Origin of the sequence: Streptomyces sp. BK208, assembly GCF_004364245.1 — a bacterium.
In the GTDB taxonomy this organism is placed as follows: domain Bacteria; phylum Actinomycetota; class Actinomycetes; order Streptomycetales; family Streptomycetaceae; genus Streptomyces.
The window spans coordinates 1-113,448 of record NZ_SOAV01000016.1 but is presented as its reverse complement, the minus strand read 5'-3'; the positions used below and the strand labels follow the sequence as shown (position 1 = coordinate 113,448).

Here is a 113,448-nt window from a genome sequence, read left to right as displayed (position 1 = left end):
CCGGGGCGGTGGTGGCGGCCGGGCTGGTCATCGCTGCTTCACGCTCCCTTGCGCATGCCGCGCAGCTGCACGACGTAGGCGACGGCCATGGTGATCAGGCCCATGACGACGGCGACCGTCGCGGAGTAGTTCTGCTGCCGGCCGTTGAAGGACAGCGCGTACGTGTAGGAGTTCGGCGTGTAGTCCGTGGTGATGGCGTTGCGCGCCAGGGGCTGCAGGATGCTGGGCTCGTTGAAGAGCTGGAAGCTGCCGATGACCGAGAAGATCGTGGCGATCACCAGGGCCCCGCGGATGGCCGGGAGCTTGATCGCGGTGATCACGCGGATCTGTCCTGCGCCGTCGATCTGGGCCGCCTCGTACAGCGAGTGCGGGACGACCCGCAGCGCCGCGTAGAAGATCAGCATGTTGTAGCCGGTGAACTCCCAGGTCACGATGTTGCCGATGGACGCCAGCACCAGGTCGGGGGAGAGCGGGTCGGGCAGCGAGACGCCCAGCGCACTGCTGATGTCGCCGACCAGACCGAAGCGGGTGCCGTACATGAAGCCCCACATCAAGGTGGCCACCACGGCGGGCACGGCGTACGGCAGGAAGACGGAGATGCGGAAGAAGTCCCGGCCGTACAGGCGTCCGCTGTCCAGCGCCAGGGCCACCAGGAGCGCGATGCCGAGCATGACCGGGACCTGCACGGCGAGGAAGAGCGAGACCCGGCCGAGCGAGGCCCAGAACCGGTCGTCGCTCAGCGCCTCGCCGTAGTTGTCGAGGCCGACGAAGGTGGTTCCGCCGATGAGCCGGTCGCGGAAGAGGCTGAGGTAGAGCGAGTAGGCGATCGGCGCGAGGAAGACCAGGGCGAAGACGGCCACGAAGGGAGCGAGGAAGCCCCACCCGGTCCAGGAACGGCGGTCCCGCCGCACCGGGGGCGGGGCAGGCCGCGGCTCGGCGGCGGCCGGCGGTTGCAGCGTCGTCATGTCGTTCCTCGCTCGTCACGTCCCGAAGCGTCCTGGAGCCTCGTCATGTTTACGTAAACATCACGCACCGCGAGGAGCGCGGGGAGGCAGGTGAGTGCTGTTATGTTTACGTAAACATTCGGTGGCGGCATGTCTACACTGCCCCGAGGACGACGGTCAAGGGTCCTTCGGGAGCCGGGGCCCGACAGGCGCGGAGAGGTGGCGGAGGGCAGTGGAGACGGCTGAGGAAGTCGCGGACGCCCGGGACGCGGGCCCGCGGCGCCGGCGCGGCGGCCGGACGCCCACGGCGTCGATGGCGGACGTGGCCCGGCTGGCGGGGGTCTCCTCGCAGACCGTCTCGCGGGTCTCCAACGGCTACGCGGGCGTGACGGAGGAGACCCGGCGTCAGGTGCTGGCGGCCATGAAGGAGTTGGGCTACCGGCCCAACAGCGCGGCCCGGGCCCTCAAGCGCGGGGAGTTCCGCACCATCGGCGTCATCACCTTCTCGCTGGCCACCACGGGCAACGTGCGCACCCTGGAGGCCATCGCCACCTCCGCCGCGAGCGAGGGGTACGCGGTGACGCTGCTGCCGGTCGCCGTCCCCACCCAGGACGAGGTGCGCGGAGCCTTCTCCCGGCTGGAGGAGCTGGCCGTCGACGCGGTCATCGTCATCATGGAGGTCCACCTCCTCGACGCGGGCTCCCTGACCCTGCCGCCGCACGTCCAGGTCGTCGTGGTCGACTCCGACGCGGGCGACCACTACACGGTCGTCGACACCGACCAGGCCGGCGGCTCCCGGACCGCCGTACGGCATCTGCTGGACCTCGGGCACGACACGGTGTGGCACCTGGCCGGCCCCGAGGGCTCCTTCGCCGCCCAGCGCCGCGCCGACGCCTGGCACCACACCCTGACCGCGGCCGGCCGCACCCCGCCGCCGCTCGTCCGGGGCGACTGGTCGGCCCAGTCCGGCTACCGGGCCGGCCTGGAACTCGCCGCCCGCGCGGAGTGCACCGCCGTCTTCGCGGCCAACGACCAGATGGCCCTCGGCCTGCTGCGCGCCCTGCACGAACACGGACGGCGCGTGCCGGAGGACGTCAGCGTCATCGGCTTCGACGACATCGCCGAGGCCGGTTCCTTCCTGCCCCCGCTGACCACCGTCCACCAGGACTTCGCCGAGGTCGGCCGGCTGTGCGTCCAGGCCGTCCTGCGCACGATGCGCGAGGCCGGCCCGCACCGGGGCACGACCCTGGTGCCGACGCGGCTGGTGACCCGGGCGAGCACCGCGCCACCCCCGGCGTAGCGGGCACGAGAGCGGCCGAAGGGGACGTACGGCCGGTTTGGGGGCGGTCCGGAGGGTAACCCCACAAGCCGACCGTCGTCCCCCCACGCCTGGGAGAGCCTCATGACCCGAGTCGCCGACTACGTGCTCCAGCGCCTGTCCGAGTGGGGCGTACAGCGGGTCTACGGCTACCCGGGTGACGGCATCAACGGTCTGCTCGGCGCGTTCGACCGGGCGGAGGGGAAACCGGAGTTCATCCAGGCCCGGCACGAGGAGACGGCCGCGTTCATGGCCTGCGGCCACGCCAAGTTCACCGGCGAGGTGGGCTGTTGCGTCGCCACGTCCGGCCCCGGCGCGGTGCACCTGCTCAACGGGCTGTACGACGCCAAGCTCGACCACCAGCCCGTGGTGGCGGTGGTCGGACAGCAGAAGCGGCTGTCGCTCGGCAGCCACTACCAGCAGGAGATCGCCCTCGACCAGCTCTTCGCGGACGTGTCCGAGTACTGCCAGATGATCGTGCACCCGGGCCAGGCCCGGCACGTCGTCGACCGGGCCTTCAAGACCGCGCTGACCAGCCGGGGCGTCGCCACCATCATCATCCCCAACGACATCCAGGAGGAGGAGGCCCAGCCGTCCCCGCCCAGGGAGCACGGCTCCGTCTTCTCCAGCGTGGGCTGGAGCCGGCCCCGGGTGCTGCCCGACCTCGACGAGCTGCGCAAGGCCGCCGACGTGCTCAACGCGGGCAAGAAGGTCGCCATGCTGATCGGCCAGGGCGCCGCCGACGCGGAGGCCGAGGTGATCGAGGTCGCCGAACTGCTCGGCGCGGGCGTCGCCAAGGCGCTGCTCGGCCGCGAGGTTCTGCCCGACGACCTGCCGTACGTCACCGGGCCCATCGGTCTGCTGGGCAGCAAGGCCAGCGACAACATGATCAAGGGGTGCGACACCCTGCTCATGGTCGGCAGCAGCTTCCCCTACTCGGAGTGGCTGCCGGAGGAGGGCCAGGCGCGCGGCGTCGAGATCGACATCGACGGCCCCATGATCGGCATCCGCTACCCGATGGACGCCCACGTCGTCGGCGACGCCAGGGAGACCCTGCGCGCCCTCGTCCCGATGCTCCGGCGCAAGGAGGACCGCGGCTGGCGGGAGAAGATCGAGAAGGACGTCCGGGAGTGGCACGACCTGTGCGACCGCTGGGCGGGCGAGCACTTCGGCAAGACCATCAACCCCCAGGCCGTCGCCGCCGAACTGTCGCCGCGGCTGCCGGACGACGTCATCCTGACGGCCGACTCCGGATCGGGCACCAACTGGTGGGCCCGCCACCTCAAGCTCCGCGACGGCATGCGGGCCTCGCTCTCCGGCACCCTCGCCACCATGGGCCCGGGTACGCCGTACGCCATCGCGGCGCGGTTCGCCTACCCGGACCGGCCGGTGATCGCCTTCGTCGGGGACGGCGCGTTCCAGATGAACGGCATGAACGAGATGATCACCGTCAAGCGGTACCTGGACCGCCTGTCCGGCTCGGCCCCGTTCGTCTTCTGCATCTTCAACAACCAGGACCTGAACCAGGTGACCTGGGAGCAGCGGGCCATGTCCGGCGACCCCAAGTACCCCGGGTCCCAGGTCATCCCCGACGTGCCCTACGCCGCCTACGCCGAACTCCTCGGCCTCAAGGGCATCGTCTGCGACGACCCCAAGAAGGTCGGCGCCGCCTGGGAGGAGGCGCTCGGCGCGGGCCGGCCCGTGGTCCTGGAGTTCAAGGTGGACGCGGAGATCGCGCCGATCCCGCCGCACATCATGAAGGACCAGGGCAAGAAGGCCGTCAAGGCCGCGCTGCACGACCCGGAGGCCACCGGCATCGCCACCAAGGGCGTACGTCAGAAGCTCACCGAGTACGCCGAGCGTCTCCCCGGCCGGGGCAAGAAGTGAGCGGCGCGCGCCACCGCGGGACGAAGGGCACCGAGGTCGTCACCGGCGCGACCGGCGGCATGGGCCGGGCCGCGGCGCGGGCCTTCGGCGCCCGCGGAGCCGCGGTGGCCGCCGCGGCCCTCGCGGGCGGCCTGCGCCGGCGCGCCGGCTGACCCGGGCCGGGCCGGCCGTCCGGGCCCGGGCGGAGGGCGCCGTCGCGGTATCAGTCCGGTCTGCGGTCGATGTTCCGCGCCCACCAATGGTGCTCGCAGAACCAGTGCCCGACCATCGCGCCGCCGAAGACGACGAACCCGACCCCGATCAGCCAGGACTCCACCACCAGCACGATGCCGACCGCGCCGTAGCTGAAGGCGTTGTCGAGGATGAGCGGCGTGAAGAAGAGGTACGAGAAGCCGCGCAGCCCGATCAGGCCCACCATCGTGGCGAGCGCGCCCGGCAGCAGGTCGCGCCAGCGGACCTGGCCGCCGAGCAGGAAGTGCTGACCCCACCAGAAGAACAGGATGCCGCTCGCGGTCGACAGCGCGATCCGTGCCGACCCGTGCAGCGCGGTCCGCGTCTGCACCTCCTGGTAGAGGTAGGCGGTCAGCAGGATCACCCAGGTCATCTGGCGCCAGATGCGGTGCCACGGCCCGGAGGGCAGTTCCCAGATGCGCTCGTAGCCGTTCTGCACGCTCGCCGCGAAGGACACGCCGAACACGCCGAGCAGGATTCCACCCCAGACGCTGGTCGTGCCGACGACCTTGGTCGGTGGGCTGATGATGTCGGTCAGCACGCGCGCCGACCGCCCGGACAGGCCCATCCCGTCGGCCAGCCACGAGGCGAAGCCCCCGCGGCCCAGCGGATCGGCCGCGGCCACCACGATCAGCAGCGGCGCCAGAGTGACCAGGGCGAGCGTGGCGAAGCCCATGGCCCGGTGCATCAGCTCCAGGTCCCGGCCGCGCCGGACGAGGGCGGACGCGGCCAGCCAGTCCCACGCACGGTGGAACGGCCGCCACAACCGGTTCACGGGTGCTCCTCGGGCGTCCTTCGATGGCTCGCGACGGGGAACTGAGTGACCCGGCCGCCGCCCGGGCAAACGTCGGTGCACCCGGACGGCCCGTCCGGCGGCCCCGCAAGGGCTCGCCGGACGGGGGAGCGGCCGGTGGTCCCGGCCTCAGGGATCGGAGCGCTGCTGGGCCTCCCGCATACGCTCGTTGTGCCAGGCGATGCCGGCGCGTATCTGGGACTCCTGGAGGCCCGTCCGGCAGCCGAGCTGCTCCATGGAGAGGGCCTGCGGCCCGGCGGTCAGGACGCGGGTCAGCTTCGCCGCCCACAGTTCCTCGTCCACGAAGGGCCGCTGCGCGTACCCTTCCTTGATCACGTCGAAGTGTTCGTCCGAGCACGTGGTGATGAGCCGGAGCCCGTCGACGTGCTCGTTGACGGCGTGCGCCGCGGAGGAGTCCGGCACGTAGCCGGTCACGGACTCGTTCTCGGGGAAGACCCTGGCGCACAGGTCGCACAGTTCCACGGGGACCGGCTCGGCGGTCCGACGGCCCTTTCTGCCCTTGCGCTTCCACATGGCGACTCCCGGGGGTCGGCGTCCGAAATGCCGGAGTTACCCGCGGGGAGGGAAGCAAACGCCCCGCGGGTGGGAGACCCGGCCGAAGCCGGTCGCCGTCAGGCCAGCCTGACCGGCAGCTCGAACAGGTCGTTCTGCGTGACCACCGGCTTGTTGCGCAGCTCGGCGACCGGCACCGCCAGGTCCAGGCGCGGGAAGCGGGCGTAGAGCGCCGGGAGGGCCACGCCGGCCTCCATCCGCGACAGGGCGGCGCCCGGGCACACGTGCGGGCCGTGGCCGAAGGAGATGTGCCGGTTCCCGGAGGTGCGCGTGACGTCGAAGGAGCCCGCCGTCGGACCGTGCGCCCGCTCGTCACGGCCCAGCGCGCCGTACGACACGATCAGCGCGTCCCCGGCGGGTATCACCTTCTCGCCCACCGGCACGTCCTCGGTGGCGAACCGGATCAGGACGTGCGACGTCGGCGTCGAGAAGCGCAGCGTCTCCTCGATCACGGCGGACCAGTCGGCCTTCCCGGAGAGCACCAGGTCCCGCTGCTCGGGATGGGCGGACAGGTTCACCACGGCGTTGACGATCAGCGAGATCGTCGTCTCGTGCCCGGCCGCCACCATGAGCTGGAGGGTGGAGACGATCTCCGCGTCGGTGAGGTGGTCGCCGTTCTCGGACGCCTGGATCAGCGCGCTCGTCAGGTCGTCACCGGGCGCCGCGCGCTTCGCGGCGACCGTCTCCCCCATGACCGAGGCCAGTTCGGTGAGGGTCGCCACGACCTCCTCGGGCGGCGTCTGCGTCGAGAAGAACTTCTCGAACAGCACCTTCAGGCGGGGCAGCCGCGCCTCGTCGATGCCCATCAGGTCGGCGATGACGTACATGGGCAGCGGGTAGGCGAAGGCCGCCTTGAGGTCGACGACGCCGTCCGCGGGCAGTTCGTCGAGCAGCCGGTCGGTCAGCTCGGTGATCCGCCCCCGCATGTGCTCCACCCGGCGTGCCGTGAGCGCCTGCGCCACCAGGGTGCGCAGCCGGCGGTGCTCGGCCCCGTCCACGGTGAGCATCGAGCGGCCCGGGTTGGCCAGTCCGATCAGCGGCCAGTCGGCGGGGATCTCGCCGCGCCGCCAGGCACCCCACACCTCGATGTCCTTGACCAGCCGGGGGTCCGTCAGGAGCGCCTTGGCCTCCGCGTGGTGCGTGACCGCCCAGACCGGCACGCCGCCCGGCAGTTCCACGGCGGCCAGCGGCCCGGCCGCGCGCAGCCGCGCGCCCTCGCCGTCCAGGTCGGTGACGAACGGGTCCAGCGGGATCCGGGCTTCTTCGGTACCGGTCGTCATGCTGACGTGCCTCCCAGGGCAGTGGTCGGGGTGAACCGCACGGGCAACTCGGTCAGCCCCCGCAGCCAGGGCGAGGGGCGACGGGTGAGGGACCCGGCGGGCACCGCCAGGTCGATGTCCGGCAGCCGGTCGAGCACGACCTCGATGCCGGTGCGCGCGATGACCTCGGCGACCTCCTGCGCGGGGAACGGGCAGCGGTGCTCTCCGTGGCCGAAGGAGAAGTGCGCGTTGTTGCCGCCGGTGAGCGCGGAGCCGTCGGTGCGCACCTGCGGGTCCGAGTTGGCGCCCTGCAGCCCGAGCAGCACCAGGTCGCCGGCGCGGATGCGGCGCCCGCCGAGCTGCGTGTCCCGCGCGGCCCAGCGGCCGGCCACGTTCTGCGTGGGCGTGTCCTCCCACAGCACCTCGTTCATGGCCTCGGCGACACTGTTGCGGCCGCCGAAGAGGGAGGCGGCGAAGCGGTCGTCGGTCAGCATCAGCCGCAGTGAGTTGCCGATCCAGTCCGCCGTCGGCTGGTGACCCGCCGCCATCATGACCATCAGGTCCTGGGCGATCTCCTCCTCGCTGAAGCCGCTGTCGTCGGCCAGCATCCGGGAGGCGACGTCGTCGGCGGGCGCCGCCTTCCGTTCGGCCAGCAGCGTCGCCATCGACGTGCCGAGGTGCGTCTGGCCCGCCAGGGCCCGCTCCCTGCCGTCGATCATGTCGTTGAGCGCGGTGACCAGCGCCGGGCCCTGCTCGTCGGAGAAGCCGTACAGGCGGGCCAGCACCCGCACCGGCAGCAGCATGGCGTAGTCGCCGACGAGGTCGGCCTCGCCCTTCGCGCACAGCCGGTCGACGAGTTCGTCGGCGAACCGCTCGGCGTGGGCCCGCAGCAGGTGCGGGTCGACGGCCTCCAGCGCGTCGCTGATCATCGCGGCGCGCTCGCGGTGCCGCTCCCCGACCGTGTACAGGATCGACGGCTGCTTGCGGCCGATCATCGGCAGCAGCGGCCAGTCGTCGGGGATGTTCTCCCACTGGTTCCACAGGTCCGAGTCCCGGCTGAACAGCACCGGGTCGCCGGTCACCTGGTGCAGCTCGCGGTAGCCGAGCACCAGCCAGGCCGGTACGCCGCCGTCCAGCACCACCGGTGTGACGGCGCCGTGCTCGCGCCTCATCTGCCGGTACAGCAGGGCCGGTTCGGTCTGGAAGCGGGGTCCGCCGAGCGGTACGGCGTCCTGGACGTCGCGGGCGTCGGTGCTCACACGAACTCCTGTCGGGGTGGGGCGGCGTAACGGGTCCGCAGATGCTCGACCAGCGTGATCAGCACCTGCTTGCTGGACTCGCGGGACCTGGCGTCGCAGGACACCAGCGGCACCCGCGGGTCCAGGTCCAGGGCCTCGCGGACCGCCTCGGGCGCATGCTCAGGGCCGCCGAAGTCGTTGCAGGCGACGATGAACGGCGTGCCGTGGTGCTCCAGGCGGTCGATGGCGTACCAGGAGTCGTCGATGCGCCGGGTGTCGACGAGCACGACCGCCCCGAGGGTGCCGGAGAACAGCCGGTCCCACAGGAACCAGAACCGTTCCTGGCCGGGCGCGCCGAACAGGTACAGCACGTTGTGCGCGTCGAGGCTGATGCGGCCGAAGTCGAAGGCGACGGTCGTCGCGGACTTGCCGCTCACCTCGCTGATGTCGTCGACCGCCGCACCGGCCTGCGTCATCGTCTCCTCGGTGTTGAGGGGACGAATCTCGCTGACCGAGCGGACCATGGTCGTCTTGCCGACCCCGAACCCGCCCACGACCACGATCTTCAGGCCGTTGTCTGCGGACGCGCCCAGCGGGGTGCGCTCCGGGGCGCTCGCCGGGGTACGGGCGTCAGAGATTGCGGAGTCCAACGAGCACCTGCTCCAGGATGTCGGGGTCGGGAACGGCTGCGGTGTGCGGGTGACGTGCGCTCACCCGGCCGGCGGCGTGCAGGTCGGAGAGCAGGATCTTGGTGATGCTCACCGGGAGCCGCAGTTCGGCGGCGATCTCCACCACCGCCGTGGGCGCCTCGGCCAGCCGCAGGATCGCCGTGTGCTCCGACTGCATGCCGGGGGTCGGTTCGCACTCGGCGACCACGAGGGTGACCAGGTCGAAGGGATGGTCGGAGCCCGAGCTGCTGCGTCCCTGCGTGACGGTGTACAGGCGGTCGGGCGCGTCGTCCCTGCCGGGGCGGCTCATGACGTGCGCGGCTGCGCGGTGAGGTGTTCGCCGAGCTGTTCGATCAGCTCGCTCATGTTGTGCCCGACGAGTCCCGCGTCCGCGTCCTCCGAGGTGACGACGGCCAGGTGGGCGCCCGAACCGGCCTCCACGATGAACAGGATGCCGCCGTAGAACTCGGTCATCGCCGAGCGCACGCCGCCGCTGCCGTCGCCGAACTCCACGGAGGCGCCGTGGGACAGCGACTGGATGCCGGCGGCGATGGCGGACAGCTGGTCGGCCTGGTCGACGGAGAGTTCCGGGGTGCGGCACAGCTTGAGTCCGTCACGGGAGAGGACGAGCGCGTGCCGCGCGCCCGGAGTGCGCTCCAGGAGGCCCTCGATGAGCCAGGTGAGCTTCTCGTCGGCGGTGGTCGAGCCGGTCATGGAGTGGTGTCGCCTTCCGGGTGCGCGGGTGAGGGGGACGGGTGGTCGGGGGCTGCCTCGGCCGGTTCGGGGGTGGCGCCGGTGGTGTTCCTGACGGCCTGGCGGAAGCTGCTGAAGCGGGCGGCGCGTGCCTTCGCCTCGTCGGCCGACGGGGCGGGGCGCGGCTCGGCGGTGCGGGCGGCGGCGCGGGCGCGTTCGGCGGCGGCCAGGGTCCGGCCGCGGCGGCGTTTGGGCAGCTCCGTGGGCAAGGACGGGTCCGTCGCCGGGGCCGGGGCCGGGTCCTGGCCGCCGGTTCCGTGACGGTCCCGGTCGCCGGCTCCGTCCAGGTCCTCTTCCCGTGCCCGGTCCCGGCCGCCGTCGCTGTCCCTGCTCCGGTCGGCCCGGTCGGCGAGGTCGTGGACGGGCGACGGTTCGGCGGCCGTGACCGGGACCGGTTCGGCGGCGGGCGGCGCCGGGGTGTCCTGCCGGTCGGCCGGGACCGCCACCGTCACCGCCGCCGGTGCCTCCGCGACGGCGGGGCCGCTCAGGATGTCCTGGGGGACGAGCATCAGGACGCCCGTGCCGCCGCGTGCGGACGGCCGGAAGGACACCTTCAGCCCGTACTTGGCCGACAGCCGTCCCACGACGGCCAGGCCCAGCCGGGTGCCGGTCAGACCGCCGAGCCCCGCCGTCTCACCGGCCACCGCCTGCTGGGCCCGGCGCAGTTGCACGTCGCCCATCACCAGCCCGCTGTCCTCCACGGACACGATGACCCCGGCCGGCACCTCCTCGACGTACACGTGGACCTCCGCCGTCGGCGGGGAGAAGTTCGCCGCGTTGTCGAGGAGTTCGGCCAGGGCGTGCATGACACCCTCGGCGGCGTGCCCGGCGACCGCGGTGTCGCTCGTGGAGTGCACGCGCACCCGCTGGTAGCCGGCGATCCGGCCCATGGCGCCGCGCAGAATGGACTCCATGCCGATCGGCCGCGCCCAACGGCGGCCGGAGCGGGCGCCGGTGAGCACGGCGACGGAGTCGGCGAGCCGCCCCGCCTGCGCGGTGCGGTGGTCGAGGTGGAGCAGGTCGGCCAGGACCTCCTCGTCGCTGTGCCGCTCCTCCATGGCCCGCAGGTCGGCCAGCATGCCGGTGGCCAGCGCCTGCATGCGGCCGGCCGCGTTCGCCGTCGCGGACACGGCGGCGGCACGTTCGGCGGTGGCGCGTTTGAGCCGTGCGTCGAGGCGGGCGGTCCCCTCGGTGAGCCGTGCCACCTCCTGGGCCCGCTCGTTCTCCAGACGCGCGCGCTCCTGTGCGAAACCGTCCGCGAGCCGTTCCCGCCCGCGCGTGAACTCGGCGACCAGGGAGCCGCGTTCACGATCGGCCTCGGCGGCGGCGCGGGCCCGTTCGGCGTCCGCCTCCCTCCGGGTGGCCGCCAGCAGCCGGCGCGCGGCCCGCTCCGCGCGGACGGCGTGCACGGCCGCCGTCAGCGCCGCGCAGAGCAGGATCGCCGCGGCGCCGGCGCCCAGGCCGAGCGGAAGGCGTACCGAGGGGGGCGCGGCGGCGACGGCGCCGCCGACGACCAGCGCCGACACGACGGCGCACGGCAGGGCCACTGCTGCGAGGGCGCGGGGAGGGGGGCGGTCGCCGGGGCGGGCGGGCGCGGTCATCAATCGGGTCCTCGCCAGGCCGCCGGAGGCGGCCCTCGTGTCGTCCAACGGGGCGCATGCGAGCAGCGGACTGTCACACGGCACTCAACTGGCGATCACTATACGAGGGTTAGTGATCCGAAAGGAGGAAACTTGTTCATCTTCTTGCTTGTTCCCTCAGGGAGGCCCGCCCCGTTCACAGACCCGCGCCGCCACGTCGCGCAGTTTGACGTTGTTGTCCTGTGAGTACCGGCGCAGGGTCGCGAAGGCCTGGTCCTCGGTGAGGCGGTGTCTGCCCATGAGGATGCCCATGGCCTCCCCGATGGTGTGCCGGGTGCCGATGGCCTCCTGCAGCTGGGCGTGCGTACGGGCGCTGGAGAAGGCGACCGCCGCGTGCGAGGCCAGCAGCCAGCCGGCCGTCTCGTCGGCCGCCGAGAAGGCGCCGGGCCTGTAGGAGTACAGGTCCAGGGCGCCGAGGTCCTCGTCCTCGGTGAACAGCAGGAACCCCATCATGCTGCCGAGGTTGAGCTTGCGCGCCTCGGGGACGTAGCGGGGCCAGCGCTCGGCCTCGTCGGTGAAGTCGGCGATCCGGAACTGCCGCTCCCCGGAGGACGAGCGGGCGGCGTCGAGACAGGGACCCTCCCCGAGGCGCCCCTGCAGGTCGTCGCTGTCGACGACGACCTGTTCGGTGGGGGCCAGCGACTGCACCTGACCGCCGCGCAGGACGAGGATGCCGGCGGCGTCGCAGTCCTCCACCAGTTCCGTGGCCGAGGCGGTGATCCTCTCCAGGGTGTCGTTCAGCGATTCCTGGGCCAGCAGATCGCGCGCCAACGAGGCCATCTGCTCGGCGAACCCGCGCCAGTCGTTCATGCCGGTTCCTCCCTCGCTCCCTGGCGGAGTGCCCCGCACGCGGCAGTCCCAACGGGAACAGGCCGGCACGATCACCTTGTTTCAAGGTACATCTAACTGCATCATGTGCTTATGGACAGCGCGTCGCAGGTCCCGGGCCCGGAGCCGGACGACCTGATCATCGCCGTGGAGCAGATGCTCAGGTACGTACGGCAGAGCGCCGGCGCCGGGGGTCTGAGCACCGCCGCCTCCTCGACGCTGGCCAGGCTGAGCCGCGAGGGCCCGCAGCGGCTGACCGAGCTGGCCCGGGCCGAGGGCGTCTCCCAGCCGAACATGACCCAGCTCGTCACGCGCCTGGAACGCGCGGGGCTGGTCGGGCGCACCGCCGACGCGAGCGACGGCCGCGGCGTGGTCGTGACGGTCACGTCCACCGGCCTGGAGGTCCTGGCCCGGCGGCGCGCGGAGCGTTCCCGGGCCCTGCGCCGGCTCATGGAGGACATGACCGGGCCGGAGCGGCAGGCCACCCGCACCGCACTGCTCGCCCTGGCCCGGGTCATCCGCAACCGTCAGGACACCTCGGAGGAAGACCGCGCATGAGTGCACCCCGTGGAAAGGCCGCCAGCCCCTTCCGGCAGCCCAAGGCCGTCTGGGCCGTCGCCTTCGCCTGTGTCATCTCGTTCATGGGCATCGGCCTGGTCGACCCGATCCTTCCGGCGCTGGCGGAGAGCCTCGACGCCACCCCCAGCCAGGTCTCCCTGCTGTTCAGCAGCTACCTGATCGTCACCGCCGTCGCCATGCTCTTCGTCGGCTGGGTCTCCAGCCGTATCGGCGCCAAGCGCACCCTGGTCACCGGCCTCGCCGTCATCGTCGTCTTCGCCGCCCTGGCCGGCGCCACCGGCTCCATCAACGGCATCGTCGGCTTCCGGGCCGGCTGGGGACTGGGCAACGCCCTGTTCATCGCCACCTCGCTCGCGGTCATCGTGGCCTCCGCCAGCGGCGGCTTCAGCGGCGCGATCATCCTCTACGAGACGGCGCTGGGTCTCGGCATCGCCGTCGGACCGCTGCTCGGCGGCGAACTGGGCGGCATCAGCTGGCGCGGCCCCTTCTTCGGCGTCGCGGCCCTGATGGCCGTGGCCCTGATCGCCACCGTCGCCTTCGTCCCCGACCTGCCCAAGCCGAAACGGGTCACCTCACCGCTCGCCCCGCTGAGGGCGCTGCGCCACCGCGGCCTGCTCACCATGGGCATCATGGCGCTGCTGTACAACTGGGGCTTCTTCACCATGCTCGGCTACGCGCCGTACCCGATGGAGCTGGAGGCCCACGAACTCGGCCTGGTCTTCACCGGCTGGGGCCTGCTGGTCGCCGCCTTCAGCGTCTTCTTCGCCCCCCGCCTGCAGGCCCGCTACGGCACCGCGCCCGTCCTCTACGCCAACCTGCTCGGCCTCGGGATCGTCATGGCCGTCATAGCCGCCGGGGTCACCGAGCCCACGACGGTGATCGTCGCGGTCATCGTCAGCGGCGCCTTCATCGGCATCAACAACACCCTCACCACCCAGGCCGTCATGCTCGTCTCGCCGGTGGAACGCCCCGTGGCCTCCTCCGCGTACGGCTTCCTGCGCTTCATCGGCGGCGGCCTGGCCCCCTACGTCGCCGGAAAGCTCGCCGACGCCACCGACCTGAGCGTGCCCTTCTACCTCGGCGCCGCCACCTTCCTCCTCGCCATCCCCGTCCTGGCCAGCGGCCACCGGCTGCTGAGCCGGGCCGAGACGGACACCGGCGGGGAAGAGACCATGGCCCCGACCCTGACCCCGGTCGGTGCTCCGGCCGAGGCCGGCGTACCGCCCGTGGTGGTGGCCGTCGGCGCCCGCTCCGAGGCGGCCGCCGTCGTGGACGCCGCCGCACGGCTGGCCCGCGACACCGCGAGCCCGCTCGAGATCGTCCACGTACGGCAGACCGCGGTCGTCGAGGAACAGGCCACCGAGACCGAGACCGAGACCGAGGCGACGGCTGCCGTCACCGCGCACCTCGACCGGCTCGGCCCTCTCGGCGTCGCCGCCACCGGTCAGATCCTCACGGGCGTCGGCGACCACGCCGCCGCGGGCCGCGCCCTGGCCCGGCACGCCACCGAGGTGGGGGCCCGCACGATCGCGGTCGGCCGCTCCTCGCGCGGCCCGCTGGCCCAGTTCGCCGACGGCAGCTTCACCAGCGCCCTCACCCACGCCGCCACCTGCACCGTCGTCCTCGTCGACCCCGACGAGGAGCCCCGGCCCCTGACGGCGCGCTCCCTCACCCAACTGCGGGCCGAGGCGCGGTGAGTGCCGCCCGCCGCTGATCAGGCCCCGCCGAGGGACCGCCGCAGCCGGTCGGCGGCCTCCGGCGGCTGGACGCGCAGACCCGGGCGCCGACGGTGCACGGTCAGGTAAGTGACCCCGTCGGGCCCGGCGAGCACGGCCCGCGTCGAGCCGTGCGGCAGCCACGTCAGGACTCCCCTGCGCAGGGGGTGCTCGCCGTCGGCGCAGTCCAGGCGGGCCGCACCGTCGAGGACGAGGAGCAGGACGTCCAGGTCCGGCTCGGTGTGGGTGCCCACCCGACCGCCGGCGGGGAGGTGGACGACGTTGGCGTCGAGCTGTCGTCCGGGCTCCGCCAGCCTCCACAGGGCGCCGGAGGGCGCGTCGTCGTCCGGAGCCACGAGCCGCGCCGTGTCGCACAGCACGCGGGGGAGGGGAGCGCTTCCTCCCGGGTCGCGGGAGCCGCTGTCTTCCACTGCCATCGGTGCCGCCGTTCCGTGTGCCCAGCCGTGCAGATGCGCCGCCCCCGTCGAGCGGCTCGCCCCCGGTGCCGAGGGTCCGGTGACGCACCGCACAGGGCCCGCATCCCGGGGGAAGGCGAATCTAGCGCAGGCGTCCACCGGCCGCGCCGACCTGAGTGGCCTGGAACCGCCCGGGGGGCCTCACGGCCTGTCTGTGCGGCCCGGGGCCCTTCATGCGTGCCACCTAGCGGCGACCTGCTGTGCCGCGGAGTGCCCGAGTACATCCACTACGACGTCTTCGCCCCCGGCCTCCGGCCCGGATGCCAGTGGAGCGGCGGAACGGCGGACGGTGCCGGCCGCCGGCCCGGAACTCCCGCAGGGGCGTTAGGCCGCCGCGGTGAACGCGGTGCTGATCGCGGTGTCGACGCGGGCGTGCACCACCAGGTGCGGACCCGAGGTGTCGGCGTTGGCCTCCAGCAGCCGCCGGACCGGCGCGCTGTGGGTGACGACGGACATCAGGACGTCGAGCCGCGCGCACCACTGATGGGCCCGGAGGACCGCGCTGACCGCGGCGTGGCCGGTGGCCCGCTCGGTCAGGACGATGACGACGGGGGCCGGCCGGTGGGCGTCGACCAGGTTGGTGATGTATGTGGTCAGCGTGGCCCGCCCGTCGATTCCCGGGTCCTGGTCCACCGTGATGACCAGGACCCCATGCTCCAGGGTGTGGGACAGCATCGCGGCCTCCGATCCGTCGCCTCGTGGCGAAGTTCTGTTCAGTGAAGGTGCCCCGGCACGGGTCCGCAACGCGCCCCGCGACCGACCGACTGGCCGACCGGCCGGGCGGCCGGCCGAGGGGCCACCGGCGGTGAGTACGATCGTCCGGGTCCGCCACCGACCCTCGCCGACCGCCGCTGGGAGCCTCCGAGCCGTGCCCGCCCTCCTGCCTCCGCCGCGCACCGGGCCCGCCCGCCTGCTGGACCTCGAGCACCTGATCCGGGTGGAGGACGGACAACGGCTGCACGCCCTGCTGTGGCGTCCCGGACCGGGCTGGCGGATGGCCAGCAGCGCCGTGCTGGGCGGCGGGCTCGCCGAGCGCGCCTGGGTGCTCAACGCCCAGGTCGCCCACGGCTACCGGCGCACGGACCCGGACCGGCACCTGGCCGGCCTGGCCCGCGCCGCCGGGGCCCGCGGCCCGGGCGTGGGTCTGATGACGGCCGCCGACGTGTCCGCCCACGGCCGTGCGGGGGACGGCGGCGTGGAGGCCGTGGTGACCGCCGGGATCTCGGTACGCGGGTGGGCCGCCGTGCCCGAGGAGGGCGCCACGGGCGCCGCGCCTCCCGGAACGATCAACATCGTCGCCGCGCTGCCCGTGGCGCTGAGCGACGCCGCCCTGGTCAACGCGGTGATGACGGCGACCGAGGCCAAGGTCCAGGCCCTGCTCGACGCCGGCCTGGACTGCTCCGGCACCCCCACGGACGCGGTGTGCGTCGCCGCCCGGACCCCGCGTGAGGGCGCCGAGGCGCACGCCTTCGCGGGCCCTCGCTCCGCGTGGGGCGCCCGGCTGGCCCGGGCCGTCCACCGGGCCGTGGGCGCGTCGCTGCCCGCCCTCTCGTGACGACCGGGAGCGGCTACAGCGAAGTCCTGCGCCGGACCGCCGCCACCCGCAGGGTCAGCGCCACGGCGAGCAGCACCCAGGCGACGGCGCAGTACACCCATGCCGTCGCCCCGCGGGCGAGGTCGACGGCACTCCACACGGCCCACAGCGCGAGCAGCACGCACAGTGCCGTCCACGCGGTGTCGGTGAGGCGTACGCGCAACTGCGCGCGCTGTCTCGTGCCCGGCTCCAGATCACCGAGACCGCCGTCGACGGTGGTCTTCCGCTCGTCCACGTCCCACTCCTTCAGGATTGCCGCTGCCAAGTGAACTGCGGGTACCCGGCGGGAGGTTGCGCAAGCGGCGCGGGAGGGACGCACACATGCGTGCGGGCGGCCCGGCCGGGCCGCCCGCACGGTTGTCCGCCGGCGTCAGCGCTGGGCGGACTTCTCCAGCGCCTTGTCGAGCGCCGCCTGGAAGCCGTTGGCCCACAGCTGGTTGACCCGGCTGCGCTCGGTGGAGTTCGGGTAGGGGTTGGTGCAGGACGTGCCGGGGCCGCCGCCCGACATCAGCTCGCTGCACGGCCCGGTGTAGTGGTCGGGCAGACCCAGCACGTGCCCGGTCTCGTGGGCGGTCACCCGGGTCGAGTCGTACTGCTGGTTCTGCCGGTAGTCGAGCAGGATGTAGCCTCTGCCGTGCCCGTCGGTGGAGGCGTACGAGCCGCGCGAGTCGTTGCCCTCGTAGTACGCGAAGTCCGCGCCGGAACTCGACTCCGCGAGCCGCACGTTGGACACCGAGCTGTTCCAGATCTGGGCGGAGCGGGATATCTGCGTACGGAAGCTCGGCGCGTTGGCGGCGCTGTAGTAGACGGTGACGGCGGCGGCGGCCGACGCCGACGGGTTCGCGGCGCGCTTCTTGGCGACCGACTTGACGACCGCCTCGAAGAACGCGCGGTTGGCGGCCGCGTCCTCGCCGGATCCGGCCGAGGGCAGGTAGCCGGACTGGGCGGCCCGGACCGGCTCCTGGGGCGCCGCGGCCGTGGTGGCGGGGCCGGCGCCGAGCACGGCGGCGGTCAGACCGAGGCCGGCCGCGGCGGACAGCAGGGGGAGGGTGATACGCATCGATGACTCCTTGAAGTGGGGGAGTGGGGAGAAGTCGTCACCGGTGAGTGTGGGGCGCCCATGAGCCCGCTGTGATGATGGCAACAGGTGATAGGGCGGGCCTATCGCCCACCCGAACCGGCCAGTCGTTGCAGCTTTGACCAGAGTGCAGAACTCGCCCTGTTCCGCCGCCTTTTGTTCACCTGGCGCAACCAACTGTTCCGCCTTACGCTCCCTGCATGGAGCTCGAGGTGAGGCACCTACGTGCGCTGTGCGCCATCGCCGACGCCGGCAGCCTGCACCGTGCCGCACGTCAACTGGGCGTCGCCCAGCCCACGTTGAGCACCCAGCTGGTCCGCATCGAACAGGCCCTGGGCGGCCCTCTGTTCGTGCGGGAGCGCACCGGCTGCCACCCCACCCCGCTCGGCCGGACCGTGCTAGGCCGGGCCCGCCCGCTGCTGGCCGACATGAGCGTGCTGGTCCGCGAGGCCCGCGCCGCCGCGGCCGGCGGTGACAGCAGGCTGCGGGTCGGCTCCACGGCCAGCCGGGCCCTGGCCGGCTGGCTGCGCCGGCTCAGACGGCCGGGCCTGGAACCCACCCTGCAGATGGACGTCTCCGCCAACGCGCTGCTGCGCCGGGTCGCCGACGGCCAGCTCGACGTCGCCTTCGTGCACGAGGTCGAGGGCAGTGCCCTGCACATCCCCGAGGGCCTGCGGCTGCGGGTCCTGGTCGAGCGCGAACCGCAGTTCGTCATGCTGCCCGCCGACCACCCCGCGGCCGTCCGCCCCGTGGTCCGGCTCGCCGACCTGGCCGACGACCGGTGGATGGTGGACCCCACCGTCGACGGCGAGTGGGACGGCGTGCACCGCATGCTGCGCGCCGTCGGCCTCAACCCCCGGGTGCTGCACGGCGACTACCACACCGCCGCCTCCCTGGTCGCCACCGGCGAGGTCGTCACGGTCTGCCAGCCCAGCTCCCTGTCCCGCGCCGACATGGCCGTACGGCGCCTGCACGGCGACCCCCTCGGCGTACGTCTGCTGCTGGCCGCCCGCACCCGGGCCGAGCTGGACGCCGTCTTCCCGGCCCTGGAGGACGCGTACTGGGAGGTCGCCCGCCAGTCCCCCGCCTACCGGGAGTGGCTGGAAGGGGGAGGGGTCCGCACGCTGCCACGCTGTCCGGCGACGGCGACGGGAGTCGGCCGGGTGGAGTTCGTGCGAGCCCGCTGAAGACCCCGCGCGCCGGCCCGTCGGTCAGCCCCGGGCTCGGAGGCGCCAGGCACCGGCCAATGGAGTGATTGTCGTACCGGATCGGTGTGTCTGCGCGACGGATCGGTTACGGACAGCATCATGAGCTCTGCACGACGACTTTCCCCGTTGCGTTCGCTTGCCGTGGTGGGTGCCCTGGGCACCTCGGTGCTGCTGCTCACGGCCTGCACGAACGCCGATACCACCCGTTCCAGCGTCGCGGAGGCGGCTCAGACCGAGTCCCCCTCCCCGACCGCCACCGGTACCAAGTCCCCGTCCCCCACCGGCTCTCCCTCGGCGAACGAGGACCAGAGCCAGCGCAAGGAACTCGTCTCGGCGACGAAGGTCACCTGGGACAAGGCTGCCGACACCGCCGTCAAGGAGGTCCCCGAGGGCAAGCTCGTGGACCTCGAACTCAAGCGCACGAAGTCCGACGCCACCGCGTCGCCGACGGGCTCGCCGACCGGCTCGCCGGACATGAGCACGCCGAACCCGGCCCCCAGTGCGGGCGCCCCGGAGTGGGAGGCCAAGGTCGCGCAGACCGACGGCACCCTGCACCGCATCGACATCGACGCGGTCAGCGGCAAGGTCTTCCGCACCATGGTCGACCCGGACCAGGACGCCGACGACAAGACCCAGGTCTCCGACTGGCTGGACAAGGCCAAGCAGACCCCGGCGCAGGCGGTCAAGGCGGCCACTGCCAAGGCCAAGGGCACCGTCACCCACGTCGAGCTCGGCGACAACGACGACCAGCAGGTCGTCTGGAACGTCGACGTGGTCGACAAGGGCAACTGGAACAAGGCCTCCATCGTCGTGGACGCGGCCAACGGCAAGGTGCTGAGCCAGGACGTCGACACCGACTGAGGCGCAGCCCCGGACACCGACGGGAGCAGCGGGCCGCCGCGGCCCACTGCTCCCGTCGTTCGTGCCGTCAGGGCGTCACCCGGCCGGTGCGGCCGGTGCGGCGGGCGCGGCCGTCGCCGCGGCCTCGGCCGGCTCCCTCCCGGCGCCGCGGGGCAGTGTCAGTACGGCGAGGAAGCCGAGGACCGCCACCGCGGCGAAGAAGTAGAAGCCCCACGGGTGACCGACCCCGGAGGCGACCAGCGCGCCGGTGATCGACGGCCCGACGATCGAGCCGATCCGGCCGATCCCGGACGCCGAGCCCAGCGCCGTGCCGCGCACGGACGCCGGGTAGAAGTGCGTCACGTAGGCGTAGACGAGCACCATGGCCGAGAAGACGAAGACGCCGGTGAAGAAGACCACGACGTTGAGCAGCAGGTCGCTCTCCATCCTGATGCTCAGGCACGCCAGCATGGCCACCGACACCGCGAACCAGACCATCGTGGTGCCCTTGATGCCCCGCCGGTCGGCGACGAACCCGCCGAGGACCAGGCCGACGACGCCGCCGATGTTGAGCACCAGGAGCTGGGTCACGGCCGTCGGCACGGGGTAGCCGGCGTCGTTCATCAGCTTCGGCAGCCAGGTGTTCAGGCCGTAGACCAGCAGCAGCCCCATGAAGGAGGCGACCCAGACGCCGAGGCCGGCCCGCAGGTACGCCGGCCTCAGCAGCTCGGTGAACGGCACCCGTTGGGCCCCGTCCCGCTTCGCCCGCACGAAGGCCTCCGACTCCGGCAGCTTGAACCACTGGACGACGGCGATCACCAGGCCGACGACGCCGAGCAGGTAGAAGAGGATCTCCCAGTCGTCGGTCACCTGCAGCGCCAGCAGCGAGGTGATCACCGCACCGGTGTGGTAGCCGGTCATCGTCAGGGTGCTGGCCCGCGCCCGGCGGCTGGCCGGCATGTGCTCGGCCATCATCGTCAGCGAGACCGGCATGCAGGCGCCCAGGCCCAGACCGGCGAGGAGGCGCAGCGCGGCGAACATCGCGACGGAGTTCGCCAGCGGCACCACGACGGTCAGGACCGAGAACAGCACGACCGAGCCGATGAGCAGGCGGCGCCGGCCCAGCCGGTCGGCCAGCGGGCCGACGCAGACCGCGCCGATGGCGACGCCCACCAGCGAGAGCGTCGCGATGGTGGTCGCGTCGCCCGCGGTCATGCCGAGATGACGGGTCTTGAGCAGGGTGGGGATGATGGCGCCGAGGACGACGAGGTCGTAGCCCTCGAGCAGGACGGTGATCCAGCACAGGATCACCGTCCACGTGCCACTGACGGCGGGGCCGGTCTGCGCGGGCGCGCCGGACGTGGTGGAAGCCATGATGACTCTCCCCCCGGGGACGGGTGTGAGTGAGCGGAGCCGGGACGGCCGGGACGGCCGGAAGGGGCCGGTGCGACGGAGCGGTACGACGGACCGGAGGAATCAGAACGGGTAGTCGGCGATGTCCGGGCGGACCGTGAGCCACTGGGTCTCGGTGAACGCCTCGACGTTGGCCGCGGCCCCGCCGAACCGGGAACCGGTGCCGGACGCCTTGACCCCGCCGAAGGGCGCGTTGGGCTCGTCGCTGACGGTCTGCTCGTTGATGTGGACCTTGCCGGAGTCGATCCGGTCGGCGAGCTTCATCGCCGTTCCGACGTCACCGAGGATGCCGACCGACAGTCCGTACTCGCAGTCGTTGACGATCCGCGCGGCCTCCTCCGTCGTGGCGAAGGAGATGACGGGAGCCACGGGGCCGAAGATCTCCTCCCGCCAGGCCGGCATGTCCGTCGTCAGACCGGTCAGGACCGTCGCGCGGTAACCCGCGCCGTCGATCTCGCCGCCCGCGGCGACCTTCGCGCCCGCCGCGACGCTCTCGGTGACGATGCCGTGCACCCGCTCCAGCTGCCGCCGGTCGATGATCGGCCCCAGTGCCACGTCCTCCCGGGCCGGGTCGCCGACCGGCAGCGCCTCCGCCTTCGCGGCGAGCGCGGCGGTGTACTCCTCCACGAGCGACTCGTGGACGATGTGCCGGCCGGTCGTCATGCAGATCTGCCCCTGGTGCAGGTACGAGCCGAACGCGCCCGCCGAGGCGGCCTTCGCCACGTCCGCGCCCGGCAGCACGACCAGCGCGTTGTTGCCGCCCAGCTCCAGGTGGGCCCGCTTCAGCAGCCGCCCCGCCTGCTCGCCGATCGCCCGCCCGACCGGCGTGGAACCGGTGAACGAGATCACCCGGACCTCGGGCGCCTCGACGAGCGCCCGGCCGACCGCGCCGTCGCCCGGCAGCAGGTGCAGGACGCCGTCCGGGAGCCCGGCCTCCTCGAAGATCCGGGCGATGACCACACCGCCGCTCACGGCGGTGCGCGGGTCCGGCTTGAGCAGCACGGCGTTGCCGAGTGCCAGCGCGGGGGCCACGGAACGCAGAGCGAGGATGAGCGGGAAGTTGAAGGGCGCGATCACGCTGACGACACCGGCGGGACGGCGCCGGGCGAGCGACCAGCGGGCGTCCTCCGAGGTGAGCACGTCGCCCTGGGGGTGGGTGGGCAGCCCGGCGCACTCGAAGCACTCGCCGATCGCCAGCCCCGCCTCGAAACCCGCCTTGGACCGCACCGAACCGGCCTCGCGCACCAGCCAGTCCTCGATCTCGGCGGCGTGCTCGGTGAACAGCTCGCCCGCGCGGCGCAGCACGGCGGCGCGCCGCTGCGGCGAGGTGGCCGCCCACGCGCGCTGGGCCTCGGCGGCCCGGGTGGCGGCGCGGTTCACGTCCCCGGCCGTGGCCAGGCCCACCGTGCCGAGCCGCTCGCCGGTGGCGGGCTCGGTCACCGGCTGCCCGGCGGGGGAGTCCCGCCAGCCGTCGCTGGAGAACTTCCCGCCCCAGACGGCGCTGTCCAGGAGTGTCATCGTCTTCCCTCTCGTCGTGGTCTTCGGGCGGATGCGAGTCGTTCAGGAGGGCGTGGTGAGTGCCGTGTCCACCTGGATCAACCGGGGTCCCTCCGGCCGCTCGGCGAGCGCGGCGCGCAACTGGGCGGCTCCGCCGACGTGGTGGGCGCGGACCCCGTACCCCTCCGCGATGCGGGTGAAGTCGAGGCCCGGGATGTCGAGGCCCGGCGCGTCCGGCACACCGAGCAGGCCGCCGAACCAGCGCAGCGCCCCGTAGGTGCCGTTGCGCAGCAGGACGACGGTCAGCGGGACCCGGTGCTGCGCGGCCGTCCACAGCGCGGTGATGCCGTAGTTGGCCGAGCCGTCCCCGATCACGCCGACCACCGGGCGGTCGGGCTGTGCCATCGCGACACCGACCGCGCCGGGCAGGCCGAAACCGAGCCCGCCTGCCGCCGGGAAGTAGTAGGAGCCCTGGCGGCGCAGATCCATCTGGCGCCACCAGGCTGCGTTGGTCGACGTCGACTCGACGACGTACGCGGTGTCCTCGGGCTGTTCGTCGCGCAGCGCGGCGAAGACCTCCTCCGGGTGCAGTCCCGGCCCCTCCGCGGTGAGCGGCTCCGGCACGGGTCGCGGCGGAGCCGCGGGAGGCCCGCCCGCGCCGAGCGACTCCAGGAGTACGTCGATGACCGCGCCCGGGTCGGCGACCAGCGCCTCGCCCATCGGGGCCCGCGCGGCGGCGGAGGCGTCCTCGGTCACCTGGATCAGGCGGGTGCCCTCGGGCAGGTACCGGCCGGGGAGGTGCTCGTGGTAGCGGAAGACCGGCGCGCCCAGCACCAGCACCAGGTCGTGTCCCTCGAAGGCCTCGCAGACCGGCGCGATCCCGGCGGGCAGCACGCCCCGGAACTGCGGGTGCCGGTTGGGGAACGGCAGCCGGAACTGCGAGGGCGCCGCCCACACCGGGCCGCCCAGCCGCTCGGCCAGCCGCACGGCGTCGTCGAAGCGGTCGGCGGAGTCGATGTCACCGCCCAGCACGAGCGCGGGGCGCCTGGCCGAGGCGACCCGCTTCACGAGCCACCGGCGCTGCTCCTCACCGGGCACCGAGGCCCGCAGGACCCGCCGGTCGAGCACGGCCAGGGCGTTGTCGTCGGCCTCGGCCGACCAGTCGTCGTAGGGCACGGACAGGTACGTCGGCCGGCGCTGGAGCCGCGCCTCGAAGACGGCCTGGGCCAGCGCGCGCGGCACGTCCCCGGCGCACGCCGGTTCCGCCGCCCAGCCGACCAGCGGCTTCATCAGGGCCGGGGCGTCGACGCTGGCCAGGTTGGCCTCGGGGCCGATGGCGGGACGCACCTGCTGCCCGGCCACCACCACGAGCGGGGTGCGGGAGGCCACGGCGTTCGTCAGCGCACCCATCGCGTTGCCCGAACCGGAGGCCGCGTGCAGGTTGACCAGCACCGGCCGGCCGGTCGCCTGGGCGTACCCGTCGGCCATGCCGACGACGGCGCCCTCGTGCAGACCGAGCACGTAACGGAAGCCGTCGGGCAGGCCGGCCAGGAAGGGCAGCTCGTTGGAGCCCGGGTTGCCGAAGACGGTGGTGAGCCCCTGGCGCTCCAGGAAGTCGTGGGAGAGGCGGCGCACGGATGGCACGAACGCTCCTTTCGAAGTGACGCGGCACACGCTAGGCACCCCACGACATGCGCACCAATAGATGTTTCGCCACCCCGATATAGAGTCCATCGATATGGGCACCTTCGATCTCAACCTGGCCCGCGTCTTCGTGCTGCTCTACGAGACCGGCAGCGTCACGGCCACCGCCGAGACGCTCCACGTCACGCAGCCCACCGTCAGCTACAGCCTGGGCAAGCTGCGGAGGCACTTCGACGACGAGCTGTTCCGCCGCAACGGACGCGGGCTGACCCCCACCGCCGGCGCGCGGCGGCTGTACCTGCCGCTCCAGCGCGCGCTGGCGGAGATCGACGGGACGGTCCGTCAGGGCGACCTCTTCGACGCCGGCACCATGTCGGGCCGTTTCACCATCGCCCTGTCGGACCTCGGCGAGGCGACGCTGCTGCCCAGGCTCCTGGCCGCGGCGCGCGAGCGGGCGCCGGGGGTGTCGTTCACCGTCCGGCCCTTCGACGTGGAGGACGCCGAGGGCCAGTTGCGCCGCGGCGACCTCGACGTGTTCGTGGCCACCCCGGTGATCACCTCGCACCTGACCGTGCGCATCCCCCTCTTCCGTGAGCGCTACGTCCTCATGGTCGCCGCGGACCATCCGCGCGTGCGGGGCGACGCGGTCACGGCGGAGGACCTCGCGGCGGAGCACCACGCGACGGTGTTCGGCCCGAGCGGACACGTCACGCCCAGGGCGCTGCTGGGCGCACACGGTCTGCTGGAGCGGGTGGCCGTGGACGCCACCCGCTTCTCGATGCTGCCCTACCTGCTGGAGCAGACCGACCTGGTGGCCATCGTCCCCGAGTACGTCGGCGAGGTCTTCACGGCCTCCCACCGGGTGCGGCTGGTGCGGCTGCCGTTCGAGACCGAACCCATCGAGATCGCCCTGTACGCCCGGCACGAGTCCTCACGCAGCCCGGCGCAGCGCTGGCTCGTGCAGTTTATGGCCGAGGTGCTGGGCGAGCAGGTGAGCCCCGCCCAACTGCCGCCGACCGCGGCGGTGACGTGAGCGCCGGCGCCGTCCGGACGCACCTTGCGGCGCGTCAGACCCCGTGCCACGCCGGCCCGTTGACGCCCGCACCCGTCGTCGCCGCAACCGGGCGCGGGGACCGTGTTTGCCGACGCGGTGAGGGGCAAAGCGGTCTCCATGAGCGATCCGAACAAGGACACGAACAAGAAGCCGACCGGTACGCGGACCGCCGAGTCCAAGGCACGCGGCGCCGCCCAGAAGGCGACCGCGCCCGCCTCACGCGCGGGACAGGCCGCCGCAGACAAGGCCGGTGACGCCGCGTCGGCAGCCAAGGCCGGCGCCCAGCGCTCCGCCGACGTCGCGAACGGCGCCGTCCAGTCGGCGGCCAAGGGCGTCGCGGCGGGCCGCCAGGCAGTCGTCACCGCCTCGGGTCAGGTCGCGGCCACGGCGAAGACGGCGTGGACGGTCATCGCCCACCGCAAGCTCGTCGCCGCCGGCGTGGGCGCCGGCCTCACCGCCGTGAGCGCCGCGTCGTACGCGGTGGGCCGCCGCGCCGGACGTCAGGCGCACGGGCCCCTCACCCGCCTCACCGGCGGCCGGATCTGACACCGGCCGGAACGCACCGCGCCACTGCGACTGCCGCTGCCCGACAGGGGAAGATGGGACCCGCGAGGAAGTCCCGACCGATGCGGAGGAGTGGGCGCATGCAGCACGACCGAGCCGGACAGCCGGCCGGCCCCGAGGACCTGATCGACGTCGCCCGGCTGGTGACGGCCTACTACGCGCTGCACCCGGACCCGGCGGAGCCGGGGCAGCGCGTGGCCTTCGGAACCTCCGGGCACCGGGGCTCGTCCCTGATGGCGGCGTTCAACGAGGACCACATCGCCGCCACCAGCCAAGCCATCTGCGAGTACCGCGCCGCACAGGGCACCGACGGCCCCCTCTTCCTGGGCGCCGACACCCACGCCCTGTCCGAGCCCGCCAGGGTCACCGCGCTGGAGGTGTTCGCCGCCAACGACGTGACCGTCCTCGTCGACACCGCGGACGGCTACACACCCACCCCGGCGGTCTCCCACGCGATCCTCACCCACAACCGGGGACGCACCTCGGGCCTCGCCGACGGCGTGGTCGTCACCCCCTCGCACAACCCGCCCGCCGACGGCGGCTTCAAGTACAACCCGCCGAACGGCGGGCCCGCGGGCTCGGACGCCACCTCCTGGATCCAGGACCGGGCCAACGAGATCATCACGGCGGGCCTGAAGGACGTACGCCGCCTCCCCTACGCGCGGGCACTCGCCGCGCCGGGGACCGGCCGCTACGACTTCCTCGACGCCTACGTCCGCGACCTGCCCGGCGTCCTGGACCTGGACGCGATCCGCTCGGCGGGCGTGCGTATCGGCGCGGACCCGCTGGGCGGCGCCTCCGTCGCGTACTGGGGCCGGATCGCCGAACAGCACCGCCTCGACCTGACGGTGGTCAATCCGCTCGCCGACCCGACCTGGCGGTTCATGACGCTGGACTGGGACGGCAAGATCCGCATGGACTGCTCGTCCCCGCACGCGATGGCCTCCCTCATCGAGCAGCGCGACCGCTTCACCATCGCCACCGGCAACGACGCCGACGCCGACCGGCACGGCATCGTCACCCCCGACGGCGGCCTGATGAACCCCAACCACTACCTCGCCACGGCCATCGCCTACCTCTACGCCCACCGCACCGACTGGCCGGCCGGCACCGGTGTCGGCAAGACGCTGGTCTCCTCCGGGATGATCGACCGGGTCGCCGCCGACCTCGGCCGCCCGCTGGTCGAGGTGCCCGTGGGCTTCAAGTGGTTCGTCGACGGGCTGGTCGACGGCTCCCTCGGTTTCGGCGGCGAGGAGTCCGCCGGGGCGTCCTTCCTGCGCCGGGACGGCTCCGTGTGGACCACCGACAAGGACGGCATCATCCTCGCCCTGCTCGCCTCCGAGATCACCGCCGTCACCGGCAGGACCCCCTCCGAGCACTACGCCGCGCTCACCGCCCGCTTCGGGGAACCCGCCTACGCCCGCATCGACGCCCCCGCCACCCGCGAGGAGAAGGCCCGCCTGGCCAAGCTGTCCCCGGCCCAGGTCACCGCCGACACCCTGGCCGGTGAGCCGGTCACCGCCGTGCTCACCGAGGCACCCGGCAACGGAGCGCCCATCGGCGGCATCAAGGTGACCACCGAGAACGCCTGGTTCGCGGCCCGCCCCTCCGGCACCGAGGACGTCTACAAGATCTACGGCGAGTCGTTCCGCGGCGCGGACCACCTCCGTCAGGTGCAGGAGGAGGCCAAGGCCGTCGTCCTCGGCGCTCTCGGCGGCTGACGCCGTACCGCCGGGACCCGCACGTCGCCCCCGGGCCGGTCAGCCGAGGCCGGCCCGGGGGAGCGACACGGTCAGGTCCCGGATCTCGTAGCCGTCGATGGCCTCCTGGAAGGCGACCCGCGGCTCCCCGCTCATGCGGACCCCGTCGAGTGCGAACAGGCGGCTGAGGAACACGTCCGTCTCCAGCAGGGCGATGTGTGCCCCGGGGCACCGGTGCGGCCCGTCGCCGAAGGAGAGTCCCGCACCGACCGCCGCGGCGCGCTCCGGCCGGACGAGCAGCGGATCGTCGCCCACGCCCTTCGGGTCGGTGTTCGCGTCGTCCAGGAGGATCTCGACGTACTCACCGGGGCGCACCGTCAACGGTCCTCCGGGGCAGCGAAGTCGCACCGGCTCCGTGGTCCGCCTGCGCAACCGCCCGATGACGGGCTCCAGCCGCAGCAGCTCCTGGAGGACGGCGAGGCGCCCGGTCTCGTCCGCCGACCGGTAGCGCGCACGCAGTCCGGCGTCCGTGAACAGGTGCCAGGCGGCCAGGCACACGAACTCGCGGGTGGTGACCATGCCGGCCGCGGCGAACGTCAGGCACTCACCGAGGATCTCGACGTCCGAGCAGCCCTCGGCGAGCAGGTGCGAGATCAGGTCGTCGTGCTCACGGCGGCGGTGCGCCCGGATGGCGGGACGCACGTCCGCCAGGTGGATGCGGAGCCAGTTGGTGTTCTGCCGCACCAGCCAGTACAGACCATGGACACCGGTCAGCCCCGGCTCCCCGAACTCCTCCGGGAAGAACCGCTCCAGCCTGCGGCGGATGCCGGGCCTGCCGTACCGCAGCCCGACGACCTCGCTCACCACCCCGATCGCCAGACCGAAGGCGAGATCGGAGAGCGCGGCCCCGCCCGTCGCACGCAGGACGGCCAGTTGCTCCTCGGCGATCCGGACCATCGGCTCGCGGTAGTGCTCGTCCACCCGGCGCGGCGTGAAGTAGCGGGCGGTCTGCCTGCGGTGCTCCCGGTGCTCGGGTCCGTCCCGGTAGAGCACGGGCCGGCGGACGCGCGAGGGGAGCTTCTCCACCGTCTCGATGCCCAGGCCGGCCTGCACCGTGCCCGGGCCGCGCAGCAGCGCCCTCGCGACGGCGAAATCGCGCACCTGCCAGGTCCCGTCCGCCGCCCGGCCGACCGGGCACGCCGGCCCGCCGCGCCCCCGGCCGGCCTTCCGCGCGGAGACCCGTCCGTCCTGCCCCACGTGGCCACCCCCTGCTCCGGCCGCGCGGCCCCGCAGGCCACCCGGCTCGACGACGTGGTCACCAGGATCGGCCACCCCGCCCGTCGCCGGCCAGCCCGGAAACCGCCGAACCGGGCCCGCCCGGAAATGGCGTGCGGCCTTCCCGGCCGCCGTGCGAGGCTCCGCCGGTGGACCGTCAACAGATCTCCCGAATCGCCCATGCCGACCACCCGATCGCAGCCCCCCTCGACGACGACTCGGTACGCCGCCTCCTGGACCGTGCGGTCCCCGGCGACGGCGCCCGTGTCCTCGACCTGGGCTGCGGCGGCGGGGAGTGGCTGCTGCGCGCTCTCGCCGCGCATCCGCGCCTGACGGCCGAGGGCGTCGACCTCTCCGACAGCGCCCTCGACCACGCCCGTGCGGCAGCCGTCCGCCTGGGGGTCGCGGACCGGCTCACCCTGCACCGTCAGGACGCCGCCCGCTTCACCGCCCCGCACCGCTTCGACCTCGTCCTGTGCGTCGGCTCCACGCACGCCTTCGGCGGCCTGCCCGCCACCCTCGCCGCCGTCCGCGAGCACCTGGCGCCCGGGGGGCGTGTCCTGGTCGGCGACGGATTCTGGGAACGCGATCCGTCCCCCGAGGCCGTCGAGATGCTCGGTGACCTGGCCGACCTGCCGACGACCCTCGGCCAGGTCACCGCCGGCGGCTGGACTCCCGTCGGCGGCCACATCAGCACCCGCCGGGAACTCGACGCGTACGAGTGGTCCTGGACCGGGACACTGGCCGGCTGGGCCCTGGACCGTCCCTCCGATCCCGGCCGCGCGCAGGCGCTCCGGGCGGCCGGTGCCCACCGCGACGAATGGCTGGGGACCTACCGGGACTCCTTCGGCTTCCTCTGTCTGGTACTGCGCCCGACGGACTCCTGACGCCGCCGGCGCGGGCCCGGGCCGGCGGGTGATGTTTGCCGTTATCGGGGGTAGACGGGCTGGCGTAAACGGTCAAGGCTCAGGAAGAGGGCGGATCGGATGGACGAGGCTGCCCACACGGGGGAGCGGGTGAGCGACGAGCCGGTCAAGGTGTCGGAGGAGTACGAGGGCATCCCCGGTGACATCGCCCGGGGCCGGGAGCTGGCCCGGCGGTTCCTGACACGGGTCCGGTCGGTGCGGGGCGCGCGGGTGTCCGACCGTGTGGTGGAAGTGGTGCAACTGGTGGTCAGCGAGCTGCTGACGAACGCCTGCAAGTACGCGCCCGGTCCCTCGGTGATCGATCTCGAGCTGGCCGGGGACCGGGTGCAGGTCACCGTCTGGGACAGCGAGCCGGTGCTGCCCGTGCCCGAGGCCACGGACCCGGCCCGGATAGGCCGGCACGGGCTGGAGATCGTCATGGCGGTCTGCCAGAGCTTCGAGGTGCAAAGAGAGCCGGTCGGCAAGCGCATGCGGGCCGCGGTGATGCTGGACGACGACCTGAACGGCACGACCGCCCTGACCCACCCGGCCTGACCTGCCGCGGTGCCGCCACCGTCGCCCGGGGGCGACGACCACCGGCGGCCTCCGTTCCCGCCCCGTCCGCCGACGAGCGGCCGCCGTCCCGCTTCCGGAGCCGCGCCGGCACCGCGTCCGGTCGGTCCGGCCGCGGCATCGTGACAGGGATGCCGGCTCTGGCCGCCCGGCCGTGCCCTGCCGCCGGCCGACCGGCGGCAGCGCCCGCGCGAATCGCGGAACCGGCGGCGCGCCGACCGCCCGGCGCCCACCGTGCCGGTGACCCTTCGGGAGCGGCCGCCGTCGCTCCGACGAGCGGCCAGCCTCCCGCGCCCGGCGGCCCTGGGCGACCCGGCGCGCGTCCGGTCCGTCCGGCCGCCGCACCGCGCCGTCACGACCCGCGGGGAGGGCGTCGGCGCTCTGGGCCGCCCGGCGTCCGTGCCCCGCAACCGCCCCGCGTCCGTGCCCCGGCGCCGGCCGGCGGCAGGGCCCGCGCCCCGGCGGCAACGGCGGTGCGGCTGCCGTACGACGTCACCGGGCCGCCTACCGCCCGGCGCCACCCGGCCGGTGGTCACCGGCCCGGAGCCGGTACACGACGGACCGGCGCAGAGGGCCCTCGGGAATCCCCGGATCGTCGAAGTCCTCGGACGGGTCGCGGGTCATCCCGAGGCGGTCCATCACCGCACGTGAGCGCAGATTCCCGGCCGCGGTCACCGCGAGCACCTCCGGCAGCTCCAGGGACTCGAAGGCGTACGCGATCACCGCCCGTCCGGCCTCGGTCGCACAGCCCCGCCCCCACGCCGCACGGGCCAGCCGCCAGCCCGCCTCCACACCGGTGAACGGCATGCCGTCCTCCACGGGATCGAGCCCGGCGAACCCGATGAACTCTCCGGTGGCGGCGACCTCCACCGCCCACCAGCCCCAGCCCCGCCGGTCGAGGTCCGCCTGGAACCGGGCCACGGACGCCTCGCTCTGCGCCCGCGTCAGCACGCCGGGGAAGTACGCGCGGACCACCGGGTCGGCGTTCATCGCCGCCCATGGGTCCAGGTCGGACGCCCGCCAGTCGCGGAGCACGAGTCGATCGGTTCGAAGTTCGGGCATCCCGTGAAGGTAGGGGTGACGGACCGGTCGAGGCGACCCGTTTTCGCGCCCCGCCCTCCTCCCTCCGGCCGAGCGGAGCGATTCATCCCCGCCCGCCCGGGGAACCTGGCGGGATGGACGGCATCGGAAGGCTGTGAGGGTCGTGACATCACGCTGGGCGGGCCACCGGGACGGCGGGGAAGCAGGGCACGACGGGGCCGGCGACGCACCTCTTCCCGCGGACCCCGGATTCCCCCGCGCCGTCCTGAGCGCCCTCGGCGCCGGCGTCCTCACCCTCGGCCCCACCGCCCGGATCACCTCGGCGAACCCGTGGGCCGAGCAGCTGCTGGGCCGGCCGGAACGGGAGATGCTCGGACACGACGCGCACGACCTGCTGCACCGCCACGCCGACGGCAGCCCCGTGCCACGCGAACGGTGCGCGCTGCGCAACCCCCTGCACGGAGTACCCGCCGAGGAGGGGAGCGACGAGTACTTCCAGCGGGCCGACGGCACCACGGTCCCCATCATCTGGGCGACCACCCCCCTGGTCCGCGACGGGCGGCAGGAAGGGCTGGTGCTCGTCTTCCACGACTTCAGCCTGCACCGCAGCGCCGCCGAGGAGACCGAGGCACGGACCGGCGCCCTGGAGGCCCTGACCGCCCAGCTGCACCTGGTCGCCGAGATCTCCACCGTGCTCGTCCCCACCGAGCGCGTCTCCACCACGCTGCGCCGTCTCGTACGGCTGCTGGTGCCGGAACTGGGCCAGTGGGCGGCCGTCGACGTGTACCAGGGCCAGTCGGACGCACTCGAACGGGTGGCCGTGCGCAGCAGCACCCACCCCGAGCCGGCCCGGCGGCTGCGCGGGCCCATGACCTCGCTGCCGGACCAGGCCCGCGCCGCGCTCACCCTGCTCATCAAGGGCGACCGGCCCGTCCCGCTGCGGGCCGAGGAGCTGTGCCGGGACCCGGAACACCCGCTCGCCGCCACCCACCGGGCCCTGTTCGAACGGCTCGGCGGCCACGCGGCCGTCGCCGTTCCCCTGCGCACCCGGCAGCGCTCCTACGGCGTCCTGACCGTGGCGAGCGCCGAAGGACGCCCCGCGCACACCGAGGCCGAGGTCGCCCTGCTGTCCGACATCGGCCGGCGCGTCGGCCTGGTGCTGGACAACGCCCGGCTCTACCACGAGCAGCAGAACGTCGCCGAGACCATGCAGCGCCAGCTCCTCACCCCCCTGCCGCAGGTCGACCACCTCCGGATGGCCGCCCGCTACTGGCCCGCCGAGAGCGCCATGGAGGTCGGCGGCGACTGGTACGACGCCTTCCTCCTCGGCGACGGCGTCATGGCTCTGGTCATCGGCGACGTCGTCGGCCACGACCTGCAGGCCGCAGCCCACATGGCCGAGGTCCGCAACATGCTGCGCGCACTCGCCTGGGACCACCAGGAACCCCCCAGCGTGATCATGCGCCGGCTGGACGAAGCCGTGACCAACACCAGCGACGCCCCCATGGCCACCCTGGTCTTCGCCCGCGTCGAAGGCGCCGAGGGCGGCCCCTGGCGGCTGCACTGGGTGAACGCGGGTCACCCGCCGCCCCTGCTGATCACCCCGGACGGCGCAACACGCTTCCTGGAGGGCGGCCACGGCCCGCTCATCGGCATGAGCGCCACCCTGCGCCTCGGCCTGAGCTGGCCCGACGCGCGCGAGGACCTCCCGCCGGACGGCATCCTCCTGCTCTACACCGACGGTCTGGTGGAGAGCCGCGACCGCCCGATCGACGCGGGCATGGACCAGCTGCGTCACCACGCCGGCGTACTGGCCCGCCGGCTGGACAGGTGGAGCGTCGACGACTTCTGTGACGAGCTGCTCGCGCGCATCGCGCCCCGGGGGGACGACGTGGCCCTGCTCGCCCTGCGCCTGCCCGGCGCCGGTGTCGGAGGCCCCGCGGACACGGCGCCGCCTCCGCCGCCCCAGTCCGGGCACAGCGAGGCCACCCCCGACCGTGCCGCCCCCGGCTCCCGCCGCCAGGAGCCCGAGGTGAAGGACCCGACCCGGGTGGACCCCGAGCCGTAGCGTGACCGGCGGACCGGCGGACCGGCGGGCGGGTGACGGGTCGGCGGGCGGGTGACGGCTGCCGGACGGTTCCGGCCCCGCCCTCGACGCGCCCAACTCTGTTGCGGAAAAGGTGCGTTCAGCGCGGCGATGCGGCGCGGCCCGGCACCCGGACGGACGGGGTGTTCACCCGGCTGAGCGCTTTGAGTGGTGGGAGACGGGCTGCTGGCTGACGGTGATTCACGTCGGGGCCGGGTTCTCTCAGCTGACGAAGCACCAGCTGCCCGGTCGTGACGGAAGGAATCTCAGATGCGTTCTGCTCGCATGCTTCTGACCACGGCGGCGGCCTCGGCCGTCATCGTCCTCGGTGCCCCCGGCGCCTTCGCCGCGGTCGGTGGCGACTGGGACCACGACGACTCTTCCTACAGCAAGGAGCACGACAACGGAAGCAAGCACGACGAGCCGCGCGGTGGGATGCACACCGGCGGCGGCGCGCTGGCCGCGGTGAGCGAGGGCGGCTGGGACCACGAGGACTCCTCGTCCTCGTCGTCGTCCTCCTCCTCCGACTCCGGCAAGGAGCACGACAAGGGAAGCAAGCACGAGGACCCGCGCGGCGGCATGCACACCGGCGGCGGTGCGCTGGCCGCGGTGAACGAGGGCGACTGGGACGGCGGCGGCCGTGAGTCCAAGGAAGGCGGCTCGCAGACCTACCGCCAGGACGAGGGCGAGGGCTCCCGCGGCGGCGGCGAGCACGAGAAGCCGCACGGCGGTATGCACACCGGCGGCGGCGGGCTGGCCACGCCGACCACGACCGCGGGCGGGCTGGCCGTCCTGGCCGTCGCCGCGACCGGCCTGTACGCCGTCCGACGCAAGAAGTCGGCCGACGGAGTGGCGTAAGCCGTGCCGGGCGCGATAGCAGCCGGGCCGCCACCCAGGAATCGCGGGGCGGCCCGGCTCGCCCGCGCCCACCTGTCCGTCCTGCCGCCGTGCCCCAGTGAGGTCGTCCCAGATGCCAGTTCCCCCCTCCGCCCCCACCCCCGTACCCCCCGACGACGAGACGACGACCGGTCAGGGGTCCCGCTCCGGCCTCATGGTGCTGTGCGCGGTGGCCCTGCTGATCCTGGCGGTGAGCCTGGTCGGCGGCAACGACACGTCGGCCGACTCCTCCCGGCCCCCGCTGCCCGCACAGCCCGGGACGTCCGCCCCGGCCGGCCCGCGCGCGACCGCCGCCGCGTCCGGCGCCGCCGACCCCGCCCTGCCCCGGTCGAGGCCCGTGCGCCTGCTGATCCCCGACATCTCCGTCGACGCCCCCTTCACCGACCTCGCCATCGGCGCCAAGGGACAGCTCCAGCCGCCGCCGGCCGGCAACACCAACCTCGTCGGCTGGTACGCCAAGGGAGTTTCCCCCGGCGAGAGGGGCACCTCGATCATCGCCGGCCACGTGGACACGAAGACGTCCGCCGCCGTCTTCGCCCGCCTCGACCAGCTGGACGAGGGCGACGAGTTCCAGGTCGTGCGCGCCGACGGGCGCAAGGCGACCTTCGTGGTCGACAGCCTGGAGACCTTCGAGAAGGACGACTTCCCCAGCGACCGCGTGTACGGCGACGCCGACCGCCCCGAGGTACGGCTCATCACCTGCGCCGGCGACTACGACCACAAGGCCAAGGACTACACCGACAACCTGGTCGTCTTCGCACACCTCACCTGAGGCACCGCGCCCGGGGCCGCGCCCACCGGCCGCCCGCGGTACCGGTCACCCGCGCACCGCACACGAGTCGCGCGCCGTCGGAGCCGGCCACAGGATCGGGGCAAGCCGGCGTCGCATCACCGCGGCCGACGTTCCGTTCCGCCCCCGCGAAGGAGATGTGCGCCAGATGACCACCACGCCCACCCCTGCTTCCGAACCGCTGACGCGACAGCCGTCGCACCAGGTGTCCCAGTCCGTGTTCGACGGCTCCCGTCTGCGGGTCGTCCTGCTGGTCGACGTCTACGACGGAGCCCAGCAGCGGTTCCTCGAGACGTACGAGAACCTGCGCAGCCACGTCGAGTCCGTCCCCGGGCACATCGGCGAGCAGCTGTGCCAGTCCATCGAGAACCCGTCCCAGTGGCTGATCACCAGCGAGTGGGAGAGCGCGCCGCCGTTCCTGAACTGGGTGAGCAGCGAAGAGCACGTGCGGATGGTCAAGCCGCTGCACAGCTGTGTGCGCGACACCAGGTCGCTGCGGTTCCACGTGGTCCGCGAGACCGGACACCCGGAGGCCGCCGCCGAACCCGCCAGGGGCGGACTGCAGGCCGCCCCGCGCGTCGGCGACGGCGTCATCCGGCACGCGCTCACCTTCACGGTGAAGCCGGGCAGCGAGGAGGCGGTCGGCAAGATCCTCGCCGACTACGCCTCGCCCGAGCCGCGCGTCGACGACTCCACCCGGCTGTGCCGCACCTCCCTGTTCCTGCACGGCAACCGCGTGGTGCGGGCCATCGAGGTGCGCGGTGACCTGCTCGCCGCCCTGCGGCACGTGGCCGAACAGCCCGAGGTGCGCGCCGTCGAGGAGGCCATCAACCCGTACCTGGAACAGGACCGGGACCTCGGCGACCCGGAGTCCGCCCGGGTGTTCTACACGCGGGCGGCGCTGCCCGCCGTGCACCACGTGACCTCGGGGGAGGAGAGCGGCGCGGCGCAGCGGCACGCGCTGTCGTACCCGGCCCGGCCCGGCTGCGGCATGCGGCTCGCCCAGCTGCTCGCCGAGCACGACGAGGCGGCGGCGGACGATCCGCGCACCCCCGTCCTGTGCAGCACCATCTTCCAGCGCGACGACGTCGTGGTGCGGCTGGTCGACGTACGCGGCGACCTCCACGGCGGTGACCCGGCGGTGACCCTCGGCCTCACGGACCCCGGCCGGGTCTCGGAGCTGACGACCCTCCTGGACGGCTTCACGGACGCCGGTTCCCCGACGGGCGGCGGACTCGTCCGCGCTCTCGAGGGCGCCCGCATGGAACTGGTCACCGACCGGCGCGCGCCGGACGCCTGACGGCCCGTCCCCACGCCTCGGCCGCCGGACCGCGTGTGAGCGGGTCCGGCGGCCGAGGCACGTGCGGGTGAGGGTCAGCTCACTTCGGCACGGTGCAGTCGAACGCGTGCAGGTACGGGTTGACCGGGCGGATGTCGTCGATGACGAGGCCCGCTTCGGTCAGCCGGCCGACCATGCTGTCGGTGGTGTGCTTGGCACCGCCGACGTTGAGGAGCAGCAGCAGGTCCATGGCGGTGCTGAACCGCATCGACGGGGTGTCGTCGACGAGGTTCTCGATGACGACGACCCGGGCCCCCGGCCCGCCCGCCTCCATCACGTTGCGCAGGGCGCGGGCCGTGCTGTCGTCGTCCCACTCCAGGATGTTCTTGATGACGTACACGTCGGCCCGCACGGGGATGGCCTCGCGGCAGTCGCCCGGCACGATGCGCACGCGGTCCGCCAGCGCACCGCCCTCGCGCAGCCGGGGGTCGGCGTTCTCCACCACCCGCGGCAGGTCGAGCAGCGTGCCCTGCATGGCCGGGTACTTCTCCAGCAGGCTGGCCACGACGTGCCCCTGGCCGCCGCCGATGTCGGCGACCGAGGTGCTCGCCGACAGGTCGAGGAGCGCGGCGACGTCCTGGGCCGACTGCCGGCTGGACGTCGTCATGGCACGGTTGAACACCTCGGCGGACTGGGGCGCGTCCTCGTTGAGGTAGGTGAAGAACTCCTTGCCGTACAGGCCCTCGACGACGTTGGAGCCGGTGCGCACCGCCTCGTCGAGCAGGGGCCAGGCGTCCCAGGTCCACGGTTCGGTGCACCACAGGGTGATGTTGCGCAGGCTGTGCGGGTCGTCCTCGCGCAGCAGACGGGACATGTCGGTGTGCGCGAACGTCCCGCCCCGCTGCTCGGTGAAGACGCCGTAGCAGGTCAGGGCGCGCAGCAGCCGGCGCAGCGGCTTGGGCTCGGTCTTCACCGCGGCGGCGAGGTCCTCCACGGCCATCGGGGTGTCGCCGAGCGCGTCGGCGACGCCGAGCCGTGCGGCCGCGCGGAGGGCGGCGGCACACGCCGCCCCGAACACGAGCTCCCGCAGGCGCATGGGCGGGGGAGGGGCAGTCTGTGCGGTCGTCATGTGCCGCTGTCCTTCCATGGTCGGTCCAGGGGTGGTCACGGCCTGCTCAGCACAGGCCCGCGGGCTTGGACGCGCCGCAGGTGTTGCCGGCGAAGGTGTTGCTCTTCGCGTTGTCGCCGGTCCCGGCGTCGACGAGGTCGGCCGGGGAGTTCGCGCTCAGCCGGTTGCCCTTGACCTCGTTCTTCGCGTTGGCGGTGCCCACCATGCTCGCGGCCAGGACGATGCCGCCCGACATCGACGACGTGCCCGCGTTGCCCTCGACCGTGTTGTCGGCGACCAGGACCTTCTCGACGCCGGTCAGGACGATGCCCGAGCCCTGGAGGGCCTCCAGGCGCTCGGTCTTCGGGCAGGACCTGTTGTTGCGCACGACGTGGTTGTCGCGCACCACCATGTCGCCGGCCTTGGGCGTGTTCTCGTCGCCGACGACGAAGACGCCCGCGCAGTTGCCCGCGATGTGGTTGTCCTCGACGGCGAGGTTGCGCAGGCGGCGGACGGTGACGCCGATGCGGTTGCCCTCCAGCCGGTTGTGGGCGACGAGGGTGCCCTCGGTGTCGGCGGCGCCTTCCTCGGCCTTGACGGCGTTGGCGAGGAAGATGCCCGCGTCGCCGTTGTCGCGGGCGGTGTTGCCGCGGAAGACGCCGTGCACCGACCGCTCCTGGGCGATGCCCCAGACGCCGTTCTTCACCGCGTTCACGTTGCGGACCGTCAGCCCGTCGGTGGCCATCGAGAACACCCCGGTCTGGGTGAACCCGGTCACCGTCAGGTCGGCCACGGTGACGCCCTTGACGTTCTCGTCCTTCGTGCCGAGCACACAGATGCCGTTGCCACGCCCGGCACAGGTGTCGGCGGCCGCCTTCGCGGTGCCGGGCTGGACGACCGTGCTGCGGCCCGTGCCCCGCAGGGTGAGGTCCGGAGTGCTCACCGTGACGCTCTCGCGGTAGACACCGGGGGTGACGAGGACGGTGTCGCCCGAGTGGGCGGCGTCCACCGCCTTCTGGATGGATTCTCCGGGGTGGACCACGTGGGTCAGGGGGACGGAGGACGCCGGAGCCGCTGCGAGCCCCGTTCCGATCATCGCTGCAGTGCACACCAGGTACACGACATGGCAGTTCTTCATATTCCGCAAGGTATGCCGGAAATATGCCCGGACAGCTGGGATGAGCCATCCGACGGCGTGTCATGAACGGGCGCTGAACCGGTAGTTCCTGGGCACAAGGCGTATGTGATCTTCATACCGGCTCCAGGGGAGGAACGACCGACGTGACCGTGCCCGAGCACCCTGTCCGCAACCCACGTGCGGGGCGCCGCTTCGACCTGCGGGCGACCACCGTGACCTTCGGCATCGCCGCCATCGCCCTGGTGCTGTCGGGTTGGGTCGTCCGCATGGCGTTCGACGTGGCGCGGCAACGGCCGGCCTGGGTGTTCGTCCTGGCGGTCGGCGCGGTCACCGCCGTCCTCCTGCGCCGGCGCGCGCGCAGCCGGAAGGCCGCCGGACCGGCGGCCTTCCGCACCGCGGACGCCCTGGCGGCGGCCACGGCGACGACGCTGGAGGAGCTGGAGGAGGGGCGGGCGGCCGGACGGGCCGAGTACGTGCGCGCCGAGGAGACCACGCTGGTCGTCCCCGCCGCTCAGGACGCCGTCGCGCCCGAGGAGCTCACCCCCGACGAGTTCGAGGAGGCGATAGCGGACCTGTGCCGGCGCGACGGCTGCGCCGAGGTGGAGGTCGTCGGCGGGGCGGGCGACCTCGGCGCCGACGTGCTGGCGGTGGCTCCCGACGGCCGGCGGATCGTCATCCAGTGCAAGCGCTACAGCGAGGACAACAAGGTCGGCTCGCAGGACCTCCAGCGCTTCGGCGGCACCTGCTACACCGTGCACGAGGCCGACGTGGCGGTCCTCGTCACCAGCGCCGGTTTCACCGCACCGGCCGCCGACTACGCCGAACGGTGCGGAATAGTCTGCGTGGACGGGGAGCGGCTGCGTGACTGGTGCGAGGCCGGTGGACCGGCGCCCTGGGAACTGCCCGGCCCGGAGCGGGACGGGACGGAGCCCACGGTCGAGCTGTCGTGGTGAGCCGGGCGGCCCGTCGACCCGCGGTCGGCGGGTGGAGCGGGGTTTCGACGCCGCACGATGGCAACCTGAACGGCATGGGCAAGACCGCGCTGATCGTCATCGACATGATCAACACCTATGACCACAAGGACGCCGAGTTCCTGATCCCCGCCGTGGAGGCCGTGCTGCCGAACGTGACCGGCCTGCTGGACCGGGCGAGGCGGCAGGGCGTCCCCGTGATCTACGTCAACGACAACTTCGGGGAGTGGCGCTCGCACCACGGTGAGATCCTCGACAAGGCCCTCTCGGGTCCGCACTCCCGGCTCGTCGAGCCGCTGAAGCCCGACGACGCCTCTCTGTTCGTGGTCAAGGCACGCCACTCGGTCTTCTTCGAGACGCCGCTGACCTACCTGCTCCACCAGCAGGGAATCGAGCGGCTCGTGATGTGCGGTCAGGTGACCGAGCAGTGCGTGCTCTACTCGGCGCTCGACGCGCACATCCGGCATCTGCAGGTGATCGTGCCGCGCGACGCGGTGGCCCACATCCACGCCGACCTGGCGGACGCGGCACTGCGCATGATGGAGCGGAACATGGGCGCCCGGGTGTGCGACAGCGGCGAGTTGTGGACCTGAGTCGCCGTGCCGTGAGCGGGAGGGTGCGGGGCCGTCAGGTCCGCAGGCTGCGTACCGGCAGCACGACCTGCGCCGCCGTGGAGAGCGTGTCCTCGTCGTTGGCGAAGGCGGCGACCGCCTCCCCGTCGCCGGGCTCGCCGCCGGACCAGGGGCGGGTGGCGAAGATCAGGCAGGCGTAACCCCGTTCGTCCACCGCCGCCCGCCACTGCGGGGTGGGGACGAACTGGGCGTTGACGCCGGGCATGGTGAGGGCGGCCGCGCCCGGTACGACGAGCAGGCCGACCGGCAGGGCGGGCAGGACGGTGGCGTCCACGACGCTGTCGCCGCCCACGGAGAGTCCGGAACGGCTCAGCAGCCCCTCGACGGCGGCCGGGGTCGCCTCGGGGCCGCCTGCTCCGTCGCCGAGGGAGCAGGCGAGGAGGAAGGGGACGTCGCCGTCGGGCGTTTCACGGCTCCAGGACATGATGACGAGCGTGCCGAGGTCGGCGGTGCGCAGGGGGCGCGGGGCAGTGGAGATCGAGGTCACCGCGAAACCGTAAGCGCGCGGGCAGCCGCGCCCGCCCGGCCGTCACCCGACTGGCCGACACTCTCGCGGTTCTTCACACGAACGAGGCATGCCCGCCCGCCCGTCAGTGCTGCGACAGCCGGCCGCGGATGTCGTCGAAGTGCCGGTGGACGGCCGTCTCCGCCGCCTCCGCGTCACCCGCGCGCACGGCGTCGACGATCCTGGCGTGCATCCGGGCCAGTTCCGCGCCGTCGGCCGCCGAGCCGATGTCCCTGGCCTGGGCCCGCACCCGGTGGAAGGCGCTCCAGAAGGCGTCGAGCACCTCGCTGAGCAGGTCGTTGTCCAGCGAGCGGTGCAGCACCCGGTGGAAGGCGCGGTCGGTGCCGGCTGCGATCTCGCCCGTCTCGCGCACCTCCCTGTGCATCGTCTCCACCAGCGCGTCCAGCTCGGTCAGGTCCCCTTCGGGAAGCCGGCCGGCCAGCCGGTGCATGAGCCCCGCCTCCAGTGCCTCGCGCAGCTGCAGCAGTTCGAGCAGACTGCCCCGGCCCCTGCGGTGCCCGACCACCGTGCGGAACGCCATGGCCTCGGTCATCGGCTCCAGCGACATGGTCCCCACGTAGGTCCCGAAGCCCCGCCGGATCTCGACGATGTGCATGGCCTGGAGGGACTTGAGGGCCTCCCGCAGCGAGTTGCGGCTGACGCCGAAACGCTCCATCAGCTCCGTCTCGGTGGGCAGCGGATCCCCGGGGCCGAGGCCCTGCTCGACGATCAGCTCCTTGATCCTCTCCTCGGCGTCGGCGGCGACCGAGCGCATGTGACGTCCCCTCTCGACCCTTGACATTCCCTGCGTCGTCATGTGTGACTCTAACAGGACATGGGACATCCTACGTCCCCCGTCACCTGGGCGCCGGCATGCTGCTGCCCGCCGCCGCCCCGGAACGCACCACCGCACCACCTGGAGTTGCCGCATGCCCTTCCCCACGCCGCTGCACGGCGTCGTCCCCCCGGTCATCACTCCCCTCACCCCGGTGGGGGAGGTGGACACCGCCTCGGTACGCCGGCTCACCGAGCACCTCGTCACCGCCGGTGTGCACGGCCTGTTCCTGCTGGGTTCCAGCGGCGAGGCGGCCTACCTCACCGACGCCCAGCGGCTGACCGCCCTGGAGGCCGCCGTGGACGCCGCGGCGGGCCGCGTCCCGGTCCTCGCCGGGGTCATCGAGACCACCACGGCCCGGGTCCTGGACCGGGCGGCCGACGCGGTCCGGGCGGGCGCCGACGCGCTCGTGGCCACGGCGCCTTTCTACACCCGCACCCACCCCGTGGAGATCGCCGACCACTTCCGCCGCCTCCGCGAGAGCGTCGGCCTGCCGCTGTTCGCCTACGACATCCCGGTCGCCGTGCACACCAAGCTGCCCCGCGACGTCGTCCTCGGCCTGGCCGGTGACGGCACCCTCGCCGGGCTCAAGGACTCCAGCGGCGACGAGGGGTCCCTGCGCCGGCTGCTGGTCGAACTGCGCCGCCGCACACCCGGTTTCACCGTGCTGACGGGCTCCGAACTCACCGTCGACGGCGCGCTGCTCGCCGGCGCCGACGGCGTCGTGCCCGGCCTCGGCAACGTCGACGCCCACGGCTACGTACGCCTCTACGAGGCCGCCCGGGCCGGCGACTGGGCCACAGCCCGGGCCGAACAGGACCGGCTCGCCGCCCTGTTCGCCCTCACCGACGCGGGCGACCCCGCCCTGATGGGCGGCAGCTCCAGCGCGCTCGGCGCCTTCAAGGCAGCGGCGCATCTGCTGGGCCTCATCGACTGCCCCGCCACCGCCGCGCCGCAGGTGCCGCTCGACGCCCCGGCCGTGGCCCGCGTCCGTGACCGGCTCGTCGAGGCCGGACTCCTGTGACCCGAGGGCCGGGCCGGTGACCGCCGGCCCGGCCCCGTCCGAGTCCCCCCGCTGCACCCCGTCCCCGACGCGCGTCCTCCCACCCGCATAGGATCGTCATGTCATCTGCGCGCACCACCCCGACCTCCCCGCCCTGGTACCGCGAGATCGGCCGGCAGAAGTGGAAGTCCTTCTTCGCCGCCTGGATCGGCTACTTCCTCGACGGCTTCGACTTCGTCCTCATCACCCTGGTACTGACCGAGATCGCCGACGACTTCGGGCTGTCGGCCGTCGAGTCCGCCAGCCTCGTCTCCGGAGCCTTCATCACCCGCTGGCTCGGCGGTGCCGTGCTCGGCGCGCTCGGCGACCGGTTCGGCCGCAAGAGCGCCATGGTGGCCAGCATCCTGCTGTACTCGGTCGGTACCTTCGCCTGCGGCTTCGCCTGGGACTACACCAGCCTGTTCACCGCCCGCCTGCTCATCGGCATGGGCATGGCCGGCGAGTACAGCGCCAGCGCCACCTACGTCCTGGAGAGCTGGCCCGCCCGGCTGCGCAACCGCGCCTCCGGGTTTCTCATCTCCGGCTTCTCGCTCGGCGGCGTCCTGGCGGCCGAGGTCTACGAACACGTGGTGCCGGGGCACGGCTGGCGGTGGCTGTTCTACATCGGCCTGTTCCCCGTCGTCGTCGCGCTGTGGGTACGCCGGGCGCTGCCCGAGGCCGACGACTGGGAGGCACGGGTGGGGGCGACCGGTGAACGGCCCAACCCCTTCCGGCCGCTGTTCGCCGGCCGTCGGCGGGCGACGGTCAACACGGTGCTCGCGGTCGTCGCCACGGGCTCGCTGTTCGCGGTGTTCACCCCGCTCGGCGCGGGCGCGGTGCCCGTCCTGTCCGTGCTGGCGGCGGCCTGTCTGGTCGCCTTCGCGGTGCAACTGGGCGGCCGCAAGCGATGGGTGCTGTTCCTCGCGCTGTGCGTCACCGTGTTCTGCGCCTTCCTCTACAGCTGGCCGGTCCAGGCGCTGCTGCCCACCTACCTCAAGACCGAGCTGGGCTTCACCCCTGCTCAGGTCAGCGACGCGCTCTACTACGCCGGGTTCGGCACGATGGCGGGCTGCATCGTCACCGGCTTCCTCGGCGACCGGTTCGGCACCCGCAGGGCGTACGCCTGCACCCTGCTGGTCGGCGTCGCCTTCGTCTTCCCCGTCTTCGCCATCCGGGACAGCCAACTCCAGCTCGGCGTCCTGCTCTTCCTGATGCTCGCCTGCATGCAGGGCATCTCCGGGCTGCTGCCCAAGTTCATCGCCGGGCACTTCCCGACCGAGACCCGGGCGGCGTCGCTGGGCTTCACCTACAACGTCGGCGCGCTGGGCGGTGCCGTCGCCCCGGTGCTCGGGGCCAGGCTGGCGTCGACCATGTCCCTGGGCCAGTCGCTGGCGGTGCTGACGTTCTCGCTGACCCTCGTGGTGATCGTGCTGATCGGCTTCGACGTCCCGAGCCGGCTCAACCGGCTGGTCGACAAGGACGCCGTCCCGGACTACCTCGCCGCCCGACCGGCCGTGCCGGACGGGCCGGGACGCGCACGGTCGAGGCCCTGAGAGGGGACGCGGCGGGGTGCGGTTCGTGCTCCGACTGGCCCAAGGAGCGCTGTTCGCCGCGGCGATGGGCGGTCTCCTGGTGTAACAGTCGTTTTATGATCTGTAGACGAAATGATCGTCAGAGCGACGTGCGCAGTTCGCGTGGCAGGATCCGCATCGCCGCGGTGACCCTGGTCGCCGCCACCGCCCTCGGCAACGCCGCCACCGCGGTGGCCGCTCCGTCGGCGCCCCTGCGCACCGACTGGGACGCCATCGCCGCGTGCGAGTCCAGCGGCAACTGGCAGGCGAACACCGGCAACGGCTACTACGGCGGCCTGCAGTTCGCACGGTCGAGCTGGATCGCCGCGGGCGGCCTCGAGTACGCCCCGCGCGCGGACCTCGCCAGCCGCGCCGAGCAGATCGCCGTGGCCGAGCGGCTGGCCCGCATGCAGGGGATGTCCGCCTGGGGCTGCGCCTGACCGCGGCCGAGCAGGCACCCGTCCGCGCGGGGTCGACCGGGGTGACCCGTGGGTGTGCACGTGCCGCCGGTCCGCGCACGTCCCGTCTTCCCCGGGGCCGTGGACGGGCGGTCCCCGGCCGGGGAGCCGAGCGGCGGACCCGGACGTTGCCTGCGCCGCTGCGCCCGGGATCGCCTCGCCCCGGCCGGGCGCGGGTCAGGGACCGAGGACGCGGCGTCCCGCATAGGCGGACCAGCGGCCGTCGCGCCGGGCCACGGTGATGTCCCGGCCGAAACAGGCGGTCAGCAGGGAGTCGGTCAGGACGTCGTCCACCGCGCCCAGCGACAGGATCCGGCCCTCGCGCAGCAGCAGGGCGTGGCTGACGGCCGGGAACAGCTCCTCCAGATGATGGGTGACCGTCACGGTGGCGAGCCGGGGCCTTCCCTCGGCCAGCTGGTGCATCGCCTCGACGAGGTCCTCGCGGGAGGGCAGGTCCAGGGCGTTGAACGGCTCGTCCAGGAGGAGCAGGGCCGGGTCGGCCATCAGCGCCCGGGCGATCAGGACCCGCGCCCGCTGCCCGCCCGAGCAGACGCCGTACGGCCGGTCGGCCAGCTCCTTGACGCCGAGCTCGGTCAACAGGTCGCGGGCCCGCAGGCGGACCTCGTCGTCGTACGTCCGCCACAGGGGCTGCACGGTGCCGCTGTGGCCGGTGAGCACGACCGCGTGGGCGGTGAGGTCCTGCGGCACCCGCTGGGCGGAGCCGGCGTGTCCGATGCGGGCCCGCAGTTCCCGCACGTCCACCCGGCCGAGCCGGCTGCCGAGGACCTCGACCGTGCCCGTGGTGGGGTGCATCAGGGCGCCGAGCAGCCGCAGCAGTGTGGTCTTCCCCGCGCCGTTGGCCCCGAGCAGCGCCCAGTGCTCGCCCGGCCGGACCGTCCAGTCGACGCCGTCGAGGATCAGCTGGTCCGTGGTGGAGCGGCGCACGCTCACGTCCTGGAGCCGGAGCACGGCCGCCGCGTGCTCCGCCACCCGGGGGGTGGCTGTCTGGCCGGTCATGCCCTGACTCCTTCGCGCGCGGGACACCCTTCGAACGGTCACGGGGAACAGTAGATGTACTCGCCACACGCCTGCCCCGTCGTCCGATACCTGGACGACGGGTCCCGCGCCGACGGGTCCCGCGCCCGCCTCCATGACGACGGAGGCGGGCGCAGGACCGGTGCTGCGGCGGCGGGAGTCAGACGCCCGCCACCGACCGGATCCAGGAGCGGTAGGCGGTCACGTTGGTGTACGCGGTGGTGGTCTGCCGGTCGCTGGTGGAGGCGACGCCCACCTGGACACCGCCGGCCATCATCGGGCCGCCGGAGTCGCCGCCCGCCGTGATGCCGTCACCGGGACGGGCGCATATCGCCTGACCGTTGTAGGCGTCGTAACAGCCCTGCGTGACGCTCATGTTGGCGACCTTGAGGTACTGGGACTGGCAGTTGATCTCCGAGCCGCAGCGGGAGGTCGCCCCCCAGCCGTAGACCTGCACGCTCTGGCCGACCCGTACCGTGCCCGGCTGCCCGAGCTGCGCGTAGCCGGCGGAGACGGAGCGGTCGAGTCGGACCAGGGCGAGGTCGGCCGAGGGGCTGGTGACGGTCTGGACGCCGTTCGCCACCGTGCCGCCGGAGCCCTGGTCGAGGCTGCCGACGCGGAAGGACAGGTTGCCGCCGCTGACGCAGTGCTTGGCGGTGAGGATCCAGGTGGGGGAGATGATGGTCGAGGTGCAGGTCTGGGCGCCGTTCGAGAACAGGCGGGCCGCCCAGGGGGCGTTCTGCGCGTAACCGCCGCCGATGATCGGCTGCGGGCCGCCGTCACCGGGCCGGGGCTCCGCCGCCGAGGCGGCCGGGGCGAGCGTGAGGGCGGACAGCAGGGCGGCCAGGACGGCGGCCAGCAGGGCGGGGACGAGTCTCGTGGTTCGCAAGGCTCCTCGATTCCGACGGACACGCGCCCGGGCGCGTGCTGATGTGTGGGGGCGCCCACAGCATCCCGGGCACGGTCGCCGGCCGAACAATCCCGGCTTCGCATAACACGGTGTTATGCCCGAGGGCCCGGGCGACCGGGGGAACGTCACCGTCGGGGCCCTAGCGGAGCAGCAGTTGCACGAGGGCCATGGTGCCGACCGTCACCACCAGTGTCCGCAGGACCGTGGGGCTGAAGTGGCGGCCCACCTTGGCGCCGACGTATCCGCCGAGGCCCGAACCGACCGCGAGGAGGCCGACGGCAGTCCATTCGAGGTCCGCGGCGAAGACGAAGAAGAGCGCGGCGACGGTGTTGACCACGGCGGCGAGGACGTTCTTGACGCCGTTGAGGCGTTGCAGGGGTTCGTCCAGCAACATGCCCATCAGGGACAGGTAGATGATCCCCTGGGCCGCGGTGAAGTAGCCGCCGTACACACTGGCCAGCGTCAGGCCGGTGAAGAGCAGTGGACCGCCGTCCCGGCGGGGCGAGGCGCCGGTGCGGGCCCGGCGGCGCTGGACCAGCCTGCCGATCTGCGGCTGGAACGCCACCAGCAGCAGGGCGAGCCCCACCAGCACCGGCACGATCGTCTCGAAGGCGTCGGCCGGCAGCGTCAGCAGCAGGGCGGCGCCCGCGAAGCCGCCCACCAGCGCCCCGGAGCCCAGCTTCAGCACGCGCCGGCGCTGGCCCCGCAGCTCCTCGCGGTATCCGATGGCCCCGCTGATGGAGCCGGGGATCAGGCCGAGCGCGTTGGAGACGGTGGCGGTGACCGGTGACAGCCCGGTGGCCAGCAGCACGGGGAAGGTGATCAGGGTGCCCGAGCCGACGACGCTGTTGATGGCGCCGGCCCCGACGCCCGCCGCGAAGACCGCGGCCATGGCCTCCGGCGTCACCCCGTGCCGCCGCGCGCCGGGTGCGCACCCGGCCGGAAGGTGTCTCGTGCGTCTGTCACGGGCCGACTGTACCCACGGCTCCGATCCGTGGGTTCGCCGGTCTCAACCGGTCGTGTACGGACACTTCTTGACGGTAATTCACCTGATCATGCGGTGATACGATCACCGCGTTTGTGAGCGGGCGGATGGGTGAAGGACGGCATCCCCGACGTAACGGACAGCCCGGGCGCTACCCCCGGTGCGGGCAGTCCACCGGGCCGCCCGCACGGACGGGAATCCGGCAAACCGGCTGTCAGTCGCCTGATAGAGAGTCTTATGACGGAATACACAGGGAACCCCTTGCTCTGGGTCGCCCTCGTCGCCCTCGTCGCCGCCGCCGTGCTCGTCAACCGCCAGCGCAAGGCGGCACGGGCGTTGCGACAGCAGATCCAGGGGCTCAGGGATCATTACACCGAGCTGGAGAGCGATTACGACAAGTCCGTACGGGCCGCCCAGGAGCGGGCCGAGGACGAGACGAAGACGGTGCTGAAGTCCGCCATGCGGACCCTTCAGGGCCTCGCCGCCGAACAGCAGCTGGTGCTCTCCCGGCTGCAGAACAAGTACGGAGACTCGGCCCTCCTCCAGGACCTGCTGGAGATCGACCACACCAACTCGCAGTTCGGCCGGCGGGCCCAGTCCATCGCCGTCCTGTGCGACGGGTGGCTCGGCGGGCGCCGCGACACCGCGTCCGTCTACGACGTGGTGCGCAGCGCCCAGGGGCGCATCCGGCACTTCCGCCGGGTGGACATCCTCTCCCAGGTCGACTTCGGCATCACCAGCCGGGCCGTCGAGCCCGTCGCGCTGGCCCTCGCCGAGCTGCTCGACAACGCCACCAGCTACTCGAGCCCGGACACCGTCGTCGAGATCAACATCCGGACGGTGCCCAAGGGCATCTGCGTGGTGGTCGACGACGCTGGTGTCGGCATGAGCGACGAGGAGCGGGCCCGCGCCGACAAGCTGCTCGCCACCGAGCGTGCCTCGGGGGTGGCGGGGCTCGGCAATCCGCCGCAGTTCGGCTTCGCCGTCATCGGCCTGCTGTGCGAACGATTCGGCTTCGAGGTGTCGGTGGACTCCTCCTCTCCCTACGGAGGTGTACGGGCGGTGGTCCTGCTGCCGCACGAACTGCTCACCGCCATGCCGGAGAAGAGGTCCCCCGCACCCGCCCCGGCCACCCGCGGCACGGCCCGGCCGGTCCCGGACGCCGGCGGACCGGAGGCCGCGTCACTCGCCTCCTCCCAGACCGGCGACGGCCTGCCCCGGCGCCGCCGCAAGCGGCCCATGGCCATCGTGCCCGGCAGCGCGTCCGCCCCCCGTGCGGCGGGCCGCTCCGACTCCGAACAGGCGCAGGTCATGGGTGCCTTCCAGCGCGGAACGCAGTCCGGCCGGGTCACCGGAGCGGACAGCCCGGACACCGCCGGCCGGACGAGCGACACACCTGGTGCAAGCAGCGAAGGACATGAGGTCTCGTGAACGACGATCTGTCATGGATGCTCGACAGCGCCCTGGAGATTCCTGGCGCCCTGCACGCCGTCCTGATATCCGCCGACGGCCTGCTGATGGCCCGGACGCAGGACTTCGACAAGGACGACGCCGACCGGGTGGCCGCCGCCATGAGCGGTGTGCAGTCGCTCAGCCGCACCCTCGCCTTCTTCTGTGAGGACCCCGGCCAGGCGTGGCGGCAGACCCTGGTCGAGTTCGACGGCGGCTGGGTGTTCCTGATCTCCGCCGGTGAGGGCGCCTACCTCGGCGTCTCGGCCTCCCCGGAGGTGGACATGGCGGACATCACCTTCCGCATGCAGCAGCTCGTGGCCCAGCTCGGCAAACGGCTGACCACGCCGCCGCGCGAGAACCTGGGTGCCCGCTCATGACCGGCCACGACGGCCGGCAGCCCGAGGCGCCCGAATTAGTACGGCCGTACGTCATCACCAAGGGGCGCGGTCTGCCCGACGAGGACGACCTCTCCCTGATCACCCTGGTCACCGCGGCCGCCGGGCAGCCGCAGCGCCCGGCCCGGCTGTCCCCCGAGGAGCGGAGCCTGCTCGACCTCTGTTCCGCCGGCTACCTCTCGGTCGCCGAGATCGCCGGTCACACCCACTTCCCGCTGGGCGTCGTACGGATCCTGCTGGCCTCCCTCATGGAGGGCGGGCACCTCATGACCCGTCCGCCGGTGGCCCGGGCCCGCCTCGCGGACCGAGAGATCCTGGAGGAGGTGCTCAATGGGCTCCGCGCCAAGTTTGGGTGAGCGGCACTACGTACGCGAGGGAGCGACCCAGACGGCGGTCAAGATCCTCGTCGTCGGCCACTTCGCGGTGGGCAAGACCACCCTCATCGGCTCGATCTCCGAGATCGAGCCGCTGACCACCGAGGAGACGATGACGCAGGCCGCCGAGTCGGTCGACGACCTCAAGGGGGTCCGGGGCAAGACCACCACCACGGTCGCCATGGACTTCGGACGCCTGACCATCAGCGACCGCGTCGTGCTCTACCTCTTCGGCACCCCCGGCCAGCAGCGCTTCGTGCAGATGTGGGAGGACATGGCCCGCGGCGCGCTGGGCGCCCTGGTGCTGGTCGACCCGGAGCGGCTGGCGGACTCCTTCCCGGTGATCGACCTCATCGAGCACTACGGGCTCGAATACGCCATCGCCGTCAACCACTTCGACGGCACACCACTGCGCGACGAGCGGGCGCTGCGCGAGGCGCTCGACCTGCTCGACGACACCCCGGTCGTCACCTGCGACGCCCGCGACGAGAAGTCCTCGGCCGCCGCACTGACCACCCTCGTCCGCTACTTGCTGGACCGCACCCGCCAGGAGCTGGAGACATGAACGCCCCCGACACCGCCCCGGTGCCGCCGCCCGGCTGCCCGGCCCACGGCTCCGGCGCCCGGGTGCCGCTGCACGGGCCCGAGTTCGCCGCCGACCCGCAGGCTTACTACGAGTACCTGCGTCACTACGGGGCCGCGGCCCCCGTCGAACTGGCCCCGGGGGTGGAGGCGACGCTGGTCACGGACTACGCCGCTGCGCTCCAACTGCTGCAGAACTCGGGGACCTTCCGCAAGGACGCACGCCGCTGGCGGGCCTTCAACGAGGGCAAGGTGAGCCCGGACAGCCCGGTCGCGCCGCTGCTGGCCTACCGGCCCAACTGCATGTTCGCCGACGGCGCCGACCACCTCAGGCTGCGCCAGGCGGTCACCGACAGCATGGCGCGGGTCGACGCCCGGCGGCTGAGCCGCAGCACCGAGCAGATCTCCGGCTACCTCATCTCCCAGTTCGGCGCCCGCGGTTCGGCCGACCTGCTCGGGGACTACGCCAAGCAGCTGCCGCTGTTCGTGTTCAACGAACTCTTCGGCTGCCCCGCCGACATCGGCGACCGGGTGCTGTTCGGCATCTCCGGCATGTTCGACGGCGTCAACGCCGAGAAGGCCACCGCGGTGCTGTTCGAAGCGGTGGGGGAACTCGTCGCCCTCAAGCGGCGCAAGCCCGGCGACGACGTCACCTCCTGGCTGATGCGGCACGAGGCGGGGCTGGACGACGAGGAGATGGTCCACCAACTCGCCCTGCTCCTGGGCGCGGGAGCCGAGCCCCTGCGCAACCTCCTGGGCAACACCCTGCACCGGCTCCTCACCCATGAGCGGTACGCCCGCGAGGGCGGCCTGATCGACGAGGCCCTCGACGACACGCTGTGGGAGAACCCGCCCATGGCCAACTACGCCCCGCACTACCCGGCCTCCGACACCGAACTGGCCGGACAGCAGCTCCAGGCGGGCGACCTGGTCCTGGTGAGCTTCGCCGCCGCCAACACCGGTCCGGCGCTGAAGGCGTCCCGCCAGGCCGGGAGCAACCGCGCGCACCTCGCGTGGAGTGCGGGCCCGCATGCCTGCCCGTCGAAGGAACCGGCCCGGCACATCACCGTCACGGCCGTCGAGCACCTGCTCAACGAGCTGCCCGACGTCGAACTGGCCGTGCCCGAGGACAGCCTGACGTGGCGTCCGGGCCCCTTCAACCGGGCGCTGGCCACGCTCCCGGCCCGTTTCACCCCGGTGCGCACCGCACGGCGCGCCGAGCCGGGGCAGCCATCCGCGGCGGCCGAACGGGAGAAGGCGCAGACCGCGGCGCGTCCCGCCGAACACAAGGGCATGTGGAGCCAGTTCCTCAACTGGCTCACACGGTGATCTGCGCAACACCTGCCCAACCCGCCCCTTTCGCATGATGACCGAACGGCACGGGTAGTGAGCAACGCGGTACTCACGTTGCTCACGAGTCAAAGGAGGTGTCGTGGACGACATATCCACGAACGCCGCTTTCCCGGCGCCGAAACCCCCGATACCCGCCCCCCGAGGCGGGTATCGCTTTGTGCGGCTCCGACCGGGGGCGGGCCGGTGACCGCCGCACCGACGGGCCGGGGGCCGCGGCGCACCCCGACGGGCGCGGCCCCGCGGCGCACGCCGACGCTCGGCTCCCTGACCAGCGGTCAGCTGCGAAGACTCGGCGCGGTCGCCGGCCTGTCCCGGGCCGACGCCGAGACCTACGCACAGGTCCTGACCGACTCCCTGGGTCCGGTGGCCGAGCGGCCGCTGAGCCTGCCGCCGCCCACCCGGACCTTCCTGTCCGACGACCACACCCCCGTGGAGTTCTCCCTCTCCTTCCGGCCGGACGCGGCACCCTCGATGCGGGTGCTCGTGGAACCGGGCTGCGGCGCAGACAGCCTGGCTCACAGCGGCCGGGTCGGACTGGAGACGATCCGGGCGATGGCGCGGCGCTGGAACTTCGGCACCGACGTCCTCGACGAGCTCACGGACCTGTTCCTGCCGGCCGCCCCGCAGGGGCCCTTCGCCCTGTGGTGCGCCCTGGAACTCAGGCCCGGCGGCGTTCCCAAGGTCAAGGTCTACCTCAACCCGGCGGCGGGCGGGGAGGAACGTTCCGCCACGACGGTGCGCGAGGCCCTGCACCGGCTCGGTCACGGCCGGGCCTTCGACAGCCTGCCCGCGGGCCGCGGCTACCCGTTCCTCGCCCTGGACCTCGGTGACTGGGCGGAGCCCCGGGCGAAGGTCTACGTCCGCCACGACCACCTCACGGCCGGACAGGCCGGGCGGCTGCCCCGCATGGACCCGGGCCCCGGTCCCGCGGCGGTCGAGGGGTTCTTCCGCACCGCCGCGGGCCCGGGTCCCGACGCGGCGGGGCTCGACGGGCGCCCCGGCCTGTCCTGCCACTCCTTCACCGAACCCGGTGCCGCGCGGCCGAGCGGATTCACCTTGCACATCCCGGTCAGGGACTACGTCCGGCACGACGGGGAGGCGCTGACACGGGCGTCGTGGGTGCTCCGCCACCACGGCATGGACGCCTCCGTGCTCGACCGCGCCGTGGCCGCCCTCACCGAACGGCGGCCCGAGGACGGAGCGGGCCTGATCGCCTACCTGGCCCTGGCCCACCAGCGCGACCAGCCGCCGCGGGTGACGGCGTACCTCTCCTCGGAGGCGTACGCGGTCCGTCCGCCGGCCGCACGGACGGCCCGTCAGCCGCTCGCGGTGTCCTGAACCGACCGCCCGCACGCGACAGGGCCCCCGGTGCGATCCACCGGGAGCCCTGGGCGCGGACGTGACCGGGCGCCCTCGCGGACGACGCGGCGGCGCCCGGCGGGACGGTCACACCGGCAGCGACTCCCGGAACTGAGCCAGGTAGGGGCCCACGTCGACCTGGATCGAGGCGCCCGCGGTCCGGCCGTAACGCTGGACGATGCCGGCGAGGTAGGTGCCGACCTCCTCGCGCATCTCCTTGACCGGGGGCAGGGCGGCGGCGCCGTCGATCAGGCGGGCCACCCACTCCGATTGCGCCTCCACCAGCCGGGTGATCGCGCCCACGGGGCGCACCAGCCCGACGAAGTACAGCCCGGGCCGCCCGGCCGGGACCACCCGCCGGTACAGCTCGACGGAGCCGTCGGCCGCGACCGGGCAGCCGGCGGGCAGGAACGGGAAGGTCATGTGGAAGCCGGTGCAGTAGACGACCGCGTCGGCCGCCTCGGCGCTGCCGTCCGTGAACACGACCCGGTCCCCGTCGAAGGAGGCGATGGCGGGCTTCGGGATCACCGCGCCGTGCCGGATCCGGCTGAGGATCTCGTCCGACAGGGTCGTCGCGGACGAGAAGACCGGGTGGTCGGGCTCGGGCAGGCCGTAGTCCGACAGCCTGCCGCGCGCGACCAGCAGGGCCTGCTCCACCCATCGGCGCCGCTCGGCGAAGGACATCTCGTTCCACCAGGGGGCCTCGGCGATCTCGTCGACCGACATCCCGAAGAGCTGCTTGGGCACGACGTGCAGTCCCCGGCGCACCGACAGCAAGGTGCGCTCCGCGTGCCGGGAGAGGTCGGCCGCGATGTCCACCGCCGACGCACCGAGGCCCACCACGACCACGCGCCGGCCGGCGAAGTCGCCGCCGTCGCGGTAGTCGAGGGAGTGCAGAATCGTTCCGGTGAAGGAGTCGGCGCCGGACGGCAGGGGATCGGGCAGGGCGGGGTCGGTGTGGTGCCCCGAGGCGACGACCACCTGCTCGAACCGCCGCGCGCTCTCCACGCCGTCCGCGTCCCGGCTCACGACACTCCACGTGCCGTCCGCGTCCTGCCGGACCGACACCACCTCGGTCCGCAGCTCCACGTGGTCGAGCAGGCCCGCCCACTCGGCGAAGGACCGCAGGTAGGCGGCGACCTGACTGTGCCGGGGGTAGAGCGGATAGGAGGACGGCATCGGGAAGTCCGCGTACCCCGTCAGCTGCTTGGCGGTGTTCAGGTGCAGGGTCCGGTAACCCGGGCCGCGCTCGCCCGCGCCGGGCTGGCGCCAGATCCCGCCGACGTCGGGTGCCTTCTCCAGGCAGACGAAGGAGATGCCGCGCTCCTTCAGGGCACGGCCCACCGCCAGCCCCGACAGGCCTGCACCGATCACACACACACGCACGGGATGTCCCCCCAGGATGTCCTCAGCCTCCCCCGATCACGCACTTCCTGCCCATCCGCAACTGCGCGCACACCGGTACGACCCGGGGAGCGGGGTGTCGGTGATCACGTTTCACGCGCCCCGCTGGTCCCACACCCGGCGGATCTTGCCGAGCGAGCGCTCCAGCGTCTCCGGCTCGACGACCTCCACCTCCACGCTGACGCCCACACCGTCCTTGACGCCCTGTCCGATCGCCCTCGCGGCGGCCGCGCGCTGCTCGGGACCGGCATCGGGGCGGGCCTCGACGCGTACGGTCATGTGGTCCATGCGGCCGCGTTCGGTGAGCCGGATCTGGAAGTGCGGGGCGACGCCGGGAGTCCGCAGCACGATCTCCTCGACCTGGGTGGGGAAGACGTTCACCCCGCGCAGGATGATCATGTCGTCGCAGCGGCCGGTGACCTTCTGCATCCGGCGGAAAGCGGGACGCGCGGTGCCGGGCAGCAGCCGGGTCAGGTCGCGCGTGCGGTAACGGATGACCGGGAGCGCCTCCTTGGTGAGCGAGGTGAAGACGACCTCCCCCTCCTCTCCCTCGGGCAGCACGGCGTCCGTGAGCGGGTCCACCACCTCGGGGTAGAAGTGGTCCTCCCAGATGTGCAGCCCGTCCTTGGTCTCGACGCACTCCTGGGCCACACCGGGGCCGATCACCTCGGACAGGCCGTAGATGTCGACGGCGTGGATGTCCATGCGCTCCTCGATCTCGCGCCGCATCTCCTCGGTCCACGGCTCGGCTCCGAAGACGCCGACCTCCAGGGAGGTGCCGCGCGGATCGACGCCCTGCCGCTCGAACTCGTCGAGCAGGGTGAGCATGTAGGAGGGGGTCACCATGATGATCTCGGGCCGGAAGTCCTGGATGATCTGCACCTGGCGTGCGGTCATGCCGCCGGAGGCCGGGATCACCGTGCACCCGGCGCGCTCGGCGCCGTAGTGCGCGCCGAGTCCGCCGGTGAACAGGCCGTAGCCGTAGGAGATGTGCACCTTGTGGCCGGGGCGGCCGCCGGCGGCGCGGATCGAACGGGCTATGACGTCCGCCCACATGGACAGGTCGTCGTCCGTGTATCCGACGACGGTGGCGCGGCCGGTGGTGCCGCTGGAGGCGTGCACGCGCCGCACGTCGGACATCGGCACGGCGAACATCCCGAAGGGATAGGTGTCCCGCAGGTCCGCCTTGGTGGTGAAGGGGAACCTGGACAGGTCCGCGAGGCTGCGGCAGTCCTCGGGCGTGACTCCGGCGGCGTCGAACTTCTCGCGGTACAGCTCCACGTTGTCGTAGGCGTGCCGCAGGGTCGCGCGCAGGCGGTCGAGCTGGAGCTCCCGGAGCTGCTCACGGGTCAGGCGCTCGGCCTCGTCCCGGAGGTCATGGGGGAGGGGCGCGCCCCGCCGGGGTGCCGGGGCCGCCCCGCTCGTCGGCTCGCTGCTGCTCATCGCGACTCCTTCGTCGTCGTGCCCGGCGTCTCGCGCGCCGTGTCTTCCCGCGCGCCGCGGCCCGGCCCGTCCGCCGGTGCGCCGGGGCCGCCCTCGCCGGCCTCGGCGGGGCCGCGACCGCCGCCGCCGGCCCGCACGCTGCGGCTGCGGCCGCGGAACTCCGCGATCAGTTCCTCGCCGCGCCGCACGCTCACGTCGTAGATCCCGCTGCGTCCGTAGCGGGAGCGCTCCTCGGCGCGGGCGACGAGCACGTCGCCCTCGTGCGCGGGGGCGACGAAGACGATGTCGGCGCCGGACGCGACGGTCACCGGACCGTGGCTGTTGCAGGCGCAGGCGAAGGCGGTGTCGGCCAGCAGGAACAGGAAGCCGCCGTGGGCGATCCCATGTCCGTTCACCATCGCCGGGGTCACGGTCATGCGGAGCACGGCCGTCCCCTCGCCGTGCTCGACCAGCTCGATGCCCAGCCCTCGGGAGGCCCGGTCCGCGGCGAACATCACCTCCGTGGGGGTCCGCCCAGTGGCCTGTGTCAACCTGCCCACCACCCTGTCTCCCGACCGACCATTCGGTTAGCTCGCGGCGGGGCCACGTTATCCAGCCGTGCCGCGGCGCTGTCAAGAGTGTGACCGGCGGTTCCCGGCTCTTGCCCGGCGCGCGGAAACCGGTCACACTGGTACCGAACGAATGGTCGGTTGGGAAGCTGGTGACGATGACCACGACACACGCCGAGGCCCCGCCCCCGGAGGCGCCGGACGGGCTCCAGGCGCACTTCGACGCGACGATCGCGCGCGACCAGCGGGTCGAGCCGCGGGACTGGATGCCCGACGGCTACCGCAAGACGCTGATCCGGCAGATCGCGCAGCACGCGCACTCGGAGATCATCGGCATGCAGCCCGAGGGTGAGTGGATCACCCGGGCCCCGTCGCTGCGGCGCAAGGCGATCCTGTTCGCCAAGGTCCAGGACGAGGCCGGGCACGGGCTGTACCTGTACTCGGCGGCCGAGACGCTCGGCGCGGACCGTGACGACCTCACGGAGCGGCTGATCGAGGGACGTCAGAAGTACTCGTCGATCTTCAACTACCCGACCCTCAGCTTCGCCGACGTCGGCGTGATCGGCTGGTTCGTGGACGGCGCCGCGATCTGCAACCAGGTGCCGCTGTGCCGCAGCTCCTACGGGCCCTACGCGCGCGCGATGGTGCGCATCTGCAAGGAGGAGTCCTTCCACCAGCGGCAGGGGTACGAGCTGCTGATGACGATGATGCGCGGCACCGAAGCCCAGCGCGAGATGGTCCAGGACGCGGTGAACCGCTGGTGGTGGCCGTCCCTGATGATGTTCGGCCCGCCCGACGACGCGTCGCCCAACTCGGCGCGCTCCATGGCCTGGAAGATCAAGCGGCACAGCAACGACGAACTGCGCCGTCGCTTCGTCGACATGACCGTCCCGCAGGCCGAGAAGCTCGGCGTCATCCTGCCCGACCCGGAGCTGCGCTGGAACGAGGAGACGGGCCACCACGACTTCGGCACCCCCGACTGGGACGAGCTGATGCGGGTCATCAAGGGCGACGGCCCGTGCAACGAGCAGCGGACGCGGCGGCGGCGGACCGCACACGAGGAGGGCGCCTGGGTGCGCGAGGCGGCCTCCGCCCACGCCGCCAAGCAGGCCGCCCGCGCGCGGAAGGGAGCGGCGGCATGACCCCCGAGCAGTCCGGCCGGCGGGGCTGGCCGCTGTACGAGGTGTTCGTGCGCGGCAAGCGCGGCCTCAACCACGTCCACGTCGGCTCGCTGCACGCCGCCGACGACGCCATGGCCCTCACCCACGCCCGCGACCTCTACACCCGGCGCAACGAGGGCGTGAGCATCTGGGTGGTGCGCTCCGAGCACATCGCCGCCTCCACCCGCGACGAGAAGGACCCCTTCTTCGCGCCCAGCGCCGACAAGGTCTACCGCCACCCGACCTTCTACGACATCCCCGACGACGTCCTCCACATCTAGGAGCAGGGCATGAGTGACGACCACGTCTACCTCACCCTGGCCGAGGGACACGAGGACGACACCCGCTGGGCCTACGGCACCGGCTTCGAGGACCCGCTGCACGGCGTCGACACCACCGTGCCCGAGGGTGTCGACGCCGGTGCGCTGGCCGCGCAGTGCGTCGCGCTCGCCGACGACGCCCTGGTGAGCGCCCAGCGGCTGGCCGAGTGGGTGACCCGGGCGCCGGAGCTGGAGGAGGAGGTGGCGCTGGCCAACATCGGCCTCGACCTCCTCGGCCAGGCCCGCCTGCTGTACTCCCGCGCGGGCCAGGCCGACGGCACCGGCCGCGGCGAGGACTCCTACGCCTACTTCCGCGACGCCGGTGACTTCCGCAACGTCCGCCTGGCCGAGCTGCCGTGCGGTGACTTCGCGTTCGCCGTCGTGCGGCTGCTGGTCCTTTCCAGCTGGCGTCTGGCCCACTTCCGGCGGCTGGAGGCCCACCCGGACCCGGTGCTCGCCGCGGTCGCCGCCAAGGGCGTCAAGGAGCTGACGTACCACCGCCAGTACGCCGCCGAGTGGTGCGTGCGGCTGGGCGACGGCACGCCGGAGTCGCACCGCCGGATGCGCGCCGCGCTGGACGAGGTCGCCCCCTACCTCGGCGAACTGCACACCGCGTACGACGTGCGGGACGAGGTCGCCGACGACCTGCGCCAGGTCACGGAGGCGGCCGGACTGACCCTGCCGGTGTACCGCCCGCTGCCCGGCTCGGGACGCGCCGGTGAGCACACCGGCCACCTGGCGCCGCTGCTGGCCGAGTTGCAGAGCGTCGCCCGCGCCCACCCGGAGGCGACATGGTGACCGGCGGCCCCGCACTCCTGGACGCCCACCGGGCCCGGCGCGTCGCCGAGCAGGTGCCCGACCCCGAGCTGCCCATGCTGACCCTCGCCGACCTCGGCGTCCTGCGCGGCGTCGAGGTCGGCGGGGACGGGACCGTGGTCGCGAGCCTGACCCCCACCTACTCGGGCTGTCCGGCCATGGCCGAGATGCGGGCGGACGTCGCCGCGCGGCTGCGCGAGGCGGGGTACCCGCGCGTCGAGATCCGCACCGTCCTGGACCCGCCCTGGACCAGCGACTGGATCACCGAGGCGGGCCGCCGCAAGCTCGCCGAGCACGGCATCGCCCCGCCCGGCGCCGCGCCCCGCGGCCCGGTCTCCCTGGTGCTGTCGCCCACCCGGCCCGCGGTGCCCTGCCCCCGCTGCGGTGCGGCGGACACCGAGGAGACCTCCCGCTTCGCCGCCACGTCCTGCAAGGCGCTGTGGCGCTGCCGGGTCTGCCGCGAGCCGTTCGAGTACGTCAAGGAGATCTGATGGCCCCGACCGCCCCCGTCCCGGTGGCCCCGGCGCGCACCCGGCGCCGGCCCGCCTTCCACACCCTGCGCGTCGCCGCCGTCGAGCGGCTGTGCGCGGACGCCGCGGCCGTGAGCTTCGAGATCCCGGACGAGCTGGCCGAGGAGTTCGCCTTCGCGCCCGGTCAGTCGCTCACCCTGCGGCGCGAGGTGGACGGCCGCGACGAGCGCCGCTCGTACTCCATCTGCGCACCGGCCGGCACGGTACCGCGCATCGGGGTCCGGGTGGTGCCCGGCGGGCTCTTCTCGGCGTGGCTGGTCGGCGAGGTGCGGCCGGGCGACACCGTGGAGGTGATGGCGCCCACCGGCCTGTTCACCCCCGACCTGACCGTCCCCGGCCACCACGTCCTGATCGCCGCCGGGTCGGGCATCACCCCGATGGTGTCCATCGCGGAGTCGGTGCTCGCCGCCGACGACCGTTCCCGCGTCACCCTCTTCTACGGCAACCGCCGCACCGACACGGTGATGTTCGCCGATCAGCTGGCCGACCTGAAGGACCTCCATCCGACCCGGTTCCACCTGGCCCACGTGCTCTCGCGCGAGCCCCGGGAGGCCGAGGTGCTCTCCGGCCGCCTGGACGCCGAAAGGCTCTCGGCGCTGGTCGGCTCCCTGGTGGACGTGCCGGCCGCCGACCACTGGTGGCTGTGCGGCCCGCAGGGGATGGTCGCCGACGCCCAGCAGGTCCTGGCCGGCCTCGGCGTCCCGGCGGAGCGCGTGCACCGGGAGCTGTTCTACGCCGACGACGAACCCGTGCGGGAGGTGCGCCACGAGGAGAGCGGCCCGCGGGGACCCGTCAGCGAGGTCACCGTCGTCCTGGACGGCCGCTCGACGACCGCGCCGGTCCCCCGGGAGCGGTCGGTCCTCGACGGGGCCCAGCAGACCCGCCCCGACCTGCCCTTCGCCTGCAAGGGCGGGGTCTGCGGAACCTGCAGGGCCTTGGTCACCGACGGCAGCGTCGACATGCGCCGCAACTACGCGCTCGAAGCGGCCGAGGTCGACGCGGGTTACGTCCTGACGTGCCAGTCGTACCCGGTCTCCGACAGGCTGACCGTGGACTACGACAGCTGACGGGAGGTCACCCCGCCCCGCTCAGGCGGGATTGTCGCCGTGGGTGAGGGTCTCCCAGGCGACGAAGAGGTTGTCCGTGCCGGAGGGGCGGGTGCGCTCGGTGAGCGCCTCGGTGTTGTCCATGGCGAAACCGAGGCGGTTGTGCAGGGCGTTGTAGCCGACCTCGGTGACCGGGCCCAGGCCGAGGTGGAGCGTGCCCCCGCACAGCCAGCTCGGCACGCCCGCCCCCTGCTGGTACTTCGCCTGGAAGCCCAGCGCGTGCCGCAGCCGCTCGCCGACGTCGGTGCCGTACAGGTCCTGCCCCTGGATCCGGCTGGTCTCGGCGACGTGCGAGATCGACGAGATGCCGTACCCGGTGTGGGTGAAGTCCCGGCAGGTCTCCTGGGTGAGGCCGGTGACGAAGGTGGACTGGCCCTGCCAGTACTTGACGATCTTGTCCCGGGTGTCGAGGTGCTGGCTCGGCACGGTCTTCGGCAGGTCCCCGTCGGACTCCAGGTACACGTACGCGGCCGTGCGGGTGCGGAACCTGGCCATGGCCTTGTCGTAGGAGGCCCTGTCCTCCAGGAAGACGGAGATGCCGACGGCGGCCTCCGTCATCGTCAGCTCCCAGTTGCCGTTGGAGTTGGAGCCGTTGATGATCTCGGGCAGGTAGACGTCGCGGAGCATCGCGGCGAAGCGGCCGGAGTTCGTCCAGGTGCCCCCGTAGGTGTACTTGATGATCTCCGCGGCCTTGGGCCAGGAGGAGCCGGCCCACCCGGTCTGCAGCGGGGCGTTGCTGTTGGTGTGGTCCCGGAGCACGGCGGACCAGGCGTCCATCAGCTCGATGGACTTGCGGGCGTAGCGCTCGTCGCGGGTGACGTACCAGGCCAGCGCGTTGGTGTAGGCCGCGATCGCGTCCTCGCGCTCGTCGGTGCAGCCGTAGTTCGGGTTGGAGTACGAGCCGCACTCGACCACCGCGCGGGGCTTCGGCACGCGGCCGAGGTCGGCGTACCTGCTGGCCGTCATCTGGTCGAAGGCGCCCTTCCAGGGCTGGGCCCCGGCCTGGACCTTGGCCCGGACGAAGTCGAGCTGGCCCCGGGAGACGGTGACTCCGGGGTGCGTGAAGGCGGCCGGCGCGGCCTGCGCGCGAGGAGCGACCGCACCGGGCCCGGCCAGCAGGGTGCCGACGAGCGCGGCGGTGAGGGTGGCGAGGAGAACGGCGCGGGGGCGGCGACGGCGTGCGGGAGCAGAGGACATGTGGGGGGTCCATCCGTTCGTCTATGTGAACGCTGGGTGTCTTTCTGAACGTTCGACTGGGCGGTGACGATAGGTAGAGACCAATGGGGCGTCAAGAGGTCGCGCACGTACCGGGCGGTCCTCCGCCCGGCGGACCGCGGCGCGGGCGAACACTATGAACGCAACGGCCGAAGGGGTGGCTCCGGCCCCGCGGGCTTCCTAACATCCCGGCTCGCAGCGCGACTTCGCGCCGGCCGCAGCACCAGCACCAAGGACAGGAGCCCCACCTTGACCGCACCCCACGCTCCCGCGCGCGACCCCCGGCCCACCCGCCGCAGGGGCCGCCCGGCGGTGGTGGCCGCCGCGCTCGCCAGCGTCCTGCTCGTCACCCTCGCCAGCGTCTCCGCCGCCCCGGCGCGGGCCGCCGGACAGCCCGGGCCGGGCCGCCCGGTGCCCGCCGCCTGCCCGTCCGCCCTCGCCGAGAAGGCCACCTGCTACACGGGCCAGGACACCAACGGGGCCCACTACACGATGGCCGTGCCCCACCGGTGGAACGGTTCCCTCGTCGTGCACGCCCACGGCGGCCCCGACCTGGGCGACGCCTCCGACCCGGCGCGCAGCACCGAGGACCTGGAGCGCTGGGCGGTGATGGTCGACCAGGGGTACGCCTGGGCCGCCTCCTCCTACCGGCGCGGCGGCTACGGGGCGCGTATGGCGGCCGCGGACACCGAGAACGTACGCCGCCTGTTCACCGACCGGTTCGGCCGGCCGGAACACACCTACCTGCACGGCCAGTCCTGGGGCGGGAACGTGGCCGCCAAGGCCGCCGAGACCTACGGCCGGCGCGCGGGCGCCTACGACGGGGTGCTGCTGACGAACGGGGTGCTCGGCGGCGGTTCGCGAGGCTACGACTACCGCGTGGACCTGCGCGTCGTCTACCAGTACTACTGCCACAACCACCCGCGTCCGACCGAGCCGCAGTACCCGCTGTGGCAGGGACTGCGCCCCGGCTCCACCATGACGACCGCGGGCCTGCGCGCCCGGCTGCAGGAATGCACGGGCTACGCCTCCGCCCCGGCCGACCGGACCCGGCCGCAGCAGCGCAACCTCGACGACATCCTCGCCGTCACGGGCATCCCCGAGCGCACTCTGGAGTCACACCTGCGCTTTGCCACCTTCACCTTCCGGGACATCGTGACCGACCGGCTCGGCGGGCGGAACCCGTGGAGCAACCGGGGGGTGCGCTACACGGGCTCGCACGACGACGAGGCGCTCAACGCGGGCGTCGAACGCTTCTCGGCCGACCCCTCCGCACGCCGTGACCTGTCCTGGGACAGCGATCTCACCGGCAAGGTCTCCCTGCCCGTGCTCACCCTGCACGCCATCGACGACCCGACGGCGTTCGTGGAGCACGAGGCGGCCTACCGCGCCACGCTCCGGGGGGCCGGCCGGGACGGGAACCTCGTCCAGACCTTCACGGCCGAGCACGAGCACAGCTCACTGAGCGACTCCGAGTACGCCAACTCCCTCGCCGCGCTGGACACCTGGGTGCGCACCGGCCGCCGGCCGAGCCCGCGTTCGATCGCCGCCTCGTGCGCCGCCTTCGACGCGACGTACGGTACGGGCTGCTTCTACGACCCCGGCTTCCGTCCCGGACCGTACGCCTCGCGGGTGCGGCCCCGGCCGGGCGGCCTCGCCTGGCCCGCCATGACGGCCGCGCAGGAGCGGGCCTGGAGCAGGATCGAGGGCGTGGGCATCGCGCCGTAGGCGGCAGGGCTCGGTGGAGGGCCGTCGTCTAGCGGCCCTCCACCTCGGCCAGTACCGCCCGGATCACGTGGCGGGCGTTGCCGGCCATCGCGGGGTTGGTCTCCCGGTAGTACGGCAGGGCGATCAGCGCCTGGGAGAGGGTGCGGCCCCGGCCGCGCCGCCAGGTCGCCCCGTCCACGCCGAGCGCCTCGCGGAAGATCTCCCTCGCGCCGGGCGGCAGCAGGTTCCACGCCGGGAAGAGGTCGCAGGCCGGATCGCCCACGCCCATGCACCCGAAGTCGATCACCCCGGCCAGCCTGCCGCCGCTCAGCAGCAGGTTGCCCGGCATCAGGTCCGCGTGCAGCCAGCGGGCCTGCCCGTCCCACGCCGGGGCGCCCAGCGCGTCCTGCCACACCTCGGTCAGCGCGTCGCAGTCGACGCCCTCCTCGGGCAGGTCACGCAGGGCGGCGAGGGCGGCCCGGGTCGACTCGTCGAGCGCGGCGAGCGGCCCGCCGCGGTACGCCTTCGGCGGGTCCGGCAGGGCGACGCTCCGCATCGCCGCCACGAAGGCGGCCAGATCCGTCGCGAGCGACTCCGGGTCGGTCAGGGCTCCGGCCTCGGGAAGCTCGCCGGGCAGCCACCGGTAGACCGACCAGGGCCACGGGTAGCCCTCGGCCGGCACCCCGGCCCCGAGCACCTCGGGTACGGCGGTGGGCAGCAGGGGTGCCAGCCGCGGCAGCCACTCCCGTTCCGTCGTCACGTCCGCGACCCCGCCCCGGACCAGCGGCAGCCGTACGACCATGGTCTCGCCCAGCCGGTACATCGCGTTGACCGTGCCGCCCGAGGGGAAGCGCTCGACCGGCAGCCCCGACCACTGCGGGAACTGCCCGTCGACGAGCCGCCGTACGAGGCGGTCGTCGACGTCGGGGGTGTCGCGGCGGGCCTGACCTGAACTCATGGGGCCCAGCCGACCGTTCGGCACGGCCGGCCGTCAAACGCTTACCCGGCCGGCGGGCGCCCGACGGCCGGTCTCAGACGCCGAACTCCGAGGGCGGGACGCCGAGCGCGGTGCACGCCTCGCGAACGGCGTACTGCTCGGACGGCTCGAAGGTGCCGTCGGCACCGGCGACGACCATGCCGGTCTGCACGACCGCGCGGGCCTCCGCGGGCTTCTTGGCGGCCTTGGCGATCACCTGGAGGGCCTCGGCCCTGCCCTGGTCGAAGTTGGCGAGGAGCCGGTCCACGTGCTGGTTGAACCGCTGGCGGAGCTGGTCCGCCGGGAAGTTCTGCAGCACCTCGTTGGAGACGATCAACTCCTCCACGCGCTGCCGCTCGGAGGGCTCCACCCGTCCGTCCGCGGCGGCGACCAGCGCACACATGGCCATGCTGGCGTCCCGGTAGGCGCCGCTCTTCAGCTCGTTCTTGGCGGAGGCGAGCTGGGACTTGAACATCCCGATCAGCTGGGCCTTGGAACCGCCCGACGACGAACCGGACCTGCCACCGCCCACGGGGCCGTGCGCTCCCTGACCGGATCCGCTCGCTCCGCGCGTGCCCTGGGACTGCTGGAAGGTCTTGGCCTGGTCCTTGATCTTGTCCCACATCGCCACTCGGGCCACCTCGGCTTCTGTCGCTGCGTATCGGTCTGACTCGGTCTGTCTTCGGCCGCGCACCACCGCGGTCACCACGATGAACGCGCCCGGGGACCACAGGGTTCCCGACGGGCAAAGAAGAGGCAAAGCGTCTGGTGGGGAGGGCGTGCCGAGCCTCCGACCGGGGCCGGGCCGTCGCCGTCGTGGACCGGCTTCAGCCGTACACGACCCGGTCGAGGAGGCTTTGCAGGTACAGGCCGCGTCCGGCGTCCACCGGCGTCGGTGTGCCGGTGCGGACGGCCGTCGCGAAGTCGTGGCGCAGTACGGGCCAGCACTCCTCGTGGTCGAGCCCGGCCGTGTCGTAGACCAGGGGCTCGGCCGCGCCGAAGAGTTCGACGCGGGTCTGCGCGCGGGGGACGGCCACGGAGCCGGACAGCGAGGCCTGGCTCACCGCGCCGTTCTCGTGCGCGCAGGTCAGTTCCAGCCAGCGACGTGGGTCGCCGGTGGCGCGGATGTCGGTGACGGGGCCGACGGCGGCGTCCAGCAGGTCGAGCAGATGGGGGCCGAGGTCGAGCAGGGCGCCGTGCTCGAGCCGCCAGCCGGTGGCGAACTCGCCGCCCAGGAAGGCGCCGTGGAGGTAGCAGGAGCGCGCTCCCACCGCCTCGAAGGAGCGCGCCGCTTCGAGGAAGGCCCGGGTGGCCGGGTGGTAGCGCTTGGTCAGGACGAGCTGGGAGACCACACCGGACTCGGCCACCGCGTCGGCCACCCGGCGGGCCGCGGCCAGGTCGGGGCCGAGCGGCTTCTCCAGCAGCAGGGCCTTGCCCCGTTTCGCCGCCGCCGGCGCCAGCTCGGCCTGGACGGCGGGCGGCACGGCGAACGCCACGGCCTCGCAGTGGTCCAGCAACTCCTCGAAGGAGCCGGCGACATGGGCGGCGTAGGGGGCGGCGGTCTCGCGGGCGGCCTCGGTACGGCGGGCCCAGACGGCGGCGAGCCGGGTCTCGGGTCCGGCGGCGAGCACCCGGGCGTGCATGGCGCGGGCCCAGGGGCCGGCTCCCACGAGCCCGATCTCGACGGGCCGGTCGGTCCAGGGGGCGGGGACAGCGGTCACGGTGTTCCTGTCTTGGAAGGTCTGCCGGCGGACCGTCGGGGACGACGGGCGGCGGTCAGGAGGCGAGGCGTTCCAGCCGGGCGTCGGCGCCGGCGGGGGAGTAGAGGTGCTCGACGACCATGGCGGCGGCCCCGACGAGGCCCGCGTGGTCGCCGAGTCGCGAGGTGACGACCTGGAGGTTGGCGGTCGCGCGGGGCATCGCCCGCTGGTAGACCAGCTCCCGCACCCCGGTCAGGAAGGGAACCCCGGAGAGTTCCCCGGCGATCATGAGCACTCCGGGATTGAGCAGGGTCACGACGGTCACCAGGACCTCGCCCACCCGGCGCCCCGCCTCGCGGGCCAGCCGGACCGCGTCGGGGTGGCCCTCGTTGAGGAGCCGCCTGACATCCTGCCCGGACGCGGTGTCCAGACCGAGGGCGGCCAGCTCCTTGGCGATCGCCCGTCCACTGGCGACGGCCGCGAGGCAGCCGTGGGAGCCGCACATGCACAGCGCGTCGGACCGGTCGTGCAGGCGGATGTGCCCGATGTCGCCCGCTCCGCCGTCGATGCCGCGGTAGAGCCGGTCGCCGATGACGACCCCGGCGCCGATGCCGGTGGAGACCTTCAGCAGCACGAAGGAGGCGCAGTCGCGGTGGTTGGCCTGATGCTCGGCCAGCGCCATCAGGTTGGCGTCGTTGTCCACGAGGACCGGCACGGCCTCGGCGGCCTCGGGCTCCAGGCCGAGACGGGCCGCGTACGCCGCGTGGAGCCGCTCCCGGATGGGGTAGCGGTCCCAGCCGGGCATGATGGGTGGTTCGATCACCCGTCCCGACTCCCAGTCGACCGGGCCGGGCACCGACAGACCGATGCCCGCCACGTGGGACGCCGGGACACCGGCCGCGGCGATCAGGCCGGGGAACCAGCCGGCCAGCCGGTCCAGGACGGACTCGGGACCCTCGCCGACGTCCATCGGGCCGGTGTGCTCGGCCAGGACGGTGCCGGCCAGGTCGAGCACGGCGGCGCGGGCGTGCCGGGTCTCCAGGTCGAAGGCGATGACCGAGGCGTGGCCCGGGTCGAACACGATCCGGTGGGAGGGACGGCCGCCGGTGGAGGCGCCCGCGGTGGCGCGCAGCCACCCGGCGCGGTTGAGCAGGTCGAGGCGCTGTCCGACGGTGGACCGGGAGAGCCCGGTCACCTGCTGGAGGTCGGCCCGGGTGTTGGCGCGGCCGCTGCGGATGAGGTGCAGCAACTCGCCCGCGCTGGCCTGACTCGACGTCATCATGGTGCTCCCCCGCAGCTCAGCTCTTGTCGGCGCCGCTGGTCAGCCCCTCGGTGAGCAGGCGTTCGGCGGCGAAGAACAGAAGTACCACGGGGATCGTGAGTACCACGGAACCGGCCATGAGGACGGTCTTGGGCACCTCGATGCCGTTGGACAGCTGGGCCAGGCCCAGGGAGACGGTCCAACTGCCCGGGTCGGCGGCCAGGAACAGCAGCGCGAAGAGGAACTCGTTCCAGGCGATCATGAAGACGTACAGGCCGGTCGCCATCAGCGAGGGCAGGGCCAGCGGCAGGATCACCTTGCGGACGGTCTGCAGCCGGGAGCACCCGTCGAGTGCCGCCGCCTCCTCGATGGAGGCGGGGATGGTGACGAGGTAGTTCTTCAGCATGTAGATCGACACGGGCACGGTCTGGGCGACGTACACGACGGCGAGGCCGACCAGGCTGGAGGAGAGTCCGAGCTTCGCGAAGATCACGAAGAGCGGGACGGCCAGCAGCGTCGCCGGGAACAGGTAGACCGCCAGGAAGAGGGCGCTGACCTGGCGGTGGCCGAAGAACTTCAGCCGGCTCACCGCGTAGGCGCCCGGCACGGCCGCCACGAGGGTCAGCACCACCGTACCGAGCGAGACCAGCGCGGAGTTGAGCAAAAACCTCAGGAAGCCCTGGCCGCCGTCGTCGGTGGAGCGCAGCACGTCCCGGTAGGTGGAGAGGGTGAAGTCCTTGGCCGACACCCACAGGGAGCCGGGGTCGAGCAGGAGCGCGTCGACGGGCTTCAACGACAGCAGCACCATGTAGTAGAAGGGCAGCAGGGTGATCACGGCGAGGAACGCGATGACGAACCAGCGTGCGACGCCGAAGAATTTCTCCTCGAACCGTGCCCTGGTCAGGGCCGTCTTGCCGGTCACGCTTCCTCCTGGACCTTGTTGCCGAAGAACTTGAAGTAGAAGCCCAGCAGGATCATCAGCGAGACGGCCAGGACGAGTGCCTGGGCGGCCGCCGCTCCCACGTCGTAGCGGGCGGTGAGGAAGTCGTAGACGCGCACGGCGGCCACGTCGGTGCCGGCGCCGCCGCCGGTGAGCAGGTAGACGTCGTCGAACTTGTTGAACGTCATGATGAAGCGCAGCACGCACAGCAGCGCGATCACCGGCATCAGCTGCGGCAGCAGGACGTGCCGGAACCGCTGGGTGGGCGTGGCGCCGTCGACCAGCGCGGCCTCCTCCAGGGTGTCGGGCACCGCCTGCAGCCGGGCCAAAATGAAGAGGAAGGCGAAGGGGAAGTAGCGCCAGCACTCGAAGACGATGACGGTCAGCAGCGCCAGCGGGACGTCGAAGTGCATCCCCAGCAGATCGACCTCGTACTCCCGGGTGGACAGGAAGGCGATCGGGTCGTCCCAGCCGAACAGCCGCCGGCCCCAGTCGTTGACGACGCCGTACTGCGGGCTGAGCGCGACCTCCCACACGAAGGCCACGGCCACGACCGGCGCGACGTACGGCAGCAGCATCGCCGCGCGCAGCAGCCCGCGCCCCCGGAACGGCTTGCGCAGGGCGAGCGCGGCGACCAGGCCGAGCAGGACGGAGCCGAACGTGGCGCCCGCCGTGTACAGCAGGGTGGTGCCGAGGCTGGACCAGAAGCCGGCCGAGTCGAACACCTGCGAGAAGTTGTCCAGGGACCAGTTGCCGAACAGGCCCATGCCCTGGATGTCGACGAGCCTGGCCCTCTGGAAGGCCAGCAGCACGGTCCAGGCGATGGGCAGCACCACCACGACGAGGACCACGAGGAAGGTGGGGGAGACGAACGCGAGGCCCGCGCGGTTGGCGCGCCGGCTCGCGGTCAGCGGGCGGCGGCCCGGGGAGGCGGACCGGTCCGTGGACGGATCCGCCGACCGGTGGCTGGTGTCCCGGCGCTGCGGCGCGCCGGCGGGGGCTGTGGGCATGAGAGACCTTCGTGACGTGCAGACGGCGGGCGGCTACTGCAGGGACTTCTTCAGGGCGGCGACCTCGTCGTCGGCGTCGCGCGCCGCCTCGGACGGCGAACTCTGGCCGCTGGTCATGGCGCCGATGGCCTTCGGTACGGGCAGTTCGCCGTTGGTGGCGCCGACGAGGGCTCCCTCGCCCTGGGTGATGCCCCAGCGGCGCATGTTGCTGACGCCGTCGGCGAGCTGGTCGAGCAGGGTCTTGGGGAAGACCTCGTCCAGGGGCTTGCGGGTGTCGACGCCGATGTCGCTGTGCCGCCAGGCGTCCAGATAGCGCCCGGGGTCGGCGGCCGTGCCCTTGCGGACCGGGATCTTGCCCTCGGGGGCCATGCCGAACCAGGACTCGTAGCCCGTGCCCATCATGTACTCGATGAACTCGCGGGACGCCGCCGTCTCGGCGGTCTTGGTGGTCACCCAGGACGTGATCTCGCCGAACTGGGCCGCCTCCTCGGCGTCGGGGCCCTTCATGGCGGTGACGATGCCGCTGTTGTCCGACAGGTACCGCGGGTCCTTCGCGCACTGCGGGCAGCTGGGCAGGGCGTCCCCGCGCAGTCCGGCGAGCTCGTCGAGCAGGAAGGAGGACCAGATGACCATGGAGGAGCGGCCCGCGAAGTAGGTCGCGCGGGTGGAGTCCACGGTCTGGGTGCCGGGAGCGCCGTAGGTGCGGGCCAGCCGGTCGTAGGTGCGGAAGGCGGTCTCGCACCGCGGTGACCGGAGGGCGACCTCGTGCCGGGCGTCGACCAGTTGGCAGTCGTTGGCCAGGGCGAGGCTCTCGAAGCTCTGGGAGGTGAAGACGTCGCTGGGGTCGGTCGCCGCCGAGACGCCGTCGTGCCCCTTGGTGGTGAGCGCCTCGGCCGCGGCCAGCGCCTTCGCGTACGTGTCGGGGGCGGGCAGGCCCTTCTGCCCGAACTGGTCCTTGCGGTAGACCAGCAGCTGGAGCCAGGCGTCGGAGGGCACTCCGAGGCTGGTGCCGCCGTCGGACGTCAGCTCCAGCGCGTTGGCGTTGAAGGTGTCGCGCCCCAGACCGTCGACGATCTGCTTCGGGATGTCGGTGTTCAGCAGGCCGTTGGTGTACATCTGCCAGACCTGGCCCATGGGGGCTGCCCCGATGACGTCCGGCAGGGTGCCCGACGCGGCCGCCGACATGATGAGCTGCGGCATCTGGCTCTCGTCGACCCCGACGAGCTTCACCTTGACGCCGCTCTTCTTCTCGAACCCGTCGATGACCTTCTGGGTCGCGGCGGTGCGGTCGGGCAGGTTCTCCTGCGACCAGACCGTGATCTCGCGGTCGGGTGTGCCGGGGCCCGTGCTGCTCGCGCAGCCCGAGAGCAACCCGATTCCCAAGGCTGCCGTGACGCCGACCGCGGTCGTCCTCGACCGCAGGGTCCTGATGCGCATTGAGTGTCCTCGTTCCGGCTTACGTCTGCTCGTCACGCATCACAGCATCACTTTTGCGTGTTGACAAGACTTAAGTTGCGGATATTGTCGACGCAACCGCATCAGCAACCCTTCCGGAGCCCCCGTGTCATCCGTGCCGCCCGTGCCGCCCGCTCCCTCCGTGTCGTCCGTGGAGCGCGTCGTCCAGTTCACCGGTCCTCGCCAGGTGGAGGTCGCCGAGCACAGCAGGACCGAACTGCCGCCCGGTCATCTGCGGGTGCGCACCCGCTACTCGGGCATCTCCGCCGGCACCGAGCTGACCGCCTACCGCGGCACCAACCCCTACCTGACCCGGACCTGGGACCCCGAAGCGCGCCTGTTCCGCGACGGGGCGCCCGGCATCGAGTACCCGGTGGCCGGCTGGGGCTACTCCGAGGTCGGCGAGGTCGTCGAGGTCTCCCCGGAACTGACCGGCACCCCGGGCCTGCCGGTCCCCGGCGACCTGGTGTGGGGCATCTGGGGCCACCGCAGCGAGGGCATCGTCCCCGCGGAGCGCATGATCGGCCACACCCTGCCGGCCGGCCTCGAACCGCTCGCCGGAGCGTTCGCCCGGGTCGGGGCCATCGCGTACAACGCCGTCCTGGCCGGCGACATCCACCTCGGGGAGGACGTCGCCGTGTTCGGGCAGGGCGTCATCGGCCTGCTCACCACCCGCCTCGCCCGGCTCAGCGGCGCTCGCGTCACCGCCGTGGACGCCCTCGACGGCCGCCTGGAGACCGCGAAGCGCTACGGTGCCCGGCACACCCTCAACGCCCGTACCGACGCCGTCGCCGAACGCGTCCGCGAGGCCACCGGCGGCCTCGGCGCCGATCTCGCCATCGAGATCAGCGGCGCCTACCCGGCCCTGCACGAGGCGCTGCGCTCGGTCGCGGCCGGCGGCCGGGTGGTGGCCTCCGGCTTCTACCAGGGCGACGGCATCGGTCTGCGCCTCGGCGACGAGTTCCACCACAACCGGGTCCAGCTGATCTGCTCCCAGATCGGCGGCGTCCCGCCCCAGCTGTCCAACCGCTGGAGCGTCGAACGCCTCCAGCGGACCTTCCTGCGCCTGGTCGCCGAGGGCCAGGTGGACGTCGACTCCCTGGTGAGCCACGTCGTCCCCGTCGCCGACGCGGCCGACGCCTACGTACTGCTGGACGAGCGGCCCGCCGAGGCGCTGCAGGTCGTCCTGGAATTCTGAGCCCCGAAAGGCCGAGGCACCCCATGCTCAAGACCGCTGTCCAGGAACAACTGCTGCCGGGAGACACCCTGCAGGCCAAGTGGGACTTCGCCCTCCAGGCCGGCTACGACGCCGTCGAACTGCGCGGCAAGGGCGACTTCCACTTCGCCTCCCGCCGCGAGGAACTGCGGCAGGCCCGCCGGGACGGTGTGGTCATGCCGACCGTCTGCGTCGACATGCTGCACTTCCTCGGCGCCTTCGACGAGGACCTGCGCCGCGACGCCGTCGCCCAGATGAAGTCCCAGCTCACCGTCATCGCCGAGATCGGCGGCGTGGGCGCCCAGACCCCCGCCTCGTACGGCATGTTCTCCCGCCGTCTGCCGCCCTTCGAGCCGCCGCGCACCGAGGAGGAGGACCGCGAGGTGCTCCTCGCCGGACTCACCGAACTCGGCGAGCACGCCCGCAGCGAGGGCGTCACGCTCTTCCTCGAGCCGCTCAACCGCTACGAGGACCACATGGTCAACCGCCTCGACCAGGCCGCCGACCTGATCCGCGCCGTCGGCCTGGACTCCGTGCGCATCGGCATCGACAGCTACCACATGAACATCGAGGAGACCGACCCGGCGGCCGCGATCGTCGCCCACGCCGACGTCATCGGCCACGCCCAGGTCTCCGACTCCAACCGCTTCCAGCCGGGCGCCGGACACCTCGACTGGCCGGCCTGGCTCGGCGCCCTGCACACCGTCGGCTACGACGGCCACCTCGCCCTCGAATGCCGGCTGACCGGCGACCCCGTCCAGGCCGTGCGTTCCGTACCCGCCTTCCTCAAGAGGTCGGGCGCGTGAGCACCCCCCTGGACCTCCTGGACCGGCCCGCGCCCACCGCGCCCGCGGACCTGACCCTGCGGCGCGGTGCGGCGCGGGTCCTGCTCGACAACTGGACCGGCGCCTCCACCGTCCCTTCGCGCACCCTCTACCCGCACCAGTGGAGCTGGGACTCCGCCTTCGTCGCCATCGGACTGCGCCACCTCTCGGTGCGCCGCGCCCAGCGGGAACTGGAGTCGCTGCTGGCCGCGCAGTGGGCCGACGGGCGCGTGCCCCACATCGTCTTCAACCCCGACCTGCCGCACGGCGCCTACTTCCCGAGCCCCGACTTCTGGCAGTCCTCCTCGGCGGGCCGGGACGCCGGCGCACCCCCGTCCACCGAGACCTCCGGCATCGTCCAGCCGCCCGTGCACGCCCTGGCCGCCTGGCTCGTCCACCTGGCCGACCCGGCCGAGTCACGGCGCCGCGGCTTCCTCGCCCGCGTCCGGCCGAGGCTCGCCGCCTGGCACGACTACCTGCTCGACCGCCGCGACCTCGGCGGCGGGGGCCTCGCGGCCGTCGTCCACCCGTGGGAACCCGGCATGGACAACAGTCCCGGCTGGGACCGGGCCCTGCGGCGGGTCGAACCCAGCCCGTCCGGCACCTTCCGGCGCGCCGACCTCGACCACGGTCACCCCGCCGACCGGCCCACCGACCTCGACTACGGCCGCTACGTGCGGCTGGCCACCGAGTACCGGGACGCCGGATACGACGACCGTCTCGTGCGGCACCGCTTCGCCGTGGAGGACCCCGCCTTCAACGCGCTGCTGATCGTGAGCGAACTGGCCCTCGCGGCCATGTCCCGCGAACTGGGCCTGCCCGCGCGCCGGCACACGGAGCGGGCCGCCGGTCTGACCCGGGCGCTGGTGCGCCGGCTGTGGGCCCCGGAGGCCGGCCTGTTCCGCGTGCGCGACCTGCACGCCGGCACCCTGGTCGAGGAAGGGAGCGTCAGCGGGCTGATCCCGCTCGTCGTCCCCGGCCTGCCGCGGGACGTCGTCCGGCGCCTGCACGCCACACTCACCGGCCCGCGCTTCAGCGCCCCCGCCACGGCGCTGGTCCCGAGCTACGACCTGACCGGCCACGCCTTCCACCCCACCCGGTACTGGCGCGGGCCCGCCTGGTTCAACACCGCCTGGCTGATCGAGCGGGGACTGCGCACCCACGGCCTCGGGCCGGACGCCGCGCGGCTGCGCAGCGGCCTCCTCGCCGAGGCCGGACGCTCCGGCTTCGCCGAGTACGTCGACCCCTCCACCGGTGCGGCCTGCGGCACCCGGCACTTCTCCTGGACCGCCGCCCTGGCGCTCGACCTGCTGACCGCCGACCCCGACGACCACGACCTGGCCGGCGACGACGGGGCGGCACACGACCCGGCCGGCGACGATCCGACCGGCGACGACCGGTCGGCGCACGACCCGAGCGGCCACCACCGGGCGGACCGCGACCGCGCGGACCGCGACCGCGCGGACCGCGACCGCGCGGACCGCGATCGTACGGACCGCGCCCCGGCCGGCCGACGACCCACGGACCACGACACGACGGAGCCCCTGCCATGACCGCGGCCGATTCCCGCGTCCAACTGGTGCGCGACGCCACCTTCGTCCGGCTCGCCGCCGACGGCGGGATCAGCGGCGTCCGCGGCTCGGCGCCCGACGGGCTGTTCCGTCAGGACGCCCGGCACCTCAGCCGCTGGCGGCTGACCGTCGACGGCACCGCCCCCACCGCGCTGATGCCCGCCACCCAGGAGAACGACGACACGGCCGCCTGTGTGCTCACCCCCGAGGGCACCCGCGACCAGCCGCCCGCCTACACCGTCTTCCGCCGCCAGAGCGTCGCCGCGGGCACCCTCACCGAGCACCTCGGCGTGGTCAGCAACCGCCCGGACGCCGTGACCGCCCGGCTCGACCTCACCGTCGACGCCGACTTCGCCGACCTCTTCGAACTGCGCGCCGACGACCGCCACTACGCCAAGCCCGGCGCGCGGTACACGGCCCAGGAGACCGCCGACGGGCTGGTCCTCGACTACCGGCGGGCCGACTGGCACGCCCGGACGGAGATCGTCTGCCGCCCGGCCCCGGACAGTTCGGCGCCCGTACCGGGGGAACCCGGTGCCACCGCGCGGACGTTGACCTGGCACCTCCCGCTCGACGCGCACGGCCGCGCCGACCTGCACCTGACCGTCCGGGCCCACCCGCACGGCCGGCCCGGGCCCGGCGCCGCGTCCTGCACCGTGCCCTCCGCCGCGTGGGCCGGCCGCACCGCCGCAGGGGCTGCGCCACGGGCCGGGGCCGCGACGGACGACCTGACCCGCACCTGCGAACGCGGGCTCGCCGACATCGACCTGCTGACCGTCCCGGTGCCCGGCGTCGACGGTGAGGACGTACGGGTCCCGGCCGCCGGCATCCCGTGGTTCCTCACCCTGTTCGGCCGCGACTCCCTGCTGACCTCCTTCTTCCTGCTGCCCTACCGGCCCGCGACGGCGGCCGCCGTGCTCAGCGCGCTCGCCGCGACCCAGGGCCGGCGCCACGACCCCTTCAGCGGCGAGCAGCCGGGACGCATCGTGCACGAGACCCGGCACGGCGAACTCGCCCACTTCCGGCAGGTCCCCTACGGCCGCTACTACGGTGCCGTCGACGCCACGCCGCTCTTCCTCGTCCTGCTGCACGCCCACCACGAGGCCACCGGCGACCGGTCCGTCGCCGAACGGCTTGAGCGGCACGCCCGTCGCGCCGTCGACTGGATGTTCACCGACGGCGGCCTGGACGAGCACGGTTACCTCGTCTACGAGCCCGACCCGGGCGGGCTGGTCAACCAGAACTGGAAGGACTCCGCGGGCGCCGTCTGCTTCCGCGACGGAACCCAGGCCGAGGGGCCGGTCGCGGTCTGCGAGGCGCAGGGCTACGCCTACGACGCTCTCCTGCGCACGGCCGAACTCGCCGACGGCGTCTGGCGGGACGCGGGGTACGCGCGACGGCTGCGCGAGAGCGCCGCCCGGCTGCGGGACCGCTTCGCGGCCGACTTCTGGATGCCGCGGGCGGACTTCCCCGCCCTCGCGCTGGACGGCGCCGGCCGCCAGGCGGACGCGCTCGCGTCGGACGCCGGGCACCTGCTGTGGTCGGGCATCCTGGACGACGAGCGCGCCCGCCGGGTGGGCCGGCGTCTGCTGGAGCCGGACTTCTTCTCCGGCTGGGCGATCCGGACCCTCGCCGCGGGCCAGCGGCCCTACCACCCGCTGTCGTACCACCGGGGCAGCGCCTGGCCGCACGACAACGCGGTCATCGTCCTGGGCCTGGCCAGGTACGGCCTCACCCGAGAGGTGCGCGCCGTCGCCGAGGGACTCGTCGCGGCGGCGGCCCACCACGGCCACCGGCTTCCCGAGGTCCTCGCCGGCTACGACCGCTCGGCCACCGCCGCCCCGGTGCCCTATCCCCACTCCTGTTCGCCGCAGGCCTGGGCCGCCGCCACCCCGCTGGCCCTGCGGACCGCTCTGGGCCCCCGGCCGCTCAGTCCCTGACCGCCCGCGGGCCCGCCGCCGCGGCGGCGGTGCTCGCGCGGACGACGAGGCGGGGCTCCACCGACGCCGGCTCCGGCACCGTCTCCGGGGCCGCGATGTAGCGCAGCAGGTGGGACACGGCGAGTTCGCCCATCTGCGCGAACGGCTGGGCGACCGTGGTCAGCGGCGGAGCGCAGTACTCGGCCAGTTCGATGTCGTCGACACCGACCACGGAGACGTCCTCGGGCACCCGCCGCCCCAGTTCCCGCAGCGCCCGCACCACGCCGAAGGCCATCTCGTCGCTCGCCACGAACACCGCGGTCACGTCCGGGATCCGGCCCAGGACGAGTCCGGCACGGTAGCCGGACGCGGGCGACCAGTCGCCCTCCAGGGGCGGCGGCACCGTCCGTCCCGCCGCCTCCAGCGTCGTACGCCAGCCGTCGCGCCTGCTGGCGGCCTCCAGCCACTCGGCCGGGCCCGCCAGGTGCCAGACGGTCTCGTGCCCCAGGTCCAGCAGGTGCCGGGTGGCCAACGTGGCCGTCAGCGACTGGTCCACCGCCACGACCTCGGTGGCGTCGGTGCGGGAGCCGTCGATGGTGAGGGTCGGCGTGGCACGGGTGAGTTCCTCCAGCCCGGTGCTGCCGTTGATCAGCGGCACCGACAGGATGATCCCCTCGACCCCCTGGTCGGTGAGCCGGGACAGGGCGGACTCGATGGCGAAGGTGTCGAGCGAGGAGGTGGTGGCGGTGCTCACCGCGTACCCGACGCTCTGCGCGGCGCCTTCGATGCCCGACATCAGGGCGGCACGGGAGTAGAAGGTGGTCCGCAGCGTCACCACGCCGATGGTGCGACTGCGCCCGGAGGACAGCATGCGCGCCGCGTTGTTGCGCCGGTAGCCGAGCCGGGCCACCGCGGCCAGCACCTCGGCCCGGGTCTCCTCCCGCACGTTCGGATGCCCGGAGAGCACCCGCGACACCGTCTGCGCGGACACCCCGGCGGCCCGGGCCACGTCCGTCATCCCCGGCGGGCGTTGCCCGCCGCCCTGCTTCGCCATACGCGCCTTCCTCGACGACCTCCCCGCGATGATATCGCTGACATCGGCGATCGCCCGTGACGCCGAGGCCGTGCGGGCTTCTCCGTGCCAAGCTGTTGGCATCGATAACATCGTCTGCCATAGTCGACCCCGGCAGCACCGGACTCCGCCGAGAGATCGATAACAAGCGGGCGCCCGGTACGGGCACGAGCACCGGAGTCCCCAGTGACCCTCCCCAGCATCCCGTCCGCGACCGGCGCCGTACGTGCCGCGGCCACCCTGACGTACTCCGGTGGGACGCTGCTGCGGGCCGGACGTGCGCACCGCGTCCTGTCCGGCTCGCTGCACTACTTCCGCGTCCACCCCGACCAGTGGGCCGACCGCCTCGAACGGGTGGCGGCTCTCGGGCTCAACACCGTGGACACCTACGTCCCGTGGAACTTCCACGAGCGGCGCCCCGGTGAGGCCCGTTTCGACGGCTGGCGCGACCTCGCGCGCTTCGCCGGGCTGGCCCAGCGCACCGGCCTCGACCTCATGCTGCGGCCCGGACCCTACATCTGCGCCGAGTGGGACAACGGCGGACTGCCGGCCTGGCTCACCGGCGTCCCCGGCATGCGGCCGCGCACCAGCCACCGGCCGTACCTGGACGCGGTCGGCCGCTGGTTCGACGTGCTCGTCCCGCGGATCGCGGCCCTCCAGGCCGTGCACGGCGGCCCGGTGGTGGCCGTGCAGATCGAGAACGAGTACGGCAGTTACGGCGACGACCGCGCCTATGTGCGCTGGGTACGGGACGCCTTGGTGGACCGTGGTGTCACCGAACTCCTCTACACCGCGGACGGACCCACCCCGCTGATGCAGGACGGCGGCACCCTGCCCGGCGAGCTGGCGACCGCGACCCTCGGCTCCCGGCCCGACGAGGCCGCGGCGCTGCTGCGCTCGCGCCGGCCCGAGGAGCCCTTCCTCTGCGCGGAGTTCTGGAACGGCTGGTTCGACCACTGGGGCGAGAAGCACCACGTCCGGTCGTCCGGCAGCGCCGCCCGGGACGTGGGCGGCATTCTCGACACGGGTGGTTCGGTCAGCCTCTACATGGCGCACGGCGGCACCAACTTCGGCCTGTGGGCCGGGGCCAACCACGAGGGCGGCAGCTACCTGCCGACCGTCACCAGCTACGACTCCGACGCCCCGGTGGCCGAACACGGCGCGCTCACCCCGAAGTTCCACGCGCTGCGGGAGACGTTCGCCGCGGTCGGGGACGGGAGCGCGCCACGACGGCCGCTGCCCGCCGATCCGCCCCTGCTGCCGCCCCGGACCCTGCCGGTGACACGGCGGGGGGAACTCGTACCGGCGCTGCGCGCCACGGCCGAGCCGGTGCACGCCCCCGCGCAGCTCAGCTTCGAGGAACTCGGCCAGTCGGCCGGCCTGGTGCTCTACACGGCCCGGCCGCTGCTGCCCCGCGGCGAGCACGAGGTGACCGTGACCGGCCTGCACGACCGGGCCCAGGTGTTCGCCGACGGGCTGCCCGTCGCCGTGCTGGACCGCGAGACCTCCTCGTTCTCCCTGACCGGGAAGGGGACGCGGACCAGGCTGGAACTGCTGGTGGAGAACCAGGGGAGGATCAACTACGGGCCGCTGCTGGGCCAGGGCAAGGGCATCCTCGGCGGGGTGCGGGTGGAGCGGCGGCTCGTGCACGGCTGGACCATGCACCGGCTCCCGCTGGACGAGTGGTCGCCCCGCGACCTCGCCCGCGCCGTCTCGGCCACCCCCGCGGGCGGCACCGCCGGCTTCGCCACCGCGTCCCTGGACCTCACCGGACCCGCCGACACCTTCCTCGCCCTGCCGGGCTTCGCCAAGGGCTTCGTCTGGGTCAACGACGCCCTGCTCGGGCGCTACTGGGAGGTGGGCCCCCAGACCACCCTGTACCTGCCCGGCCCCTTCCTGCGCCCCGGCCCCAACACGCTCACCGTCCTGGAGCTCGAACGGTTCGGCGAGCACCTCGCACTCGTGGACCGGCCGGACCTCGGCCCCACCGAGGAGTACGTCGAGACCTTCGACTGACCGGTCCGCACGGCCCCACCGCGTACCACCCCACTGGCAGCAGCACGAGTTGAGGAGTACCTGTGCCACGGTTGACCGCTCCCGCAAGCAGACTCGCCCTCGTGGCCGTCGCCACGGCACTCGCCCTCGCGGGCGGCGGGTCCCTCGGCGCGCCGCCCGCGTCGGCGTCGGACCCCGAACCCGGCGCCGCCTACACCGTCACCGTCGGCGCGAAGGGGCCCTGGAGCCGCCCGGACGACACGCCGGCCGCCCCGTACATCGACAAGGACGGCACCTTCTACTACCAGCAGGCCCACGCGCTGTACGGCGCCGACGACAGCCGCGCCTGGAGCTTCTACTCCGGCACCGACTTCGACACCGCCGAACGGTCCGCCGTCAGTGACGCCGCCGACCCGGACGAGCCCAGGGACCGCAACGACGACACCACGTGGCGCTGCAACAGCAGTCCGACCGGCAAGGAGTCCACCTTCCCGCCCGCCGGGTCGGGCTACGCGCAGAAGAACTACTGCGACCTGGCCGGTGTGTGGGTCGACCCCGACACCGGAGACTGGTACGGCCTGGTGCACAACGAGTTCACCCCGCAACCCTTCGGCGACGGCCTGCACTTCGACGGGATCGACTACGCGGTCTCGCACGACCGGGGCCGCACCTGGACGATCAGGGACCACGTCATCACGTCGCCGTACAGCACCGAACGCGGTGACACCGGGACGTTCCCCGAGCAGACCTTCCACTACGGCGACGGCGACCCGCGCCTGTTCGTGGACACCGCCTCCGGCTACTTCTACGTCTACTACGGCTCGCGGATCGTGGAGAAGGGCGGCAGCTGGAAGGCGTTCCACGCCCACGTGGCCCGCTCCCCGATGTCCGCGAAGATGGCCCCCGGCTCCTGGCAGAAGTGGTACGACGGAGCCTGGTCCGAGCCCGGTGCCGGCGGACGCGAGAGCAACATCGTGCCGGTCGGTCCGTCCGGCGGCACCGGCTACACCCCCGTGCAGGACGAGTACGACCCGGCCACCCCCGGCACGGTGAGCGAACAGGTCGCCGCCGGGGAGATGCCCGCCACCTCGCCCCTGTTCGTCATGGACATCACGTACAACGCCCACCTCGGGCTGTACGTGGGCGAGCCCCAGGCGGTCGACCAGAGCGGCGACGCCCCGCAGCGCTTCTACGCCACCGACGACCTCGCCACCCAGAAGTGGTTCCCGATCGGCGACACGGGCGAGCACACCAACGCCTCCTGGTACCGGTGGTTCCTGGACGGCGTCAACAAGACCGGCTCGGGCATCGTCGGGAAGCGGTTCCGCTCCTACTGCTCCTTCGGGTGCTCGGGGGGCGCTTCGAGCGAGTACGTCGACCTCACGATCGACACGACCGAGCCCGCCGCTCCGGTCGACGAGGACAGGACCTACCGCATCACCGGAGCCGACGGCCGGTCGCTCGCCCAGGCCTCGCGCCACGGTTCCGCCACCACCTCGGTACGCAGGCCGAACGGCGCGGCACCGTCCGACTGGGTCTTCACCGGGAACGGCGACGGCTCCTACCGCATCGCCAACGCCGCGACCGGCCGGCTGCTCGGCGTCGACTCCTCGGCCACGGCCGGCCGGGCCTGGGGCACCCGGCCCACCGTCACCGCGTCCGGCAGCGACGGCCCCTCCGTCGGGCAGCAGTGGTTCGTCATCCCGGGTGCGTCCGCCGACGGCACCGCCACCGGCACGTACCGCCTGGTCAACCGCTACAGCGGCCTGGTGATCGGCATCTCCGCCGACCCCCGCCGGCGCGTCGAGACCACACCGACCCGCTCCTGGACCGACACCACCGGCAACCGGGTCGGCGGTTCACGCGGCCCCGACGAGCAGACCCTGACCCTCACCCCGACCGGGACGGCGGACTGACGCGACCGGGCCGGATCCGGCTGCCGAGCAAGGGACCCGGCCACCGGTCGGGCCGACCGGGTCCGCGCCCGCCCACGCCCCTACTGCGAGGCCGGGTGGGCGCGGCCCCGGTCCGGGGCGCCGGCGCGACGACGGCAGTCCGCGTCGTGCCGTGCGCCCAGAGAGGTCCACCACCGCTCGCAGCAGTCGTCGTGGAGGGGGAGACGGCCGGGGGAACGGGTGCACTCCGGGCCGTGGTCGGCGCCGTAGGAGCACCGCCAGAACGCGCAGCACGGCCCGGGAGCGGCCCCGAGCGGCTCCCGCAGGAGCGGGCGGGCCAGCAGCTCGGCCCGCCGCGCCAGGACCACCCGCCGCCGGTGGATGGCGCTCTCACGGGCGGCGCACCAGGCGAACACGGCGGCGGCGTACAGGCCGGGCAGGGCCAGCCACGGGTGGTGTGCGCCCGCGTACACGGCGGCGGCCAGAAGGAGCACGGCGGCGGCACGGCACGCACGGGCGGTGCGCAGGCTCGGCGTCACAGGGAACTCCCGTGGGTCGGCGGGGAGAGGGCCTCGGGTCCTCCGTATGCCCCGGGTTCGCCGACCTACGTCGCTTTCCCGTCACGTCCGGCGGAAAATCTCTCGCGACCGCCCGGGAGCAGCGCCGCGCGGCCACCCGGAAGGCGCGGCTCCGGGTCCAGGGGGTGTCGCTCGCATCCTGCCGCGGCCGCGGCAGGCGACGAGGCACCGTCGCCCGGAGCCGGCCTGATCCGAACGGCCCCCCTATCGCCCCTCCTGCGCCAGGTGGCCCAGGGCCGCGCTGCGGCTGGTCGACAGGTGGTGCAGGACCAGCTCCTGGACGCGGTCCACGTCGCGGGCCGCGATGGCCCGGTACAGGGCGTCGTGTTCCAGGGCGACGGCCATCAGGTCGTCGTGCTGGCCCAGGAGCCAGCGCAGCCGGCTGCGCAGGACCCGCTCCAGCTCGTTCAGCAGCTCGTTGGCGGCCAGGGAGACGACGGTCTCGTGGAAGTCGGCGGCCGCCCGGCGGGCCCGTACCGCGTCGTCGGCGCGGGCCGCGTCGAGTTCGGCGTCCACCGTGGCGCGCAGCCGCTCCAGCCCCTCCCGCGTGTGCCGTTGGGCGGCGAGCCGGAAGCCCAGGGTCTCCAGACCCGAGCGGACCTCGTCCAGGTCGGCGATGTCGCTCGTGGTGAACTCCCGCACCACCGCCCAGCTCCGTGGCCGCGGGGTCACCAGTCCTTCCGACACCAGGGCCTTGAGGGCCTCGCGCACGGGGAGCCGGCTCACCCCGAGGGACTCGGCCAGGTCCCGTTCGACCAGGCGGCTGCCGGGGGCACGCACACCGTCGATGATCTCGTCGCGCAACCGCCGCGTGACCCGCTCGGACTCGGGCGTGAAGCCCTCTGACGCAGCCATCGCAGTCCTTCGTCTGTCTTCCCGTTCCCGGCCCGCCGACCGCGCCGTGCGGGGCGGCGGTCGGGCGGCCCGTCAGAATACCCCGGCGTCCGGGGACGGTCCGGGCGGGACGGCGGCGGGGGCGGGTCAGCCAGCCTGCGGCGGCCAGTTGACGATGCGCTTGGGGCGCGGGCGCGCGTAGGTGCGCACCTTGGACGTGGACAGACCCAGCCGGACCAGGGACTCGGCCACCGTCACGGCGGCCGAGACGCCGTCGACCACGGGGACACCGGTCCGCTCCACCACGCGTTCGGCGAGACCGGCCATGCCTCCGCAGCCCAGGCAGATCACCTCGGCCCGGTCGTCCTCGACCGCGCGGGCGGCCTGCTCCGTGATGGCGTCCACGGCGGCCTGTTCGTCCTGCTCCAGTTCCAGTACGGCGAGGCCGCTGGCCCGGACGGACGCGCACCTGGCGCTCAGTCCGGCCACCTCCAGCCGCTCCTCGATGAGCGGGACCGTACGGTCGAGGGTGGTGACGACGGAGTAGCGGCGGCCCAGGTACTGCGCGGTGCTCGCCGCGGCCTCGGTGATGTCGACGACGGGCACGTCGAGCAACTCCTGCAGCCCCTCCCGCCCGTGTTCGCCGTAGCCGGCCTGGATCACCGCGTCGAACGGCTCCGGGTGGGCGCGCACCGCCTCCATCACGGCGACGGCGGCGAGGTAACTCTCGTAGTTGCCCTCGACGGACTCCGCGCCGAACGCCGGTGTCAGCGGCACGATCTCGGTGCCGGGCGAGGCCGCGCCCGCCGCCTGCTTGCCGATCGCGTCGGTGATGGACTGCGTGGTGTTGACGTTGACCACGAGGATACGCATGGGTGGGCCTGGGCCTTCTGTTCGGACGGGTGCCCCCGCGACGGGCGGGGACAGGGCGGTGCGGGACGGAGCGGTGCGCAAGCGACGGCCCGGGGACGAGCGGGCGCGGGACTATTCCGCAGCGACGGCGATGGCCTCGCCGTCCACGTCGCGGATCGGCGTCGCACGGTCGGCGACGACCGCGTACAGCGCTGCGGCGAGGATCGCGCCGACGAACCAGGAGAAGCCGGCCGCCGCGTGGAAGAAGGGGACCAGGGCGACGACGACGGCGATCGCGGCGCTCGGGACGAAGGCGGCGACGGCCCGCGGGTTGTAGCCGCGGCGGTAGTGGTACTCGGCGCCCGCGTCCTCGGTGTAGAGGGCCGGCACGTTCACGCGGGCCTTCCGCAGCAGCCAGTAGTCCGCCATGATCACACCGAAGAGGGGACCGAGCAGCGCGCCGAGCCCGCCGAGGAAGTAGTTCACGACGACCGGGCTGTTGTAGAGGTTCCAGGGCGTGATCACCAGGCCCAGGGCCGCGCTCACCAGACCCGCGCGGCGGAAGTCGAGCCGGTGCGGGAACAGGTTGACCAGGGCGTAGATCGGCGCGACGAAGTTGGCCAGCAGGTTCACCGCCACCGTGAGGGCGATCAGGCACAGCGAGGCGACGGCCAGCAGGAACATGTTGGGGATGGTCCTGACGATGTCCGTCGGGCTGGTGATCACGTGCCCGTCGAGGGTGAACTGGGCTCCGCTGAGGACCGCCACGATGACGGCGAAGAAGAGCATGTTCACCGGGATGCCGATCACGTTGCCGCGGACGATCGAGCCGCGGCTGCGCGCGGACCGGGTGAAGTCGCAGAAGTTGAGGACGAACGTCCCGTAGATCACCACCCACAGGGCGGCGGCCTGGAGCACCTGGAGCCACATGGCGCCGCCGGTGAGGGGATCGCCGACGGACACGGAGACCGAGCCGTCGGCCCGCACGAACATCCACACCGCGAGCGCGCACATCGTCAGCAGCGTGGTGGGCGCGGCGAAGGCCATGTACCGGCGGATCATCTGCATCCCGTAGCTGACGATGAGCACCTGGAGGGCCCACAGCGCCAGGAAGGTGATCCAGCCGAGCGTCGACTGGCCGAGCAGGGAGTCGGTGTCCAGGGAGGCCAGGGAGGGGAACATGGCCACCAGGAGGGCACTCAGCACGGCGGACGCCAGATAGGTCTGGATACCAAACCAGGCGATGGCCACGGCGCCGCGTACGGCGGCCGGAATCTTCGCCCCCCTGATGCCGAACGCGATGCGGCTCATGACGGGGAACGGAACGCCCGTCTTGTGGCCCATGAATCCGGACAGCGTGAGCAGGAGGAAGAGCAGGACCGAGGCGAGCGCGAAGGCCGCGAGGATGCCCCACACGTTCAGTCCGAGGGCGAACAGCCCGATGGCGAAGGCGTAATTGCCCAGGCTGTGCACGTCGTTGGCCCAGAGCGTGAAGACGTTGTAGGCGCCCCAGCGGCGCCCTTCCCGCTTCGTCGGGGCGAGGTCGTACGTGTAGAGGCCGGAGCTGGTGGCCGTGTCGCTGGTCTCCGCGGACGAGCGGCGGTCTTCCAGGGCAGTCATACGGGACTCCTGGGATCAGGTGCGGGGTTGGAGGCTTTCACAAAGCGGAAGCGGCTTTCCGGTGAACTGAACGTAGTTTTCGCCAAACCGCACCGTCAAGGGGTCTACGGCAAATGGAATACCATTTTTGGGGTCGACCGACAGCTCTGAGGGTGGTGTCCGCTGCGGCCACCTGCCATTGAGACGATGTGGAGATGCCGTGCGCCGGGCCCCGTGTGTCGCTCTCCGGCCGGCCGGCGGCTCGTCAGCCCCGCGCGCGCCTCTCCGTGCTCTCCCGCAGGACGAGCCGGTGGTCCACGACGAGGTCCTGGGGCGCCTGGGCCCGTGACCCGGCGCCGTCCGGTGCCGCCGCCTCCTCGATGCGGTGCTGGAGCAGCTCTACCGCGACCTTGGCCACAGCCGCCTTGTCGGGAGCCACCGTGCTCAGCGTCGGGACGCTGAACCGTCCGCCCTCCACGTCGTCGAAGCCGATGACCGCGACGTCCTCGGGCACCGAGACGCCGTGCTCGTGCAAGGCCCGCAACGCCCCCAGCGCCAGCTGGTCGTTGAGGCAGAGCAGCGCGTCGGGCCGCGGGCCCTCCCGCAGTGCACGTGACACGGCCCGCGCACCGTCCGGCATCCGGAAGGAGCCGACCGGCAGCAGCATGGCAGGATCGTAGGCGATGCCCGCCTCCGCCAGGGCGGCCCGATAGCCCCGGGTGCGGGCCTGCGCCGTCCCCAGCCCCGAGTCGTCGAGCCCGCCGACGGCCAGGATGCTGCGGCGTCCGAGGCCGATCAGATGCCGGGTGGCCTCGCGGGCGGCACGCTCGTTGTCGATGGCCACATGATCGGCGCCCTCCTCCAGCAGCTCGCCGAGCAGCACCGTGGGCGGGAACCCCGTGCGGTCCCGCAGGTCGTCGGCGGTCAGGGCGAGCGGACTGAGGATGATGCCGTCCACGAAGGTGGACCCGAACCCGGCCAGCGCCGCCAGCTCGTGGTCGCGGTCCGCCCCGGACTGGTGGATCAGGACCGTCAGGGACCTCTCCTCGGCCTCCCGGATCACATGCCGGGCCAACTCCGCGAAGTACGGTATGTCCAGTTCCGGGACGACGAGCGCGATGATGCCGGTACGGCCCTTGCGCAGGTGACGGCCGGCCAGGTTGACGCGGTAGCCGAGGTGTTCGATGGCCTCGCGCACCACCCGCCGGGTCCGGTCGGAGACGTGGGCGTAGTCGTTGATGACATTGGAGACCGTCTTCTCCGAAACGCCCGCATGACGTGCGACGTCCTTGATCCTGGGCCGTGCCACCGAGACCTCCCTGCCTCTTCCGCGCCGCCCGAGTCTATGTCCCGGTGCGGGGAGGGTCTCGGTGCAGGTCTCCTTCCCCTCAGCTCTTTACAGCCAATGTACATCGATGTAAAAACTAGCCACCGCATGAGCTCCGGCCGTCGAAAGGTCCGCGATGAGTTCCCGTCTGCCTGCCCAGGGGGTGCCGGCCGTGACCGATCCGGTCCGCCGCCCCAGTCGCCGCCGGTTGCTGCGCCACGCCGTGGCCGGCGCGGGAGCCCTGCTCGCCGCGGGCCCGCTGTCCGGCTGCGCCTCACCCGCCTCGGCGTCGGGGGCGTCCTCGCTGAGCGTCTGGGACCTGTTCCAGGGCGGCGACGGCATGCTCATGGACGACATGATCGAGGCCGTGTCGAAGGGGGCCGGGGGAGCCAAGGGTTTCGACGTCGACCGGACGATCCTCGACTGGGGACCCTCGTACTACACCAAGCTCGCCATGTCCGCGGCCGGCGGCCGGGCCTCCGACGTGGCCGCCATGCACCTGTCCCGGCTGGCGGGCTACGCGCCCGGCGGCCTGGTGGACGCCTTCGACCTGGACCTGCTGGCCGAGTTCGGCGTCACGTGCAGGGACTTCACCCCCGCCGTCTGGTCGCGCACCCAGCACGAGGGCACCGTCTACGCGATCCCGCTGGACGTCCACCCCTTCATCGTGTTCTACGACAAGAAGGCCGCGGAGAAGGCCGGACTGCTCGACCCCTCGGGCGAACTGGCCCCGATGGGATCGCCCGAGGCGCTGCTGGAGGCGGGCAGGGCTCTCGCCGAGGCGACGGGGGAGGCGGGCATCCTGTTCGGCCACGTCACCGACACGGCGCAGAACTGGCGCCTGTTCGCCGGTCTCTACGCCCAGACCGGCGCCGCCTTCGACCTGCCGGACGGCGGCCCCCCGAAGATCGACGTCGACGCCGCCGTACGGGTCGTGACCCTCATGACGCAGCTCTTCGACGGGAGGACCAACCCGAACAACCTGGACTACAACGGCGCGATCGCCGCCTTCACCAACGGCCGCGGCGGCATGGCGATGCTCGGCGAGTGGGAACTGCCGACGCTGAAGAAGTCCGGCGTCGACCTGGGCGCCGCGCCGTTCCCGCAGGTCTTCGACAAGCCGGCCGTCTACACCGACAGCCACAGCTTCGTCCTCCCGCACCAGGACGACCCCGACCCGGCCCGGCGCCGCGAGGCCCACCGGTACGTCGCGCAGATCCTCAAGCAGAGCCTCACCTGGGCGAGCGCCGGACACATCCCCGCGTACCAGCCCGTCCTCGCCGAGCCGGAGTACGCGGCGCTCGACCCTCAGTCCTCCTACGCGGACGCCGCGAAGGTGGCGGTGCTCGACCCGCCCAACTGGTTCGCCGGAGCCGGTTCGAACTTCCAGAACCGCATGTGCCAGCCGCTCCAGTCGGCGCTGCTCGGCAACACCACCCCCGAGAAGGCGGTGCGGCAGATGGTCCGCGAGGCGGACACGCTGCTGCGGCAGCCCAACCCGGTGGCCTGACCAGCGAAAGGAGTGACCGACGTGACCACCACCGCACCCCTCGGCGCCGAGGAACGGACCGGCTCGCCCGCAGTCCCCCCGGCCGGCCGCCGCACCGCCCTCGCCCGCCTGCGCTCCGGCAACGGGCTCGTGTTCGTCCTGCCGTTCCTGCTCGTGTTCGGCCTCTTCATGGTGTGGCCGATCGTCCAGGGGCTCTGGATGAGCTTCACCGACAGCTCGCTCGCCCTGCGCGACACGGACTTCGTCGGCTTCGACAACTACACCGAGGCCTTCGGCGACCCCGACGTGTGGAGCAGCCTCGGCAACACCGTCTTCTTCACCGTCGTCTCCAGCGTCCCGCTGGTCCTGGTCGCGCTCGCGATGGCCCTGCTGGTGCACAGCGGACTCGCCGGACAGTGGGTGTGGCGCCTGTCCTTCTTCGCCCCCTACCTGCTTCCCGTGACCGTCGTCACCTTGATCTGGACCTGGCTCTACCAGCCGGAGCTGGGCATGGCCAACCAGCTCCTGGACACCCTCGGCATGGAACCGGTCGGATGGCTGTCCGACGAGTCCGTCGCCATGTGGTCCGTCGCCGCCCTCACCGTCTGGTGGACGGTCGGCTTCAACTTCCTGCTCTACCTCGCCGCGCTCCAGTCCCTGCCGGCGACCTTCGACGAGGCGGCGGCACTCGACGGGGCCGGCGCCTGGCGCCGCCTGCGGTCCATCACCCTGCCCCAACTGCGCAGGACCACGGGTCTGGTGGCCATGCTCCAGGTCCTCGCCTCCCTCAAGGTCTTCGACCAGATCTACATCCTCACCAAGGGCGGCCCGAACGGCTCCACCCGGCCCGTCCTCGAGTACGTCTACGACGTCGGCTTCACCGGTTACCGCCTCGGCTACGCCTCCGCCGTCTCGTACCTCTTCTTCGCCCTGATCGTCGTCGTCTCGCTCGTGCAGCTCCGCCTCTTCCGCCGGGAGGTCTGACCGTGTCAGCAACCGCCACCACCCTCCGCCCCCGGCGGCGTCCACCCCGCGAGGCGGCCGGTTCGCCCCTGCTCCTGGGCCACGGACGGCTGCCCCGCGTGCTGGCCACGACCGCGCTGGCCGTCCTCGCCGTCGTCTGGCTGCTGCCGTTCGTGTGGGCGGTCATCACCTCCGTGCAGAGCGAGGAGGACGTCAACACCACCGGGCTGTCCCCGTTCAAGGGCGCCTTCACCCTGGACGCCTACCAGCAGATACTGGAACGCGGCAACGTCACCGTCTGGGCCTTCAACAGCTTCCTGATCTCCGCCCTGGTCACCCTGATCACCGTCGCGGTCTCCACCCTCGCCGCGTACGGCTTCTCGCGCGGCACCTTCCGCGGCCGCCGGATGCTCCTCGGCGTCACCGTGGCCGCCATCATGGTCCCGCCGCAACTGCTCGTCGTGCCGCTGTTCGACCAGATGACCCTGTTCCACCTGGTCGACACCTACGCGGCCGTGATCCTGCCGCAGGTCGTCGCGCCGATGATGGTGTACATCCTCAAGCGGTTCTTCGACGGCATCCCCAAGGAGCTGGAGGAGGCGGCCCGCATCGACGGCGCCTCCGAGTTCCGGGTCTTCCGGTCGGTCGTCCTGCCGCTCTCACGCCCCATCGTGGCCGCGGTGGCGATCTTCGTCTTCATCGGCGCCTGGAACAACTTCATGTGGCCCTTCATCGTCACCAACGACCCCGACCTGATGACCCTCCCGGTGGGCCTGGCCACCGTGAAGGACGCCTACGGCATCCAGTACGCGCAGTCCATGGCCTCCGCCCTGCTGGCCGCGCTGCCGCTGATCGCGGTCTTCCTCCTCTTCCAGCGCCGCATCGTCGACTCCGTCGCCACCACCGGCCTCGGCGGCTCCTGAACCCCCGAACCACAACGCCCGCAGAGCTGTACCCACGGGCCCGGCGCCCGCGCGCCCGGCCCACCGAACGACTGGAGCATGTGTGCCCACTCACTCCGTACCGCGCCCGGAGTACCCGCGACCGCAGTTCGTGCGCCGCGACTGGCTCAACCTGAACGGCGCCTGGCAGTTCGAGACCGACCGGGGGGACAGCGGCCTCGAACGCGGGCTGCTCGACCGCGAGCTGCGGGAGGAGATCCTCGTCCCCTTCCCGCCCGAGTCCGAGCTGTCCGGCATCGGCGACACCGACTTCCTGGAGGCCGTCTGGTACCGGCGGGCCGTCACCCTCCCGGCCGCCTGGGCCGGCCGCCGGGTACTGCTGCACTTCGGCGCCGTCGACCACGACACCACCGTGTGGGCCGACGGCAGGGAGGTGGCCCGGCACCGCGGTGGATTCACCCCCTTCACCGCGGACCTCGGCGACATCGCCGGGGCGGGGGAGGAGGTCGTGATCACCGTGCGGGCCCGCGACCCCAAGTCCGGCCCGCAGGCGCGCGGCAAGCAGGCCGTCGAGTACGCCAACCACGACTGCAACTACACCCGGGTGACCGGCATCTGGCAGACCGTCTGGCTGGAGCCCGTCCCCGAGACGCATCTGCGCCGCCCCCGTATCACCCCCGACCTGGCCGGCTCCGCCTTCCACCTCGAACTGCCCCTGTCCGGCAACCGCCCGGGGTTCCGGGTACGCGCCGTGCTCGGCGACGCCGAGGGCGAGGTGAGCCGCGCCGAGGCGCGCGCCGACCTGGACCTCGCCCCGCGCCTGCACCTGCCGGTGCCGGACGACCGGCGGCGCGAGTGGGGACCGGACGATCCCCACCTGTACGACCTGCGCATCGAACTCCTCGACGCCGCCGGGCGGGTCGTCGACGCCGCGGAGAGCTACGCCGGGCTGCGCGCCGTGGGACTGCGGGGCAAGGCCGTCCTGCTCAACGGCCGCCCCGTCTTCCAGCGCCTCGTCCTCGACCAGGGCTGGTACCCGGACGGCCTGATGACCGCCCCGAGCGACGAGGCCCTGGTCAGGGACATCGAGCTGGCCATGGCGGCCGGCTTCAACGGGGCCCGGCTGCACCAGAAGGTCTTCGAGGAGCGCTTCCTGCACCACGCCGACCGCCTCGGCTACCTGGTCTGGGGCGAGTTCGGCGACTGGGGCTGCGAGACCGGCGGCTCCTCGGGCGACAACCAGAGGCCCGACGCCTCCTACGTCGCACAGTGGCTGGAGGCACTCGAACGCGACTACTCGCACCCCTCGATCATCGGCTGGTGCCCGCTCAACGAGACCTACCAGAAGCTGCACGACCGCCTCACCCGGCTCGACGACGTCACCCGCGCGATGTTCCTGGCCACCAAGGCCATGGACACCACCCGCCCGGTCGTCGACGCCTCCGGCTACGCCCACCGGGTCGCCGAGACCGACGTCTACGACTCCCACCACTACGAGCAGGACCCCGCCGCCTTCCGGCAGTTGATGTCCGGCCTCGCCAAGGACGCGCCCTTCGTCAACACCCACGAGAACGGCACCCCCTACTCAGTGCCCTACCGGGGCCAGCCGTACTTCGTCAGCGAGTTCGGCGGCATCTGGTGGGACCCCGAGGCGGCCGCCGCCCAGTCGGGCGAGGACCGCACCGTCTCCTGGGGCTACGGGGAACGCGTCCGGGACGAGGACGAGTTCCACGAGCGCTTCAGCGGCCTCACCGAAGTACTGCTGGAGGACCGGAACATGTTCGGCTACTGCTACACCCAGCTGACCGACGTCTTCCAGGAGCAGAACGGCATCTACCGCTTCGACCGCGGCGAGAAGCTCGACGTGGCCCGCGTCCGCGCCGCCCAGCTGCGCCCCGCGGCCATCGAGCAGCCCGAGGACTGACCGGCCCGGGGGCCGCGGGCGTCTCTGCGCCCGCGGCCCCCGGGTGTCCGGCGTCAGAACGGGCGGTCCCCCTCGATGGCGACCCGCTCGGCGACCCGCCGCCCGGTCCCGTAGTCGCCCACCGCGTAGTGCTGCGTGGCCCGGTTGTCCCAGAAGGCGACGTCCCCCGGCTGCCAGCGCCAGCGCACCTGGTACTCGGGCACGTGCGCCTGCTGGAACAGAAACCGCAGCAGCCGGTCGCTCTCGTCCCGGTCCATGCCGGTGACGTGCGTGGTGAAGGACGTGTTGACGAACAGCATGCGCCGCCCGGTCTCCGGGTGCGTGCGCACCACGGGGTGTTCCACCGGCGGGAACAGGTCCTGGTACGGAAGCAGCCGGTCGGGACCGTAGAAACGCGCGAAACCCGGGATGAAGTCGTGGACCGCGCGGGCCCCGTCGACGCGCTCCTTCACCTCCCGCGGCAGGTTGTCGTACGCCGCCGCCATGTCCGCCCACATCGTGTCCCCGCCGAACGGCGGCACCTCGCGCAGCTGGAGCACCGCGCCGAGCGCGGGCCGCTCGCGGAAGGTCACGTCGGTGTGCCAGACGTTCTCGTACGTCGGCGCGGCCCCGGCGCCCTTGTCGAACCGGACGACGTCGTCGCGGGAACCGGCGGCGAGCAGCGGGTTGGTCTCCAGCGCGCCCCAGTGACCGGCGAACTGCCGCTGCTGGTCGGAGGTGAGGTGCGCACCGCGGAAGAACAGCACCTTCCACTCCAGCAGCGCGCGGTTCAACTCCTCGCGCAGCGCGGGCGACAGCGGACGGGCGAGGTCGACACCGCGCACCTCGGCACCGATCGTGCGCGCCTGCGGGACGACCTCGAAGCGGGTGTAGGGCCGGTCCTCCCACCCCTCCGGCAGGCGGCGCAGGACGCGCGGGCCCTCGTGGAGTCCGCCGTCCGGAACGCGTGCTTCGCGCAGGACGGTGGTCGGGCCGGCGGCGGTAACGGTCATGGGAGTCCTCCCCTTGAACGGCGGTACGCGTGGGATCCGGCCGGGGCGGCGCGGATCGTCACCGCCCGGGGGCCGAGGAAAGAGGTGCTGGAAGAACTGCTACGGGTGCTCCGGGACGTGGGCCGGAGAAGAAGCCGACGGGCCACGGCGCGGCAGGCGCCGGACGGTCGGTGCGAAGGCGGCCGTCAGAGGCCGGAACGCTCACATCCGGTGCGCTCGGGCACGCGGGGACACTCCGCGATGGTGCCGAACCGGTATGTGGTCATGCCAACGATTGTGTGATCTTCTCCCGTCCGTGTCAACGGGGTCACGGGTGGCGGGGGACGAAGGGCCGCAGGTCGTCGCCCTCCGGCTGGACGACCCCGTAGCTGCTCTCGGGCACCTTGTTCCACACGCCGGGCAGGTCGCCCAGGGGCTCCGACACGATCAGCCGGCTGTTGTCGGACGCCTCCTTGAGGAAGGGCAGCCCGGGGTGCAGTGCGCGCAGACTCTCCACCCGGCTGCTGTAGTAGAGCGACCGCGACCGGCCCTGGCTGGAGTAGCGGAAGGCCCACAGGCGCCGGCCGTCGGTCACCGCGACCGTCATCTGCAGCGGGAACTCCACGCCGTGCTCGTGCCCGATCTCCTCCACCAGGCCCGCCATCCGGGCCACGGCGGCGGGCGGGTCCTCCTCCAGGCCGAGGGTGAGCGCCAGGTAGAACATCATCTCGGAGTCCGTCGACCCTTCGATGTCGAGGTAGAGCTGCGGATCGACGGCCAGGGCGAGGTCCCGGCGCAGCCGGTGGAAGTCGGCGATCGCGCCGTTGTGCATCCACATCCAGCGGCCGTGGCGGAACGGATGGCAGTTGGTCTGCTGCACCGCGCTGCCCGTCGAGGCGCGGATGTGCGCGAAGAACAGGGGGGAGCGAACGTGGCTCGCGATCTCCCGCAGGTTGCGGTTGCTCCAGGCCGGACCGATCTCCCGGACGATCGCGGGCGTCGTCATCTCCGGCCCGAACCAGCCGACGCCGAACCCGTCCCCGTTCGTCGTCTCCACTCCCATGCGGGCGTGCAGGCTCTGGTCGATGAGGGAGTGCTCCGGCTGGTAGAGCAGGGTCTCCAGGAGGACGGGCGTCCCCGAGTAGGCGAGCCATCGGCACATCGCTCCGTCGCCTCCCTGATTCCCGGAACGTCAGTCGACCGGCCAGGTGTGCACCGGGGCGTTGAGATGCATGTAGTCCATGTACTGCCGGGTCATCCGGCGCAGTGCCTCGTGGCGGCCGGGCCGGGCGGTGGCGTCGAGGTGGTGGAACATCTCCTTCTGCCAGACCGCCCCGTTGCGCCCGGTGACGCAGCGCTGCTCGATGATGCCGAGCAGCGGCTCCCGCCAGGCGGAGTCCATGCCCGACAGCTCCAGACCACGGTGCGCCAGCGGCAGCAGCCGGCGCAGGACCAGCTCGGGGACGGTCACCTCGCCCGCTCCGGGCCAGTAGAGGTGCGCCTCGATGCCGTGCCGGGCGGCGGTGTGCAGATTGTCCTCGGCGACCGAGAACGACATCCGCGACCACACCGGCCGCTCCTCCTCCACCAGGGCCCGGGTGAGCCCGTAGTAGAAGGCGCCGTTGGCGAGCGTGTCGGCGACCGTCGGGCCCGCGGGCAGGACCCGGTTCTCCACCCGGACGTGCGGCTTGTCGTGGGCCACGGCGTAGACGGGCCGGTTCCAGCGGTAGATGGTGCCGTTGTGGAGGGTGAGCTCGCCCAGTTCGGGGATGTCGCCGCGGTCGAGGGTCTCCGCGGGATCCTGGTCGTCGCACAGGGGCAGCAGCGCCGGGAAGTAGCGGAGGTTCTCCTCGAACAGGTCGAAGACGCTGTTGATCCAGCGCTCCCCGAACCACACCCGGGGCCTGACACCCTGCGCCTTGATCTCCTGCGGCCGGGTGTCGGTGGCCTGCTCGAACAGCGGGATGCGGCTCTCGTGCCACAGCTCCTTGCCGAGCAGGAAGGGCGAGTTGGCCGCGAGGGCGACCTGGACTCCGGCGATGGCCTGGGCGGCGTTCCAGTAGGCGGGGAAGTCCTCCGGGGCGACCTGGAGGTGGAACTGCGTGCTGGTGCAGGCCGCTTCCGGCGTGATGGTGTCCGCGTAGGTCCGCAGGCGGTCGACGCCGTCCACCTCGATGTGCAGGTCCTCGCCCCGGGCCGCGAACACCTGGTCGTTGAGCAGCCGGTAGCGCGGGTTCTCCGACAGGGCCGCCTCGCCCACGTCGGACTGGCGCAGCGTGGGCAGGGTGCCGACCATGATCAGATGGGCGCCTACCGAGGAGGCCCGGTCCTCGGCGTGGTTCAGGGCGGCGCGGATCTCGGTCTCCCAGGCGTCCGGACCGCCCGCCGTCAGCTGCCGGGGCGGGATGTTGATCTCCAGGTTGAACCGGCCCAGCTCGGTGGACCAGGCGGGGTCCGCGATCGCTTCGAGCGCGTCGCTGTTGCGCATCGCCGGCTCGCCCCGGTCGTCGACCAGGTTCAGCTCGATCTCCAGGCCGACCTGGGGCCGCTCGGTCTCGAACCGTGACTCGCGCAGCATCTGCGCGAAGGCGTCGAGACACTCCTGCATCTTGATCCGGTACCGGCGGCGGTCCTCGCGGGTGAAGACCAGCGCCGGGACGTCCCGTCCCATCGGTCCTCCCGGGGTTGCCTTCCTCGGACGCTCCTCCACCCCAGCGTCGCACCACTGCGCGGACCCCACCAGACGGGACGCGAACGGGGGCCCGGCGCACCGTGTGCGCCGGGCCCCCGTCGGTTCGGCCCCGGAAGGGCCGATCAGGCCCTACAGCTTGCCGGACGCGCGCACCGAGATCTTCTTGGAGGTCTTGCCCGCCGGAGAGGAGCCGTAGCCCTCGATCTTGTCGACCACGTCCGTGCCCTCGACGACCTTGCCGAAGACGACGTGCTTGCCGTCCAGCCAGGGCGTGGGGACCGTGGTGATGAAGAACTGCGAGCCGTTGGTGTTCGGACCCGCGTTCGCCATGGAGAGCAGGTACGGCTCGCCGTGCTTCAGCTGGAAGTTCTCGTCCGCGAACTTCTCGCCGTAGATGCTCTTGCCGCCGGTGCCGTTGCCCGCGGTGAAGTCACCGCCCTGGAGCATGAACTGCGGGATCACGCGGTGGAACGGGGAACCCGCGTAGCCGAAGCCGTGCTCGCCGGTGGCCAGCTCGATGAAGTTCTTGGCGGTCTTGGGGGTGACGTCCTCGAACAGCTCGAAGACGATGCGGCCCGCATCCTGGCCGTCGATGTCGATGTCGAAGTAAACCTTGGAATTGCTCATCGCACCATTGTGACCTGTGACCCCCGGTGATGCCGAACCGGCTGCCCGTTCAGCGTGTGGCGAGCAGCCCGAGGGTGTCGATCACGCGGTTCGAGAAACCCCACTCGTTGTCGTACCAGGCCACCACCTTGACGTGCCGGCCGTCCACGCGGGTCAGCGCCGAGTCGAAGATCGAGGAGGCCGGGTTGCCCGTGATGTCGGAGGAGACCAGCGGGTCCTCCGAGTACTCCAGCACCCCGGCGAGCGGTCCTTCGGCGGCGGCACGGTAGGCGGCCAGGACGTCCTCGCGCGTCACGTCGCGGGCGACCGTGGTGTTCAGCTCGACGATCGAGCCCACCGGGACCGGCACGCGGATCGAGTCGCCCGACAGCTTGCCGTCTAGGCCCGGCAGCACCAGGCCGATCGCCTTGGCGGCGCCCGTCGTGGTCGGCACGATGTTCACCCCGGCGGCGCGGGCGCGGCGCGCGTCGCGGTGCGGCCCGTCCTGGAGGTTCTGCTCCTGCGTGTAGGCGTGCACCGTCGTCATGAAGCCGTGCTCGATGCCGGCCAGCTCGTCGAGGACCGCGGCGAGCGGCGCGAGGGCGTTGGTGGTGCAGGACGCGTTGGAGACGATCGTGTGCGCCGCCGGGTCGTAGGCGTCCGTGTTCACGCCGTACGCGAGCGTCACGTCGGCGCCGCTGGACGGGGCGCTGACCAGGACCTTGCGGGCGCCCGCGGTGAGGTGGGCGCGGGCGGCGTCGGCGGAGGTGAAGCGGCCGGTCGACTCCAGCACGAGGTCGACGCCCAGCTCGGCCCAGGGCAGCCGGGCCGGCTCGCGCTCGGCGAGCACCTTGATGCGGTGGCCGTCGACGACCAGCGTGTCGCCGTCGACGGTCACCGGGCGGCCGAGCCGGCCCGCCGTCGAGTCGAAGGCGAGCAGGCGGGCCAGGGTGGCGGGCTCCGTGAGGTCGTTGACGGCGACGACCTCGAGCTTCGTGTCGCGCTCCAGCAGCGCACGCAGCACGTTGCGCCCGATGCGGCCGAAACCGTTGATGCCGATGCGAGTCATGAGTGGTGTGTCCCTTCGTTCTCCACCAGGTCCTTCACCACCCACACTCCCGCGCACCGGACGCGGGCGGCAGCGGCGTGGGTGCCACGGTTCGCAAGGATCACGCCAGGCAGACAGGCGCGCGCGGTCACTCGCCCCGGGCGAAGGTGCGGCGGTAGTCGCTGGGGGTGGTGCCGAGGATGCGCTGGAAGTGCAGCCGCAGGTTCGCGCCGGTGCCGAGGCCCACGTCGGCGGCGATCTGCTCGACGCCGCGCTCGGAGCGTTCGAGCAGCTCACGGGCCATGTCGATACGGGCACGCATGATCCACTGCATCGGGGTGTAGCCGGTGTCCTCGACGAAGCGCCGCGAGAGGGTACGTGCCGACACCGCGGCGTGCCGGGCCAGGGCCTGGAGGGTGAGCGGCTCATCGAGCCTGCGCAGAGCCCACTCACGGGTGGCGGCGAAGCGCTCGCCCAGCGGCTCGGGCACGCTGCGCGGCACGTACTGGGCCTGACCGCCGCTGCGGTAGGGGGCCGCCACCAGGCGGCGGGCCGCGTGGTTCGACGCGGCCACCCCGAGATCACCGCGCAGGATGTGCAGGCACAGGTCGATGCCGGAGGCGGCGCCCGCGGACGTCAGGACGCTGCCCTCGTCGACGAACAGCACGTTCTCGTCCACCCGTACGTGCGGGTGCTTGGCCGCGAGTGCCCGCGTGTAGTGCCAGTGCGTGGTGGCCCGTCTGCCGTCGAGCAGACCCGTGGCGGCGAGCGCGAACGCCCCGGTGGAGATGGCGGCGAGCCGGGCGCCCCGGTCGTGGGCCGCCGTGAGCGCGTCGATGACCGCGGGTGGCGGATCGTCGACGTCGGGGGACCGGTAACCGGGGAGGAAGACCACGTCGGCCCAGGCCAGGGCCTCCAGGCCGTGGGCGACGTGGTACGACAGGCCGTCCCCGCCGGTCACCAGGCCGGGTGCGGCGCCGCACACCCGCACCTCGTACGGCATGCTCGCGCGTGTCGTGAACACCTGCGCCGGGATGCCGACGTCGAGGGGTTTCGCGCCTTCGAGCACGAGGACGGCGACGCGGCGCAGGCGGGAGGACGGCACGGGAGAAGGGTACGGCGGGGGAGTGCGGGGTCAGCTCAGGCCGAGGACGTCCATCGTGTGTTCGGCCATGCGCCGCTCGCCGAGGGCGTTGGGGTGCACGGGAACGAGGCTGCGGCCGAACAGGAGCGGTTCGATCCAGCGGGTACCCGGAGCCTCGCAGGCGTCGTGTCCCTCGGACACCTGGGAGAAGTCCACGTAGGTGGTGCCGGTCTCCTCGGCGGCGCGCCGGACCGCGTCGTTGAGGTGTGCCTGGATGGCCCGCAGGTAGGGGACGTCACCGGAGGCGAGGGGCAGCTTCACGAAGCAGGACGGATCGGCGGCGGCCGGAGTGATCCACGGGTAGCCGAGGGCCGCCACGCGGGCGTTCGGGGCCTTGGCGCGGACGTCGAGCAGCGCGGCCTTGAGGGCGGGATAGGTGTTGTTCTCGATCTCGTCGTCGAAGGACGTGCCGTGCCGGTCCTTGCAGGGACTGCCCTTCCCTCCGCTGAGGACACCGGCCGAACCGCAGGCCGTGATGGCGTTGATGAACGTGCCGTTGTCGTTGCCGCCGATGGTGAGCGTGACCAGGTCGGTGCCGGCGTCGAGCGCGTCCACCTGCGGGGCGACGCCCGGGTACTGGGCCTCGGTGAAGTCGGCGGTCCGGGCGGCGCCGCAGGTGACGTCCTTGAGGCGGGCGCCGGTGGCGGCCGCGACGACGTGGGGGTAGTTGGCCGTCGAGCGCAGACAGAGCAGGTTGGTGGGGTCGACGGGAAGGACGCCCGAGCCGGCGCTGTAACTGTCGCCCAGGGCCACGTAGTCGAGCGCGGCGGGCGTGGCATGGGCGGTGGCGTCCGTGAGACCGAGGGCGAGCGTGCCGACGGCGGCGGCTGTCGCGGTCATGACACGGCGAAGGGCGTGCTTCGGCATGTGCTCTCTCTTCTCGAGGAGGGCGGCAGCTGGAGTTACCGGGCGGTTCTACTTTTAAGTAATGTGCAGGGCTGTTGACTCGAAGTCAACGATGTTGACGGAACTTCCCGCGGCCTGACGGAGTGGCTGGAAGAGGCCGTCGACGCGCGGGACGACCGGCCGGCGGCCGCCCTGGGCGGGCGGGGGCTGTTCTAAAGTGAATCCCGCCAGCCGTACGACGGACCTGTGAGGTACTCACCAGCCATGTCGACCGAAACGTTTGAGTTCCAGGTAGAGGCACGTCAGCTGCTCCAGCTGATGATTCACTCCGTCTACTCGAACAAGGATGTCTTCCTGCGCGAGCTCGTCTCCAACGCCTCCGACGCGCTGGACAAGCTGCGCCTCGCCGCCCTGCGCGACGACGTGCCCGGCGCCGACGTGAGCGATCTGCACATCGAGTTGGAGGCCGACAAGGAGGCCCGCACGCTGACCGTGCGGGACAACGGCATCGGCATGTCGTACGACGAGGTCACCCGGCTGATCGGCACGATCGCCAACTCGGGCACCGCCAAGTTCCTCGAAGAGCTGCGCGAGACCAAGGACGCGGCAGGGGCCGACGGACTCATCGGCCAGTTCGGCGTCGGGTTCTACTCGGGCTTCATGGTCGCGGACGAGGTCACCCTGGTCACCCGGCACGCCGGTGAGACCGAGGGCACCCGCTGGACCTCGCGCGGCGAGGGCACCTACACCCTGGAGCGGATCCCGGAGGCTCCGCAGGGCACCGCGGTCACCCTGCACCTCAAGCCGGCCGACTCCGAGAACCAGCTCCACGACTACACCTCCGAGTGGAAGATCAAGGAGATCGTCAAGCGGTACTCGGACTTCATCACCTGGCCGGTCCGCCTGCTGCCGGCGCCGGGCGGGGACGACACCGCCGAGGCCCGCGAGGCCGAGACGCTCAACTCGATGAAGGCCCTGTGGGCCCGCCCGCGCGACGAGGTGTCCGACGACGAGTACCACGAGCTGTACAAGCACATCGCCCACGACTGGCGCGACCCGCTGGAGACGATCCGCCTCCAGGCGGAGGGCACCTTCGAGTACCAGGCCCTGCTCTTCGTGCCCTCGCACGCCCCGCACGACCTGTTCACCCAGGGCTACCAGCGCGGCGTCCAGCTCTACGTGAAGCGCGTCTTCATCATGGACGACTGCGAGGAACTGCTGCCGCCCTACCTCCGCTTCGTCAAGGGCGTCGTCGACGCGCAGGATCTCTCCCTCAACGTCTCGCGCGAGATCCTCCAGCAGGACCGCCACATCCGCATGATCCAGCGCCGCCTGACCAAGAAGGTCCTCTCGACGGTCAAGGACCTCAGGACTTCGGCGCCGGAGCGCTACGCCACGTTCTGGCGCGAGTTCGGCGCGGTGCTCAAGGAAGGCCTGGTGACCGACTCCGAGAACCGGGACGCCCTCCTGGCCGCCTGCTCGTTCGCCTCCACGCACGACGCCGAGGAGCCCACCGCGCTCAAGGACTACGTGGAGCGCATGAAGGAGGGGCAGAACGACATCTACTACATGACGGGCGAGTCCCGGCAGGCCATCGAGAACTCCCCGCACATGGAGGCGTTCCGGGCCAAGGGCGTCGAGGTCCTCCTGCTCACCGACGCCGTCGACGAGGTCTGGGTCGACGCGGTGGGGGAGTACGAGGGCAGGACGCTGCGCTCGGTGGCCAAGGGCGAGATCGACCTCGCCGGCACCGAGGACGACAAGAGCGACGCCGAGAAGGAGAAGCAGGGCGAGGAGTACGCCGGGCTGCTCGGCTGGATGACCGAGCACCTGGGCGAGGACGTCAAGGAGGTCCGCCTCTCCTCCCGCCTCACCGTCTCGCCGGCCTGTGTCGTCTCCGACGCGGGTGAGCTGACGCCCGCCCTGGAGAACATGTACCGCGCGATGGGCCAGGAGGTGCCCAGCGCCAAGCGGATCCTCGAACTCAACCCCGAGCACCAGCTGGTGAAGACCCTGAACCGGGCCTGGACCGACCAGCGGGACCGCGCCGAGCTCACCGAGACCGCCGAACTGCTGCACGCCCTCGCGGTGCTCGCCGAGGGAGGCCGGCCGAAGGAGCCCGCCCGGTTCGTGCAGCTGATGGCGGACCGCCTGGAGCGCACCCTGTAGGCGGATACGGCCCGGTCACGGCACGGGGCCCCGCGGCGGCTGCGCCCGGGGCCTCGTCCGTGCGCTGGTGGAAGAGGCTCCGGGCCCTGCGCCATCCGCATGGCGAGACGGGATGGCATCCGGAGCGCATCACTCCGTATATTCGCACGCATGTATGCATCGGCTCCGCTGCTGTGCCTCGCGCTCTTCGCGAACTCGGCGTGGTGCGTCGACGACGGCCTCTGTCGCCACTGAGCCCCGGGCCTGACGCGCTCCCCGCGCCGCCAGCCCCGCCAGCGCCCGCCGTCCCCGTGCACACCACCCCGGAGATTCTTCCGTGACCACCGCACCCCCCGCCGGGTCGTCCCCGGCCGCGCCGCCGCGCGCGCCCGCCCCGCTGTTCGCTCCCTCGCCGACCTCCTCGGCACGTCCGAAGGCGCCGCCCCTGCCCCCCGTGCGGCGCACCCCGCTCGTCGTGTCCGGGCTGCTCGCCGCCGCCCTCACCGCGTACGTGTGGTCCGCGCACGGCGCCAAGCCCGGCGTGCTGCTCCTGCTCGGCCTCGGCCTGGGCGTCGCCCTCTTCCACTCCCGCTTCGGCTTCACCTCCGCCTGGCGGCAGCTGGTCGCCGTCGGCAACGGAACGGGGCTGCGGGCACACGCTCTGCTCCTCGGCACCACCGCCACCCTGTTCGCACTGGTCATCGGCACCGAGACCGGGTTGTTCGGCTCGCAGCCCGCGCCGTCCGCCGGACCGATCGGCGTCGGCCTGTTCGCCGGGTCGGCGCTCTTCGCCGTCGGCATGCAGCTCGGCGGCGCCTGCGCCTCCGGCACCCTCTTCGCCGTCGGCTCGGGACAGACGTCGATCGTGCTGACGCTGGGCGGCTTCGTCGCCGGCGCCACGCTGGCCGCCTGGCAGTTCGACCTGTGGAAGGACCTCCCGGCCTGGGAGCCCGTCGTGCTGTCCGACCACATCGGCTGGTTCGGCTCCTGGGGCGTCACCGTCGCCGCGCTGCTCCTGGTGGTACTGGTCAGCCGGCGTGTTCAGGCCCGCCGCAACCCGCCCCCGCTCGGGACCGTCCCCTCGGCGCGCCGGGCGGCGGTCCGGGCCGTTCGCGGTTCCTGGCCCCTGGCCGCGGGCGCCCTGGCACTGGCCGTGCTCGGCGCGGGCGTACTCCTGGTCTCCGGCGGCGCCTGGGGCGTCACCAGCGCCTTCAGCCTGTGGGGCTCGGAGCTGGTGGGCGCGCTCGGCGGTCATCCGGAGACCTGGTCCTGGTGGCAGCGCCCCGGCAACGCCGAGATGCTGTCCGGCTCCGTCCTCGCCGACAAGACCAGCCTCACCGACATCGGCATCATGATCGGCGCCGCCGTCGCCGCCTCCCTCGGCGGCACCTGGGCGCTGCACCGGGGCATCCCCTGGCGCACCGCGCTGGCGGCGGTGCTCGGCGGCGTCCTGATGGGCGTCGGCGCCCGACTGGCCGGAGGCTGCAACATCGGCGCCTACCTGGCGGGCATCGCCTCCGGCAGCCTCAGCGGCTGGCTGTGGGGTGTGTTCGCGCTGGCCGGCACCTGGGTGGGCCTCAAACTGCGGCCGCTGTTCGGCCTGGGCAACCCCAAGCCGGGCGACGGCGTCTGCTGACGGGGGACGCCCGTGCGGCACAGGGGTCAGGCCTGTGCCGCACGGGCAGCTAGGGGGTTCGGATCCCGCGCTCCTCGGGGGCGCCCCGCTCCGCGCGGGTGACCCGGGCGACGGCCTCCGCGGTGAGCGCACGGCCGTGCGGCTCACGGGCCAGGGCGCGGTGCAGGGTCAGACCCTCGATGAGGGCGTCGAGCTGGCGGGCCGTGTCCGGGTCGAAGTGCTTCTCCAGGTGGACGCGGCTGCGGCGCATCCACTCGTGGGTCAGCTCCCGGTAGGCGGGCTGCCGCGCGGCGAGCGTGTACAGCTCCTGGGTCAGCACCAGGTCGCGCTGGCTGTCCTCGGACAGCTCGTGCACGAGGTCGGCCACCGCCTCCCGGGCCTGGTCGCGGTCGGCGGCGGCGCCGAGGTGCGCGTCGAAGACCGCGACGATGTGGTCGGTGAAGCGGCCGAATGCCTCCCGCAGCACCTGCTCCATGCCGCTGAAGTGGTACGTCATCGAGCCGAGCGGCACCCCCGCGCGCTGTGCGATCCTGCGGTGGGAGACGCGTGCGATGCCCTCCTCGGCGATCAGGTCGAGGGTGGCCGCGAGGATGCGCTCCCGCCGCTGCGGATCCGTGTGTCCGGTCGCCATGGGAGCAGGCTCACAGATTCCGCACCGGCCGGGCGGGGTTGCCGACGGCCACGACGTTCGCGGGCACGTCCTTCGTGACGACCGCACCGGCACCGATCACCGCGTTGTCCCCGATGGTCACGCCCGGCAGGACGATCGCACCCCCGCCGAGCCAGACGTTGTCGCCGATGACGATGGGGCGGGCCGCCTCCAGCTTGTCCCGGCGGGGCCCGGGCTCCAGGGGGTGCGTGGGGGTGAGCAACTGGACGTTCGGCCCGATCTGGCAGTCCTCGCCGATCGTGATCGCCGCGACGTCCAGCGCCGTCAGGTTGTAGTTGACGAAGGTGCGCGCCCCGACGGTGATGTTGCTGCCGTAGTCGACGTACAGCGGCGGCCGTACGTGCGCCTCGGCACCCAGGGAGCCGAGCAGCTCGTCCAGGAGCGGTCGTGCGGTCTCCGCGTCCTCCGCGTACGCCGTCTGGTAGCGGGCGGCCAGCCGCACGGCCTGCTGCTGCCTGCGGGCGATCTCCGGGTCGTCGGCGACGTAGAGGTCGCCCGCCAGCATGCGTTCGAGGTTCGTGCGGGAATCGCCCGCGAAGTGGTCCGTCGGCATGCGTGCGATCGTACCCTGCCGAGCGTACGAACGTACACTCGTGTCCGTCGCGCGGTTGGAGCGGTCGGCACGGTAGCCGCATCGTGAGACGGGGCGGGCCGCGGGAATGGCCGGAAGCGGGGCTCCGTTGACACCTGTCATGCCCGACTCTTCCCCACGGTCCACGGCCGGCCGCATGCCGCTGGCCGTCTACATCCTCGGCCTGTCCGTCTTCGCGCTCGGCACCAGCGAGTTCATGCTCTCCGGGCTGCTGCCGCCCATCGCCGACGACATGGACGTGTCGATCCCGCGAGCCGGGCTGCTGATATCGGCCTTCGCGATCGGCATGGTGGTCGGTGCGCCGCTGCTCGCCGTCGCGACCCTGCGCCTGCCGCGCAAGACCACCCTGGTCGCGCTGATCACGGTGTTCGGTCTCGGCCAGGTCGCGGGCGCACTCGCGACGAGCTACGAGGTGCTGTTCGTCTCCCGGGTCGTCAGCGCGCTCGCCTGCGCCGGCTTCTGGGCCGTGGGCGCGGCCGTGGCCATCGCCATGGTGCCGGTGACCGCCCGGGCCCGCGCGATGGCCGTGATGATCGGCGGACTGTCCATCGCCAACGTGCTGGGCGTCCCCGCGGGCGCGTTCCTCGGCGAACACCTGGGCTGGCGGTCCGCGTTCTGGGCCGTGGGCGGCGCGTCCGCCGTCGCGCTCGTCGGCGTGGTGACCCTGATCCCCCGCATCCCGCTGCCCGAGCGGCGGCCCCGGCTGCGGGGCGAGCTGGCCATCTACCGGGACCGTCAGGTCTGGCTGTCCATCGTCGTGACCGCGCTCGCCGCCGGGGGAGTGTTCTGCGCCTTCTCCTATCTCGCGCCGCTGCTCACCGACGTGGCCGGACTGGCGGACGGCTGGGTCCCGACCGTCCTCGCGCTGTTCGGCGTCGGCGCGCTGATCGGCACGACGATCGGCGGCCGGGTCGCCGACGCGCACCTGTTCGGCGTCCTGCTCTCCGGCATCACCGCCTCGACGGTCCTGCTGGCCGCCCTCGCGCTGTTCGCCTCCAGCCCGGCCGCCGTCATCGTCCTGTCGCTGCTCCTCGGCGTCTCCGCGTTCTACACGGCGCCCGCGCTCAACGCCCGCATGTTCAACGTCGCCGGCGCCGCGCCCACCCTCGCCGGTGCGACGACGACCGCCGCGTTCAACCTGGGCAACACCGGCGGCCCCTGGCTCGGCGGCACCGTGATCGACGCGGACTTCGGGTACGCCGCCACCGCCTGGGCGGGCGCCGCGATGACCCTGGTCGCGATCGCCTTCGTCGCCGCCTCGCTGCGGTTGCACAGCCGGTCGCGCGTCGTGGCGGGCGCGATGGCCACCGAGCCCGCGAGCGTGGACCTGTCCCAGCGGGTGTGACACCGGCCGGGCCCGGACAACTGCTGGGCGTCCGGGCCGGCTTCGTTTATGATCACCGGCAAGGGGCGGGGTCGTAGCACAGAGGTAGTGCGCCGTGCCATCTCGGAGGACGTCGGTTCGAATCCGGTCGCCCCGCCCCCCTTCCTCGAACGCGGCTCCGGGCCCCGACCTCGGGCCCGACGTCCGGGCGGCGAGCCCGGCGGCGGTCCCGCCGCAGCGGCTCGCCGGCCCCGCGCACGCCTCCTTGCCCGCGCCCATGGAGGCCAGAACCCGACCGCCATGGACCCGTCGGAAACCCCGGGACTCGCGTCCATGGCGGCCAGAACCTGACCTCGATCGGGAGCAGAGTGGGCGCAGCGGGGCCGGCCGGCCCCTCGGACGGCCCGCTCCCGCGGACCGCCCCCTCGCTTCCCGCAGCTTCCTCGAGGCAAGGAGCCCGTCGTGCCCGGCAAAGCCGTGACCCGCCTGAACTTCCGTGGTGACGCCCCTGAGGCCGTCAGCTTCTCCGCCCGGTGGGCGCCCCTCTTCGGCATGCCGCGGGACCGCTTCGGCGTCACCTCGGCCCTCGACATCGTGAGCGGGTACTCCGCGTGAGCGTGCTCGACGCGCGGTCGCTGAACCGGGCGGCACTCGCCCGGCAGCTGCTGCTCGCCCGCGCCGACCACCCGGTCCTGGAGGCCGTGGCACACCTCGGCGGCCTGCAGGCGCAGGAGCCGCAGGAACCGTTCGTCGGCCTGTGGTCGCGGCTGCGCGACTTCGCGCCGGGAGCGCTCTCGGACCTGCTGACCGGCCGGCGGGTGGTGCGCACCCACCTGATGCGCCGCACCGTCCACCTGGTCACCGCCGACGACATGCTGGCCTGGCGTTCGCGCCACGACACCATGCTGCGCGGACGCGTCCTCGGCACCTACCGCCGCGAGCTGGCAGGGGTGGACCTCGACGAACTCGCCGCGGCCGGCCGGGCGGTCCTGGCCGACGGCGAACCCCGCTCGATGGGCGAGCTGGCCCGGGCGGTCGCCGGGCGCTGGCCGGACGCGGCACCGCGGGCCCTGGGAGAGATGCTGGTCGCCGCGCTGATCCCCATGGTGCAACTGCCGCCGCGCGGTCTGTGGCGCACCCGGGCCGGGGTGCGCAACGCCCCGGCCGCCGCCTGGCTGGGCCGCGAGGTCGACCCGCCGGCCCCGCCGGGCACCGATCCGGTCGGCGCGGCGCTGGTGCGGCGCTACCTCGCCGCGTTCGGGCCGGCCGCCTCGGCGGACCTGCGCGCCTGGTGCGGTCTGGCGGGGCTGCCCGCCGCCGTCGCGGCGGTGCGCGGGGAACTGGTCTCCTTCCGCGACGAGCGCGGCCGGGAACTGCTGGACCTGCCCGACGCACCCCGCCCCGACCCCGGCACCCGCGCGCCGGCGCGGTTCCTGCCGGCGTTCGACAACGCGGTCCTCGGCTACCAGGGCCGCGGCCGCCTCATCGACGACGCGCACCGCGGACTGTCGGTCACCGGCGCCCGCCTCGTCCTCGTCGACGGCCGGGTCGCCGCGACCTGGGCGGTGGCGGACGGCACGGTGACCGTGACCCCGCTGCGCCGGCTCACCCGGGCGGAGCGCGCCGAGGTCACGGAGGAGGGGGCGGCCCTGGCGTCCTTCCTCTCCGACGGCGAGGGCGCCCGGGTCCGGGTCGCGGCGGCGCCGTCCTGAGTACGGGGCGGCCGGGCCGGGCGCCGGGCCCAGTACCGCCTGCTTCCCGTGGCACCGATGCGGTGGCCGGCCCCGAAGAGGAGGTCAGCCACCCCCGCGTCCCGCTGACCGCTGCCCGCGGCAACGAAATGCGGCGTACATCCATCTTCGGGAGCTACGCCAGGAGGAGAGGGGCCCGAGACCCCACTACACCCGACGCAGTACGCCGGTCCAGACCCAGGGTCGGATCAAACGCCGAGAACCCCGGGCGAGCATGGATGCGTACCCCGGTCAGCGCCTCCGCCTTCCCCCCATGTGCCGGGTCTTCGTCCTGCCCGCAACCCGACGGATTGGTCCAAGGTGGCTACGTTTCTCTATCGACTCGGCCGGAGGGCGTTCCGGCGCCGCGGCCTGGTCGCCCTGCTCTGGGTGGCCATACTCGTGGGCGCCGGCGTCGCGTCGTCCGCCGCGCCCGCCCCGCCCGAAGACTCCTTCTCCATGCCAGGCACCGAGTCCCAGAAGGCCTTCGACCTGCTCGACGAGCAGTTCCCGGCCGCCAGCGCCGAGGGTGCCACCGCCCGGGTCGTGATCCGCGCGCCCGAGGGTGGCAAGATCTCCGACCCGGCCGGCAAGGACCAGGTCGAGGACCTGGTCGCCGACCTGAAGGCAGGCCCGCAGGTCGCCTCGGTGGCCAACCCGTTCGAGGGGAACGCCGTCAGCAAGGACGGCACCACCGCGTACGTCTCCGTGACCTACAAGGTCAACGCGATGGAACTGACCGACGAGGCACGCGACTCGCTCACCGCCGCCACCGACCACGCGCGTGAAGGCGGTTACACCGTCGAGACCGGCGGCGACGCGGTCGTGGCCGAGCAGGAGATGGGCGGCACCGCCGAGCTGATCGGCATCGGAGTCGCCGCGGTCGTGCTCCTGCTGACCTTCGGCTCACTGGTCGCGGCCGGCATGCCGCTGCTCTCGGCGATCATCGGCGTCGGCATCGGCATCTCCGCCATCGGGGCCCTCGGCAGCACGCTGGAGCTGTCCGCCACGACCTCCACGCTCGCCATGATGATCGGCCTCGCGGTAGCCATCGACTACGCCCTGTTCATCGTCTCGCGCTACCGGGCCGAGATAGCCGAGGGCCGCGCCCCGGAGGAAGCGGCCGGGCGCGCGGTCGGCACCGCGGGCTCCGCGGTCGTCTTCGCCGGGCTGACCGTCGTGGTGGCCCTGGCCGGGCTCGCGATCGTCAACATCCCGATCCTCACCAAGATGGGTCTGGCCGCGGCGGGCACGGTCGGTATCGCCGTGCTGATCGCCCTCACCCTCACCCCGGCGCTGCTCGGTTTCGCCGGCAGGAAGGCGCTCAGCCGCCGGGACCGGAAGGCCCCCGCCCGGGCGCGGGCAGCCTCCGCCAGGCCGCGGCTCGGCACCCGCTGGGCCCGCTTCGTCCTGCGCCGCCCGGTCACCGTCCTGCTCACCGCGGTCCTCGGCCTCGGGGTGATCGCGGTGCCGGCCGCCGGCATGGAACTGGGTATGCCCGACGAGGGCAGCTCGGCCCCGGACACCACCCAGCGCAAGGCCTACGACATGCTGTCCGAGTCCTTCGGGGCCGGATTCAACGGCCCGCTGATGGTCACCGTCGACGCGCGCGGCGCGGACGACCCCGAGGCCGCCGCCGACACCGTCGGCAAGAAGATCACCGCACTGGGCGAGGCGGCGGCCGTCACCCCGGCCGACTTCAACGAGGAGGGCGACACCGCCGTCCTCACCGTGGTGCCGAAGACCGGCCCGAGCGACACGGCCACCGAGTCGCTGGTGCACGACATCCGTTCGCTGTCCGGCGACATCAGGACGGACACGGGCGCGACCATGCTGGTCACCGGTGCGACCGCGATGACGATCGACTTCTCGCAGACCCTGGACGACGCGCTCGTCCCCTACCTGGCCCTGGTCGTCGGGCTCGCCTTCCTGCTCCTGATGCTGGTCTTCCGCTCCGTCCTCGTCCCGCTGAAGGCGGCCCTCGGCTTCCTGCTGTCGGTGGCCGCGGCGCTCGGCGCGGTGGTCGCGGTCTTCCAGTGGGGCTGGCTCGCGGACGTGTTCGGGGTGGACCAGCCGGGCCCGATCATGTCGATGATGCCCATCTTCATGATCGGCGTGGTCTTCGGCCTGGCCATGGACTACGAGGTCTTCCTCGTCACCCGCATGCGGGAGGCCTACGTGCACGGCGAGTCCGCCGCCGACTCCGTCACCACGGGATTCACCCACGGCGGCCGGGTCGTCGCGGCCGCCGCGATCATCATGATCAGCGTCTTCTCCGGCTTCATCCTGGAGAACGACGCCATGATCAAGATGATGGGCTTCGGCCTCGCGATCGCCGTCCTCTTCGACGCCTTCGTGGTCCGCATGGCCATCGTGCCCGCGGTGCTCGCCCTGCTCGGCACCAAGGCCTGGTGGCTGCCCAGGTGGCTGGACCGCCTCCTGCCGAACGTCGACGTCGAGGGCGAGAAGCTGCACCGGGAACTCGGCGACACCGCCACGCCCCCGGAGCCCCGCCGGGAGCCGGAGACGGCCGGAGTCTGACACCCACCGCGCACCGTCCGTCCTGCGACGGTTCCACGGACGGTTCGGTCTCAGCGAGGGCGGCCCGGCGCCCGCGGCGGCCCCGGCTCCCGCACCGTCGGCCGGGGCCGCCGAGGTGAAGGACCCGACCGGAGTCCGACCAGCCCCGGCCCCGCACTCCGCCCGTGTCCGCGTCCCTCCCAGGGGAAGCGGACACGGGCGGACGCCGTCCGGCGGCGGGGCCGGGGGCGGGTGGCCACGGGTCAGGAGCCGACGGCCGCCGGGCCCTCGGCGCCAGCCTCGCCGGCCGGCCGGAACTCCACGGCGACGACGCCGTCCACACTCCGGCAGTGCTCCTCGAGGAGCGGGGCGGACACATGATCCGGAAGCCGGCCGCTGAGCACCACATGGCCGTGCGCCACGTCCACCTGCACCGACGAGGGAGCCAGGCCGAGCGCCTTGACCAGGGCCTCCTCGATGATCTCGGTACGGATCGCGCGGTCCGTGCGCAGGAAGACCCGCAGCAGGTCGCTGCGGCTGACGACCCCGGCGAGCCGTCCGTCCCCGTCGACGACCAGCAGCCGCTTGATGCGGTGCCGCGCCATCACCCGGGCGGCGTCCACGACGCTCCAGTCCTCCCGGGCGCACCGCGCCGGCGAGGTCATGAGCCCGGCCGCGTCCGTGGCGTCCGCCTTGCCGGCCGAGACCCGGGACCACTCCGCGTGCTCCGGGGAACCGTCGGGCTCCTGCCCCCACATCTTCTGCAACAGGTCGGCCTCCGACACCACCCCCACGGGGCGGTTGTCCGCGTCGACGACCGGCACAGCCGTGATGTCGTACTCCAGCAGCAGGTGGGCGATCTCCTTGAACGGTGTGCCCCGCTGTACGCGGACCACGGCGCCGCTCATCAGATCGCGCACCCTCTGGTGTCTCATGAAGGGTCTTCTCCTCCGCTGCCGGTCCGCTTCGACCGGCGTTCGTCCTTCTTGCCCGGGAAAACGATCGGCCCGGCCCCGGAGTGCCCCGCCGACGCGCGGGGACTGACGAGGACCAGGGCGATGTCGTCGCCCGGGGTGGGCGCGTGCCGGATGAGGGTGTCGGCCATGGCGTCGAGATCGCCGGGATCACCGGTTTCCAGCAGTCCGGCCAGAGCCGCGATCGCGTCGTCGAGGTCGACTCCGGGCGCCTCGACGAGCCCGTCGGTGTAGAGGGCGAGCACACTGCCGGGCGGCAAGGGGAACTCCAGCGCGGGGTACACGGTGTCCGGCTCGATGCCCAGCAGCAGGCCGGGGGGCACGCGCAGGGGTTCGACGCGCCCGTCGGCGTGACGCAGCAGGGGAGGGGGGTGGCCGGCGAGTGCCACGCACGCGTGGTGCGTGGCGAGGTCGAGGTGGACGTAGGCGCAGCTCGTGAACAGACCGGGGTCCAGGTCGGTGAGCAGGCGGTTGGTGCGGGTCAGCACGTCACCGGGGGGCGCGCCCACGGTGGCGTGGGCGTGCACGGCGGTGCGGACCTGCCCCATGAGGGCCGCGGCGTCCACGTTGTGGCCCTGCACGTCGCCGATGGTGACCGCCGCCGTGTGCTCGTCGAGGCGGATGACGTCGTAGAAGTCGCCGCCGATGCCCAGGCCGCGGGCCGCCGGCAGATAGCGGGCGGCCACGCCGAGGCCGGAGAGGTGGGGCAGGGTGTGGGGGAGCAGGGCGGACTGCAGACGGTGCGCCAGGTCGTGCTTGGCGTCGTACAGCCGGGCGCGGTCCAGGGCCTGCCCGACCAGGCCGGCCAGCGAGGTGAGGGCGGCCCGCTCGGCGGGCGGGAAGACGTGGGGCCGCCGGTAGGCGAGCAGGAGCGAGCCGATGGGCCGGCCGGAGGCGATCAGCGGCAGCACGGCCCACGCGGCCATCCCGTCCTCGTGCGCCACGGCGGGATAGGCCTCGTGGAGTTCGTCGAACGTCGACCAGAAGCCGGGGACGCCGGTGGCCATGACGTCGGCGCCGGGGTCGGCCGAGCTCAGGGGGGCCCGGTCGAAGGGCTGCAGGAGGGTGGTGCGGTAACCGCGCTGCCCGACGATCTTGAGGCGCCCGTCCTCCGCCACCATCACCACCATGCCCTGGGCCCCCAGGGCCGGCATGAGCTGGTCGGCGGTCTGCTCCACCACGTCCTGCACGCCGACCGCCTCGGTCAGGGTGGAGGCCAGGTGCATCAGGTGGTAGAGCACGGTGGCGCGGCTGGGCCCCGACGACTGTACGGCCCGGGAGGGCGGCGCCTCCCCGTCCGGACTGCCGGGGGTGATGCGTACGCTCAGCCCCGTGGCGTCCGGGTACAGCTCGAAGGTCAGCCACGTCGCGGGCGGGCGCAGCACCGTGAACGCCTGCGGTCTGCGGCTGACCAGCGCGGCCCGGTAGCGGTCCTCGACATGCGGTACATCCATCCAGGGCAGCGCCTCCCACGGCAGCGCGCCCATCAGCACAGCCCGGTCGACACCGAGCAGCTCGGCCGCCCCGGGGGTGACGAAGGTGAGGTGCCCGTCCAGGTCCAGCGCACAGGAGCCGCCGGGCAGACGGTCCACGAAGGCCGAAAGCCCGGCCGCCTCCGTCCGCGAGGGCGCGCGCGGGGCCGGCGGCGGCAGCGTCCTTGGACGGTCGGGGGGCAGCAGCGGGTCGCCGCGGTCCAGGGCGCGCTGCAGACAGTCACCGAGCCGCCGGCAGCCGGCCCGGATGACGTCCTCCTCGGCGTCGCTCAGCCGCGCCGGATGATTCCCCGGCCACATCAGCACCAGACCGCCCCGGACCGCGGTGCCCGAGACGAGCGGCGCGGCCGCCAGGCCGAAGTCGTACGGCAGGACGAGCGCCACCCGTGGATACTCGCGCGCCATCTCCTCCCGGCCGCCGGCCCACGTCAGACGGCGTTCACGGACCGCGTCCGCGACGGGCATCGGGTCCCGGAGCCCCACCCGCCGCCACGGAGCGGCCATCTCCTGCGGGACCCCCGTGACCAGGACCTGCCACACCGCGTCATCGCCGGGTGGCAGTACGTACAGGAGTCCTCCGTACGCACCGCTCGCCCGCACCACCGCGGCCAGCGCGGAGTCCATCAGCCGTCCGCCCGCTTCGGCGCCGACAGGGCTGCCCGACGCCGGCCACACCGAACATCACCCATACCTGGACACTACGCCCGTACGGCCGTCACGGCACGCGAGGATGCGGGGCGAGCGCCACGTCTGCCGGACCCGGCCCAGCGGGCCGTCCCGCACCCGACCCGGCCCCTGGACACGCCGGTCAGGTGCGCATCAGCCGTTGCGTGATCTCCCGGTACTGCCGCAGCGCGAGCCGGAGTTCCTCGGCGTGCGTCTCGGGGTCCTGGTCCTGCCAGCTCTCGTGCAGGGCCCGGCGCCGTTCCGCCAGGGCCTTCGCCAGGTGGCCCGCGGCGTCGTCGAAGGCGCCCTCGGCCTCCTCCAGAGCGTCGTGCGGAGCGTCGGCGAAGGTGTTGAGGGCCTTGCGCAGGCGGTCCATGACGGCGTCCCGGTCCGCCGACGGCAGAAGAGACTCCTCTGCCGCGGTACGGCGCTCGATGCGGCGCTGGTCCTGGTCCGGGGGCTGCTGTGCGCGCGTCTGGTCATACATCGTGGTGCCGCTCTCCTGGGTCGCTGTCGCTTTTCCGGGTCACTGGTACCACCGGGTACCCCGGAGCGGCACGACCCTGCGCCGTACCGACCGTCAACGCCCGATCGTGCGGCGTGCGCAGGCGCCGGTTCGTCCGTTCCCCGTCACCGCTGGGTGAGGGTTTGGGGGTAGTCGGTGATGATGCCGTCGACGCCGAGGGCGGTCATGGTACGGATGGCGCCGGGTTCGTCGACGGTCCAGACGTTGATGTCCATGCCGAGTTGGTGGACGCGGTCGACGAGGGTCTGGTCGGTGACGGTGTGCTG

General features: G+C 72.9%; 106 protein-coding genes, 1 tRNA gene and 1 pseudogene (1 of these 108 only partly in view). 51 read left to right on the top strand and 57 right to left on the bottom strand.

Translation table 11 applies throughout. The features are described 5' to 3' along the window. Together EV562_RS31730 and EV562_RS31725 are read right to left on the bottom strand one after the other, a co-directional pair. Positions 1–31, bottom strand: the beginning of a protein-coding gene (locus EV562_RS31730) for a carbohydrate ABC transporter permease (RefSeq protein WP_133890309.1). It extends 923 nt beyond the left edge of the window; the window shows 31 of its 954 coding nt (coding positions 1–31); the start codon lies at positions 29–31; the stop codon falls past the left edge of the window. A gap of 7 nt (positions 32–38) precedes the next feature. Further along, the gene (locus tag EV562_RS31725; RefSeq protein ID WP_133890308.1) at positions 39–965 is read right to left on the bottom strand and encodes a sugar ABC transporter permease; all 927 of its coding nucleotides are present in this window, start codon (positions 963–965) and stop codon (positions 39–41) included. Between the two features lie 211 nt (positions 966–1,176). On the opposite strand from EV562_RS31725, the gene EV562_RS31720 reads away from it, so the two are divergent. The 3 genes from EV562_RS31720 (at position 1,177) to EV562_RS35235 (ending at position 4,301) form a co-directional block, all read left to right on the top strand. Then, positions 1,177–2,244: a LacI family DNA-binding transcriptional regulator gene (locus EV562_RS31720; protein ID WP_133890307.1), complete on the top strand. Its 1,068-nt coding sequence runs from the start codon at positions 1,177–1,179 to the stop codon at positions 2,242–2,244. 102 nt (positions 2,245–2,346) lie between these two features. Beyond that, positions 2,347–4,149, top strand: coding sequence for a thiamine pyrophosphate-requiring protein (locus tag EV562_RS31715; RefSeq protein ID WP_133890306.1), 1,803 nt, complete (start codon positions 2,347–2,349; stop codon positions 4,147–4,149). Beyond that, positions 4,146–4,301, top strand: coding sequence for a hypothetical protein (locus EV562_RS35235; RefSeq protein WP_166662092.1), 156 nt, complete (start codon positions 4,146–4,148; stop codon positions 4,299–4,301). Before EV562_RS31715 ends, EV562_RS35235 begins: the two co-directional genes overlap by 4 nt. 50 nt (positions 4,302–4,351) lie before the next feature. Here the strand turns inward: EV562_RS35235 and EV562_RS31710 are convergent, their stop codons facing one another. The 9 genes from EV562_RS31710 to EV562_RS31670 form a co-directional block, all read right to left on the bottom strand. Beyond that, the gene (locus EV562_RS31710) at positions 4,352–5,155 is read right to left on the bottom strand and encodes a ribonuclease BN (protein ID WP_133890305.1); all 804 of its coding nucleotides are present in this window, start codon (positions 5,153–5,155) and stop codon (positions 4,352–4,354) included. 147 nt (positions 5,156–5,302) lie between these two features. Then, on the bottom strand, positions 5,303–5,707 hold the full coding sequence (locus EV562_RS31705; protein WP_133890304.1) for a hypothetical protein: 405 nt from the start codon (positions 5,705–5,707) through the stop codon (positions 5,303–5,305). Positions 5,708–5,805: 98 nt separating this feature from the next. Further along, positions 5,806–7,026, bottom strand: a complete 1,221-nt coding sequence (locus tag EV562_RS31700; protein WP_133890303.1) for a cytochrome P450 — start codon at positions 7,024–7,026, stop codon at positions 5,806–5,808. Next, positions 7,023–8,264, bottom strand: a complete 1,242-nt coding sequence (locus EV562_RS31695; RefSeq protein WP_133890302.1) for a cytochrome P450 — start codon at positions 8,262–8,264, stop codon at positions 7,023–7,025. The genes EV562_RS31700 and EV562_RS31695 overlap by 4 nt, the downstream gene beginning before the upstream one ends. Further along, positions 8,261–8,893: an ATP/GTP-binding protein gene (locus EV562_RS31690; protein ID WP_208298467.1), complete on the bottom strand. Its 633-nt coding sequence runs from the start codon at positions 8,891–8,893 to the stop codon at positions 8,261–8,263. Before EV562_RS31690 ends, EV562_RS31695 begins: the two co-directional genes overlap by 4 nt. After that, a complete protein-coding gene (locus EV562_RS31685; protein ID WP_133890301.1) occupies positions 8,874–9,221 on the bottom strand; it encodes a DUF742 domain-containing protein in 348 nt (115 codons plus the stop codon). The genes EV562_RS31690 and EV562_RS31685 overlap by 20 nt, the downstream gene beginning before the upstream one ends. Further along, entirely contained in the window at positions 9,218–9,625 is a 408-nt protein-coding gene (locus tag EV562_RS31680; protein WP_133890300.1) for a roadblock/LC7 domain-containing protein, read from the bottom strand. The genes EV562_RS31685 and EV562_RS31680 overlap by 4 nt, the downstream gene beginning before the upstream one ends. Next, on the bottom strand, positions 9,622–11,265 hold the full coding sequence (locus EV562_RS31675; protein WP_133890299.1) for an ATP-binding protein: 1,644 nt from the start codon (positions 11,263–11,265) through the stop codon (positions 9,622–9,624). The genes EV562_RS31680 and EV562_RS31675 overlap by 4 nt, the downstream gene beginning before the upstream one ends. 156 nt (positions 11,266–11,421) lie before the next feature. Continuing rightward, positions 11,422–12,114, bottom strand: a complete 693-nt coding sequence (locus tag EV562_RS31670) for a GAF and ANTAR domain-containing protein (protein ID WP_133890298.1) — start codon at positions 12,112–12,114, stop codon at positions 11,422–11,424. A gap of 111 nt (positions 12,115–12,225) precedes the next feature. Here EV562_RS31670 and EV562_RS31665 point away from each other — a divergent pair, with 111 nt between their 5' ends. Next, a complete protein-coding gene (locus tag EV562_RS31665) occupies positions 12,226–12,690 on the top strand; it encodes a MarR family transcriptional regulator (RefSeq protein ID WP_208298466.1) in 465 nt (154 codons plus the stop codon). Further along, positions 12,687–14,408 carry an MFS transporter gene (locus EV562_RS31660; protein ID WP_133890296.1) on the top strand — a complete coding sequence of 574 codons (1,722 nt, stop codon included), beginning with the start codon at positions 12,687–12,689 and terminating at the stop codon, positions 14,406–14,408. The genes EV562_RS31665 and EV562_RS31660 overlap by 4 nt, the downstream gene beginning before the upstream one ends. Positions 14,409–14,425: 17 nt before the next feature. Here the strand turns inward: EV562_RS31660 and EV562_RS31655 are convergent, their stop codons facing one another. Both EV562_RS31655 and EV562_RS31650 read right to left on the bottom strand, forming a co-directional pair. Continuing rightward, positions 14,426–14,863, bottom strand: a complete 438-nt coding sequence (locus EV562_RS31655) for a hypothetical protein (protein WP_133890295.1) — start codon at positions 14,861–14,863, stop codon at positions 14,426–14,428. Between the two features lie 363 nt (positions 14,864–15,226). Then, complete coding sequence (locus EV562_RS31650; protein ID WP_133890294.1) at positions 15,227–15,577, bottom strand: hypothetical protein; 351 nt, start codon at positions 15,575–15,577, stop codon at positions 15,227–15,229. A gap of 193 nt (positions 15,578–15,770) precedes the next feature. On the opposite strand from EV562_RS31650, the gene EV562_RS31645 reads away from it, so the two are divergent. Next, positions 15,771–16,457 carry an adenosylcobinamide amidohydrolase gene (locus EV562_RS31645; RefSeq protein ID WP_133890293.1) on the top strand — a complete coding sequence of 229 codons (687 nt, stop codon included), beginning with the start codon at positions 15,771–15,773 and terminating at the stop codon, positions 16,455–16,457. A gap of 13 nt (positions 16,458–16,470) precedes the next feature. Here the strand turns inward: EV562_RS31645 and EV562_RS31640 are convergent, their stop codons facing one another. Continuing rightward, positions 16,471–16,731, bottom strand: coding sequence for a hypothetical protein (locus tag EV562_RS31640; protein ID WP_133890292.1), 261 nt, complete (start codon positions 16,729–16,731; stop codon positions 16,471–16,473). Between the two features lie 135 nt (positions 16,732–16,866). Further along, a complete protein-coding gene (gene snpA / locus EV562_RS31635) occupies positions 16,867–17,556 on the bottom strand; it encodes a snapalysin (RefSeq protein ID WP_133890291.1) in 690 nt (229 codons plus the stop codon). Positions 17,557–17,774: 218 nt separating this feature from the next. Between snpA and EV562_RS31630 the strand changes: the two genes are divergently transcribed. Both EV562_RS31630 and EV562_RS31625 read left to right on the top strand, forming a co-directional pair. Further along, entirely contained in the window at positions 17,775–18,761 is a 987-nt protein-coding gene (locus tag EV562_RS31630) for a LysR family transcriptional regulator (protein ID WP_133890290.1), read from the top strand. Positions 18,762–18,881: 120 nt separating this feature from the next. After that, complete coding sequence (locus tag EV562_RS31625) at positions 18,882–19,643, top strand: PepSY domain-containing protein (RefSeq protein ID WP_133890289.1); 762 nt, start codon at positions 18,882–18,884, stop codon at positions 19,641–19,643. 75 nt (positions 19,644–19,718) lie between these two features. Here the strand turns inward: EV562_RS31625 and EV562_RS31620 are convergent, their stop codons facing one another. The 3 genes from EV562_RS31620 to mdlC form a co-directional block, all read right to left on the bottom strand. After that, on the bottom strand, positions 19,719–20,999 hold the full coding sequence (locus EV562_RS31620; RefSeq protein ID WP_133890288.1) for an aromatic acid/H+ symport family MFS transporter: 1,281 nt from the start codon (positions 20,997–20,999) through the stop codon (positions 19,719–19,721). Between the two features lie 99 nt (positions 21,000–21,098). After that, positions 21,099–22,553 (bottom strand): benzaldehyde dehydrogenase, encoded by a 1,455-nt coding sequence (locus EV562_RS31615; protein WP_133890287.1) that lies wholly within the window; start codon positions 22,551–22,553, stop codon positions 21,099–21,101. A gap of 42 nt (positions 22,554–22,595) precedes the next feature. Next, complete coding sequence (gene mdlC / locus EV562_RS31610) at positions 22,596–24,176, bottom strand: benzoylformate decarboxylase (protein WP_133890286.1); 1,581 nt, start codon at positions 24,174–24,176, stop codon at positions 22,596–22,598. A 94-nt stretch (positions 24,177–24,270) separates the two neighbouring features. On the opposite strand from mdlC, the gene EV562_RS31605 reads away from it, so the two are divergent. The 3 genes from EV562_RS31605 to pgm all read left to right on the top strand — a co-directional run bounded on the left by EV562_RS31605 (position 24,271) and on the right by pgm (position 27,515). Beyond that, positions 24,271–25,209, top strand: coding sequence for a LysR family transcriptional regulator (locus tag EV562_RS31605; protein ID WP_133890285.1), 939 nt, complete (start codon positions 24,271–24,273; stop codon positions 25,207–25,209). 138 nt (positions 25,210–25,347) lie between these two features. Continuing rightward, entirely contained in the window at positions 25,348–25,776 is a 429-nt protein-coding gene (locus tag EV562_RS31600) for a hypothetical protein (RefSeq protein ID WP_208298465.1), read from the top strand. Between the two features lie 98 nt (positions 25,777–25,874). Then, positions 25,875–27,515 (top strand): phosphoglucomutase (alpha-D-glucose-1,6-bisphosphate-dependent), encoded by a 1,641-nt coding sequence (gene pgm, locus EV562_RS31595; protein ID WP_133890283.1) that lies wholly within the window; start codon positions 25,875–25,877, stop codon positions 27,513–27,515. 39 nt (positions 27,516–27,554) lie between these two features. Here the strand turns inward: pgm and EV562_RS31590 are convergent, their stop codons facing one another. Next, on the bottom strand, positions 27,555–28,751 hold the full coding sequence (locus EV562_RS31590) for a cytochrome P450 (protein WP_133890282.1): 1,197 nt from the start codon (positions 28,749–28,751) through the stop codon (positions 27,555–27,557). Positions 28,752–28,918: 167 nt separating this feature from the next. On the opposite strand from EV562_RS31590, the gene EV562_RS31585 reads away from it, so the two are divergent. Further along, positions 28,919–29,656 carry a class I SAM-dependent methyltransferase gene (locus EV562_RS31585; RefSeq protein WP_133890281.1) on the top strand — a complete coding sequence of 246 codons (738 nt, stop codon included), beginning with the start codon at positions 28,919–28,921 and terminating at the stop codon, positions 29,654–29,656. 99 nt (positions 29,657–29,755) lie between these two features. After that, the gene (locus EV562_RS31580) at positions 29,756–30,229 is read left to right on the top strand and encodes an ATP-binding protein (protein ID WP_133890280.1); all 474 of its coding nucleotides are present in this window, start codon (positions 29,756–29,758) and stop codon (positions 30,227–30,229) included. A 522-nt stretch (positions 30,230–30,751) separates the two neighbouring features. Here EV562_RS31580 and EV562_RS31575 read toward each other — a convergent pair. Further along, positions 30,752–31,309 (bottom strand): GNAT family N-acetyltransferase, encoded by a 558-nt coding sequence (locus EV562_RS31575; protein WP_133890279.1) that lies wholly within the window; start codon positions 31,307–31,309, stop codon positions 30,752–30,754. Between the two features lie 142 nt (positions 31,310–31,451). Between EV562_RS31575 and EV562_RS31570 the strand changes: the two genes are divergently transcribed. From EV562_RS31570 to EV562_RS31555, 4 genes are all read left to right on the top strand, one after another. Further along, entirely contained in the window at positions 31,452–33,356 is a 1,905-nt protein-coding gene (locus EV562_RS31570) for a SpoIIE family protein phosphatase (protein ID WP_166662091.1), read from the top strand. 288 nt (positions 33,357–33,644) lie between these two features. Then, positions 33,645–34,232, top strand: a complete 588-nt coding sequence (locus tag EV562_RS31565) for a hypothetical protein (RefSeq protein ID WP_133890277.1) — start codon at positions 33,645–33,647, stop codon at positions 34,230–34,232. Positions 34,233–34,344: 112 nt separating this feature from the next. Next, a complete protein-coding gene (locus EV562_RS31560; protein ID WP_166662090.1) occupies positions 34,345–35,043 on the top strand; it encodes a class F sortase in 699 nt (232 codons plus the stop codon). 166 nt (positions 35,044–35,209) lie between these two features. After that, positions 35,210–36,361 carry a SchA/CurD-like domain-containing protein gene (locus EV562_RS31555; RefSeq protein WP_133890276.1) on the top strand — a complete coding sequence of 384 codons (1,152 nt, stop codon included), beginning with the start codon at positions 35,210–35,212 and terminating at the stop codon, positions 36,359–36,361. Positions 36,362–36,440: 79 nt separating this feature from the next. On the opposite strand, the gene EV562_RS31550 is transcribed toward EV562_RS31555, so the two are convergent. Together EV562_RS31550 and EV562_RS31545 are read right to left on the bottom strand one after the other, a co-directional pair. Beyond that, positions 36,441–37,469, bottom strand: a complete 1,029-nt coding sequence (locus EV562_RS31550) for a methyltransferase (protein ID WP_133890275.1) — start codon at positions 37,467–37,469, stop codon at positions 36,441–36,443. Between the two features lie 46 nt (positions 37,470–37,515). Beyond that, positions 37,516–38,586: a right-handed parallel beta-helix repeat-containing protein gene (locus tag EV562_RS31545; protein WP_133890274.1), complete on the bottom strand. Its 1,071-nt coding sequence runs from the start codon at positions 38,584–38,586 to the stop codon at positions 37,516–37,518. 143 nt (positions 38,587–38,729) lie between these two features. On the opposite strand from EV562_RS31545, the gene EV562_RS31540 reads away from it, so the two are divergent. Together EV562_RS31540 and EV562_RS31535 are read left to right on the top strand one after the other, a co-directional pair. Beyond that, complete coding sequence (locus tag EV562_RS31540; protein WP_133890273.1) at positions 38,730–39,539, top strand: restriction endonuclease; 810 nt, start codon at positions 38,730–38,732, stop codon at positions 39,537–39,539. Positions 39,540–39,613: 74 nt separating this feature from the next. Next, positions 39,614–40,150 (top strand): isochorismatase family cysteine hydrolase, encoded by a 537-nt coding sequence (locus EV562_RS31535; RefSeq protein ID WP_133890272.1) that lies wholly within the window; start codon positions 39,614–39,616, stop codon positions 40,148–40,150. Positions 40,151–40,184: 34 nt separating this feature from the next. Here EV562_RS31535 and EV562_RS31530 read toward each other — a convergent pair whose 3' ends face one another. Beyond that, entirely contained in the window at positions 40,185–40,676 is a 492-nt protein-coding gene (locus tag EV562_RS31530) for a DUF5949 family protein (RefSeq protein ID WP_133890271.1), read from the bottom strand. Positions 40,677–40,779: 103 nt separating this feature from the next. Next, entirely contained in the window at positions 40,780–41,469 is a 690-nt protein-coding gene (locus EV562_RS31525) for a FadR/GntR family transcriptional regulator (RefSeq protein ID WP_133890270.1), read from the bottom strand. Positions 41,470–41,623: 154 nt separating this feature from the next. On the opposite strand from EV562_RS31525, the gene EV562_RS31520 reads away from it, so the two are divergent. From EV562_RS31520 to EV562_RS31510, 3 genes are all read left to right on the top strand, one after another. Further along, positions 41,624–42,553: a dihydrodipicolinate synthase family protein gene (locus tag EV562_RS31520; RefSeq protein ID WP_133890269.1), complete on the top strand. Its 930-nt coding sequence runs from the start codon at positions 41,624–41,626 to the stop codon at positions 42,551–42,553. A 98-nt stretch (positions 42,554–42,651) separates the two neighbouring features. Beyond that, positions 42,652–44,124: a sialate:H+ symport family MFS transporter gene (locus EV562_RS31515; protein WP_133890268.1), complete on the top strand. Its 1,473-nt coding sequence runs from the start codon at positions 42,652–42,654 to the stop codon at positions 44,122–44,124. 95 nt (positions 44,125–44,219) lie between these two features. Continuing rightward, positions 44,220–44,582: a transglycosylase family protein gene (locus tag EV562_RS31510; RefSeq protein ID WP_133890267.1), complete on the top strand. Its 363-nt coding sequence runs from the start codon at positions 44,220–44,222 to the stop codon at positions 44,580–44,582. A 195-nt stretch (positions 44,583–44,777) separates the two neighbouring features. Here the strand turns inward: EV562_RS31510 and EV562_RS31505 are convergent, their stop codons facing one another. The 3 genes from EV562_RS31505 to EV562_RS31495 form a co-directional block, all read right to left on the bottom strand. After that, positions 44,778–45,617 carry an ATP-binding cassette domain-containing protein gene (locus EV562_RS31505; protein WP_133890266.1) on the bottom strand — a complete coding sequence of 280 codons (840 nt, stop codon included), beginning with the start codon at positions 45,615–45,617 and terminating at the stop codon, positions 44,778–44,780. Between the two features lie 178 nt (positions 45,618–45,795). Then, positions 45,796–46,524, bottom strand: coding sequence for a trypsin-like serine protease (locus EV562_RS31500; RefSeq protein WP_166662089.1), 729 nt, complete (start codon positions 46,522–46,524; stop codon positions 45,796–45,798). Positions 46,525–46,684: 160 nt separating this feature from the next. Continuing rightward, positions 46,685–47,437 (bottom strand): sulfite exporter TauE/SafE family protein, encoded by a 753-nt coding sequence (locus EV562_RS31495; RefSeq protein WP_208298464.1) that lies wholly within the window; start codon positions 47,435–47,437, stop codon positions 46,685–46,687. Positions 47,438–47,767: 330 nt separating this feature from the next. Here EV562_RS31495 and EV562_RS31490 point away from each other — a divergent pair, with 330 nt between their 5' ends. The 6 genes from EV562_RS31490 (at position 47,768) to EV562_RS31465 (ending at position 53,024) form a co-directional block, all read left to right on the top strand. Then, positions 47,768–48,961, top strand: coding sequence for an ATP-binding protein (locus tag EV562_RS31490; protein WP_133890264.1), 1,194 nt, complete (start codon positions 47,768–47,770; stop codon positions 48,959–48,961). Further along, the gene (locus EV562_RS31485; protein WP_133890263.1) at positions 48,958–49,359 is read left to right on the top strand and encodes a roadblock/LC7 domain-containing protein; all 402 of its coding nucleotides are present in this window, start codon (positions 48,958–48,960) and stop codon (positions 49,357–49,359) included. Before EV562_RS31490 ends, EV562_RS31485 begins: the two co-directional genes overlap by 4 nt. Next, complete coding sequence (locus EV562_RS31480) at positions 49,356–49,733, top strand: DUF742 domain-containing protein (RefSeq protein ID WP_133890262.1); 378 nt, start codon at positions 49,356–49,358, stop codon at positions 49,731–49,733. The genes EV562_RS31485 and EV562_RS31480 overlap by 4 nt, the downstream gene beginning before the upstream one ends. Further along, a complete protein-coding gene (locus EV562_RS31475; RefSeq protein ID WP_133890261.1) occupies positions 49,708–50,316 on the top strand; it encodes an ATP/GTP-binding protein in 609 nt (202 codons plus the stop codon). The genes EV562_RS31480 and EV562_RS31475 overlap by 26 nt, the downstream gene beginning before the upstream one ends. Next, positions 50,313–51,662 carry a cytochrome P450 gene (locus EV562_RS31470; RefSeq protein WP_133890260.1) on the top strand — a complete coding sequence of 450 codons (1,350 nt, stop codon included), beginning with the start codon at positions 50,313–50,315 and terminating at the stop codon, positions 51,660–51,662. The genes EV562_RS31475 and EV562_RS31470 overlap by 4 nt, the downstream gene beginning before the upstream one ends. Positions 51,663–51,950: 288 nt before the next feature. After that, positions 51,951–53,024 carry a tryptophan dimethylallyltransferase family protein gene (locus tag EV562_RS31465; protein ID WP_243860293.1) on the top strand — a complete coding sequence of 358 codons (1,074 nt, stop codon included), beginning with the start codon at positions 51,951–51,953 and terminating at the stop codon, positions 53,022–53,024. Between the two features lie 108 nt (positions 53,025–53,132). Here the strand turns inward: EV562_RS31465 and EV562_RS31460 are convergent, their stop codons facing one another. The 3 genes and pseudogenes from EV562_RS31460 to paaI all read right to left on the bottom strand — a co-directional run. Beyond that, positions 53,133–54,431 (bottom strand): NAD(P)-binding domain-containing protein, encoded by a 1,299-nt coding sequence (locus EV562_RS31460; protein WP_133890258.1) that lies wholly within the window; start codon positions 54,429–54,431, stop codon positions 53,133–53,135. Positions 54,432–54,542: 111 nt separating this feature from the next. After that, positions 54,543–55,892 carry a phenylacetate--CoA ligase PaaK gene (gene paaK, locus EV562_RS31455; RefSeq protein ID WP_133890257.1) on the bottom strand — a complete coding sequence of 450 codons (1,350 nt, stop codon included), beginning with the start codon at positions 55,890–55,892 and terminating at the stop codon, positions 54,543–54,545. A gap of 134 nt (positions 55,893–56,026) precedes the next feature. Then, positions 56,027–56,422: pseudogene (gene paaI / locus EV562_RS31450) on the bottom strand (hydroxyphenylacetyl-CoA thioesterase PaaI); the annotation flags it as partial. Positions 56,423–56,598: 176 nt separating this feature from the next. On the opposite strand from paaI, the gene paaA reads away from it, so the two are divergent. From paaA to paaE, 5 genes are read left to right on the top strand one after another with little or no spacing between them, the layout of a single operon-like run. Beyond that, on the top strand, positions 56,599–57,582 hold the full coding sequence (gene paaA, locus EV562_RS31445) for a 1,2-phenylacetyl-CoA epoxidase subunit PaaA (protein WP_133890255.1): 984 nt from the start codon (positions 56,599–56,601) through the stop codon (positions 57,580–57,582). After that, positions 57,579–57,881: a 1,2-phenylacetyl-CoA epoxidase subunit PaaB gene (gene paaB / locus EV562_RS31440; protein WP_133890254.1), complete on the top strand. Its 303-nt coding sequence runs from the start codon at positions 57,579–57,581 to the stop codon at positions 57,879–57,881. The genes paaA and paaB overlap by 4 nt, the downstream gene beginning before the upstream one ends. 9 nt (positions 57,882–57,890) lie before the next feature. Beyond that, entirely contained in the window at positions 57,891–58,718 is an 828-nt protein-coding gene (gene paaC, locus EV562_RS31435; protein WP_133890253.1) for a 1,2-phenylacetyl-CoA epoxidase subunit PaaC, read from the top strand. Then, positions 58,712–59,227, top strand: a complete 516-nt coding sequence (gene paaD, locus EV562_RS31430; protein WP_166662087.1) for a 1,2-phenylacetyl-CoA epoxidase subunit PaaD — start codon at positions 58,712–58,714, stop codon at positions 59,225–59,227. The genes paaC and paaD overlap by 7 nt, the downstream gene beginning before the upstream one ends. Beyond that, positions 59,227–60,333 (top strand): 1,2-phenylacetyl-CoA epoxidase subunit PaaE, encoded by a 1,107-nt coding sequence (gene paaE, locus EV562_RS31425; RefSeq protein ID WP_133890252.1) that lies wholly within the window; start codon positions 59,227–59,229, stop codon positions 60,331–60,333. Before paaD ends, paaE begins: the two co-directional genes overlap by 1 nt. Positions 60,334–60,354: 21 nt before the next feature. On the opposite strand, the gene EV562_RS31420 is transcribed toward paaE, so the two are convergent. Next, positions 60,355–61,569, bottom strand: coding sequence for an alginate lyase family protein (locus EV562_RS31420; protein WP_133890251.1), 1,215 nt, complete (start codon positions 61,567–61,569; stop codon positions 60,355–60,357). Between the two features lie 267 nt (positions 61,570–61,836). Between EV562_RS31420 and EV562_RS31410 the strand changes: the two genes are divergently transcribed. Beyond that, positions 61,837–63,315, top strand: coding sequence for a DUF6351 family protein (locus EV562_RS31410; protein ID WP_133890250.1), 1,479 nt, complete (start codon positions 61,837–61,839; stop codon positions 63,313–63,315). Between the two features lie 28 nt (positions 63,316–63,343). Here the strand turns inward: EV562_RS31410 and EV562_RS31405 are convergent, their stop codons facing one another. The 7 genes from EV562_RS31405 to EV562_RS31375 all read right to left on the bottom strand — a co-directional run bounded on the left by EV562_RS31405 (position 63,344) and on the right by EV562_RS31375 (position 70,618). After that, positions 63,344–64,252, bottom strand: a complete 909-nt coding sequence (locus tag EV562_RS31405; RefSeq protein ID WP_133890249.1) for an aminoglycoside phosphotransferase family protein — start codon at positions 64,250–64,252, stop codon at positions 63,344–63,346. Positions 64,253–64,325: 73 nt separating this feature from the next. After that, positions 64,326–64,901, bottom strand: a complete 576-nt coding sequence (locus tag EV562_RS31400; protein ID WP_133890248.1) for a TerB family tellurite resistance protein — start codon at positions 64,899–64,901, stop codon at positions 64,326–64,328. A gap of 196 nt (positions 64,902–65,097) precedes the next feature. Next, on the bottom strand, positions 65,098–65,991 hold the full coding sequence (locus EV562_RS31395) for a Gfo/Idh/MocA family oxidoreductase (protein ID WP_133890247.1): 894 nt from the start codon (positions 65,989–65,991) through the stop codon (positions 65,098–65,100). A gap of 55 nt (positions 65,992–66,046) precedes the next feature. Then, positions 66,047–67,249, bottom strand: a complete 1,203-nt coding sequence (locus EV562_RS31390; protein WP_166662100.1) for an ROK family protein — start codon at positions 67,247–67,249, stop codon at positions 66,047–66,049. Between the two features lie 19 nt (positions 67,250–67,268). Continuing rightward, positions 67,269–68,153 (bottom strand): carbohydrate ABC transporter permease, encoded by an 885-nt coding sequence (locus EV562_RS31385; protein WP_133890245.1) that lies wholly within the window; start codon positions 68,151–68,153, stop codon positions 67,269–67,271. Beyond that, positions 68,150–69,181: a sugar ABC transporter permease gene (locus EV562_RS31380; protein WP_133890244.1), complete on the bottom strand. Its 1,032-nt coding sequence runs from the start codon at positions 69,179–69,181 to the stop codon at positions 68,150–68,152. The genes EV562_RS31385 and EV562_RS31380 overlap by 4 nt, the downstream gene beginning before the upstream one ends. Before the next feature lie 33 nt (positions 69,182–69,214). Further along, positions 69,215–70,618 (bottom strand): extracellular solute-binding protein, encoded by a 1,404-nt coding sequence (locus tag EV562_RS31375; RefSeq protein WP_133890243.1) that lies wholly within the window; start codon positions 70,616–70,618, stop codon positions 69,215–69,217. A gap of 169 nt (positions 70,619–70,787) precedes the next feature. Between EV562_RS31375 and EV562_RS31370 the strand changes: the two genes are divergently transcribed. The 4 genes from EV562_RS31370 to EV562_RS31355 are packed head-to-tail and all read left to right on the top strand — an operon-like array spanning position 70,788 to position 76,187. Then, positions 70,788–71,834: a zinc-binding alcohol dehydrogenase gene (locus EV562_RS31370; protein ID WP_133890372.1), complete on the top strand. Its 1,047-nt coding sequence runs from the start codon at positions 70,788–70,790 to the stop codon at positions 71,832–71,834. Between the two features lie 23 nt (positions 71,835–71,857). Then, positions 71,858–72,658: a sugar phosphate isomerase/epimerase family protein gene (locus tag EV562_RS31365; RefSeq protein ID WP_133890242.1), complete on the top strand. Its 801-nt coding sequence runs from the start codon at positions 71,858–71,860 to the stop codon at positions 72,656–72,658. Next, entirely contained in the window at positions 72,655–74,229 is a 1,575-nt protein-coding gene (locus tag EV562_RS31360; RefSeq protein ID WP_243860281.1) for a hypothetical protein, read from the top strand. The genes EV562_RS31365 and EV562_RS31360 overlap by 4 nt, the downstream gene beginning before the upstream one ends. Beyond that, on the top strand, positions 74,226–76,187 hold the full coding sequence (locus tag EV562_RS31355; RefSeq protein ID WP_133890241.1) for a glycogen debranching N-terminal domain-containing protein: 1,962 nt from the start codon (positions 74,226–74,228) through the stop codon (positions 76,185–76,187). Before EV562_RS31360 ends, EV562_RS31355 begins: the two co-directional genes overlap by 4 nt. Here the strand turns inward: EV562_RS31355 and EV562_RS31350 are convergent. Then, complete coding sequence (locus EV562_RS31350; protein WP_133890240.1) at positions 76,177–77,220, bottom strand: LacI family DNA-binding transcriptional regulator; 1,044 nt, start codon at positions 77,218–77,220, stop codon at positions 76,177–76,179. The two genes, EV562_RS31355 and EV562_RS31350, sit on opposite strands and share 11 nt — an antisense overlap. Before the next feature lie 204 nt (positions 77,221–77,424). On the opposite strand from EV562_RS31350, the gene EV562_RS31345 reads away from it, so the two are divergent. After that, positions 77,425–79,254, top strand: coding sequence for a beta-galactosidase (locus EV562_RS31345; protein WP_243860280.1), 1,830 nt, complete (start codon positions 77,425–77,427; stop codon positions 79,252–79,254). Between the two features lie 71 nt (positions 79,255–79,325). After that, positions 79,326–81,149 carry an RICIN domain-containing protein gene (locus EV562_RS31340; RefSeq protein WP_133890239.1) on the top strand — a complete coding sequence of 608 codons (1,824 nt, stop codon included), beginning with the start codon at positions 79,326–79,328 and terminating at the stop codon, positions 81,147–81,149. Positions 81,150–81,229: 80 nt separating this feature from the next. On the opposite strand, the gene EV562_RS31335 is transcribed toward EV562_RS31340, so the two are convergent. From EV562_RS31335 to EV562_RS31315, 5 genes are all read right to left on the bottom strand, one after another. Further along, on the bottom strand, positions 81,230–81,667 hold the full coding sequence (locus tag EV562_RS31335; protein ID WP_133890238.1) for a hypothetical protein: 438 nt from the start codon (positions 81,665–81,667) through the stop codon (positions 81,230–81,232). Between the two features lie 243 nt (positions 81,668–81,910). Further along, the gene (locus EV562_RS31330; protein ID WP_133890237.1) at positions 81,911–82,561 is read right to left on the bottom strand and encodes a GntR family transcriptional regulator; all 651 of its coding nucleotides are present in this window, start codon (positions 82,559–82,561) and stop codon (positions 81,911–81,913) included. 126 nt (positions 82,562–82,687) lie between these two features. After that, complete coding sequence (locus EV562_RS31325) at positions 82,688–83,413, bottom strand: aspartate/glutamate racemase family protein (protein WP_133890236.1); 726 nt, start codon at positions 83,411–83,413, stop codon at positions 82,688–82,690. A 111-nt stretch (positions 83,414–83,524) separates the two neighbouring features. Further along, positions 83,525–85,012, bottom strand: coding sequence for an NCS1 family nucleobase:cation symporter-1 (locus EV562_RS31320; protein ID WP_133890235.1), 1,488 nt, complete (start codon positions 85,010–85,012; stop codon positions 83,525–83,527). A 244-nt stretch (positions 85,013–85,256) separates the two neighbouring features. After that, positions 85,257–86,300 carry a LacI family DNA-binding transcriptional regulator gene (locus tag EV562_RS31315; protein ID WP_133890234.1) on the bottom strand — a complete coding sequence of 348 codons (1,044 nt, stop codon included), beginning with the start codon at positions 86,298–86,300 and terminating at the stop codon, positions 85,257–85,259. A gap of 154 nt (positions 86,301–86,454) precedes the next feature. On the opposite strand from EV562_RS31315, the gene EV562_RS31310 reads away from it, so the two are divergent. The 4 genes from EV562_RS31310 (at position 86,455) to EV562_RS31295 (ending at position 91,596) form a co-directional block, all read left to right on the top strand. Next, positions 86,455–87,828 carry an extracellular solute-binding protein gene (locus EV562_RS31310; RefSeq protein WP_166662086.1) on the top strand — a complete coding sequence of 458 codons (1,374 nt, stop codon included), beginning with the start codon at positions 86,455–86,457 and terminating at the stop codon, positions 87,826–87,828. Between the two features lie 21 nt (positions 87,829–87,849). Continuing rightward, positions 87,850–88,791: a sugar ABC transporter permease gene (locus EV562_RS31305; RefSeq protein ID WP_166662085.1), complete on the top strand. Its 942-nt coding sequence runs from the start codon at positions 87,850–87,852 to the stop codon at positions 88,789–88,791. A 2-nt stretch (positions 88,792–88,793) separates the two neighbouring features. Then, positions 88,794–89,693 (top strand): carbohydrate ABC transporter permease, encoded by a 900-nt coding sequence (locus tag EV562_RS31300; protein WP_133890231.1) that lies wholly within the window; start codon positions 88,794–88,796, stop codon positions 89,691–89,693. An 82-nt stretch (positions 89,694–89,775) separates the two neighbouring features. Then, complete coding sequence (locus EV562_RS31295; protein WP_133890230.1) at positions 89,776–91,596, top strand: sugar-binding domain-containing protein; 1,821 nt, start codon at positions 89,776–89,778, stop codon at positions 91,594–91,596. Positions 91,597–91,649: 53 nt separating this feature from the next. Here EV562_RS31295 and EV562_RS31290 read toward each other — a convergent pair whose 3' ends face one another. From EV562_RS31290 to EV562_RS31260, 7 genes are all read right to left on the bottom strand, one after another. Continuing rightward, a complete protein-coding gene (locus EV562_RS31290; RefSeq protein WP_133890229.1) occupies positions 91,650–92,588 on the bottom strand; it encodes a TauD/TfdA family dioxygenase in 939 nt (312 codons plus the stop codon). A gap of 307 nt (positions 92,589–92,895) precedes the next feature. After that, entirely contained in the window at positions 92,896–93,729 is an 834-nt protein-coding gene (locus EV562_RS31285) for a class II glutamine amidotransferase (RefSeq protein ID WP_133890228.1), read from the bottom strand. 30 nt (positions 93,730–93,759) lie between these two features. Next, positions 93,760–95,238 carry a glutamate-cysteine ligase family protein gene (locus EV562_RS31280; RefSeq protein ID WP_133890227.1) on the bottom strand — a complete coding sequence of 493 codons (1,479 nt, stop codon included), beginning with the start codon at positions 95,236–95,238 and terminating at the stop codon, positions 93,760–93,762. Between the two features lie 150 nt (positions 95,239–95,388). After that, a complete protein-coding gene (locus tag EV562_RS31275) occupies positions 95,389–95,886 on the bottom strand; it encodes a peptidylprolyl isomerase (RefSeq protein ID WP_133890226.1) in 498 nt (165 codons plus the stop codon). Between the two features lie 49 nt (positions 95,887–95,935). Beyond that, positions 95,936–96,934 (bottom strand): type I glyceraldehyde-3-phosphate dehydrogenase, encoded by a 999-nt coding sequence (gene gap, locus EV562_RS31270; protein WP_133890225.1) that lies wholly within the window; start codon positions 96,932–96,934, stop codon positions 95,936–95,938. A 127-nt stretch (positions 96,935–97,061) separates the two neighbouring features. After that, positions 97,062–98,018 (bottom strand): helix-turn-helix domain-containing protein, encoded by a 957-nt coding sequence (locus EV562_RS31265; RefSeq protein ID WP_133890224.1) that lies wholly within the window; start codon positions 98,016–98,018, stop codon positions 97,062–97,064. A 30-nt stretch (positions 98,019–98,048) separates the two neighbouring features. Beyond that, positions 98,049–98,924, bottom strand: a complete 876-nt coding sequence (locus EV562_RS31260) for an SGNH/GDSL hydrolase family protein (protein WP_133890223.1) — start codon at positions 98,922–98,924, stop codon at positions 98,049–98,051. Positions 98,925–99,167: 243 nt separating this feature from the next. Here EV562_RS31260 and htpG point away from each other — a divergent pair, with 243 nt between their 5' ends. Continuing rightward, on the top strand, positions 99,168–101,072 hold the full coding sequence (htpG, locus tag EV562_RS31255) for a molecular chaperone HtpG (RefSeq protein ID WP_133890222.1): 1,905 nt from the start codon (positions 99,168–99,170) through the stop codon (positions 101,070–101,072). A 316-nt stretch (positions 101,073–101,388) separates the two neighbouring features. Continuing rightward, the gene (locus EV562_RS31250; protein WP_133890221.1) at positions 101,389–102,687 is read left to right on the top strand and encodes a YeeE/YedE family protein; all 1,299 of its coding nucleotides are present in this window, start codon (positions 101,389–101,391) and stop codon (positions 102,685–102,687) included. A gap of 49 nt (positions 102,688–102,736) precedes the next feature. Here EV562_RS31250 and EV562_RS31245 read toward each other — a convergent pair whose 3' ends face one another. Then, entirely contained in the window at positions 102,737–103,318 is a 582-nt protein-coding gene (locus EV562_RS31245) for a TetR family transcriptional regulator (RefSeq protein WP_133890220.1), read from the bottom strand. 10 nt (positions 103,319–103,328) lie between these two features. After that, complete coding sequence (locus EV562_RS31240) at positions 103,329–103,910, bottom strand: sugar O-acetyltransferase (protein WP_133890219.1); 582 nt, start codon at positions 103,908–103,910, stop codon at positions 103,329–103,331. A gap of 175 nt (positions 103,911–104,085) precedes the next feature. On the opposite strand from EV562_RS31240, the gene EV562_RS31235 reads away from it, so the two are divergent. The 5 genes from EV562_RS31235 to EV562_RS31220 all read left to right on the top strand — a co-directional run bounded on the left by EV562_RS31235 (position 104,086) and on the right by EV562_RS31220 (position 109,544). Beyond that, on the top strand, positions 104,086–105,294 hold the full coding sequence (locus tag EV562_RS31235; RefSeq protein ID WP_133890370.1) for a Cmx/CmrA family chloramphenicol efflux MFS transporter: 1,209 nt from the start codon (positions 104,086–104,088) through the stop codon (positions 105,292–105,294). A 65-nt stretch (positions 105,295–105,359) separates the two neighbouring features. After that, positions 105,360–105,431 (top strand) — tRNA-OTHER (locus tag EV562_RS31230). A 304-nt stretch (positions 105,432–105,735) separates the two neighbouring features. Continuing rightward, on the top strand, positions 105,736–105,888 hold the full coding sequence (locus EV562_RS35230; protein WP_166662084.1) for a hypothetical protein: 153 nt from the start codon (positions 105,736–105,738) through the stop codon (positions 105,886–105,888). Next, entirely contained in the window at positions 105,885–106,985 is a 1,101-nt protein-coding gene (locus tag EV562_RS31225; RefSeq protein ID WP_133890218.1) for a winged helix DNA-binding domain-containing protein, read from the top strand. Before EV562_RS35230 ends, EV562_RS31225 begins: the two co-directional genes overlap by 4 nt. 339 nt (positions 106,986–107,324) lie before the next feature. Further along, entirely contained in the window at positions 107,325–109,544 is a 2,220-nt protein-coding gene (locus EV562_RS31220; protein ID WP_133890217.1) for an MMPL family transporter, read from the top strand. A 242-nt stretch (positions 109,545–109,786) separates the two neighbouring features. Here EV562_RS31220 and EV562_RS31215 read toward each other — a convergent pair whose 3' ends face one another. The 4 genes from EV562_RS31215 to EV562_RS31200 form a co-directional block, all read right to left on the bottom strand. Then, positions 109,787–110,458: a CBS domain-containing protein gene (locus EV562_RS31215; RefSeq protein WP_133890216.1), complete on the bottom strand. Its 672-nt coding sequence runs from the start codon at positions 110,456–110,458 to the stop codon at positions 109,787–109,789. Beyond that, positions 110,455–112,614, bottom strand: a complete 2,160-nt coding sequence (locus EV562_RS31210) for a SpoIIE family protein phosphatase (RefSeq protein WP_133890215.1) — start codon at positions 112,612–112,614, stop codon at positions 110,455–110,457. The genes EV562_RS31215 and EV562_RS31210 overlap by 4 nt, the downstream gene beginning before the upstream one ends. 184 nt (positions 112,615–112,798) lie before the next feature. Further along, positions 112,799–113,143, bottom strand: coding sequence for a hypothetical protein (locus EV562_RS31205; RefSeq protein ID WP_133890214.1), 345 nt, complete (start codon positions 113,141–113,143; stop codon positions 112,799–112,801). A 143-nt stretch (positions 113,144–113,286) separates the two neighbouring features. After that, positions 113,287–113,448, bottom strand: a 162-nt coding sequence (locus EV562_RS31200; RefSeq protein ID WP_279588520.1) for a glycerophosphodiester phosphodiesterase family protein, incomplete at its 5' end; no start/stop codon positions are given.

Bases quoted from the DNA above. Each gene is read 5' to 3' on its own strand.
- EV562_RS31725 (WP_133890308.1), bottom strand. From the start codon at position 965: ATGACGACGCTGCAACCGCCGGCCGCCGCCGAGCCGCGGCCTGCCCCG.
- EV562_RS31715 (WP_133890306.1), top strand. From the start codon at position 2,347: ATGACCCGAGTCGCCGACTACGTGCTCCAGCGCCTGTCCGAGTGGGGC.
- EV562_RS31705 (WP_133890304.1), bottom strand. From the start codon at position 5,707: ATGTGGAAGCGCAAGGGCAGAAAGGGCCGTCGGACCGCCGAGCCGGTC.
- EV562_RS31700 (WP_133890303.1), bottom strand. From the start codon at position 7,026: ATGACGACCGGTACCGAAGAAGCCCGGATCCCGCTGGACCCGTTCGTC.
- EV562_RS31685 (WP_133890301.1), bottom strand. From the start codon at position 9,221: ATGAGCCGCCCCGGCAGGGACGACGCGCCCGACCGCCTGTACACCGTC.
- EV562_RS31680 (WP_133890300.1), bottom strand. From the start codon at position 9,625: ATGACCGGCTCGACCACCGCCGACGAGAAGCTCACCTGGCTCATCGAG.
- EV562_RS31675 (WP_133890299.1), bottom strand. From the start codon at position 11,265: ATGACCGCGCCCGCCCGCCCCGGCGACCGCCCCCCTCCCCGCGCCCTC.
- EV562_RS31670 (WP_133890298.1), bottom strand. From the start codon at position 12,114: ATGAACGACTGGCGCGGGTTCGCCGAGCAGATGGCCTCGTTGGCGCGC.
- EV562_RS31665 (WP_208298466.1), top strand. From the start codon at position 12,226: ATGGACAGCGCGTCGCAGGTCCCGGGCCCGGAGCCGGACGACCTGATC.
- EV562_RS31660 (WP_133890296.1), top strand. From the start codon at position 12,687: ATGAGTGCACCCCGTGGAAAGGCCGCCAGCCCCTTCCGGCAGCCCAAG.
- EV562_RS31655 (WP_133890295.1), bottom strand. From the start codon at position 14,863: ATGGCAGTGGAAGACAGCGGCTCCCGCGACCCGGGAGGAAGCGCTCCC.
- EV562_RS31650 (WP_133890294.1), bottom strand. From the start codon at position 15,577: ATGCTGTCCCACACCCTGGAGCATGGGGTCCTGGTCATCACGGTGGAC.
- snpA (WP_133890291.1), bottom strand. From the start codon at position 17,556: ATGCGTATCACCCTCCCCCTGCTGTCCGCCGCGGCCGGCCTCGGTCTG.
- EV562_RS31630 (WP_133890290.1), top strand. From the start codon at position 17,775: ATGGAGCTCGAGGTGAGGCACCTACGTGCGCTGTGCGCCATCGCCGAC.
- EV562_RS31625 (WP_133890289.1), top strand. From the start codon at position 18,882: ATGAGCTCTGCACGACGACTTTCCCCGTTGCGTTCGCTTGCCGTGGTG.
- EV562_RS31615 (WP_133890287.1), bottom strand. From the start codon at position 22,553: ATGACACTCCTGGACAGCGCCGTCTGGGGCGGGAAGTTCTCCAGCGAC.
- EV562_RS31605 (WP_133890285.1), top strand. From the start codon at position 24,271: ATGGGCACCTTCGATCTCAACCTGGCCCGCGTCTTCGTGCTGCTCTAC.
- EV562_RS31600 (WP_208298465.1), top strand. From the start codon at position 25,348: ATGAGCGATCCGAACAAGGACACGAACAAGAAGCCGACCGGTACGCGG.
- pgm (WP_133890283.1), top strand. From the start codon at position 25,875: ATGCAGCACGACCGAGCCGGACAGCCGGCCGGCCCCGAGGACCTGATC.
- EV562_RS31580 (WP_133890280.1), top strand. From the start codon at position 29,756: ATGGACGAGGCTGCCCACACGGGGGAGCGGGTGAGCGACGAGCCGGTC.
- EV562_RS31575 (WP_133890279.1), bottom strand. From the start codon at position 31,309: ATGCCCGAACTTCGAACCGATCGACTCGTGCTCCGCGACTGGCGGGCG.
- EV562_RS31565 (WP_133890277.1), top strand. From the start codon at position 33,645: ATGCGTTCTGCTCGCATGCTTCTGACCACGGCGGCGGCCTCGGCCGTC.
- EV562_RS31560 (WP_166662090.1), top strand. From the start codon at position 34,345: ATGCCAGTTCCCCCCTCCGCCCCCACCCCCGTACCCCCCGACGACGAG.
- EV562_RS31555 (WP_133890276.1), top strand. From the start codon at position 35,210: ATGACCACCACGCCCACCCCTGCTTCCGAACCGCTGACGCGACAGCCG.
- EV562_RS31550 (WP_133890275.1), bottom strand. From the start codon at position 37,469: ATGACGACCGCACAGACTGCCCCTCCCCCGCCCATGCGCCTGCGGGAG.
- EV562_RS31545 (WP_133890274.1), bottom strand. From the start codon at position 38,586: ATGAAGAACTGCCATGTCGTGTACCTGGTGTGCACTGCAGCGATGATC.
- EV562_RS31535 (WP_133890272.1), top strand. From the start codon at position 39,614: ATGGGCAAGACCGCGCTGATCGTCATCGACATGATCAACACCTATGAC.
- EV562_RS31525 (WP_133890270.1), bottom strand. From the start codon at position 41,469: ATGCGCTCGGTCGCCGCCGACGCCGAGGAGAGGATCAAGGAGCTGATC.
- EV562_RS31520 (WP_133890269.1), top strand. From the start codon at position 41,624: ATGCCCTTCCCCACGCCGCTGCACGGCGTCGTCCCCCCGGTCATCACT.
- EV562_RS31515 (WP_133890268.1), top strand. From the start codon at position 42,652: ATGTCATCTGCGCGCACCACCCCGACCTCCCCGCCCTGGTACCGCGAG.
- EV562_RS31510 (WP_133890267.1), top strand. From the start codon at position 44,220: ATGATCTGTAGACGAAATGATCGTCAGAGCGACGTGCGCAGTTCGCGT.
- EV562_RS31505 (WP_133890266.1), bottom strand. From the start codon at position 45,617: ATGACCGGCCAGACAGCCACCCCCCGGGTGGCGGAGCACGCGGCGGCC.
- EV562_RS31495 (WP_208298464.1), bottom strand. From the start codon at position 47,437: ATGGCCGCGGTCTTCGCGGCGGGCGTCGGGGCCGGCGCCATCAACAGC.
- EV562_RS31490 (WP_133890264.1), top strand. From the start codon at position 47,768: ATGACGGAATACACAGGGAACCCCTTGCTCTGGGTCGCCCTCGTCGCC.
- EV562_RS31480 (WP_133890262.1), top strand. From the start codon at position 49,356: ATGACCGGCCACGACGGCCGGCAGCCCGAGGCGCCCGAATTAGTACGG.
- EV562_RS31475 (WP_133890261.1), top strand. From the start codon at position 49,708: ATGGGCTCCGCGCCAAGTTTGGGTGAGCGGCACTACGTACGCGAGGGA.
- EV562_RS31470 (WP_133890260.1), top strand. From the start codon at position 50,313: ATGAACGCCCCCGACACCGCCCCGGTGCCGCCGCCCGGCTGCCCGGCC.
- paaK (WP_133890257.1), bottom strand. From the start codon at position 55,892: ATGAGCAGCAGCGAGCCGACGAGCGGGGCGGCCCCGGCACCCCGGCGG.
- paaA (WP_133890255.1), top strand. From the start codon at position 56,599: ATGACCACGACACACGCCGAGGCCCCGCCCCCGGAGGCGCCGGACGGG.
- paaB (WP_133890254.1), top strand. From the start codon at position 57,579: ATGACCCCCGAGCAGTCCGGCCGGCGGGGCTGGCCGCTGTACGAGGTG.
- paaC (WP_133890253.1), top strand. From the start codon at position 57,891: ATGAGTGACGACCACGTCTACCTCACCCTGGCCGAGGGACACGAGGAC.
- paaD (WP_166662087.1), top strand. From the start codon at position 58,712: ATGGTGACCGGCGGCCCCGCACTCCTGGACGCCCACCGGGCCCGGCGC.
- paaE (WP_133890252.1), top strand. From the start codon at position 59,227: ATGGCCCCGACCGCCCCCGTCCCGGTGGCCCCGGCGCGCACCCGGCGC.
- EV562_RS31420 (WP_133890251.1), bottom strand. From the start codon at position 61,569: ATGTCCTCTGCTCCCGCACGCCGTCGCCGCCCCCGCGCCGTTCTCCTC.
- EV562_RS31405 (WP_133890249.1), bottom strand. From the start codon at position 64,252: ATGAGTTCAGGTCAGGCCCGCCGCGACACCCCCGACGTCGACGACCGC.
- EV562_RS31390 (WP_166662100.1), bottom strand. From the start codon at position 67,249: ATGACGTCGAGTCAGGCCAGCGCGGGCGAGTTGCTGCACCTCATCCGC.
- EV562_RS31380 (WP_133890244.1), bottom strand. From the start codon at position 69,181: ATGCCCACAGCCCCCGCCGGCGCGCCGCAGCGCCGGGACACCAGCCAC.
- EV562_RS31375 (WP_133890243.1), bottom strand. From the start codon at position 70,618: ATGCGCATCAGGACCCTGCGGTCGAGGACGACCGCGGTCGGCGTCACG.
- EV562_RS31365 (WP_133890242.1), top strand. From the start codon at position 71,858: ATGCTCAAGACCGCTGTCCAGGAACAACTGCTGCCGGGAGACACCCTG.
- EV562_RS31355 (WP_133890241.1), top strand. From the start codon at position 74,226: ATGACCGCGGCCGATTCCCGCGTCCAACTGGTGCGCGACGCCACCTTC.
- EV562_RS31350 (WP_133890240.1), bottom strand. From the start codon at position 77,220: ATGGCGAAGCAGGGCGGCGGGCAACGCCCGCCGGGGATGACGGACGTG.
- EV562_RS31330 (WP_133890237.1), bottom strand. From the start codon at position 82,561: ATGGCTGCGTCAGAGGGCTTCACGCCCGAGTCCGAGCGGGTCACGCGG.
- EV562_RS31325 (WP_133890236.1), bottom strand. From the start codon at position 83,413: ATGCGTATCCTCGTGGTCAACGTCAACACCACGCAGTCCATCACCGAC.
- EV562_RS31320 (WP_133890235.1), bottom strand. From the start codon at position 85,012: ATGACTGCCCTGGAAGACCGCCGCTCGTCCGCGGAGACCAGCGACACG.
- EV562_RS31310 (WP_166662086.1), top strand. From the start codon at position 86,455: ATGAGTTCCCGTCTGCCTGCCCAGGGGGTGCCGGCCGTGACCGATCCG.
- EV562_RS31290 (WP_133890229.1), bottom strand. From the start codon at position 92,588: ATGACCGTTACCGCCGCCGGCCCGACCACCGTCCTGCGCGAAGCACGC.
- EV562_RS31285 (WP_133890228.1), bottom strand. From the start codon at position 93,729: ATGTGCCGATGGCTCGCCTACTCGGGGACGCCCGTCCTCCTGGAGACC.
- EV562_RS31280 (WP_133890227.1), bottom strand. From the start codon at position 95,238: ATGGGACGGGACGTCCCGGCGCTGGTCTTCACCCGCGAGGACCGCCGC.
- EV562_RS31275 (WP_133890226.1), bottom strand. From the start codon at position 95,886: ATGAGCAATTCCAAGGTTTACTTCGACATCGACATCGACGGCCAGGAT.
- gap (WP_133890225.1), bottom strand. From the start codon at position 96,934: ATGACTCGCATCGGCATCAACGGTTTCGGCCGCATCGGGCGCAACGTG.
- EV562_RS31260 (WP_133890223.1), bottom strand. From the start codon at position 98,924: ATGCCGAAGCACGCCCTTCGCCGTGTCATGACCGCGACAGCCGCCGCC.
- htpG (WP_133890222.1), top strand. From the start codon at position 99,168: ATGTCGACCGAAACGTTTGAGTTCCAGGTAGAGGCACGTCAGCTGCTC.
- EV562_RS31245 (WP_133890220.1), bottom strand. From the start codon at position 103,318: ATGGCGACCGGACACACGGATCCGCAGCGGCGGGAGCGCATCCTCGCG.
- EV562_RS31240 (WP_133890219.1), bottom strand. From the start codon at position 103,910: ATGCCGACGGACCACTTCGCGGGCGATTCCCGCACGAACCTCGAACGC.
- EV562_RS31235 (WP_133890370.1), top strand. From the start codon at position 104,086: ATGCCGCTGGCCGTCTACATCCTCGGCCTGTCCGTCTTCGCGCTCGGC.
- EV562_RS31215 (WP_133890216.1), bottom strand. From the start codon at position 110,458: ATGAGACACCAGAGGGTGCGCGATCTGATGAGCGGCGCCGTGGTCCGC.
- EV562_RS31210 (WP_133890215.1), bottom strand. From the start codon at position 112,614: ATGGACTCCGCGCTGGCCGCGGTGGTGCGGGCGAGCGGTGCGTACGGA.
- EV562_RS31205 (WP_133890214.1), bottom strand. From the start codon at position 113,143: ATGTATGACCAGACGCGCGCACAGCAGCCCCCGGACCAGGACCAGCGC.